94 protein-coding genes, 7 tRNA genes, 1 other RNA gene and 1 pseudogene (2 of these 103 running past the window's edge) are annotated in these 115,343 nt (G+C 70.4%); 37 read left to right on the plus strand and 66 right to left on the minus strand.

Annotation, left to right across the window (positions count from 1 at the left end; all coding sequences use genetic code 11):
• The 9 genes from AC3ENQ_RS00270 to AC3ENQ_RS00310 all read right to left on the minus strand — a co-directional run.
• Positions 1-133, minus strand: the beginning of a protein-coding gene (locus tag AC3ENQ_RS00270) for a hypothetical protein (protein WP_431800604.1). 467 nt of this gene lie to the left of the window's left edge; only the first 133 of its 600 coding nucleotides appear in the window; it begins with the start codon at positions 131-133; its stop codon lies beyond the left edge, outside the window.
• A gap of 60 nt (positions 134-193) precedes the next feature.
• Positions 194-751 carry an HIT family protein gene (locus AC3ENQ_RS00275; protein WP_431800606.1) on the minus strand — a complete coding sequence of 186 codons (558 nt, stop codon included), beginning with the start codon at positions 749-751 and terminating at the stop codon, positions 194-196.
• Positions 748-2,766, minus strand: coding sequence for a threonine--tRNA ligase (thrS, locus tag AC3ENQ_RS00280; protein ID WP_431800608.1), 2,019 nt, complete (start codon positions 2,764-2,766; stop codon positions 748-750). Before thrS ends, AC3ENQ_RS00275 begins: the two co-directional genes overlap by 4 nt.
• Positions 2,767-2,991: 225 nt before the next feature.
• Positions 2,992-3,417, minus strand: coding sequence for a hypothetical protein (locus tag AC3ENQ_RS00285; protein WP_431800610.1), 426 nt, complete (start codon positions 3,415-3,417; stop codon positions 2,992-2,994).
• Positions 3,418-3,593: 176 nt separating this feature from the next.
• Entirely contained in the window at positions 3,594-4,112 is a 519-nt protein-coding gene (locus AC3ENQ_RS00290) for a glycine cleavage system transcriptional repressor (RefSeq protein WP_431800612.1), read from the minus strand.
• A 35-nt stretch (positions 4,113-4,147) separates the two neighbouring features.
• Positions 4,148-4,381, minus strand: coding sequence for a hypothetical protein (locus tag AC3ENQ_RS00295; RefSeq protein WP_431800614.1), 234 nt, complete (start codon positions 4,379-4,381; stop codon positions 4,148-4,150).
• Positions 4,382-4,698: 317 nt separating this feature from the next.
• Positions 4,699-4,770, minus strand: a tRNA-Val gene (locus AC3ENQ_RS00300).
• 28 nt (positions 4,771-4,798) lie between these two features.
• Positions 4,799-4,869 (minus strand) — tRNA-Cys (locus tag AC3ENQ_RS00305).
• Between the two features lie 100 nt (positions 4,870-4,969).
• A tRNA-Gly gene (locus AC3ENQ_RS00310) sits at positions 4,970-5,042 on the minus strand.
• A gap of 172 nt (positions 5,043-5,214) precedes the next feature.
• On the opposite strand from AC3ENQ_RS00310, the gene AC3ENQ_RS00315 reads away from it, so the two are divergent.
• A tRNA-Val gene (locus AC3ENQ_RS00315) sits at positions 5,215-5,290 on the plus strand.
• A gap of 148 nt (positions 5,291-5,438) precedes the next feature.
• Here AC3ENQ_RS00315 and AC3ENQ_RS00320 read toward each other — a convergent pair.
• The 4 genes from AC3ENQ_RS00320 to AC3ENQ_RS00335 form a co-directional block, all read right to left on the minus strand.
• Positions 5,439-6,041: a type II toxin-antitoxin system PemK/MazF family toxin gene (locus tag AC3ENQ_RS00320; protein WP_431800616.1), complete on the minus strand. Its 603-nt coding sequence runs from the start codon at positions 6,039-6,041 to the stop codon at positions 5,439-5,441.
• Between the two features lie 99 nt (positions 6,042-6,140).
• Positions 6,141-7,367 carry an ammonium transporter gene (locus AC3ENQ_RS00325; RefSeq protein ID WP_431801697.1) on the minus strand — a complete coding sequence of 409 codons (1,227 nt, stop codon included), beginning with the start codon at positions 7,365-7,367 and terminating at the stop codon, positions 6,141-6,143.
• A 194-nt stretch (positions 7,368-7,561) separates the two neighbouring features.
• Positions 7,562-8,524, minus strand: a complete 963-nt coding sequence (gene zapE / locus AC3ENQ_RS00330) for a cell division protein ZapE (protein ID WP_431801698.1) — start codon at positions 8,522-8,524, stop codon at positions 7,562-7,564.
• A gap of 58 nt (positions 8,525-8,582) precedes the next feature.
• The gene (locus AC3ENQ_RS00335) at positions 8,583-9,830 is read right to left on the minus strand and encodes an alpha/beta hydrolase family protein (RefSeq protein WP_431800617.1); all 1,248 of its coding nucleotides are present in this window, start codon (positions 9,828-9,830) and stop codon (positions 8,583-8,585) included.
• A 61-nt stretch (positions 9,831-9,891) separates the two neighbouring features.
• On the opposite strand from AC3ENQ_RS00335, the gene AC3ENQ_RS00340 reads away from it, so the two are divergent.
• The 7 genes from AC3ENQ_RS00340 (at position 9,892) to AC3ENQ_RS00370 (ending at position 17,407) form a co-directional block, all read left to right on the plus strand.
• The gene (locus AC3ENQ_RS00340) at positions 9,892-10,482 is read left to right on the plus strand and encodes a DUF3000 domain-containing protein (protein WP_431801700.1); all 591 of its coding nucleotides are present in this window, start codon (positions 9,892-9,894) and stop codon (positions 10,480-10,482) included.
• The gene (locus AC3ENQ_RS00345) at positions 10,475-11,671 is read left to right on the plus strand and encodes a ribonuclease D (protein ID WP_431800619.1); all 1,197 of its coding nucleotides are present in this window, start codon (positions 10,475-10,477) and stop codon (positions 11,669-11,671) included. Before AC3ENQ_RS00340 ends, AC3ENQ_RS00345 begins: the two co-directional genes overlap by 8 nt.
• A gap of 74 nt (positions 11,672-11,745) precedes the next feature.
• A complete protein-coding gene (locus AC3ENQ_RS00350; RefSeq protein ID WP_431800621.1) occupies positions 11,746-12,948 on the plus strand; it encodes a thiolase family protein in 1,203 nt (400 codons plus the stop codon).
• A gap of 5 nt (positions 12,949-12,953) precedes the next feature.
• Positions 12,954-15,098 (plus strand): 3-hydroxyacyl-CoA dehydrogenase NAD-binding domain-containing protein, encoded by a 2,145-nt coding sequence (locus AC3ENQ_RS00355; RefSeq protein WP_431800623.1) that lies wholly within the window; start codon positions 12,954-12,956, stop codon positions 15,096-15,098.
• 230 nt (positions 15,099-15,328) lie between these two features.
• Positions 15,329-16,039, plus strand: coding sequence for an SPFH domain-containing protein (locus tag AC3ENQ_RS00360; RefSeq protein ID WP_431800624.1), 711 nt, complete (start codon positions 15,329-15,331; stop codon positions 16,037-16,039).
• A 40-nt stretch (positions 16,040-16,079) separates the two neighbouring features.
• Positions 16,080-16,760 (plus strand): TetR/AcrR family transcriptional regulator, encoded by a 681-nt coding sequence (locus tag AC3ENQ_RS00365; RefSeq protein WP_431800626.1) that lies wholly within the window; start codon positions 16,080-16,082, stop codon positions 16,758-16,760.
• A 131-nt stretch (positions 16,761-16,891) separates the two neighbouring features.
• Positions 16,892-17,407 carry a hypothetical protein gene (locus AC3ENQ_RS00370; protein ID WP_488185844.1) on the plus strand — a complete coding sequence of 172 codons (516 nt, stop codon included), beginning with the start codon at positions 16,892-16,894 and terminating at the stop codon, positions 17,405-17,407.
• On the opposite strand, the gene pepN is transcribed toward AC3ENQ_RS00370, so the two are convergent.
• Together pepN and dxs are read right to left on the minus strand one after the other, a co-directional pair.
• Entirely contained in the window at positions 17,349-19,862 is a 2,514-nt protein-coding gene (gene pepN, locus AC3ENQ_RS00375; protein WP_431800630.1) for an aminopeptidase N, read from the minus strand. The two genes, AC3ENQ_RS00370 and pepN, sit on opposite strands and share 59 nt — an antisense overlap.
• A 148-nt stretch (positions 19,863-20,010) precedes the next feature.
• On the minus strand, positions 20,011-22,005 hold the full coding sequence (gene dxs / locus AC3ENQ_RS00380) for a 1-deoxy-D-xylulose-5-phosphate synthase (RefSeq protein ID WP_431800632.1): 1,995 nt from the start codon (positions 22,003-22,005) through the stop codon (positions 20,011-20,013).
• A 99-nt stretch (positions 22,006-22,104) separates the two neighbouring features.
• Here dxs and AC3ENQ_RS00385 point away from each other — a divergent pair, with 99 nt between their 5' ends.
• Positions 22,105-22,452, plus strand: coding sequence for a UBP-type zinc finger domain-containing protein (locus AC3ENQ_RS00385; protein ID WP_431800634.1), 348 nt, complete (start codon positions 22,105-22,107; stop codon positions 22,450-22,452).
• 107 nt (positions 22,453-22,559) lie between these two features.
• On the opposite strand, the gene AC3ENQ_RS00390 is transcribed toward AC3ENQ_RS00385, so the two are convergent.
• From AC3ENQ_RS00390 to dut, 4 genes are all read right to left on the minus strand, one after another.
• Entirely contained in the window at positions 22,560-25,397 is a 2,838-nt protein-coding gene (locus tag AC3ENQ_RS00390) for an aconitate hydratase (RefSeq protein WP_431800636.1), read from the minus strand.
• Positions 25,398-25,600: 203 nt separating this feature from the next.
• Positions 25,601-26,392: a DUF3159 domain-containing protein gene (locus tag AC3ENQ_RS00395; protein WP_431800638.1), complete on the minus strand. Its 792-nt coding sequence runs from the start codon at positions 26,390-26,392 to the stop codon at positions 25,601-25,603.
• A complete protein-coding gene (locus AC3ENQ_RS00400; RefSeq protein WP_431800639.1) occupies positions 26,389-26,976 on the minus strand; it encodes a DUF3710 domain-containing protein in 588 nt (195 codons plus the stop codon). Before AC3ENQ_RS00400 ends, AC3ENQ_RS00395 begins: the two co-directional genes overlap by 4 nt.
• Complete coding sequence (dut, locus tag AC3ENQ_RS00405) at positions 26,973-27,422, minus strand: dUTP diphosphatase (RefSeq protein WP_431800641.1); 450 nt, start codon at positions 27,420-27,422, stop codon at positions 26,973-26,975. Before dut ends, AC3ENQ_RS00400 begins: the two co-directional genes overlap by 4 nt.
• Before the next feature lie 24 nt (positions 27,423-27,446).
• On the opposite strand from dut, the gene AC3ENQ_RS00410 reads away from it, so the two are divergent.
• Positions 27,447-27,941: a DUF3093 family protein gene (locus tag AC3ENQ_RS00410; RefSeq protein ID WP_431800643.1), complete on the plus strand. Its 495-nt coding sequence runs from the start codon at positions 27,447-27,449 to the stop codon at positions 27,939-27,941.
• Positions 27,942-28,002: 61 nt separating this feature from the next.
• On the opposite strand, the gene AC3ENQ_RS00415 is transcribed toward AC3ENQ_RS00410, so the two are convergent.
• Positions 28,003-28,296: a DUF4193 domain-containing protein gene (locus AC3ENQ_RS00415; RefSeq protein ID WP_431800645.1), complete on the minus strand. Its 294-nt coding sequence runs from the start codon at positions 28,294-28,296 to the stop codon at positions 28,003-28,005.
• Positions 28,297-28,535: 239 nt separating this feature from the next.
• Here AC3ENQ_RS00415 and sepH point away from each other — a divergent pair, with 239 nt between their 5' ends.
• On the plus strand, positions 28,536-29,552 hold the full coding sequence (gene sepH / locus AC3ENQ_RS00420) for a septation protein SepH (RefSeq protein WP_431801702.1): 1,017 nt from the start codon (positions 28,536-28,538) through the stop codon (positions 29,550-29,552).
• Between the two features lie 69 nt (positions 29,553-29,621).
• Here sepH and AC3ENQ_RS00425 read toward each other — a convergent pair whose 3' ends face one another.
• Positions 29,622-30,770 (minus strand): alkaline phosphatase family protein, encoded by a 1,149-nt coding sequence (locus AC3ENQ_RS00425; RefSeq protein WP_431800647.1) that lies wholly within the window; start codon positions 30,768-30,770, stop codon positions 29,622-29,624.
• A 78-nt stretch (positions 30,771-30,848) separates the two neighbouring features.
• Here AC3ENQ_RS00425 and AC3ENQ_RS00430 point away from each other — a divergent pair, with 78 nt between their 5' ends.
• Entirely contained in the window at positions 30,849-33,305 is a 2,457-nt protein-coding gene (locus AC3ENQ_RS00430; RefSeq protein ID WP_431800648.1) for a DNA gyrase/topoisomerase IV subunit A, read from the plus strand.
• 48 nt (positions 33,306-33,353) lie between these two features.
• Here the strand turns inward: AC3ENQ_RS00430 and AC3ENQ_RS00435 are convergent, their stop codons facing one another.
• Positions 33,354-34,016, minus strand: a complete 663-nt coding sequence (locus AC3ENQ_RS00435; protein WP_431800650.1) for a response regulator — start codon at positions 34,014-34,016, stop codon at positions 33,354-33,356.
• Between the two features lie 228 nt (positions 34,017-34,244).
• On the opposite strand from AC3ENQ_RS00435, the gene AC3ENQ_RS00440 reads away from it, so the two are divergent.
• Positions 34,245-35,408 carry a sensor histidine kinase gene (locus tag AC3ENQ_RS00440; protein WP_431801704.1) on the plus strand — a complete coding sequence of 388 codons (1,164 nt, stop codon included), beginning with the start codon at positions 34,245-34,247 and terminating at the stop codon, positions 35,406-35,408.
• A gap of 397 nt (positions 35,409-35,805) precedes the next feature.
• On the opposite strand, the gene AC3ENQ_RS00445 is transcribed toward AC3ENQ_RS00440, so the two are convergent.
• Positions 35,806-37,896, minus strand: a complete 2,091-nt coding sequence (locus AC3ENQ_RS00445) for a DNA gyrase/topoisomerase IV subunit B (protein ID WP_431800652.1) — start codon at positions 37,894-37,896, stop codon at positions 35,806-35,808.
• 203 nt (positions 37,897-38,099) lie between these two features.
• Between AC3ENQ_RS00445 and AC3ENQ_RS00450 the strand changes: the two genes are divergently transcribed.
• The gene (locus AC3ENQ_RS00450; protein ID WP_431800654.1) at positions 38,100-38,318 is read left to right on the plus strand and encodes a DUF7455 domain-containing protein; all 219 of its coding nucleotides are present in this window, start codon (positions 38,100-38,102) and stop codon (positions 38,316-38,318) included.
• A gap of 157 nt (positions 38,319-38,475) precedes the next feature.
• Positions 38,476-40,077, plus strand: coding sequence for a murein biosynthesis integral membrane protein MurJ (murJ, locus tag AC3ENQ_RS00455; protein WP_431800656.1), 1,602 nt, complete (start codon positions 38,476-38,478; stop codon positions 40,075-40,077).
• Positions 40,078-40,125: 48 nt separating this feature from the next.
• Here murJ and AC3ENQ_RS00460 read toward each other — a convergent pair whose 3' ends face one another.
• From AC3ENQ_RS00460 to AC3ENQ_RS00480, 5 genes are all read right to left on the minus strand, one after another.
• Positions 40,126-41,133, minus strand: coding sequence for a sugar-transfer associated ATP-grasp domain-containing protein (locus AC3ENQ_RS00460; RefSeq protein WP_431800658.1), 1,008 nt, complete (start codon positions 41,131-41,133; stop codon positions 40,126-40,128).
• 34 nt (positions 41,134-41,167) lie between these two features.
• Complete coding sequence (locus AC3ENQ_RS00465) at positions 41,168-42,190, minus strand: sugar-transfer associated ATP-grasp domain-containing protein (RefSeq protein WP_431800660.1); 1,023 nt, start codon at positions 42,188-42,190, stop codon at positions 41,168-41,170.
• A 1-nt stretch (position 42,191) separates the two neighbouring features.
• A complete protein-coding gene (locus AC3ENQ_RS00470; RefSeq protein ID WP_431800661.1) occupies positions 42,192-42,890 on the minus strand; it encodes a coenzyme F420-0:L-glutamate ligase in 699 nt (232 codons plus the stop codon).
• Positions 42,887-44,263, minus strand: coding sequence for an RNA polymerase sigma factor (locus AC3ENQ_RS00475; RefSeq protein WP_431800663.1), 1,377 nt, complete (start codon positions 44,261-44,263; stop codon positions 42,887-42,889). The genes AC3ENQ_RS00470 and AC3ENQ_RS00475 overlap by 4 nt, the downstream gene beginning before the upstream one ends.
• A gap of 247 nt (positions 44,264-44,510) precedes the next feature.
• On the minus strand, positions 44,511-45,434 hold the full coding sequence (locus AC3ENQ_RS00480; protein ID WP_431800665.1) for a proteasome assembly chaperone family protein: 924 nt from the start codon (positions 45,432-45,434) through the stop codon (positions 44,511-44,513).
• Positions 45,435-45,534: 100 nt separating this feature from the next.
• On the opposite strand from AC3ENQ_RS00480, the gene AC3ENQ_RS00485 reads away from it, so the two are divergent.
• The 3 genes from AC3ENQ_RS00485 (at position 45,535) to sucB (ending at position 50,289) form a co-directional block, all read left to right on the plus strand.
• Complete coding sequence (locus tag AC3ENQ_RS00485) at positions 45,535-47,061, plus strand: leucyl aminopeptidase (RefSeq protein WP_431800667.1); 1,527 nt, start codon at positions 45,535-45,537, stop codon at positions 47,059-47,061.
• A complete protein-coding gene (gene lpdA, locus AC3ENQ_RS00490) occupies positions 47,058-48,428 on the plus strand; it encodes a dihydrolipoyl dehydrogenase (protein ID WP_431800669.1) in 1,371 nt (456 codons plus the stop codon). Before AC3ENQ_RS00485 ends, lpdA begins: the two co-directional genes overlap by 4 nt.
• Positions 48,429-48,504: 76 nt before the next feature.
• Positions 48,505-50,289 carry a 2-oxoglutarate dehydrogenase, E2 component, dihydrolipoamide succinyltransferase gene (sucB, locus tag AC3ENQ_RS00495; protein ID WP_431800671.1) on the plus strand — a complete coding sequence of 595 codons (1,785 nt, stop codon included), beginning with the start codon at positions 48,505-48,507 and terminating at the stop codon, positions 50,287-50,289.
• Between the two features lie 38 nt (positions 50,290-50,327).
• On the opposite strand, the gene AC3ENQ_RS00500 is transcribed toward sucB, so the two are convergent.
• Complete coding sequence (locus tag AC3ENQ_RS00500) at positions 50,328-51,773, minus strand: hypothetical protein (RefSeq protein ID WP_431800673.1); 1,446 nt, start codon at positions 51,771-51,773, stop codon at positions 50,328-50,330.
• Between the two features lie 128 nt (positions 51,774-51,901).
• On the opposite strand from AC3ENQ_RS00500, the gene AC3ENQ_RS00505 reads away from it, so the two are divergent.
• Entirely contained in the window at positions 51,902-52,612 is a 711-nt protein-coding gene (locus tag AC3ENQ_RS00505; RefSeq protein ID WP_431800675.1) for a DUF4191 domain-containing protein, read from the plus strand.
• Positions 52,613-52,630: 18 nt separating this feature from the next.
• Here the strand turns inward: AC3ENQ_RS00505 and AC3ENQ_RS00510 are convergent, their stop codons facing one another.
• On the minus strand, positions 52,631-53,032 hold the full coding sequence (locus tag AC3ENQ_RS00510; protein ID WP_431800677.1) for an RDD family protein: 402 nt from the start codon (positions 53,030-53,032) through the stop codon (positions 52,631-52,633).
• Positions 53,033-53,163: 131 nt separating this feature from the next.
• On the opposite strand from AC3ENQ_RS00510, the gene glnA (AC3ENQ_RS00515) reads away from it, so the two are divergent.
• Positions 53,164-54,588: a type I glutamate--ammonia ligase gene (gene glnA / locus AC3ENQ_RS00515; RefSeq protein ID WP_431800679.1), complete on the plus strand. Its 1,425-nt coding sequence runs from the start codon at positions 53,164-53,166 to the stop codon at positions 54,586-54,588.
• 111 nt (positions 54,589-54,699) lie between these two features.
• Here glnA (AC3ENQ_RS00515) and AC3ENQ_RS00520 read toward each other — a convergent pair whose 3' ends face one another.
• From AC3ENQ_RS00520 to AC3ENQ_RS00530, 3 genes are all read right to left on the minus strand, one after another.
• Complete coding sequence (locus AC3ENQ_RS00520; protein ID WP_431800681.1) at positions 54,700-57,699, minus strand: bifunctional [glutamine synthetase] adenylyltransferase/[glutamine synthetase]-adenylyl-L-tyrosine phosphorylase; 3,000 nt, start codon at positions 57,697-57,699, stop codon at positions 54,700-54,702.
• A gap of 5 nt (positions 57,700-57,704) precedes the next feature.
• Entirely contained in the window at positions 57,705-59,042 is a 1,338-nt protein-coding gene (gene glnA / locus AC3ENQ_RS00525) for a type I glutamate--ammonia ligase (protein ID WP_431800683.1), read from the minus strand.
• A 73-nt stretch (positions 59,043-59,115) separates the two neighbouring features.
• Positions 59,116-59,367: an SPOR domain-containing protein gene (locus tag AC3ENQ_RS00530; protein ID WP_431800685.1), complete on the minus strand. Its 252-nt coding sequence runs from the start codon at positions 59,365-59,367 to the stop codon at positions 59,116-59,118.
• 67 nt (positions 59,368-59,434) lie between these two features.
• On the opposite strand from AC3ENQ_RS00530, the gene ppgK reads away from it, so the two are divergent.
• Entirely contained in the window at positions 59,435-60,205 is a 771-nt protein-coding gene (gene ppgK, locus AC3ENQ_RS00535; RefSeq protein ID WP_431800687.1) for a polyphosphate--glucose phosphotransferase, read from the plus strand.
• A 55-nt stretch (positions 60,206-60,260) separates the two neighbouring features.
• Here ppgK and rnpB read toward each other — a convergent pair.
• The 3 genes from rnpB to AC3ENQ_RS00550 form a co-directional block, all read right to left on the minus strand.
• Positions 60,261-60,634, minus strand: an RNA gene (gene rnpB / locus AC3ENQ_RS00540) — RNase P RNA component class A.
• Between the two features lie 36 nt (positions 60,635-60,670).
• On the minus strand, positions 60,671-62,401 hold the full coding sequence (locus AC3ENQ_RS00545) for a bifunctional 3'-5' exonuclease/DNA polymerase (RefSeq protein WP_431800688.1): 1,731 nt from the start codon (positions 62,399-62,401) through the stop codon (positions 60,671-60,673).
• A gap of 13 nt (positions 62,402-62,414) precedes the next feature.
• On the minus strand, positions 62,415-63,146 hold the full coding sequence (locus AC3ENQ_RS00550; RefSeq protein WP_431800690.1) for a zinc ribbon domain-containing protein: 732 nt from the start codon (positions 63,144-63,146) through the stop codon (positions 62,415-62,417).
• A 121-nt stretch (positions 63,147-63,267) separates the two neighbouring features.
• On the opposite strand from AC3ENQ_RS00550, the gene AC3ENQ_RS00555 reads away from it, so the two are divergent.
• The 7 genes from AC3ENQ_RS00555 (at position 63,268) to AC3ENQ_RS00585 (ending at position 71,087) form a co-directional block, all read left to right on the plus strand.
• Positions 63,268-63,340: transfer RNA gene (locus AC3ENQ_RS00555), tRNA-Val, on the plus strand.
• A 142-nt stretch (positions 63,341-63,482) separates the two neighbouring features.
• A complete protein-coding gene (gene aceE, locus AC3ENQ_RS00560) occupies positions 63,483-66,212 on the plus strand; it encodes a pyruvate dehydrogenase (acetyl-transferring), homodimeric type (RefSeq protein ID WP_431800692.1) in 2,730 nt (909 codons plus the stop codon).
• 8 nt (positions 66,213-66,220) lie between these two features.
• Positions 66,221-67,435 (plus strand): PucR family transcriptional regulator, encoded by a 1,215-nt coding sequence (locus AC3ENQ_RS00565; protein ID WP_431800694.1) that lies wholly within the window; start codon positions 66,221-66,223, stop codon positions 67,433-67,435.
• Between the two features lie 82 nt (positions 67,436-67,517).
• Positions 67,518-68,441, plus strand: coding sequence for an ACP S-malonyltransferase (locus tag AC3ENQ_RS00570; RefSeq protein ID WP_431800696.1), 924 nt, complete (start codon positions 67,518-67,520; stop codon positions 68,439-68,441).
• Entirely contained in the window at positions 68,438-69,439 is a 1,002-nt protein-coding gene (locus tag AC3ENQ_RS00575) for a beta-ketoacyl-ACP synthase III (RefSeq protein ID WP_431800698.1), read from the plus strand. Before AC3ENQ_RS00570 ends, AC3ENQ_RS00575 begins: the two co-directional genes overlap by 4 nt.
• Before the next feature lie 90 nt (positions 69,440-69,529).
• Positions 69,530-69,778, plus strand: a complete 249-nt coding sequence (locus tag AC3ENQ_RS00580) for an acyl carrier protein (protein WP_005049448.1) — start codon at positions 69,530-69,532, stop codon at positions 69,776-69,778.
• A 70-nt stretch (positions 69,779-69,848) separates the two neighbouring features.
• On the plus strand, positions 69,849-71,087 hold the full coding sequence (locus AC3ENQ_RS00585) for a beta-ketoacyl-[acyl-carrier-protein] synthase family protein (RefSeq protein ID WP_431800701.1): 1,239 nt from the start codon (positions 69,849-69,851) through the stop codon (positions 71,085-71,087).
• Positions 71,088-71,264: 177 nt separating this feature from the next.
• Here AC3ENQ_RS00585 and AC3ENQ_RS00590 read toward each other — a convergent pair whose 3' ends face one another.
• From AC3ENQ_RS00590 to AC3ENQ_RS00610, 5 genes are all read right to left on the minus strand, one after another.
• Entirely contained in the window at positions 71,265-71,777 is a 513-nt protein-coding gene (locus tag AC3ENQ_RS00590; RefSeq protein ID WP_431800703.1) for a DUF3145 domain-containing protein, read from the minus strand.
• 467 nt (positions 71,778-72,244) lie between these two features.
• Positions 72,245-73,654 (minus strand): type II toxin-antitoxin system HipA family toxin, encoded by a 1,410-nt coding sequence (locus AC3ENQ_RS00595; protein ID WP_431800705.1) that lies wholly within the window; start codon positions 73,652-73,654, stop codon positions 72,245-72,247.
• The gene (locus tag AC3ENQ_RS00600) at positions 73,651-73,866 is read right to left on the minus strand and encodes a helix-turn-helix domain-containing protein (RefSeq protein WP_431800707.1); all 216 of its coding nucleotides are present in this window, start codon (positions 73,864-73,866) and stop codon (positions 73,651-73,653) included. Before AC3ENQ_RS00600 ends, AC3ENQ_RS00595 begins: the two co-directional genes overlap by 4 nt.
• Positions 73,867-74,092: 226 nt before the next feature.
• Positions 74,093-74,166, minus strand: a tRNA-Ile gene (locus tag AC3ENQ_RS00605).
• Between the two features lie 26 nt (positions 74,167-74,192).
• Positions 74,193-75,302, minus strand: coding sequence for a DMT family transporter (locus AC3ENQ_RS00610; protein WP_431800709.1), 1,110 nt, complete (start codon positions 75,300-75,302; stop codon positions 74,193-74,195).
• Positions 75,303-75,343: 41 nt separating this feature from the next.
• Here AC3ENQ_RS00610 and def point away from each other — a divergent pair, with 41 nt between their 5' ends.
• Positions 75,344-75,910, plus strand: a complete 567-nt coding sequence (def, locus tag AC3ENQ_RS00615) for a peptide deformylase (RefSeq protein WP_431800710.1) — start codon at positions 75,344-75,346, stop codon at positions 75,908-75,910.
• Between the two features lie 474 nt (positions 75,911-76,384).
• Here def and AC3ENQ_RS00620 read toward each other — a convergent pair whose 3' ends face one another.
• Positions 76,385-79,726, minus strand: a complete 3,342-nt coding sequence (locus AC3ENQ_RS00620) for a hypothetical protein (RefSeq protein WP_431800712.1) — start codon at positions 79,724-79,726, stop codon at positions 76,385-76,387.
• A 353-nt stretch (positions 79,727-80,079) separates the two neighbouring features.
• Here AC3ENQ_RS00620 and AC3ENQ_RS00625 point away from each other — a divergent pair, with 353 nt between their 5' ends.
• Complete coding sequence (locus AC3ENQ_RS00625; protein WP_431801706.1) at positions 80,080-80,946, plus strand: helix-turn-helix domain-containing protein; 867 nt, start codon at positions 80,080-80,082, stop codon at positions 80,944-80,946.
• On the opposite strand, the gene AC3ENQ_RS00630 is transcribed toward AC3ENQ_RS00625, so the two are convergent.
• The 5 genes from AC3ENQ_RS00630 to dusB form a co-directional block, all read right to left on the minus strand.
• Positions 80,908-80,980 (minus strand) — tRNA-Asn (locus AC3ENQ_RS00630). The two genes, AC3ENQ_RS00625 and AC3ENQ_RS00630, sit on opposite strands and share 39 nt — an antisense overlap.
• 85 nt (positions 80,981-81,065) lie before the next feature.
• The gene (locus tag AC3ENQ_RS00635) at positions 81,066-81,830 is read right to left on the minus strand and encodes an ATP-binding cassette domain-containing protein (protein WP_431800714.1); all 765 of its coding nucleotides are present in this window, start codon (positions 81,828-81,830) and stop codon (positions 81,066-81,068) included.
• Between the two features lie 62 nt (positions 81,831-81,892).
• Positions 81,893-83,761 carry a DNA primase gene (gene dnaG, locus AC3ENQ_RS00640; RefSeq protein WP_431800716.1) on the minus strand — a complete coding sequence of 623 codons (1,869 nt, stop codon included), beginning with the start codon at positions 83,759-83,761 and terminating at the stop codon, positions 81,893-81,895.
• Entirely contained in the window at positions 83,761-85,149 is a 1,389-nt protein-coding gene (locus tag AC3ENQ_RS00645; RefSeq protein ID WP_431800718.1) for a deoxyguanosinetriphosphate triphosphohydrolase, read from the minus strand. The genes dnaG and AC3ENQ_RS00645 overlap by 1 nt, the downstream gene beginning before the upstream one ends.
• Positions 85,139-86,359: a tRNA dihydrouridine synthase DusB gene (gene dusB / locus AC3ENQ_RS00650; RefSeq protein ID WP_431800720.1), complete on the minus strand. Its 1,221-nt coding sequence runs from the start codon at positions 86,357-86,359 to the stop codon at positions 85,139-85,141. The genes AC3ENQ_RS00645 and dusB overlap by 11 nt, the downstream gene beginning before the upstream one ends.
• 62 nt (positions 86,360-86,421) lie before the next feature.
• On the opposite strand from dusB, the gene AC3ENQ_RS00655 reads away from it, so the two are divergent.
• A complete protein-coding gene (locus tag AC3ENQ_RS00655; protein ID WP_431800721.1) occupies positions 86,422-86,925 on the plus strand; it encodes a glutathione peroxidase in 504 nt (167 codons plus the stop codon).
• Positions 86,926-86,998: 73 nt separating this feature from the next.
• Here AC3ENQ_RS00655 and AC3ENQ_RS00660 read toward each other — a convergent pair whose 3' ends face one another.
• The 4 genes from AC3ENQ_RS00660 to recO form a co-directional block, all read right to left on the minus strand.
• Positions 86,999-88,168 (minus strand): hypothetical protein, encoded by a 1,170-nt coding sequence (locus AC3ENQ_RS00660; RefSeq protein ID WP_431800723.1) that lies wholly within the window; start codon positions 88,166-88,168, stop codon positions 86,999-87,001.
• Between the two features lie 115 nt (positions 88,169-88,283).
• A complete protein-coding gene (locus AC3ENQ_RS00665) occupies positions 88,284-88,970 on the minus strand; it encodes a DsbA family oxidoreductase (RefSeq protein WP_431800725.1) in 687 nt (228 codons plus the stop codon).
• Between the two features lie 40 nt (positions 88,971-89,010).
• Positions 89,011-89,814, minus strand: coding sequence for an isoprenyl transferase (locus AC3ENQ_RS00670; protein WP_431800727.1), 804 nt, complete (start codon positions 89,812-89,814; stop codon positions 89,011-89,013).
• Entirely contained in the window at positions 89,811-90,551 is a 741-nt protein-coding gene (recO, locus tag AC3ENQ_RS00675) for a DNA repair protein RecO (protein ID WP_431800729.1), read from the minus strand. Before recO ends, AC3ENQ_RS00670 begins: the two co-directional genes overlap by 4 nt.
• 77 nt (positions 90,552-90,628) lie before the next feature.
• Between recO and AC3ENQ_RS00680 the strand changes: the two genes are divergently transcribed.
• The gene (locus AC3ENQ_RS00680) at positions 90,629-91,324 is read left to right on the plus strand and encodes a trimeric intracellular cation channel family protein (protein ID WP_431800731.1); all 696 of its coding nucleotides are present in this window, start codon (positions 90,629-90,631) and stop codon (positions 91,322-91,324) included.
• Positions 91,325-91,523: 199 nt separating this feature from the next.
• Here AC3ENQ_RS00680 and leuA read toward each other — a convergent pair whose 3' ends face one another.
• The 10 genes from leuA to hrcA all read right to left on the minus strand — a co-directional run bounded on the left by leuA (position 91,524) and on the right by hrcA (position 101,335).
• Positions 91,524-93,284 (minus strand): 2-isopropylmalate synthase, encoded by a 1,761-nt coding sequence (leuA, locus tag AC3ENQ_RS00685; protein ID WP_431800733.1) that lies wholly within the window; start codon positions 93,282-93,284, stop codon positions 91,524-91,526.
• A 174-nt stretch (positions 93,285-93,458) separates the two neighbouring features.
• A complete protein-coding gene (locus AC3ENQ_RS00690; protein ID WP_431800735.1) occupies positions 93,459-94,076 on the minus strand; it encodes a hypothetical protein in 618 nt (205 codons plus the stop codon).
• A gap of 77 nt (positions 94,077-94,153) precedes the next feature.
• Positions 94,154-95,047, minus strand: coding sequence for a GTPase Era (gene era / locus AC3ENQ_RS00695; RefSeq protein WP_431800737.1), 894 nt, complete (start codon positions 95,045-95,047; stop codon positions 94,154-94,156).
• Positions 95,044-96,384 (minus strand): hemolysin family protein, encoded by a 1,341-nt coding sequence (locus AC3ENQ_RS00700; RefSeq protein WP_431800739.1) that lies wholly within the window; start codon positions 96,382-96,384, stop codon positions 95,044-95,046. Before AC3ENQ_RS00700 ends, era begins: the two co-directional genes overlap by 4 nt.
• Positions 96,381-96,848 (minus strand): rRNA maturation RNase YbeY, encoded by a 468-nt coding sequence (gene ybeY, locus AC3ENQ_RS00705; protein ID WP_431800741.1) that lies wholly within the window; start codon positions 96,846-96,848, stop codon positions 96,381-96,383. The genes AC3ENQ_RS00700 and ybeY overlap by 4 nt, the downstream gene beginning before the upstream one ends.
• Positions 96,845-97,888 (minus strand): PhoH family protein, encoded by a 1,044-nt coding sequence (locus tag AC3ENQ_RS00710; protein ID WP_431801708.1) that lies wholly within the window; start codon positions 97,886-97,888, stop codon positions 96,845-96,847. Before AC3ENQ_RS00710 ends, ybeY begins: the two co-directional genes overlap by 4 nt.
• Before the next feature lie 64 nt (positions 97,889-97,952).
• Positions 97,953-98,300 carry a histidine triad nucleotide-binding protein gene (locus tag AC3ENQ_RS00715; protein ID WP_431800743.1) on the minus strand — a complete coding sequence of 116 codons (348 nt, stop codon included), beginning with the start codon at positions 98,298-98,300 and terminating at the stop codon, positions 97,953-97,955.
• A 71-nt stretch (positions 98,301-98,371) separates the two neighbouring features.
• Positions 98,372-99,118, minus strand: coding sequence for a 16S rRNA (uracil(1498)-N(3))-methyltransferase (locus tag AC3ENQ_RS00720; protein WP_431800745.1), 747 nt, complete (start codon positions 99,116-99,118; stop codon positions 98,372-98,374).
• 14 nt (positions 99,119-99,132) lie between these two features.
• Positions 99,133-100,245, minus strand: coding sequence for a molecular chaperone DnaJ (dnaJ, locus tag AC3ENQ_RS00725; protein WP_431801710.1), 1,113 nt, complete (start codon positions 100,243-100,245; stop codon positions 99,133-99,135).
• 52 nt (positions 100,246-100,297) lie between these two features.
• A complete protein-coding gene (hrcA, locus tag AC3ENQ_RS00730) occupies positions 100,298-101,335 on the minus strand; it encodes a heat-inducible transcriptional repressor HrcA (protein WP_431800747.1) in 1,038 nt (345 codons plus the stop codon).
• 91 nt (positions 101,336-101,426) lie between these two features.
• On the opposite strand from hrcA, the pseudogene AC3ENQ_RS00735 reads away from it, so the two are divergent.
• Positions 101,427-101,903, plus strand: a pseudogene (locus tag AC3ENQ_RS00735) (carboxylesterase family protein); the annotation flags it as partial.
• Positions 101,904-101,991: 88 nt separating this feature from the next.
• Positions 101,992-102,864: a carboxylesterase family protein gene (locus tag AC3ENQ_RS00740; protein ID WP_431800749.1), complete on the plus strand. Its 873-nt coding sequence runs from the start codon at positions 101,992-101,994 to the stop codon at positions 102,862-102,864.
• A gap of 39 nt (positions 102,865-102,903) precedes the next feature.
• On the opposite strand, the gene hemW is transcribed toward AC3ENQ_RS00740, so the two are convergent.
• Genes hemW through lepA form a run of 3 tightly spaced genes read right to left on the minus strand, consistent with a single transcriptional unit; the run spans position 102,904 to position 106,707 of the window.
• Positions 102,904-104,121 carry a radical SAM family heme chaperone HemW gene (gene hemW, locus AC3ENQ_RS00745; protein ID WP_431800751.1) on the minus strand — a complete coding sequence of 406 codons (1,218 nt, stop codon included), beginning with the start codon at positions 104,119-104,121 and terminating at the stop codon, positions 102,904-102,906.
• Positions 104,122-104,152: 31 nt separating this feature from the next.
• On the minus strand, positions 104,153-104,803 hold the full coding sequence (locus AC3ENQ_RS00750) for a DUF1990 domain-containing protein (RefSeq protein WP_431800753.1): 651 nt from the start codon (positions 104,801-104,803) through the stop codon (positions 104,153-104,155).
• Between the two features lie 59 nt (positions 104,804-104,862).
• Positions 104,863-106,707, minus strand: coding sequence for a translation elongation factor 4 (lepA, locus tag AC3ENQ_RS00755; protein ID WP_431800755.1), 1,845 nt, complete (start codon positions 106,705-106,707; stop codon positions 104,863-104,865).
• Between the two features lie 239 nt (positions 106,708-106,946).
• On the opposite strand from lepA, the gene AC3ENQ_RS00760 reads away from it, so the two are divergent.
• A complete protein-coding gene (locus AC3ENQ_RS00760; protein ID WP_431800757.1) occupies positions 106,947-111,710 on the plus strand; it encodes an ExeM/NucH family extracellular endonuclease in 4,764 nt (1,587 codons plus the stop codon).
• Positions 111,711-111,823: 113 nt separating this feature from the next.
• Positions 111,824-112,549, plus strand: a complete 726-nt coding sequence (locus tag AC3ENQ_RS00765) for an alpha/beta fold hydrolase (RefSeq protein ID WP_431800759.1) — start codon at positions 111,824-111,826, stop codon at positions 112,547-112,549.
• A 25-nt stretch (positions 112,550-112,574) separates the two neighbouring features.
• On the opposite strand, the gene AC3ENQ_RS00770 is transcribed toward AC3ENQ_RS00765, so the two are convergent.
• Positions 112,575-113,828, minus strand: a complete 1,254-nt coding sequence (locus tag AC3ENQ_RS00770) for an MFS transporter (RefSeq protein ID WP_431800761.1) — start codon at positions 113,826-113,828, stop codon at positions 112,575-112,577.
• A 256-nt stretch (positions 113,829-114,084) separates the two neighbouring features.
• Between AC3ENQ_RS00770 and rpsT the strand changes: the two genes are divergently transcribed.
• Positions 114,085-114,345: a 30S ribosomal protein S20 gene (gene rpsT / locus AC3ENQ_RS00775; RefSeq protein WP_431800763.1), complete on the plus strand. Its 261-nt coding sequence runs from the start codon at positions 114,085-114,087 to the stop codon at positions 114,343-114,345.
• A 69-nt stretch (positions 114,346-114,414) separates the two neighbouring features.
• Here the strand turns inward: rpsT and holA are convergent, their stop codons facing one another.
• Positions 114,415-115,343: the 3' portion of a DNA polymerase III subunit delta gene (gene holA / locus AC3ENQ_RS00780; protein WP_431800765.1), read on the minus strand. 127 nt of this gene lie beyond the right edge of the window; the window shows 929 of its 1,056 coding nt (coding positions 128-1,056); its start codon lies off the right edge, out of view — the gene reads right to left on this strand; it ends in the stop codon at positions 114,415-114,417.

The following is a 115,343-nucleotide window of genomic DNA, read 5'->3' on the forward strand; positions in this document are numbered from 1 at the left end:
GCGTCTTCTCCGGCTCCGAGACCGTGGGCGTCGGCGAGGCGGACGGCTCGCGGGTGGAGATGAGCGAGCAGCCGGCGACGCCGAGGGTCAGGGCGAGCACTGCGGACGCCGCGAGGGCGCGGTGAATGGCCATGGGGGGATTCCTCTCGTTCCCCCGACCGTATCGGTGATCCCGGTCGCTGTGTGGGCGCGGTCAGATCCGCCAGGCGGATGCCACGGCCTCGCGCACCTCGCCCAGTAGCTGGGGCAGGGCCTTCGTGCGCGCGATGATCGGGAAAAAGTTGGCGTCGCTCCCCCACCGCGGCACGACGTGCTGGTGGAGGTGTTCGTCGACCCCGGCGCCGGCGACGGCGCCCTGGTTCATGCCGATGTTGAACCCCTGGCAGTTCGACACCTCACGCAGGACGCGCATCGCGGTCTGCGTGATCGCGGCGATCTCCGCGACCTCCTCGACCGTTGCCTGATCGTAGGTCGCGATGTGGCGGTACGGGCAGACGAGCAGATGACCGGAGTTGTACGGGAAGAGGTTCAGCAGCGCATACGACGTCGTGCCGCGGTAGACGATGAGGCCGTCGGCATCCGACTTCTGCGGTGCCGCGCAGAAGGGGCATCCCTCGCCGCGGTTCACGTCGGCACCTGCGTTGATGTAGACCATGCGGTGCGGGGTCCACAGCCGCTGGAAGCCGTCCGGGACGCCGGCGAACGCGCTGGCCTCTTCGAGCCGCGCGTCGACGTCGTCCGGGGAGCTCACGCGAGATCCTCCGCGGTGTTCACGAGGGCCTTGCCCGCGATGGCCGCGACGATCTTGCCGATCGCCTCGTCGACCGGGATGCCGCCCAGCTGCGTGCCGTCGCGGAACCGGAACGACACCGTGCCTGCGGAGCGATCCTGCTCCCCCGCGATCAGCTGCAGGGGCACCTTCTGCGTCGTGTGGGTGCGGATCTTCTTCGGCATCCGGTCGTCGGAGTGGTCGACCTCGGCGCGGACGCCGTGGGCGCGCAGGCGTTCGACGATCGCGTCGAGGTACGGGGCGAACTCCTCCGCCACGGGGACGCCCACGACCTGCACCGGCGCGAGCCACACCGGGAACGCCCCGGCGTAATGCTCGAGGAGGATCGCGAAGAACCGCTCGACCGACCCGAACAGCGCGCGGTGGATCATGACCGGGCGGTGCTTCTCGCCGTCGGGGCCGGTGTACTCGAGCTCGAAGCGCTCGGGCTGGTTGAAGTCGAGCTGGATCGTCGACATCTGCCAGGTGCGTCCGATGGCGTCGCGTGCCTGGACCGAGATCTTGGGGCCGTAGAAGGCGGCTCCGCCCGGGTCGGGCACGAGCTCGAGCCCCGAGCCCTCCGCGACCTCGCGGAGCGTCTCCGTCGCATCGGTCCACAGCTCGTCGGGGCCGAGGAACTTGGGGTTCCCCTCCTCCTTCGTCGACAGCTCGAGGTAGAAGTCGTTCAGCCCGTAGTCACGGAGGGTCTGCAGCACGAAGTCGAGCGAGTGGGTGAGCTCGCGCTTGACCTGGTCGGGCGTGACGTAGATATGGGTGTCGTCCTGGGTCATCCCGCGGACACGGGTGAGGCCCGAGAGGGTGCCGCTCTTCTCGTACCGGTAGACCGAGCCGAATTCGCTCAGTCGCAGCGGCAGCTCGCGGTACGACCGACCGCGCGAGCGGAAGATCAGGTTGTGGAACGGGCAGTTCATGGGCTTCAGGTAATACTCCTGGCCCTCCCGCGACACGTGCCCATCGGCATCCACGATCTCATCCAGCACCATCGGGGGGTACATGCCCTCGGCGTACCACTGCAGGTGACCGGAGGTCATGAACAGGTCACCCTTGGTGATGTGCGGGGTGTTCACGACCTGGTAGCCGCTCGCGAGCAGGCGCTCGCGCATGTAGCGCTCGATCTCGTAGCGGATGATGCCGCCCTTGGGGTGGAAGACGCTGAGGCCCGGTCCGATCTCGTCGGGGAACGAGAACAGGTCGAGCTCCTTGCCGAGCTTGCGGTGGTCGCGCTTGGCGGCTTCTTCGAGGCGGTGCTGGTAGGCGCGCAGCTCGTCCTTCGTGGGCCACGCGGTGCCGTAGATGCGCTGTAGCTGGGGGTTCTTCTCACTGCCGCGCCAGTACGCTCCGGCGACGCGGGTGAGGTCCCAGCCGTTTCCGACGAGCCGGGTCGAGGGCACGTGCGGGCCGCGGCACAGGTCGCGCCAGGCGGTGTCGCCGTCGCGGGTGACGTTGTCGTAGATCGTCAGCTCGCCCGCGCCGACCTCGACCGATGCTCCTTCGGCGGCGTCCGCACCCGATCCGGGGCCGCCGGCGAGATCGATGAGCTCGAGCTTGAACGGCTCATCGGCCATCTCGGCGCGCGCCTCGTCCTCGGTCACGACGCGGCGAACGAAGCGCTGGCCCTCGCGGACGATGCGCTCCATCTCCTTCTTGATCGCCTTGAGGTCTTCGGGGGTGAAGGGCTCGTCGACACCGAAGTCGTAGTAGAAGCCGTCGGTGATCGGCGGGCCGATCCCGAGGTTCGCCTGCGGCTTGACGCGCTGAACCGCCTGCGCCAGCACGTGCGCCGTCGAATGGCGGAGGATCGAGAGGCCGTCGGCACTCTCGACGGTCACCGGCTCAACGGCATCGCCGGTCGTCACGACGGTGGCGAGGTCTTTCAGCTCGCCGTTGACGCGGAGGGCGATCACGGAGCGGTCGGGGAACAGGGCGAAACCGTCGGCGGGAAGGTCAACGTCCGCCGGGGTGATGACGTCGGTCAAGGGAATCTCTCCAGAGAGGTGGCTCGGAATCAAGGCTACTCAGCTTCGAGCGCGTCCCGCGCCCCGCCCGCTCAGGCGTGCAGCGTTCGCGTCGGACGGCACACGCCGACCATCGCGGGGTGGCTCAGCCGGTCCGGTTCCATACAGCCATGCTACTGCCCGCTCGCGCGGCACGAAGAAGGGGGCGCCGCCCACGCGGCGCCCCCTTCTTCTCTTCGCTGTCGCTCAGGCGGTGCAGAGCTCGTCGAGCTTCTTGCCCGAATCCTGCACGGCCGTGGCGGCATCCGTCATCTTCTCGGTGCGGTCGGCGAGGGCGGCCGTGTCGCCGTCGTCGATGCCCTCGAACGTCTCGCCGAACTCGCCGATCTTGTCGGAGAGGTCCTCGACCGCCGCCTTGACCTCGTCGTTGCTGAGCTTGTCGGCCGTCTCGTCCAGACGGTCCTCGAGCGCGCCGATCGACTCCGCGACCTTCGAGAAGCTGCCCGACGCGGCGTCGGACTGCACGCTGCTGAGCTGCGTCTGCACGTCGCTGAGCTCCGACTGCGCCGTGCTGCACGCCTCGGCGACCGACTGGCCGCCCGAGCAGCCGGTGAGAGCGGCGACGGTGAAACCGGCGGCGAGGAGGAGTCCGGCGGTGGTCTTGATGCGCATGGTGTTCCGTTCGTCGTGCGCCGAGGCGCGGTCGATGTCCCTATGGTTCGGCTTTGAGGCTAGCGGCATCACCGGCCGGTCGCACCTTCGCATGCGGGGGGCATGGACCATGCGATGTGGCGCTGGCATCACCTCCGGAAGCCGGTGGATCCGTCGGTCGGGACAGACCCAGCGGTTCAGAGCGCGACGTCGAGGTCGACCTGGATCTCCCCCGCGAGCTCCTCGAGCGCGCGCGTGATCTCGCCGGCATCCGCGTGGGCGGGAACGCGCACCTCGACGCTCGCTTCGAACAGGGTGCCGCCCGCCATCGGCGCGTCGAGCGTGCGGCTGCGGAACGTGTCGATCGAGAGGGCATGTGCGGCGATGGCCGCCGTCACATCGCGGACGATGCCCGGACGGTCGTTTCCCAGGACGGTGAACGCGAGAGTCCGGGATGCCTCGGGCTGCGGAGCGGTCGGTGCGCTCCCCGAGTGGATCGTGACGGTGAGGATGCCGTCGAGGCTCTCGAGCGCGGCGGTGAGCTCCGCGACGCGCGCGTCGGCGATATCCACCGCGACGATGCCGGCGAACGCTCCGGCGAGCTCTGCGAGCTCGCTCTGCCCCCAGTTGCCGCCCGCTTCGGAGACCGTTCGGGCGAGCGCGTTGACGAGACCGGCACGGTCGTCGCCGACGACCGTGAGGACGAGGTGGGCCATGCCGTGAGCCTAACCCTCCCTGCCCCTCCCCCGCCTCAGTGGGTGGGCAGGAACATGATCTGGGTGAGGCCGATCATCGCCCACACGAGAAAGACGCAGAACACCACGAGGTAGATGCCCGTCACCGCCAGGGCGACGATGGCCGGCCAGCGGGGTTGCGCGCGCCGCACCAACGCGATGATGCCGAAGGCCACAGACAGAACGAGACCCGCTATGCCCAGGATGCCGAAGGATCCGACGCCGAAGCCCATAAGGGACAGGAAGACCACCAGCGGCGCGAGGAATGCGAGACCGAACGCCCACCACCCCCAGGCTGCGGCGCGCGCGCCGGTCGGCCGGGAGGGAGCCGGCGAAAACCCGGCGTATGGCGAGGCGGGTGGGAACGCCGAGGGGTGCGGGTACGCGGGACGCTGCGGTACGGCGTGGGGGTACGCGGCAGCGTGAGGCGCAGGATATGGGTACGCGGGCGGTTGAGAGGCAGGCGGTTGAGAGGCAGGGGGTTGAGACACCCTCGATACCTATCACAGCGGCGACCGCCGTGCGGTGAAACAACGAAAGCCCCCGGGACTCCGGGGGCTTTGATATGTGCGCGATACTGGGATCGAACCAGTGACCTCTTCCGTGTCAGGGAAGCGCGCTACCGCTGCGCCAATCGCGCCTGTACAGGCGTATTCAGTTGTGACGTGAGGTGGCGACGGGATTCGAACCCGTGTAAACGGCTTTGCAGGCCGGTGCCTAGCCGCTCGGCCACGCCACCGTGTGTTCAACCACCGTGTGGTGTTTAACCACCGTGTGATTAAACCGTGTGGTTTGACCCCACGTGCCGTGATCATTCCGAAGAACGACCGCTGCACTCGAGCGGATGACGAGACTCGAACTCGCGACCCTCACCTTGGCAAGGTGATGCGCTACCAACTGCGCTACATCCGCGTGCTCCCTGGTTGTCGTCTCCGACTCCCTCAGGCGCTTGATCGACTTTAGCCGACGATCGGCCCAGCGCAAAACCGATGCGCGCCCGCGCGTGTCACGTGCGCGATTCGGCGGGTGGGGTCGGCATCCGGTAGCATCGAGTCTCGGCGCGCAGAATCTTCTCCGCGCTCACGGGCGATTGGCGCAGTTGGTAGCGCGCTTCCTTCACACGGAAGAGGTCATCAGTTCGAGTCTGGTATCGCCCACCACGAAACCCTCGCTTCGCCGGGGGTTTTCTCGTACCCCCGGGGCGACACGATCTGCAAGGGGTCGCCGACGACACGCCGCCGTGATGGCATCCGTCACGGCGTGTCCGTCCTGATCCCTTGCAGTTCGGCACCGGCGCGTCGCGCGGAGTCAGGAACCGACTGCCCAGCCGTAACGCTGCTGCAATGCGGCGGCGACGCGGGTGAAGCGATCCAGATCGAGCGCGGATGCCTCGCGGCGCATGCCGTCGCGATGCACGGTGTACACCTGCTCGATGTCGACCCATGAGGGACGACCCTGCGAGTCCCACGGGCCGGAGCCGATGGCCAGGAAGTCGCGGTCGCCCTCGTGCGCCTTGCTCGTCAGACGTACCGCGTAGACGCGGTCGGCGTTCTGGCGCGCGATGACGAGCACGGGCCGGTCCTTGCCGCGGCCGTCGTTCTCGGCGTACGGCACCCACGTCCAGACGACCTCCCCCGCGTCCGGGTCGCCGTCGCGGTCGGGCGCGTACGTGATCGTGAGGCCGCGCGCATCCGGCGGGTCGATCTCTTTCGTGGCGGTGACTCCGCTCCGTCCGCGGTGCGCCTCGGCATCCACGCCGTCCGCGCCCCAGGAAGGGGCTCCGGAGGACAGGCGGGACGACCTGCCTGTGGCCGTGCGAGACGGTGGCTCCGATGTCTGCGCGGGCCGCGTGAACGCCTTCAGCAGGCTCTGGAGCAGACCGACACCGAACCCGTCGCGACGTGCGTGCATGCGCGTCAGCCTAACAACGCCGCCCGAGGTGCGACCCAGGCGGCGCGACGAGGGGCGCCGAGCCGAAGCCCGGCGCCCCTCGGGGAACGCGATGTGCGGTCAGTCGACCAGCGCGTAGCCCTCCTCGCCGTGCACGACGGTGTCGATGCCGGCGATCTCGTCCTCGTTCTTGACGCGGAACCCGATCGTCTTCTCGATGAGGAGGCCGAGGAGGTAGGCCACGACGAAGGAGTAGATCAGCACGCCGAAGGCGGCGATCGCCTGTACGAGCAGCTGCGCCCCGTTGCCTCCGGTGAACAGACCGGTGCCGTTGGCGAAGAAGCCGAGGTAGAGCGTGCCGATGAGACCACCGACGAGGTGGACGCCCACGACGTCGAGCGAGTCGTCGTAGCCGAGCTTCCACTTGAGCTCGATCGCCAGGGCGCAGACCGCACCGGTGATGACGCCGAGCAGCAGCGCCCAGCCCGGCGCGAGGGCGGCGCACGACGGGGTGATCGCGACGAGACCCGCGACGGCGCCGGAGGCGGCGCCGACGGCGGTGGGCTTGCCGTCCTTGATCTTCTCGACGACGATCCAGCCGATGATCGCCGCGGCCGTCGCGCCCAGCGTGTTGATCACGATGAGGCCCACGGACGAGCCCTCCGTGCCGAGCAGCGAGAACGTGCCCTCGGCGCCCGCGTTGAAGCCGAACCATCCGAACCACAGGATCGCGGCACCGAGCATCACGAGAGGAACGTTGTGGGGCTTGTGGATGCCCTTCTGGAAGCCGACGCGCTTGCCGAGCACGAGCGCGAGCGCGAGCGCGGCTGCACCGGCGTTGATGTGCACCGCGGTACCACCGGCATAGTCGATCACGCTGACGTCGAGGCCCATGTTCGCGCCGAGGTTGTACACCCAGCCGCCGCCCCAGACCCACGCGGCGACCGGGAAGTAGACGACCGTCGCCCAGATGCCGGCGAAGATCATCCACGAGCCGAACTTCGCGCGGTCGGCGATCGCTCCGGAGATGAGCGCGACGGTGATAATGGCGAAGGTCGCACCGTACGCGGAGACGACCAGCCCGTCACTGCCGGTGTTCGCCAGGCCGAAGTCGCTGAAGGGGTTTCCGGCGAGGAACTGGTTCTCGCCGTCTGCGATGGCGGTCATGTTGGAGCCGTACAGGATCCAGAGCACGCCGACCAGGCCCATCGCGCCGAAGCTCATCATCATCATGCTGACGACGCTCTTGGCCTTGACGAGGCCGCCGTAGAAGAACGCCACACCCGGCGTCATAAAAAGCACGAGGGCTGTCGCGGCGACAGACCACGCGAGGTTTCCGCTGTCCATGAAGGTCCTCACTCGGGGTTGTGTAACTCAAAGCCCCTCCCCTGCAGCGTTTCGGGTCGCAGCGGTCCGGGCGAGACCCAGTGTGGCGACGTGCGGTTTCCTCCGCCGTGCGCAGCGTGTTTCGCGTCGGTTACATGCCCCCGCGCGATGTGAACATCACGTTTCGCGCTCCTGCGTGTCGCGGGCGGATCCGCTCAGGAATGCGTGAGCGCGTTCAGTCGCGAGATGGCGCGCAGGTACTTCTTGCGGTATCCGCCGGCGAGCATCTCAGGCGCGAAGACCTCGTTGAGGCCGAGCCCGGTCGCGCGCACGGGGATCTGCGCGTCGTAGGCGCGGTCGACGAAGGCGACGAAGCGCAGCGCCGCCGATTGGTCCTGCAGCTCCGCGACATCCCGCAGCCCGATCGTGTCGAGCCCCTCGATGAGTCGGATGTAGCGCGACGGGTGCACGGAGGCGAGGTGGCGGATGAGTCCGTCGAACGCGTCGTCGGATGCCGTGCCGGAGGCGTCGGCATCCGTCAGCGCCTGCGTGTACGCCGCGTCATCCAGGACGACGGCGTGCCCGTCGATCGCGCGCTGGCGGTAGTCGGTCCCGTCGATGCGGATGGTCTCGAAGCTCGCGGACATCGCGTGGATCTCGCGAAGGAAGTCCTGTGCCGCGAAGCGACCCTCGCCGAGCGCGTTCGGCGGCGTGTTCGAGGTCGCAGCGAGGCGTGTACCGGTGGGGACGAGCTCGCCCAGAAGGCGCGTCATCACCATCGTGTCGCCGGGGTCGTCGAGCTCGAACTCGTCGATGCACAGGAGGTCGGCGCCGCGGAACAGCTCGACGGTCTTCTGATAGCCGAGCGCGCCGACGAGGGCGGTGTACTCGATGAACGAGCCGAAGTACTTCCGGCGCGCGGGCATCGCATGGTAGATCGAGGCCAGCAGGTGGGTCTTGCCGACGCCGAACCCGCCGTCGAGGTAGACGCCCGGCTTCATCTCGGGCGCGCGCTTGGCCCGGCGGAAGAGTCCCCCGCGCTCGGCCGGAGCCCCCCCACGGCTGAACGCCGTGAGAAGGTCTTTCGCCTCCTGCTGAGACGGGTAGGCCGGGTCGGCGCGGTAGGTCTCGAAGCTCGCGCCGTCGAACTGGGGTGGCGGCACGAGCGCCGCGACCATCTCGTCGCCGGATACCTGAGGGTTGCGCTCGGTCAGATGGACGATCGTCACTGGATGCTCACAGGGCGCTCTTTTCGGCGGGGAGGAGGTCGTGTCGGCGGAGCCAGTCGTCGATCGCGTCGGTCCAGCGCTGCTGGTCGTAGTTCCACAGCTTGGTGTGGCGTGCGGTCGTGAACGTCTGGAGTTCGACGAGGTCGGGTCGGGCCTCGGCCAGGGCATGGGACGCGGTCGACGGGACGAAGCCGTCGTCATCGCTGTGCAGGATGAGGATCGGATGCCGCAGCTCGCCCGACCGCGCGACGAGATCGAGCCGATCGAACGGGATGCCCTCATCGGCGCGCGTCGCGGGCGTCGCCCAGTCGGCGGACAGGGTGCCGATCGCGAGGTCGGTGACGGGGGCGGGCAGGCGGAGCGCCCGGCCCTGGTACTCGAGGACCGTGCGCCAGTCGACGACGGGGGAATCGAGCACGAGCCCCGCGATCATCTCGCGGTGCGCGGAGCGGAGCGCGAGCTGCAACGCGATGGCGCCCCCCATCGACCACCCCATGAGGACGATGCGACGTGCGCCCCGGTGCCGCGCCCAGGAGATGGCGGCGTCGACGTCACGCCACTCCGTCGCGCCGAGGGCGTAACTGCCGGTGCGGGTGTGCGGCGCGTCGCCGTCGTTGCGGTACGAGACGACGAGCGACGTCAGACCCAGCGCGTGGAAGACGGGCACCGCGCGGAGGCACTCGGAGCGGGTGGTGCCGCGGCCGTGGATCTGGATGACCCACGTGTCGGCCGTGCCCTCGGGGCCGCTGCCGGCGGGGAACAGCCACGCGGGGCAAGGGCCGATCGGCGCGGCCACGTGCACCTCTGTGTACGGCAGGTGCAGTTCGTCGGGGGTGCGGTAGTACCACCCGCTGAAGGCGGCGTCGGGGGTGAGCTGCGTCTCGCCGTCGACCTCCGTCAGGAGCTTGCGGGTGACGCTCGCGGCATCGCTCGAGAGCACCGACCCGATCTTCAGATAGTCGGCGGCGCCGGTCGTGAACAGCCCGTATCGACCAGGCAGCTGCGTGTCGGGGGTGCGCGAGAGGGTCACCGTCTGTGCGGCGACGTCGACCCCCAGGATGCGCGTGTCGACGGCGCGCGCGGCGGGCATGACGACCCGACGGGCGACGCGCACCGTGACGACGGCGAGAGCTGCGGAGACGACGGTGAGTGCGGAGGCCAGGGCCAGCGCGGTGCCCCGCAGAGCGGCCGCGGACGCGGAAGGCGCCGAGCCGGATCGTGAGGCGCCGAAGGCGGCGCGCCTGGATGCCTTCATCGTCTGTGCATTCTAGTCTGACGGCGTGGATGAACCCCGTCCCCTGGCCGGCTCTGCGGCGATGACCGGCGTCGTGGATTCCGTGCGCGCGCTCACCTTCCGCCCCGACTTCTCGGTGCGCGAGATCCCCGCACCCGCCTCCCTCGCGCCCGAGGCGTACGCGATCGCCGGTGATGTGCGCCCCGAGAGCGACGGCGCCGATTCCGAGTACGGCACCGGGCGCCTCATCGTGCTCCACGACCCCTCCGAGCCGGACGCGTGGGGTGGTCCGTGGCGCATCGTCTGCTTCGCGCAGGCTCCCCTCGAGCCGGAGATCGGCACCGATCCGCTCCTCGCCGACGTAGCCTGGTCGTGGCTCGTCGACGCGCTGGAGGCCCGAGGGGCGGCGTTCCATTCGGCATCCGGCACAGCGACGAAGACCCTCTCGAAGGGATTCGGGGGTCTCGCCGGCGAAGGCGACGGCGCACAGATCGAACTGCGCGCATCGTGGTCGCCTGCGGGAGGCAGTGGTGGAGACGGGGACATCGCCGCACAGGTCGACATCGCCGCACAGGTGGACGCGTGGGCAGAATTGGTGTGCATGCTGGCGGGTCTTCCGCCGGAATCGGAAGGGATCGCGGTGTTCAGAGGTCGCAGGTCGACGCGTGGCTGAGTACGACGTCATCGCCGATGCGGGCGGGCTGGATGCCGCGGCGCGCACGCTCGCGGCGGGAACGGGTCCCGTGGCCGTCGACGTCGAGCGCGCCTCGGGGTTCCGCTACTCGCAGCGCGCGTACCTGGTCCAGGTGTTCCGCCGCGGGGCGGGCGTGTTCCTCTTCGACCCGCCGGCGATCGGCGACATGACGGCGCTTCAGCGCGCGATCGGCGAGGAGGAGTGGATCCTCCATGCCGCGAGCCAGGACCTGCCTTCGCTGCACGAACTGGGCCTCACCCCGCCGTCGATCTTCGACACCGAGCTCGCGGCGCGCCTCTTGGGCCACGAGCGCGTGGGACTCGGAGCCGTCGTCGAGGACACCCTCGGCATCACGCTGGCCAAGGCGCATTCGGCGGCCGACTGGTCGACCCGCCCGCTCCCCCAGCCGTGGCTCGAATACGCCGCGCTCGACGTGCTGCACCTGGTCGATGTCTACGACGCCCTGGTCGCCGAGCTCGCCGAGCAGGACAAGACCGACCTCGCTGCGCAGGAGTTCGAGGCTGTTCGCACCCGCCCCGAGAAGCCGCCGCGCGAAGAGCCGTGGCGCCGGCTCAGCGGTCTCCACACCGTGCGCGGGAGGCGTGCGCTCGCGATCGCCCGCGCGCTGTGGCAGGCCCGCGAGGACTACGCCCGCGAGCAGGACACGGCCCCGGGTCGCCTCGTGCCCGACCGCTCCCTCGTCGCCGCGGTGCTCGCGAACCCCGCGAGCAAGCAGGAACTGTCGCGGGTGAAGGACTTCACCGGGCGCGCGAGCCGCACCCAGCTCGACCGCTGGTGGGCCGCGATCGAGACAGGCCGGACCGACCCCGCGCTTCCTGTCGAGCGGGTCCCCGGCGACGGCATGCCGCCCGTCCGGGCGTGGGCCGACCGCAACCCGCCCGCCGACCTTCGCCTCAAAGCGGCACGCCCGCTCATCGAGCAGCTCGCGCGCGATCTGAACATGCCCACGGAGAACCTCCTCACGCCCGACACGCTGCGCCGGGTGGCGTGGGAGGCACCCGACGAGATCGACAGTGACTCGGTGGGCGCCGCCCTCGCCGCGCGCGGCGCGCGCCCCTGGCAGGTCGCCCTCACCGCTCCCGTGATCGCGCAGGCGTTTGTCGAATCCGTGCAGGCTTCCGAGGACGCTCCCGCCGACGCCTCGTAGAATCGGACCAAGCGGCTTCGCGAGACTGAGTGTCACGTTAGGCTGTACTCAATCTCATTTACCTTGGAGGCAGTGTGGCCGAGATTTCGGACGTCTACTTCGTCGATGGCATGCGGACCCCGTTCGGTCGCGCCGGCGAAAAGGGCATGTATTGGAACACCCGCGCCGATGACCTCGCGGTCAAGGCGACCATCGGACTCATGGAGCGGAACGCGGACGTGCCCGCCGACCGGATCGACGACGTCGCGATCGCCGCGACCAGCCAGACCGGCGAGCAGGGCCTCACCCTGGGGCGTTCGGTCGCGATCCTCGCGGGTCTCCCGCAGACGGTTCCCGGCTTCGCGATCGACCGCATGTGCGCGGGCGCGATGACGAGCGTCGCCATGATGGGCGGCGCGATCGGATCGGGCATGTACGATCTCGCCCTCGCCGGCGGCGTCGAGCACATGGGTCACTACCCGATAGGTGGCAACGCCGACCCGAACCCGCGCTTCGTCTCGGAGCGCATGGTCGACCCGGGTGCGCTGAACATGGGCGTCACGGCCGAGCGCATCTTCGACCGCTTCCCGCAGCTGACCAAGGAGCGCTCCGACCGCTTCGGCATGCTGAGCCAGCACAAGGCGCAGGCCGCGTACGAGGCCGGCAAGTTCCAGCCCGACCTCGTGTCGGTCGCCGTGAAGGATGCCGAGGGCAGCTGGGGCCTGGCCACCGAGGACGAGGGCCGCCGCCCGCAGACCACGATGGAAGACCTCGCCGCGCTGAAGACCCCCTTCCGCCCGCACGGCCGCGTCACCGCCGGCACCTCCTCGCCCCTCACCGACGGCGCGACGATGTCGCTGCTCGCCGGAAAGCACGCCGTGAAGGAGCTCGGTCTCACGCCGAAGATGCGGATGGTCTCGTTCGCGTTCGCCGGCGTCCAGCCCGAGATCATGGGCATCGGCCCGATCCCCTCGACCGAGAAGGCGCTGAAGAAGGCCGGCCTGAAGATCGAGGACATCGGCCTGTTCGAGCTGAACGAGGCGTTCGCCGTGCAGGTGCTCTCGCTCCTCGACCACTTCGGCATCGCCGACGACGACCCCCGCGTCAACCAGTGGGGCGGCGCGATCGCGCTCGGACACCCGCTCGCGGCATCCGGTGTGCGTCTGATGATCCAGCTCGCGGCGCAGTTCGCCGAGCGTCCCGACGTCCGCTACGGCCTCACCGCCATGTGCGTGGGCCTCGGCCAGGGCGGGTCGGTCATCTGGGAGAACCCGCACTACAACGGAAAGAAGCGCTGATCGCGATGACGAACTACGACGAGATCGACTTCTCCCCCATCCTCGCGCTCACCGACGACGAGGTGATCACACACTCGCGCGTGCGCGACGTGACGCTGCGCTCGGGCAAGGTGCTCGCGCTCATCACGCTCGACAACGGTCGCGACCACACCCGCCCGAACACGCTCGGCCCGGCCACGATGACCGAGCTCGGCGAGACCCTCGACACCCTCACCGCGCGCGCCGCGGCGGGTGAGATCGACGCGGTCGGCATCACCGGCAAGCAGTACATCCTCGCCGCCGGCGCCGACCTCTCCGACATCACGAAGGTCGGGTCGAAGGACAACGCCAAACTCGTGGCCCAGCTCGGCCACAAGGTCTACAGCAAGCTCGCCACCATCGGCGTGCCGACCTTCACCTTCACGAACGGCCTCGCCCTCGGCGGCGGCCTCGAGATCGGCCTCAACTCGCACTACCGCACGGTGGATGCCTCGGCGGCCGCGATCGCCCTTCCCGAGGTCTTCCTCGGCATCATCCCCGGCTGGGGTGGCGCCTACCTGCTGCCGAACCTCATCGGCATCGAGAACGCCCTCGAGGTCGTGATCTCGAACCCGCTGAAGCAGAACCGCATGCTGAAGCCGCAGCAGGCGTACGACCTCGGCATCATGGACGCGATCTTCCCCGCGGCGACGTTCCTCGAGGACTCGCTCGCGTGGGCGGACGGCGTGCTGACCGGGGCGATCAAGGTCGAGCGCAAGAACGCGCCCGGCAAGATCGAGCGCACCGTCAAGTGGCCCGTCGCCATCAAGATGGCGCGCAACATGCTCGAGTCGAAGATCGGCACGGTTCCCCGCTCGCCGTACGTGGCCCTCGACCTGCTCGACAAGGCCAAGAGCGGCACGAAGGAAGAGGGCTTCGCCCGCGAGGACGACGCCCTCGCCGACCTCGTGACCGGTGACCAGTTCGCGGCGTCGATGTACGCTTTCGACCTCGTGCAGAAGCGCGCGAAGCGCCCTGTCGGCGCGCCCGACAAGGCCCTCGCGAAGAAGGTCACGAAGGTCGGAATCATCGGTGCGGGCCTCATGGCGAGCCAGTTCGCCCTCCTGTTCGTGCGTCGCCTCAAGGTGCCCGTGCTCATCACGGACCTCGACCAGGCCCGTGTCGACAAGGGTGTGGCCTACATCCACGACGAGATCTCGAAGCTCGAGCAGAAGGGTCGCCTCGACGGCGACACCGCCAACCAGCTGCGCGCGCTCGTCACCGGCACCACCGACAAGAGCCTCTACGCGGACTGCGACTTCGTCATCGAGGCCGTCTTCGAAGAGGTCGGCGTCAAGCAGCAGGTGTTCGGCGAGATCGAGCCGATCATCGCGGAGGACGCGATCCTCGCGACCAACACCTCGTCGCTGTCGGTCGAGGAGATCGGGTCGAAGCTCGCCCACCCCGAGCGGCTCGTCGGCTTCCACTTCTTCAACCCGGTGGCGGTCATGCCGCTCATCGAGATCGTGAAGACGCCGGAGACCTCGGACGCGGCCCTGTCGACGGCGTTCGTCGTCGCGAAGGGCCTCGGCAAGAACGCGGTGCTCACCGCCGACGCGCCGGGCTTCGTCGTGAACCGCCTGCTCGCCAAGGTCATGGGCGAGGCCGCCCGCGCCGTCTACGAGGGCACGCCCGTGGCCGACGTCGAGAAGGCGTTCGCGCCCCTCGGCCTCCCGATGGGACCGTTCCAGCTCATCGACCTCGTCGGCTGGAAGGTCGCCGCGCACGTGCAGGACACGATGGTGCGCGCCTTCCCCGACCGCTTCTACGCGAACGAGAACTTCCACGCGCTCGCGGAGCTGCCGGAGGTCGTTGAGAAGGACAAGGGCGGCCGCGTCACGGGCTTCACCAAGGAGGCCCAGAAGGTCATCAAGGGTCACATCGGCTCGACCCCGACGCCCGCCGACACGATCCTCCGCCGCGTGCAGGACGGTCTCGCGCAGGAGATCAAGATCATGCTCGACGAGGGCGTCGTGCCCGAGGTCGAGGACATCGATCTGTGCCTCATCCTCGGAGCCGGCTGGCCCTTCATCGACGGCGGCGCCTCGCCGTACCTCGATCGCGAGGGTGCGTCGGAGCGGGTCTTCGGCGGCACCTTCCACGACCCGCGCATCGTGGGGATCGGCTCCTGAGCCGTCCTTGAGGCCGATCCGCTGTCGCGGATTCGGAGAAGCGCCACAGAATCGGATGCCGCAGCGCGCGGCATCCGATTCTGCGTTTCAGCTCCGAACCTGCGGGTGGAGGGGAGGGTGCGGGTCTGCGCGCGTCCGGTTGCGGAACACTCGGTGACGCGACGGCGAAGACTCCGTTCCGCTGACTGCCGCAGGCGGCCGGATGCCGGATGGCGCGGCATCCTGGTGTCGTGATCGAGACCCTGACTTCGCTCGTCGGCACGGGTGGGATGAACGCGCTCATCAAGACCGGCGGGGCGGTGCTCACGGTGCTCCTGGTGGTGCCGGCGCTCTTCAAGCTCCTGATGGTCACGATCGACGAGGGCGAAGCCGCGATCCGCACCCGCAACGGCAGGCCGATCGTGCGACGGCGTGCAGGCCGGGGACATGAGGCCGGAGAGGTCGTCGTGCTCGGCCCGGGCACGCACGCCGTGTTCCCGGTGCTCGCGTGGTACCGGCGCGTCGACACGCGCGTGCGTTCGACAGATCTCCCCGCTCGGCAGCTGACGAGCGGCAGCGGACGGCAGCATCTCGTGCACGCCTCGTTCGACTGGCGTCCGTTCGTCACGGGCACCGATCTTCGGGTCTTCGAGCTCGAGGTCGCGTACGTCGCCGAACGGACCGGGAACATCGTCGGGGCGGCCCTGCGCGACCTCGTGAGCGATGAGGCGGCGCCCCGGCTCCCCGAGAACGCGGCGCTGTCGGCATCGGTACTCGCAACGTGCAGCGACCGGGTGCGCGCCGCCTGCGGAATTGAGCTGCTGTCCGTCGTCATCACCGGCGACGCGACGACCGACGGCTACCTGCTCGCCGAGGCGATCGCGGGGCGACACCCCGCCGGGTCCGCAGTGGCAGGGGCGGATGACTGGGCTGGCGCCGTCGCCGTGCTGCGGAGCGTCTGAGCCTCTCGAGCCGGACCGCGCGATGCGCTAGAATCTGAACATGTTCAGTTCTGATGATCGAGCCGCGACGACGAAGAGCGAGCGCACTCGCGGTCTCCTCCGTGACCTCGCGCTCCGCTCGTTCCGCGAACGCGGGTACGACGCGACGACGATCCGCCTGATCGCGCAGGAGGCGGGCGTCTCGGTGGGGACGACCAACTACCACTTCGCCTCGAAGGCCGACCTCGTGCAGGAACTCTACCTCGAGGTGCAGGAGCGGCACCGCGCCGCCGCCGCGCCGCTGCTCGGAGGGTCGGCCGACCTCGTCGAGCGCCTCCGCATCGTCTACACGACGGGCCTCGACGAGCTGGAGCCGTACCACGACCACGCGGCCGAGTTCGTGTCGGCGGCCCTTGCTCCGCGCTCGTCGCTGAACCCGCTGTCGCACGACTCCACCGCCGCGCGCGACGTCACCGAGGGCCTGTTCGCCGACGCGGTTGCGGGTGCGAAGCGCTCCCTCCCGGTAGATGTCGCCGCAGCGCTCCCCTCGGTGCTGTTCGTCGCGTACCTCCTGCTCGCGCTCTACTGGGTGTACGACGACTCCCCCGCGCAGGAGCGCACGCGGCGGCTCCTCGACCGTGGCCTGGCGCTCCTGAAGCTCACGCTTCCGCTCGCGCGCCTCCCCCTCGCCCGGAAACCGCTCGCCGAGCTGCTGGCACTCGTGGGCGAGGTCCGCCCGTGAGCGGGGCGGGAGTGCCCGGCTCACCGCGGACGGCGGCCGAGCCGATGGCGTTCACCGCCCGGGAGTTCTGGTGGGGCGCGTTCTCGGCGGTACGGTGGTTCTCCCTCGCCTCATTGCTGTTGTGTCTCGTCATGACCTTCTTCGGCGAGAGTCCCTATGCGATCGCCTTCTTGCTGTACGCACTCCCGGTCTCCGTGCTTATCGCGCTCGTCGAGATGCTGGTCTGGGCCGGTCCGGCGTGGGCTCTCGCCCGGTCTCTTCGCCGGGTCCCCTCCGAACCTGTGCACCTCGCCGCCTTCGCGGTCCTCGGCATGGCGGTGGGCGTCTCGACGATTCTGGTCCTGAACTACAGCATCACAGGCGGCTTCGACCTGAGCCTTTCGCTCGTCCTCTCCGTCTTCGCCGTGGCCGCCGCGATCGTTGTCCCGCTCGGACGGTTCCGAGCCCGCCGCCGTGCGCTCAGAGCAGACAAACTCAGAGCAGACCAGCTCCGGGCAGACCAGCTCGAAGCCGACATGATCAGGGCATACCGGCTCCGGGTGGACCAGCTCGAAGCCGACGGGGTCGAACAGGTCGGGCCTGGTGCCGTCAGGGCTGAGTCGCCCGAACCCGGATCTCCCGCGCCAGGTGATCCCGCTGCTCGATGACGAGGCGGCGCAGCGCGCCCGGCGCGTCGGCGTGACTGTCCAGCCACGCGTCGGCCAGGTCGAGTGAGGCGGATGCCGGGAACAGCCCGACGACGAGGCGCCGAGCGATCTCGATGCTCCGCGCCGACCAGGCCGGTGCGATCCGTGCGAAATACTCCTCGTCGAACGGAGCGAGGAGGTCGCGGTGATCTCCCGCGCGGACGCCGGCGATCGTCGCGCTCAACTGATCGTTCGTGAGGCTCTCGTCGTCCCATGGCGCCTGCCAGGCGTCGGCGCGCACCTCGGCGTCGGGGCGGGCAGCGAGCACCGTGAGGCGCGCGGCGCGGCCCTGCGAGGACGGGTCGCGAACGAGCTCGGCATCCGCGTCTGCGACGCTCGCGTGTCCGGTCGCCGAGAGCGCGACGAGCCACGCCCACCGCAGCTCGGGATCGAGCGCGAGTCCCTCGGGTGCGGCGGCGTCACCGGAGAGGATCGCGCGGATGTCCTCCGCGCGGCCGTCCGCGCGCGATGCCGCGGCGCCCAGTGCGCGCGCCCATGCCAGCTGCGCGTCTGATCCCGGCTCCGCCGCCCACAGCGTCGCCCAGACGCTGTCGAGCCAGTCGGCGGCGAGCCGGGGCCGATCCGCGTCCGTCGCGTACCGCCCGATCGCCTGGTCGGCGCGCGCGAGCGCATCCGCCAGGAGTGCGACGTTCGTCTCTGCGGGAGCGTGGCGCAGCGCCATCCCGAGGTAGCGGGCGACGGGCAGGTCGCCGTCACGCGTCGCGTTCCACAGGGCAGCCCAGATCACGGCGCGCGTCACGGCGTCGTCGATCGTCGAGAGGCCGCGCTCCACGGCATCCGTCGACGCCGGATCGAGCAGCACCTTCGCATAGGTGCGATCATCGTCGTTCGGGACGATGAGGTCGGATGCCGGAAGGACCAGCACCTCGATCGGGGTGCGCTCGCCCGTGATGTCGAGGTCCACGCCGCCCCGGCGCACGAGCCGATCTCCCTCGAAGCCGTACAGCCCGACGGTGAGGCGGTGCGGACGAGGGTCGGTCTGCACGAGCGTCAGAGCGCCGTCGGTGCCACGTGAGACCGAGAGCTGCGACATCCCGGTCGTCTCGAGCCAGGCGCCGCTCCAGGCGGAGAGGTCGCGGCCGGAGGCGCCGGAGAGGGCCGTCAGGAGGTCGGGCAGCGTCGTGTTGCCGTAGGCGTGGTCGGCGAAGTAGCGCCGGGCGCCGTGGAAGAAGGCATCCTCCCCCACGAACGCGACGAGCTGCTTCAGCACCGACGCGCCCTTCGCATAGGTGATGCCGTCGAAGTTCAGCTTCGCCGCCTCGAGGTCGGGGATGTCCGCGACGATCGGGTGCGTCGTCGGCAGCTGATCCTGCACATACGCCCAGCCCTTGCGGCGACTGGCGAACGTCACCCAGGCCTCGGGAAAGCCGCCGGCGACGACCGCCGCGTGGGCGCCCATGAAGTCGGCGAACGACTCCTTGAGCCACAGGTCATCCCACCAGCGCATCGTCGCGAGGTCGCCGAACCACATGTGGGCCATCTCATGCAGAATCGTGTTCGCGCGCCCCTCGTGCTGCGCTGCCGTCGACGCGCCGCGGAAGATGTAGGCCTCCGTGAACGTCACGAGGCCCGGGTTCTCCATGGCCCCGAGGTTGTACTCCGGCACGAAGATCTGATCGTAGGTGCCCCAGGGGTAGGCGAGGCCGAACGCGTCGGCGAAGAACGTGAGCCCGCGCCGGGTGATCTCGAGGATCTCGTCGGCGTCACCGGTGCCCATGAGGTGCGGCGCGAGCGAGGCGCGGCAGAGGACCCCGAGCGGAACATCGCCGTCCGGGCCCTCCCACACCCCGTCGACACGCGCGTACGGACCCGCGGCGACCGCCGTGATGTAGCTCGACAGCGGCAGTGTGCGCGCGAAGGTCACGCGCACGCCGCCGTCGACCGCGTCACGTCCGGTCTCGGCCCCGTTGGAGAGCACCTGCCAGTCGGCGGGCGCGGTCACCGTGAAACGCCAGCGGGCTTTGAGGTCGGGCTGCTCGAAGCAGGGGTAGACGCGGCGGCAGTCGGCCGGCTCGTACTGGGTGTACAGGTACACCGCGTCGTCGACCGGGTCGCGGAAGCGATGGAGCCCCTCACCCGACGTGCTGTAGCGCGCCGTGCCGCGTATCACGACGGTGTTGTGGGGCTGGAGGCCGGTGAGGCGCACCCGCGCGCCGTCCCAGTCGACCGGCTGCGCGACCCCGTTGATCGTGACCTCGTCGACCGATGCGCCCAGGAAGTCCACCCACGTCTCGTCGACGGCGGCGGTGAAGACGAGGGTCGATGCCGTCGCGAAAGTCTCGGCATCCGTGCGCGGTGCGCTCCGCAGATCGAGGTCGACGTCGACGGTCTCGAGGCGGATGCCGGCGGCGCGGGCGGCGGTCTCATCACGGGTCAGGTTGGCGGTGGAGCTCATCCCTCCATGCTGTCACGCCGCCGTCGGCGTTCGTCTCGCAGGAGATCTCGACTCCGCGGCGCGAAGGAGGCCCGCATGCGGGCGTGCGGACGCGAATCTCCTGCGAGACGAACGCGCGACCGCGCGCACCGGCCGTGCCGACGCGCGCTCAGCGCTCCTGCGGCTCGCCGTCGTGCTCGGGAAGGCGCTCTGCGAGACGCTCCGGCTCCGGCGCCGAGACCGTCCAGATCGCGCCCGTGTCCGCCGACGGGCGAGCGACGGGGATGCGCGTTCCCAGCACCTGCGAGACGACGTCGTGCGCGATCTTGGTCGCCGTGAGCCCGGCATCCTCGAGGATCTGCTCGCGTGAGGCATGGTCGATGAACGCGCCCGGAAGGCCGAGCTCGTCCACCGCCGTGTCGACGCCCGCCTCGCGGAGCACCTGGCGCACCCGCGTGCCGACACCGCCGACGCGGATGCCGTCCTCGATCGTGATGACGAGGCGGTGGGTTGCCGCGAGCTCGATGACGCTCGGCTGCACCGGGATCACCCAGCGCGGGTCGATGACGGTCGCGCCGATCCCCTGTGCGCGAAGGCGCTCGGCGACCTCGACGGCGAGGTGGGCCATCGAGCCGATGCCGACGAGGAGGACGTCCTCGCTCCCCTGCCGCCACAGCACGTCGGTGCCGTCGGCGCGGCGCTCGATCGCGGGCAGGTCAGGGGCGACGGCGCCCTTCGGGAACCGGATGACGGTGGGGCCGTCGGAGACCTCGATCGCCTCGTCGAACTCCTCCCTCAGGCGCGCCTGGTCGCGAGGGGCGGCGATGCGGATGCCGGGAACCAGCTGCAGCATCGCGAGGTCCCACACCCCGTGGTGGCTGGGGCCGTCGGGGCCGGTCACGCCCGAGCGGTCGAGGACGAACGTGACCCCCGCCTTGTGCAGCGCGACGTCCATCAGCACCTGGTCGAAAGCGCGGTTCATGAACGTCGCGTAGATGGCGACGACCGGGTGCAGGCCGCCGAAGGCGAGCCCCGCCGCGGAGGCGACCGCGTGCTGCTCGGCGATGCCGACGTCGAGGACCCGGTCGGGGAAGCGCTGGGCGAACGGCTGCAGACCCGTGGGGCGGAGCATCGCGGCGGTGATCGCCACGATGTCCTCGCGTCGCTCGCCGGCGGCGACGAGCGCCGCGGAGAAGGCATCCGTCCATGCGACGGCATCCGACGATCCGATCGGCTCCCCCGTTGCGGGATCGATCTTTCCGACCGCGTGGAACTGGTCGGCCTCGTCGCGACGGGCGGGCTCGTAGCCGCGCCCCTTCTCCGTGATGACGTGGACGATGACGGGCGCACGGTACTCCTTGGCGAGGCGCAAGGTCTCTTCGAGCACAGGCAGGTCGTGACCGTCGATCGGGCCGAGGTACTTGATGTCGAGGTTCGAGTAGAGCGCCTCGTTGTTGACGAAGCGCGACAGGAACCCGTGCGTGCCGCCGCGCAGCCCCCGGTACATCGCACGCCCGGGAGGGCCGAACAGCCGGGCGAACGACGCCGAGCCGCGGCGCAGGTTCTCGTATCCGTCGGTCGTCCGGACGCGGTTGAGGTAGCGGGCCATGCCGCCGATCGTGGGCGCGTAGGAGCGGCCGTTGTCGTTGACGACGATGACGAGGTTGCGGTCGTTGTCGTCGGAGATGTTGTTGAGCGCCTCCCACGTCATGCCGCCGGTGAGCGCGCCGTCGCCGACGACCGCGACGACATGGCGGTCGGTGCGGCCCGTGCGGGTGAGGGCGCGGGAGATGCCGTCGGCCCAGCTGAGCGAGCTGGAGGCGTGCGATGACTCGACGACGTCGTGCGGGCTCTCGGAGCGCTGCGGGTAGCCGGCGAGGCCGCCGCGCGAGCGCAGCTTGTCGAAGTCCTGGCGGCCGGTGAGGAGCTTGTGCACGTACGACTGATGGCCGGTGTCGAAGATGATGGGATCGGCGGGCGAGTCGAAGACGCGGTGCAGCGCGATCGTCAGCTCCACGACGCCGAGGTTGGGGCCGAGGTGGCCGCCCGAGCGGGCGACGTTCTCGACGAGGAAGTCGCGCACCTCCCGGGCGAGCTGCTCCAGCTGCGCCGGGGTGAGCGCATCGAGGTCGCGCGGTCCGGTGATCGATGCGAGCAGACTCATCCCCTGAGTCTACGCCGCCCGGGCCTGCGCACGCCCCAGGCGGGGGTCTGGCGGGCCGCGGCCGCGCGCGGGAGGATCGGGGGGAACGAGGAGGACGAGATGACTGCGGAGATCGACCCCGAGGTGCCGCCGAGCGGCGACGGATGCCTGGACTGCGACGCGACAGGCGGTTGGTGGCTGCACCTGCGCCGCTGCGCCGCCTGCGGGCACGTCGGATGCTGCGACCAGTCGCTCTCGCGGCACGCCCGCGCGCACGCGGCCGAGACGGGCCACTCGATCATCCGGAGCTTCGAGCCCGGCGAAGACTGGTTCTACGACTTCCGGACCGACGACTACACGACCGGCCCGGCGCTCGCGCCGCCCGAGAGTCACCCCGCCGATCAGACGGTTCCCGGCCCCGCCTCGCGCGTTCCCGCCGACTGGATGCTCCGCCTCTCCCGGCGCTGAGCGCGCGCGGCCCGTGCGGCGTGGGCCGCGCGGCGGCCGGATGAGGCCAGGGTGGGACGACGCGAGCCCGCCCCCAGACGGGGACGGGCTCGCGAGGCGGCGCCGGCTCAGACGAGCGAGCGCAGCACGTACTGCAGGATGCCGCCGTTGCGGTAGTAGTCGGCCTCACCGGGCGTGTCGATGCGGACCTTGGCGTCGAAGACGACGGTCTCCTTGCCCTCGGGCGAGAACTCGCTCGGGGATGCCGTGACCTTGACGGTCTTGGGGGTGACGCCCTCGTTGAGCTGCTCGAGACCCTCGATCGAGACGATCTCCGTGCCGTCGAGGCCGAGGCTCTTCCACGACTCGCCGTCGGGGAACTGCAGCGGCACGACGCCCATGCCGATGAGGTTCGAGCGGTGGATGCGCTCGAAGCTCTCGGTGATGACGGCCTTGACGCCCAGGAGCGAGGTGCCCTTCGCCGCCCAGTCGCGCGACGAGCCCGAGCCGTACTCCTTGCCGCCGAAGACGACGAGCGGGGTGCCCTGGGCCGCGTAGTTCTCGCACGCGTCGTAGATGTACGACTGCGGACCGCCGGCCTGCGTGAAGTCGCGGGTGTAGCCGCCCTCCACGATCTGGCCGTCGTTGACGGCGGCGACGAGCTCGTTCTTCAGGCGGATGTTCGCGAACGTGCCGCGGATCATGACCTCGTGGTTGCCGCGGCGCGAGCCGTAGGAGTTGAAGTCCTTCTGCGCGACGCCGTGCTCGGTGAGGTACTGCGCTGCCGGGGTGCCCGCCTTGATGTTGCCGGCCGGCGAGATGTGGTCGGTGGTGACCGAGTCGCCGAGCGTCGCCATGACGCGGGCGCCGGAGATGTCGCTGACCGGGGTCAGTTCCATCGACATGCCCTCGAAGTACGGGGCCTTCCGGACGTAGGTGGAATCGGCATCCCACTCGAAGACGGGGCCTTCGGGCGTCGGCAGGCTCTTCCAGCGCTCGTCGCCGTCGAAGACGGTGGCGTACTGGGTGATGAACTGGTCGCGCGAGATCGACGCGTCGATCACCTGCTGCACCTCTTCGGGGGCCGGCCAGATGTCCTTCAGGAAGACGTCCTCGCCGTTCTGGTCGGTGCCGAGCGGGTCGGTCTCGAAGTCGAAATTCATCGACCCGGCGAGGGCGTACGCGACCACCAGCGGCGGCGACGCGAGGTAGTTCATCTTCACGTCGGGGCTGATGCGGCCCTCGAAGTTGCGGTTGCCGGAGAGGACGGCCGTGACGGCGAGGTCGTTCTCATTGATGGCGGCCGAGACCTCTTCGATCAGCGGACCGGAGTTTCCGATGCAGATGGTGCAGCCGTAGCCGACAGTGTAGAAGTCGAGGCCCTCGAGCGCCTTGTCGAGGCCGGACTTCTCGTAGTAGTCGGTGACGACCTTCGAGCCCGGGCCGAGGGTCGTCTTGACCCACGGCTTGCGCTTGAGGCCCTTGTCGACGGCCTTCTTGGCGAGCAGGCCGGCCGCGATCATGACCGACGGGTTCGACGTGTTCGTGCACGACGTGATCGCGGCGAGGGTGACCGCGCCGTTGTCGAGGAGGTACGCGGTGCCGTCGGGGGTCGTCACCTTGACCGGCTTGGATGCCGTGGCCGGCGCGCCGCTCGAGATCGGGACCGCGATGGTCTCGGGCTCTTCGTCGCCGGGCGCCCCGCCCGGGTCGGATGCCGGGAACGAGCCCATCGACTCGAGGTCGGCGACCTCGGTCGTCGAGGACGGCGTCGCGTAGTTGACGATGTCCTTCTCGAACTGGCTCTTCGCCTCGGAGAGGAGGATGCGGTCCTGCGGGCGCTTGGGGCCGGCGATCGAGGGCACGACGGTGCCGAGATCGAGCTCCATGTACTCGCTGAAGACGGGCTCGTTGTCGGAGTCGTGCCAGAGCTTCTGCTCCTTGGCGTAGGCCTCGACGAGGGCGACGGTCTGCTCGTCGCGGCCCGTGAGGCGCAGGTAGTCGAGCGTGACGTCGTCGATCGGGAACATCGCGGCCGTGGAGCCGAACTCGGGGCTCATGTTGCCGATGGTGGCGCGGTTCGCGAGCGGCACCGAGGCGACACCCTTGCCGTAGAACTCGACGAACTTGCCGACCACGCCGTGCTTGCGGAGCATGTCGGTGATCGTGAGGACGACGTCGGTCGCGGTGACGCCGGCGGGGATCTCGCCGGTGAGCTTGAATCCGACGACGCGCGGGATAAGCATCGACACGGGCTGGCCGAGCATCGCGGCCTCGGCCTCGATGCCGCCGACGCCCCAGCCGAGCACGCCCAGGCCGTTGACCATCGTGGTGTGCGAGTCGGTTCCGACGCAGGTGTCGGGGTAGGCGCGGAGCACGCCGTCACGGCCGGTCCGGTCGTAGATGACCTTGGCCAGGTGCTCGATGTTGACCTGGTGGACGATGCCGGTGCCCGGCGGGACGACCTTGAAGTCGTCGAAGGCGGTCTGGCCCCAGCGGAGGAATTGGTAGCGCTCACCGTTGCGCTCGTACTCGATCTCGACGTTGCGCTCCAGGGCGTTCTCCGAACCGAAGAGGTCGGCGATGACGGAGTGGTCGATGACCATCTCGGCGGGCGAGAGGGGGTTGATCTTGTTCGGGTCGCCGCCGAGGGCGGTCACGGCCTCGCGCATCGTGGCGAGGTCGACGATGCAGGGGACGCCGGTGAAGTCCTGCATGACCACGCGGGCGGGCGTGAACTGGATCTCGGTGTCGGGCTCGGCGTCGGCATCCCAGTTGCCGAGTGCCTCGATCTGCGCCTTCGTGACATTCGCGCCGTCCTCCGTGCGCAGCAGGTTCTCGAGCAGCACCTTCAGGCTGAACGGGAGCTTCTCGTACCCGGCGACGGTGTCGATGCGGTAGATCTCGTAGTCGGTGCCACCGACCGTCAGGGTGCTCTTCGCACCGAAGCTGTCAACAGTGGACACGTTGCTCTCCTTCATTGGGGTGGCTGCGGGCGCCGTCGTCGGGAACGCGGTGAAGTGCGCAGCGTGTGCGCGTCGGCGCCGGCCCGTCATTCCATCTTCCCCGCCCATTGCGCCCGCGGCTAGTGAGGCCTGCCTTACTCGGCCGCCTCACCGGGAGAGCGCGACCCGGGGGAAGAATTTATCTTGATGTCAAGATAAATCTATCACGAGGCGGGGCTGTCGCCGGCCTCGACGCGGGGCGGGTATACCGCGCGGACGGCGAGCCAGGTGACCGCAATGAGAGGCGCGAACAGCGGTAGACCCATGACGAGCTTGAGGGTCCCGAGGGTGGTGACGTCTCCGGCGAAGTAGAACGGCAGCTGCACCGCGAGGCGCGCGAAGAAGAGACCTGCCCACGCGATGGCGAGCCAGAAGAAGACGCGGCGCTTCTTGGCATCCTTTCGCCACGCCGTGCCCTCGTTCATGAGGAACCCGACCGCGAGCCCGATGAGCGACCACCCGATCAGCGCCGAGACCAGGAACGCCGTGCCGTACGCGGCGTTCGTGATGAGGCCCGGGACGAAGTTGTCCTGCCCGCGCCCGGTCCACAGGGCCAGGGCCGCGGCGACACCTGCGGCGATCAAGCCGCCGAGGGCGGCCGAGATCGTCGAGCGCTGCACGAGGCGGATGATCGTGAAGACGGCCGCGAGCCCGACCGACACCGCGAGGGAGAGCGGCAGGTTCTGCGTGAAGGTGAAGAGCAGCACGAACGCGAGACCGGGCAGCACCGACTCGAACACGCCGCGCCACCCGCCCATCGCCGACCACACGACATGCCCGGTGTGCGCCTCCTTCGCGGGGTCCATGCCCGCGCGGCGCGCCGCGGAGCCGAGGGCTTGACCGAACAGGTCGGATGCCGTGGGCTGGCGCTCCCCGTCAGCTGTCGGCTTCGGCGTCTGAGGTGGCTCCAGCGCCTCCGGCGTCTCGTCCACGGGGCGGCCGTCCGTGTCGCTCATGCCGTGCCGGGGGCGGCGGGCATCTTCAGCGGGATGAGGTCGCGCGGGGGCATTGGCGTGCCGCCTCGGACGACGACGATCGAGCGGAAGAGGTCCTCGATCTGTGCCGCGGCATCCACATCGCTCGTCGCCGCTCCCCCGATGACGCCGCGCAGGAACCAGCGCGGGCCGTCGACGCCGACGAAACGCGCGAGGCGCTTGCCGGGCGTCGCGTCGGGGCCGGCCGCGACGGGCACCTCGGCGAGGAGTTCCGGGCCGAGCGGGCCCTCACGCTCCTCGACGCGCCCGCCCTGCTGACGGATCTGCTGACGGATCTGCTCGCGTGTCTCGTCCCACAGACCGGTCGATCGCGGCGCGGCGAACGGCTGCACCTGCAGCGTCGAATCGGCGTAGTCGAGGCCGACGGCCACGATGCGCTTGGACTGCTCCTCGACCTCGAGGCGGAGGTTCAGGCCCTCGCGGGGCAGCACCTTGATGCCGCCGAGATCGATGTAGGGGCGGACGGGGTTCGCCTCGGACTCGTCGAACGGTCCGCTCGATGCGCGGTCGTCGGGGGCGGACTTTCCTGCGGATGCGTCGCTCATCGCGCCTCTCCTGTCTGGTAGCCGGTGGAGCCGAATCCGCCCTCTCCTCGGGGGGAGTCGGGCAGTTCGGCGACGGGAACGAAGGTGACCCGGGGAACGGGCATGACGATCAGCTGCGCGATGCGGTCGCCGACGGCGATGTCGTACGGCTCCGCACCATCCGTATTCAGCAGTGAGACCTTGATCTCGCCGCGGTAGCCGGCGTCGACCGTGCCGGGAGAGTTGACGATCGTGATGCCGTGCTTCGCGGCGAGGCCGCTGCGCGGCACGACGAACGCCACGAAGCCGTCGGGCAGGGCGATGCGCACGCCGGTGCCGACGAGGGCGCGCTGGCCCGGCGCAAGGCGGAGCGCCTCGGTCGAGACCAGATCGGCTCCGGCATCGCCGGGGTGGGCGTACACGGGAACCTGCGACGCGATAATGGGAACGTCCACGGATTCGATCACCAGACGAGGCTAGTGCACGCCCCCATGAACACCGACGTGAATACCGACGCTCCCGCGCGCTCAGCGGCACCCGCGGCGCCCACCTACCGCGAGCGACTGAGTCCGTCGTTGTGGACGCTTCTCAGCGCCGCCGTCGCCGCGCCGATGGTCTCGCTCGTGTTCGTGCCGTTGGATGCCACGGTCGCGCTCGTCGCGGGAGTCGTCGCCGCCGCGGTCATCCTCACCGCGCTGATCCTGCTCTGCCCCGTCATCGAGGTGCGCGGCGGTGAACTGCGGGTCGGACGCGCGCACATCCCGGTGTCCTACCTGGGAGATCCCGCAGGATTCGTCGGCGAACAGGCGCGTGCCATCCGCGGGCCGGGACTGCCGGCGACCGCGTGGCACGCGCTCCGTGGCGGCATCGACGGGGTGGTCGTCGTGCCGGTCGACGATCCGCGCGACCCGGTGACGGCGTGGGTGTTCTCCACGCGGACGCCCGATCGCGTGGTCGCGGCGATCCGACGGGCGCAACGCGGCTGAGCCGCCGCCGAGCGTCGAGACGTCCGGCCGACGGCGCTCGGCGCCGGTGACGACGTCGGCCTCAGGCGGCGCACTCGACGCAGATCGCGCCGATGGAGGACTCGTGGTCGATCTGGGTGCGGTGCTTGACGAGGAAGCACTCGACGCAGGTGAACTCGTCCTCCTGCGGAGGCAGCACGACGACGTCGAGCTCGAGGTCGGAGAGGTCGGCGCCGGGCAGTTCGAAACCGGACGGGTTGTCGGCGTCTTCGACGTCGACCGAACCGGACATCTTGTCGGGGACGCGCTCCTTCAGGGCCTCGATCGACTCGCTGTCGTCTTCGGTCTTGCGGGGGGCGTCGTAGTCGGTCGCCATGCTCTCACTTCCAGGATCTGACGGGTTCGTCCCCCGCTTCTTGGGCGAGGGGCGGCCATAGTTTGCACGAGCGCGGAGCTTTTCGCAAATGCGCGTCGTGAGCATCCCGCCATCCGACGGGTGCGACGACGAGAACTCGCGGCGCGCCCGCGTTATTCCCGGTGCTGAGCCCGGGCCGTGACACCATGACGAAGGCACTGTATTCGGTGCCGACGCAGGGATCTGGAGGCATGTCTCGCATGGAGCAGCTCAAAGTCATCGGAATCGAAGAGGGCGTGCTGGTCGTCGCCACCGAGACGGGTGAGCGTTTCGCGCTGCCGGTCGATGAGACGCTGCGCAGTCAGCTGCGGCGCATCGAGCGCGATGCCGAGCCCCGCACGGTGCGGCCGAGCCCGAAAGACATCCAGGCCCACATCCGCTCGGGGCTCTCGGCCGCCGAAGTCGCGGAACTGCTGGGCGCGCGCATCGAGGATGTGCAGCGATTCGAAGGACCGGTCCTCGCCGAGCGCGAGCACATCGTCGGGCAGGCCCTCGCGGTGCCCGTGCTGATCGCGGGAGAACTCGACCCGGGCGCGCAGCCGACCTTCGGCACCGCGGTGCGCACGAAGCTCGCCGATGCGGGCGCCGTGGGCGAGCGGTGGACGAGCTGGCGCGAGGAGAACGGCTGGATCGTCAAGCTCGAGTTCACCGCGAATGACGTCGACCACGACGCGCGGTGGAGCTTCGACCCGCGTCGCTCGACGCTCTCGCCGCTGAACTCCGACGCCACGCAACTCTCGCGGCAGGGCGCGCTCCCGGAGGGTCTCATCCCCCGTCTGCGCGCGCTCGACGCCAACCCGATGAAGGACTCGACGCGCTTCGACTCGGGCGCCTTCGGACCGCGCCGTCTCGACGTCGACCCCGAGCCCGTCGCTCCCGAGGAGCGCTCACCCGCGACCGCCGCGGTTCAGGAGGCGGCGATCAAGCGCGCCCCGGATGCCGCGGTCACCTCCGCCGAGACCGCCGACCTCCTCGAGGCGCTGCGCCGCCGTCGCGGGCAGCGAGAGCCGATGCCTCTGGAGGAGCCCGAGGAGCGCGCGCACAACCCGGTCGCCCTGTTCGACGCGCTCGAGCCGGGCTACGACGAGGCCCCGCCCGCGGAGCCCGAGGAGCCCTCGGCCGATGTGGGCTCCAGTGACGGTGCGCGGCGCAAGGGTCGCACCTCGATGCCCTCCTGGGACGAGATCGTCTTCGGCGCGCGCACCGAGGACGGCTGAGCGGGATCTCGATACACGCCGCTGCGCCGGCGTACTCGATCACCGATGGGTGCGTATGCGGCAGACGCGTCAGGCGCGCGCGAAGGCGCCCAAGCGGATGAGCGGGACGATCCGCTCCTGATCGGTCAGCGAGCCGTGTTGCCCGATCATACGCTGAGCGCGTTTGTCGGCGAGCCGGTCGTCATAGTAGGCGACCGTGCCGCGCGCGGCGATCAGCACGTCCCCGATCCGCGGCAGCACCTCGGCATCCACCACGGGCCCGTACAGGCCTGCCGCCACCGCCTCCGCGCGCGTGAGCACCCACGATCGTGACGCCTCCGAGGCGCGCCAGCGTTCCGCGACCCGCTCGGCGGCGCCCTCCACCGCATCGTCGCCCACGTAGAGCTGCAGCAGGCGCGGCTCGCCTGCGACGAGTGCGACCTCGTCGAGAAGCGCGTCCCCGTCCCGCAGCAGCACCTGCCGGTCGGCAGGCACGTCGACCATGCCGTGATCCGCGGTGACGACGATGCCGGTCTCGGGTGCGGCACGTTCGGAGAGGCGGCGGATGCCGGCATCCACGGACTCGAGGCCGTGCACCCACGCATCGCTCTCCCACCCGCGGGCGTGCCCGATCGTGTCGAGCTCGGGAACGTAGACGTAGACGAGCGCGCCGGGGTGGGTCGCGGCCGCATCGGCGGCGGCGGCGAACCGCTCCTCGGCCGTCTCGGCGGGAAGGAAGGTCGCGCCCCGCTGGATCGCTTGCGTGAACCCCGTCGCCGCGTACTTCGGCTTCGATACGACGAACACGGGGCGCCCCGCGGCCGCTTCGCGTTCGAACAGGGGCTCGGCGCGTTGCCAGGTCAGCGGGTCGAGTCCGTCGGTCTCCCAGCCTTTGAGCTGGTTCGGGGCGCTGAGAGTGCCGGGCACGCGGGCGCGGTACCCGACGATGCCGTGGATGCCGGCATCCTCCCCCGTCAGCAGGCTCGTGAGCGCCGTGGCCGTCGTCGCCGGGAAGACGGTGCGCGCGGCATCCTTCTTCGTCATCTGCGACGTGAGGAATCGCGCGTGGCCCCCGCGGGCGGTGAGGTTGCTGCGGCCGAGGCCGTCGACGACGACGACGATCGCCGATCGCGCCGTCGGGAACCAGTCCGGTGCGCCGGAGAGCGACCCGAGCACCTGCGGCACGACACCGGTGAGGCTCCGGGCCAACGGGGGGTCCGCGGGTAGGCTGAGTGACATCGGGGCCAGTCTCGCACACGGCGATGCGGCCCATCCGGTCCCACCACTCCGACTCTTACCCGAGGTCCACTCAGTTCCATGGCAGGTTCGCGCTCCGAGTCCATTCCCGAAGGTCACGGCCGCATCGAAGACGTCGACGTCTCCGCGGAGATGCAGGACTCGTTCCTCGAGTACGCCTACTCGGTCATCTACTCGCGCGCCCTCCCCGATGCCCGCGACGGTCTGAAGCCCGTCCAGCGCCGCATCCTCTTCCAGATGGCCGACATGGGCCTGCGCCCCGACCGCGGTCACGTCAAGAGCGCCCGCGTCGTCGGCGAGGTCATGGGAAAGCTCCACCCGCACGGGGATTCCGCGATCTACGACGCCCTCGTGAGGCTGTCCCAGGCGTTCGCCCTGCGCGTGCCGCTCGTCGACGGGCACGGTAACTTCGGTTCGCTCGACGACGGGCCCGCCGCCGCGCGGTACACCGAGGCGCGTCTGGCGCCGGCCGCGCTCGCCCTGACCGAGAACCTCGACGAGGACGTCGTCGACTTCATCCCGAACTACGACGGGCAGTTCCAGCAGCCCGAGGTCCTCCCCGCAGCCTTCCCGAACCTGCTCGTCAACGGCGCGACCGGCATCGCGGTCGGCATGGCGACCAACATGGCGCCGCACAACCTCATCGAGGTCGTCGCCGCCGCGATCCACCTGCTCGACAATCCCGAGGCGACGACGGCCGAGCTCATGGAGTTCGTGCCGGGACCCGATCTCCCCGGCGGCGGCATCATCGTGGGGCTCGACGGCATCACAGAGGCGTACGAGAGCGGCCGTGGCACCTTCCGCACGCGCGCGAAGGTGTCGGTGGAGTCGCTCGGCCCGCGTCGCACCGGCCTCGTCGTCACGGAGTTGCCGTACATGGTCGGCGCCGAGCGGGTGATTGAGAAGATCAAGGATGCCGTCAACGCGAAAAAGCTCACGGGCATCGCCGACGTCACCGACCTCACCGACCGGAACCACGGCCTGCGCCTCGTCATCGGCATCAAGACCGGTTTCGACCCGAACGCGGTCCTCGAGCAGCTCTACCGGCTGACGCCGCTCGAGGACTCCTTCGGCATCAACAACGTCGCCCTCGTCGACGGCCAGCCGCAGACCCTCGGGCTCAAGCCTCTCCTGCGCGTCTACCTCGACCATCGCATCCAGGTCGTCACGCGGCGCAGCCGCTTCCGTCTGGCGCGCAAGCAGGAGCGCCTCCACCTCGTCGAGGGGCTCCTGATCGCGATCCTCGACATCGACGAGGTCATCCAGGTCATCCGCGCCTCCGACGACGGCGAGCAGGCACGCACGCGCCTCATGAGCGTGTTCGACCTGTCGCAGCAGCAGGCCGAGTACATCCTCGAACTGCGTCTGCGTCGCCTGACGAAGTTCTCCCGCATCGAGCTCGAAGCCGAGCGCGACCAGTTGAAGGCCGAGATCGCAGCGCTCGAGGAGCTCCTCGGCAGCGAGGCGCTCCTGCGCGCCCAGGTCGCCCGTGAGCTCGACGCCGCCGCCGAGACCTTCGGGACACCCCGGCGCACGCTCCTTCTCAACGGCGGACCCGTAGCCGCGCGGTCGCGGTCGGCGGCGCCCGCCGACCTGCAGATCGCGGACGAGCCGTGCCGCGTCTTCCTCTCGGCGACCGGTCGCATGGTGCGGGCCGCTCTCAGCCCTGAGGGCGGCGTTGTCGCCCCGACGCGGCGCGCGAAGCACGACGCGATCCGCAGCGCCGTCGACACGACGACCCGCGGGGATATCGGCGCGGTGACGAGCGCGGGCCGCCTCGTACGTTTCTCCCCCGTCGACCTGCCGTCCGTGCCTGCAGGCGCCGTCCAACTCGCGGCGGGCACCAGGGCCGATCAGTACCTCGGGCTCGGATCCGGCGAGCACGTCGTCGCGATCGTCCCGCTCAGCGACCACGTCATCGCCCTGGGCACCCGTCACGGCACGGTCAAGCGCGTGTCGACGGCGGAGCTCGCGGCCGGAAAGCACGACATCGAGATCATCGCGTTGAAGGACGGCGACAGCGTCGTCGGTGCCGGGCTCAGCCGCGACGGCGGGGAGCTCGTCTTCGTCGCGTCCGACGCGCAGCTCCTGCGCTTCGACGCCGACGCCGTGCGCCCGCAGGGCCGGGCGGCGGGCGGCATGGCCGGCATCCGCCTCTCGCCCGGAGCGGAGGTCATCGCCTTCGCGACGGTCTCCGCCACCGCGTCGACCTCCTCCGACACCGTCGTCGTCACGATCGCGGGCTCCACGCAGGCGATCGCCGGCACCGATGCCGGAAGCGCCAAGGTGTCGGCCTTCACGGAGTTCCCGGCCAAGGGCCGCGCGACCGGCGGCGTGCGCGCGCAGCGCTTCCTGAAGGGCGAGGACGCGCTCACGATCGCCTGGGTCGGCGCCGACCCTCGCGCGGTCGGCGCGGACGGCTCGGTGCGCCAGCTTCCGGCATCCGGCGCGAAGCGGGATGCCTCGGGCCAGATGCTCGACGCCGTGGTCGGCGCCGTCGGCGCGCCCATCGCGTGATCGGGGCCGCGGCCCGGTCAGGAGCGTGGACGCGTGCCTCCGCGCGTCTCAGCCGATCGTGACGAGGCCGAGTTCGGCAGCCCGGATCAGTACCTGGATGCGGTCGCGCACGCCCCACTTCGCCGTGATCCGCCCGAGGTGCGACTTCACCGTCGCCTCCGACACGAACATCGCGGCGCCGATCTCGGCGTTCGATTTGCCCTGAGCGAGCAGTTCGACCACTTCCAGTTCCCGCTCGGTCAGCTCTTCGTCGCGTCCGAGGGACCGCGATGGAGGCGCCTTCGAGGTCTCCACCGACGAGATGAGTTCCTTCGCGACGCGCGGCGAGAGCACGTACCCGCCCTCGTGGGCGAGTCGGGCAGCATCCAGGATGCCGTCGGGGGACGTGTCCTTGACGAGGTAACCGGACGCCCCCGCGCTCAGCATCGGCACGATGACGCGCTCGGCGGAGAACGTGGTCAGCGCGACGACCTTGATGCCGGGGAACTCGTGCGTGAGCCGGCGCGTCGCCTCGATGCCGTCCATCGTGGGCATCTGCACGTCCATGAGGACGACGTCGGGTGACACCGCGCGGACGAGGGTCACCGCGTCGGCGCCGTTATCCGCCTCGCCCACGAGCGCGAAGTCGGGCGAGGATTCGATGAACACGCGCAGCGCGGCGCGCACCAGCGACTCGTCGTCCACGATGATCACTCGAATCGGCTCGGTCACATCGCCATCCTACGGACGCTCAGCGGTGGTCTCCGCCGCACGCCGCTGCTCGGATTCGACGAAAGTCGCAAGTGGTCTCGACCTTCGTCTCTCGTGCGCGAAGACGTCTGTTTGAAGAATCGATTCGAGCACTTGAAGGAGGTGACGACATGAGTGTATGGGACATTATCGGCCGCATGATGGGCCTCTGGAAGTGAGGACGCACGAGATAATCGCGTTGTGACATTGATGCGTGCGACCCTCACCCGCTACGCGCGTGCGCCGTTCTGGAGCTACGAGCCGCTGCGCCCTGTGGTGCGCCGCGTCCTCATCGTCATCGTCGCGCTGCTCCTCATTCTCGACTCGCTGTTGCGCGCGACCAGTGGCACACAGACAAGCCTGTCGCGAGCGATCATCACCACGAGCATCACAGTCGCCGTCGCACTCTTCGTGTGGCGTCCGCCGATCGCGACAAGCGTCCTTATCGTCGCGATGATCCTCGCTGCGGCATCGGGCGTAGCTCGGGACAGTCTGCTTGCGTGCGCCGTGGCCTTCGGTCTCGTCGCGCTTACCTGCAGTGCACGCCTCTGCGCGGTCTATGGCATCGTGTGGCTCGCGTGGCTCGGGGTGGAAGTGTGGCGGCCAGAATCGGGACTTGACCTTCTCCCCTCGGTCGTCATTTCCGTCGTCGCCCTGATCAGCCTCGTCATCGGCGCCGCGATCAGGCAACAGAACGATAGGTCGAAAATGCTGGCACGTCAGCTCGAGGAGAGCGAACGCGAAGTCGCGGAACAGCTGAGACACGAGCGTGACCTCATCGCGGACGAGCTGCACGATATCGTCGCCCACGAGATCACGATCGTCGCCCTCCACGCCGCCGTGCTCGAACGCACCGAGGACGCCCAGACCCGCACGCAGTCGCAGACGGCGATCCGCGAAGCCGCGGTACAAGCACTGACCGACATTCGCCGAGTGCTGGGCATGGTGCGCGGCGAAGAGAACCTCTCCCCCGAACGCATCCCCTCGCCCGACAGCATCGACGGCACGATCGCGGCCGTCCGCAGGGAACTCGCGCGGGCCGGCGTCACGGTGACCGCCGATGTGCCCGAAGAGATCCGCCTTCCGGGCGCGTCGCTCGTCGCCCTGACGCGCGTCATCCGAGAGAGCGCGACGAACGTGCTCAAGCACGCGACCGGTGCCGAGAACGTCCGCATCACCCTGACCGTCGAGCGCGGGTGGGCCCATCTGGAGTTCGCCGACGACTCGCCTCCGGCCCGCACCGCCGGTCTGCCGTCGTCCGGGTATGGCATCGTCCGTCTGCAGGAGCGCTTCCGACTGTTCGGCGGCTCGTTCTCAGCGGGGCGTCGCGCGGAGGGATGGGTCGTCACCGCGTCGCTGCCGCTGTCCTCCTGACCGCCGCGATGTAGACGAAAGTCGCAAGCGGACTAGCCGTTCGTCGGGCGCAGGCGGGCGCGCGTCTGCTTAGTCTTGAAGAGCCGAAGAACCGGTCCCCAGTCGGTTCTTCACTGAGCGCCCGACGCACGGTCGTGATTTCGGGGACGATGGTCCGCGATCTGCACCGTCGTCATCACGATGTTGCGAGGGCGCCGCGGCGATGGCCCGAAACCGATCCCCCCAGCTCGGTTTCGGGCCCCGCGCGTTTCCGGGCTCATATCAGCGCTCGCGAATCACCGCCGCTTTCGCGAATCACCCGTGATTGCGCGCGAAAGCAGCGGTGACTCGCGCAACGAGCGGTGATTCGCGAGCACGTGGGGCGCGCGTGGGCGCGTGAGGCGCGGGATGCCGGGGCTCAGGCGTCGATCGACTCGCGGTCGAGGCGGTCGCTCGACGTCACGATGAAATCGCGCCGCGGCGCCACGTCGCTGCCCATGAGCAGCTCGAACACGGTCGACGCGGCCTCGGCATCCTGCACGCGCACGCGGCGGAGCGTGCGCCCGACCCGGTCCATCGTCGTCGTCGCGAGCTGATCGGCATCCATCTCGCCGAGGCCCTTGTACCGCTGCACCGGCTCCTGCCAGCGCCGACCCGACTTCTGCAGCCGTGCGAGGAGGGTGTGCAGCTCCTTCTCGGAGTATGTGTATACGGTCTCGTTCGGCTTCGAGCCGGGATTGACGATGATGACGCGGTGCAGCGGCGGGACGGCGGCGTAAACGCGCCCTTCCTCGATGAGCGGCCGCATATAGCGGAAGAAGAGGGTGAGCAGAAGCGTCCGGATGTGCGCGCCGTCGACGTCGGCGTCGCTCATCAGGATGATCTTGCCGTAGCGCGCCGCGTCGAGATCGAACGACCGACCCGATCCGGCGCCGATGGTCTGGATGATCGCCGCGCACTCCGCGTTCGAGAGCATGTCGCTGATCGACGCCTTCTGCACGTTCAGGATCTTGCCGCGGATCGGCAGCAGCGCCTGATACTCGCTGTTGCGCGCGTGCTTCGCCGTGCCGAGGGCCGAGTCGCCCTCGACGATGAAAAGCTCCGACTGCACGACGTCGTTCGTGCGGCAGTCGGCGAGCTTCGAGGGCAGCGACGAGGACTCGAGCGCGTTCTTGCGGCGCTGGGTCTCTTTGTGGGTGCGCGCCGAGATGCGCGCCTTCATCTCCGAGACGACCTTCTCGAGCAGCTGAGCGGTCTGCGCCTTGTCCTCGCGCTTGGTCGACGCGAAGCGTGCGGTCAGCTCCTTCGCCACGACGTTCGCGACGATCGCGCGGACCGCGGGGGTGCCGAGCACCTCCTTGGTCTGGCCCTCGAACTGCGGCTCGGGGAGGCGCACCGTGAGCACAGCGGTGAGCCCGGCGAGGATGTCGTCCTTTTCGACCTTGTCGCTGCCGACCTTGAGGCGGCGCGCGTTCTGCTCGACCTGGCTGCGGAGGATCTTCATGAGACCCTGCTCGAAGCCGGCCTGGTGCGTGCCGCCCTTGGGCGTCGAGATGATGTTCACGAACGAGCGGGTGATCGTGTCGTATCCAGTCCCCCACCGCACCGCGATGTCGACCTCGCACGTGCGCTCGACCTCGGTGGGGACCATCGCGCCCCCGGGCTGGAGGACGGGGACGGTTTCGGTGAACGTGCCGGATCCGGTGAGGCGCCAGGTGTCGGTGATCGCGGCATCCGGCGCGAGGAACTCGGCGAACTCGGAGATGCCGCCGTCGAACCGGTACACGGTCGTGCGCGCCTCGTCCGCCGCCTCGGCGTCGGCCGACGGGCGCTCGTCGGTGATGTCGATCTCGAGGCCGGGGACGAGGAACGCAGTCTGACGCGCGCGCTGCTCGAGCTCGTCGAGGTGGAACGCGGCCTCCTTCGTGAAGATCTGCCGATCGGCCCAGTAGCGGATGCGCGTTCCGGTGACGCCCTTCGCCGCCTTGCCGACGACGCGGAGCTCGGATGCCTTCTCGAACGGCGTGAACGGGGCGTCGGGGCCGGGGCCGGCGAACACGCCCGGCTCGCCCCGGTGGAACGACATGGCGTAGGTCTTGCCCGCCCGATCGACCTCGACATCGAGCCGCTCGCTGAGCGCGTTGACGACGGACGCGCCGACGCCGTGGAGCCCGCCGGAGGCCGCGTACGATCCCCCGCCGAACTTGCCGCCCGCGTGCAGCTTCGTGAAGACGACCTCGACGCCCGTGAGGCCCGTTCGTGGCTCGACGTCGACGGGGATGCCGCGGGCGCGGTCGCGCACCTCGACACTGCCGTCGGCGTGCAGGAAAATGTCGATCTGCGAGCCGTACCCGGCAAGAGCCTCGTCGACCGAGTTGTCGATGATCTCCCACACGCAGTGCATGAGGCCGCGCGAGTCGGTCGAGCCGATGTACATGCCGGGGCGCTTGCGGACGGCCTCGAGCCCCTCGAGAACCTGGAGGTGATGGGCGGAGTACTCGGCGGTCACAATCTCCAAGCGTAAGCCGGGGGGCGGACACGACGGCGCCGACACACGGCGTCACAGGGTGGCGCAACGCGGCCGACGCATTCTCGACACGCAGCCCCGTACGCGTACAGCGAAATGTGACCGGATCGCGGCATACCTGCAACATTCACGTGGTTGTATGTCAGAGAACCGCACGCGATCGCATGTACCGAGGAGGAACCGAAATGAGCATGTCGACCACCGCAGAACCGGGCGTCCTCGAGTACCGACTGACGGCCACCGACCGTTGCGACTCCTGCGGCGCGCAGGCCTACATCGCCGCGGAGGTCAACGGCAGCGAGTTGCTCTTCTGCGCCCACCACGGCCGCAAGTACGAAGAGAAGCTCCGCGCCGTCGCCACCTCGTGGCACGACGAGACGGCGCGCCTCTCCCAGGCAGTCTGATCCCAGGCCGTCTGATCCCAGGCCGTCCGACACTTTCCGACGAGACTCCCATCCGCCGCGGACACTCCGCGCCGGGTGGGAGTCTTAGTCTGGAGAGCATGACGCGCAACAGCCCTCCCCCGGTCCACTCGCTCTCGGGCGACCGGCCGCAGGCTCTGTGAGCGGCGCACGCGCCAGCGCGACGATCGCCACCGGGACCATGGTGTCCCGTGTCACCGGCCTCGTCCGCACGGTCGTCCTCGTCGTCGCGCTGGGCTCCCTGGAGACGCCCGCCGGCAACGCGTTCGCGATCGCCAACCAGCTTCCGAACAACATCTTCGCCCTCGTCTCGTCGGGGCTGTTCGCGGGCGTCCTCGTCCCCCAGATCGTCAAGGCGGCCGCGCACCGTGACGGTGGGAGCGCCTTCGTCTCCAAGCTCATCACGCTCGGCACGGTCGCGGTCGGCGCCGTGACGCTGCTGGCGGTGTCGCTCGCGCCCCTCATCGTCCTCATCTACAGCGGACGGATGTCGTCCGACGCGATCGCTCTCACCCTCGCGTTCGCCTACTGGTGCCTGCCGCAGCTCTTCTTCCTCGGGCTGTACGCGCTGCTCGGCGAGATCCTCAACGCCCGCCGCGTCTTCGGCCCGTACGCGTGGTCGCCGGTCGTCAACAACATCGTCTCGATCGTGGGGTTCCTCGCCTTCATCGCCGTATTCGGCCCGACCCGCAGTGCCATCGGGTGGACGCCCGGGATGATCGCGCTGATGGCGGGGACAGCGACCGCGGGTATCGCCGTGCAGACCATCGTGCTGCTGCTGTTCTGGAAGCGCGCGGCCCTCACCGTCCGCCCCGACTTCCAGTGGCGCGGCATCGGCCTGCGTCAGATGGGACGGCTTGCCGGGTGGACCTTCCTCATGGTCGTCGCCGGTCAGATCGCGGGCGCCGTGCAGGTGAATCTCGTCGGCGCCGCGTCGGAGGCGGGCGCCGCCAGCGCCGCCCTGCAGTACGCGTGGGTGGTGTTCATCCTCCCCTACTCGGTGATCGTGCTCTCCATCGTCACGCCGTACTACACGCAGCTCAGCGAGCACGCCGCCGCGGGCGACGGCGCCGCCGTCCACACCGACCTGCGCACCTCGGGCCGGATCATCGCGATGTTCATCGTCGCGGCGCTCGCGGCGATGCTCGTGGCGATCCTGCCGATCTCGCGCGTCTTCACCGACAATGCCTCGCAGTCCGGCCAGTTCGCGGCGATCCTCGCTGCCTACCTGCTCGCCCTCATCCCGCTGGCGATCCAGGCGCCCCTGACGCGCGCGTTCTTCGCCTATCACGACACGTTCCACCCGTTCGTGTTCACGCTCGTCCAGTGCGTCCTCGTCGTGATCACGGCGCTCATCGCGGCAGCCACCCTTCCCCTGGTCTGGCTCGCCTTCGGTATCGCTCTCGGCCAGTCGATCTCGAACATCGTGCAGGTCGTGCTCGCGGCTCTGCTGCTCCGCCGCAAGATCGGCGCGACCGGGGTGCCGGCGGCGCTGCAGGCGTATGCGTCGTTCGGCATGCGCGCGCTTCCTGCCGCTGCCGCGGGCGCCGGCGTGGCCGCCGCGCTCGGTGGCTTCGGGAACGGGACGGGCTGGGCGCTGTCGGGCATCGCGCCGGCGATCATCGCGACCGCGCTCATCGGCGGCACCGTCGTCGTGGTCTACGCGCTGACGCTCATCGTGACCCGGACACCCGAGATGCGTCCGATCGTGCAGAAGCTCCGCGCCCGGCTGGGGCGCTGATCCGGCGAGCGAGCCGCGACGCAGCGGCCGCGTACGACACGCGCGAGGTCAGAACGACACGGCGTCCTGATACGTCTTGAGCAGGCCCGTCCGGACTCCCGACGCCGAGGGCTTCGGCTGGAAGACGCTCGAGTTGTGGTTCCCCTCGATGACGACCGGGCCCGACTCGGTGATCGCGAGATCCCAGCCGACGTAGGGCGCTTCGGGCGTGCGCCGCGCGAGGCTCTCCGCCAGGGCGACGACCTCGTCGTACTTCGGCACCTCGAAGCCCACGATCGGAACCCCGGTGACGGGGTGGACGTCGTAGACGTTGCTGTTCTTGTCGACGCCCGGGTAGAGGGCGCGCCCCTCGGCATCCAGCATCGTGTACATGCCGCCGGAGGCGAAGTTGTCGATCGATCCGCCGTTGCCGATCCGCAGGACCGCCGCGAGCAGGCGCACCTCACCGTCGGGGCGGAGGAACGTGATGAGGCGGACGGTGTTGACGCTGCCGGGGTAGACCTCCGACATCCGCGGGTGCTGCGTGATGAACTCGTCGACCACGCTCTGGCCGGCTGCCATCACCTCGGCGCGGAACGCTGCGGCATCCGTGTCGGGGGCGACCTCGCGCACGGTGATGCCGCCGCCGCCCTGGCCGTCGACCTGCTTCGTGATGACCTTGGGATGCCGGGCGAGGAACGCGCCGAGCGTCGCGTCGTCCACGTCGCGCAGGTCGATCGTCTCGCGGCCGAGGAGGTCCGCGTACTCCACCGCGAACCGGCGCTTGTCCTCGAGCTTCGCCCGCCCTTCGGGTGTGTTGTGCAGGCGCGTGATGCGGAACGACTTCGGGTGGGTCATCCACGTCGCCCGCTCGGCGCGGTTCAGCAGGCGGATGTCCCACACGGCGTAGTCGCGGAAACCCATGTCGTACTTCACCGAGCACCACAGCATGTCCGCGACGATCACCGGTGTCGGCGCCTTCGAGACGCGCCCCACCTGCTGGGCGAACTCGAACAGGTTCCGCACGCGGATGTTCCGCGCACGGTCGATCAGGTAACCGAGTCGGACGTTGGCCATGCGGGGTTCTCCTCGTGGATCGGACAGCGCCGGGTCAGAATCTCATCGCGGCCCGGTACCGCGGCAGGAGACCCTGGCGGATGCCCGACACCGAGGGCTTCGACTGGAAGACGCCCGAGTTGTGGTTGCCCTCGATGACGACGGGGCCGTCGGGGGTGATCGCGATGTCCCAACCGATGTAGGGCATCTCGGGGACGCGCCGGGCGAGCGTGTCGACGAGAGCTTTGACCTCGTCGAACAGCGGCACCTGGTACCCGGTGATCTCGACGCCGGTCGAAGGATGCACGGCGAACGCGTGCCCCTCCTCGTCGCTCGCGGGGTGCAGGGCTCGGCCATCGTCACCGAGCATCGTGTACATGCCGCCGTTGCTGAAGTTGTCGATGATCCCGCCGTTGCCGATCTTCAGCACCGCCGCGAGGATGTGCACCTCGTCATCGGGGTCGCGATAGGCGACGACCCGCAGCGAGTTGACGCTCCCGGGGTAGAGCCTGGCCATGTCCTCGTGCTGGACGATGAGCTGCTCCGCGAGCACCTGGCCCGCATCGGTGAGCGTCCGCCGGGCATCCGCGGCGGTGCCGAGGTCGGCGCTGTCGCGGATCTGGATGCCGTTGCCACCGACTCCCGAGGGGTCCTTCGTGATGACGCGGTCATGACGCGAGAGGAACGCGGCGAGGTCGTCGTCGGATGCCGAGCGGATGTCGATCCACTCGCGCCCCAGCTCGCCCTGGAACCGCCCGGCGAACTCGATCTTGTCGTCGAAGGCGGCACGCACGGCGTCGTCGTTGAGGCGGCGGGAGAGGTGGAACGACTTCGGGTCGGTCATGTACGTCGACCGTTCCCGCCCGGAGAGGATGCGGAAGTCCCACTCCGAGTAGTTCTCGAACGTCGCCTCGTACCGCACGGCGCACCAGGCCATGTCGAGCGTGACCCACCACAGCGGGGCCTTCGAGAGCCGCGCCGACTGGCGCGCGAACTGCACCACCCGCTCGCGATCGAACGAGGTCACACGCCGGACGAAGAAGCGCGCCTTGCGATAGGCGCGGTCGAGCGCGCCCACGCTACGCCTTCCGGACGATGCCGAGCGGCGTGGACTGGTGGCCCTGGCCCAGCGGGTTGTCACGCAGGATGCCGACGAGCTGCTGCTCGCCCTGGGCGTCGAGCGTCGAGCCGAGGATGTTGCCGCCGATGTCGTTGATGTCGACGACGGCGACCTCCGCGCCCGTTCCGAGGAGCGCCTTCAGGTGCGCCGAGACCCCGTCGGGGTCTTCGGGGCCGAGGACGACGGCCTTGTTGTACGGCGGGATGGTGCCGGAGGTCGGCCCGTCGATCGCGCGCGCCTTGTCGCCGGCGATGCGGTAGAAGTCTCCGCGTCGCCCGAAGACCTTCGTCACCGCGCTGACGCCGGCGGCGAAGAGGATGCGCGGCGTGCCGCACTCGCGGAGGGCCATCTCCATCGTCTCCGGCATGCCGAGGCCGATCCCGTAGGGGGTGCGCGTGACGTACTTCGAGAGGAAACGCGCGAGCGGGCGCGGCGTGATCTCGTCGAGCGTGTACGAGCGGCCCTGCGTGATGGCGACGATCTTCTCCGTGACGAATAGCGTGTCGCCGGGCTCGGTCAGCCCCGTCGCGTACTCGGTGATGAACGCGTCGAGGTCGTCGCCGGGCAACACGACGCGCGTGCGGATCGGGATGCGCTTGAACGTGCCCGCGTCGGTCGTGACCGACAGCACTTTGCCGTCGTTGGGGGTCTCGCTCATTCGAGGTAGTCCCGCAGCGACTGCGACCGCGACGGGTGGCGGAGCTTGGCCATGGTCTTCGACTCGATCTGGCGGATGCGCTCACGCGTCACCCCGAACGTGTCACCGATCTGGTCGAGCGTCTTGGGCTGCCCGTCGCCGAGGCCGAAGCGCATGCGGATGACGCCCGCCTCGCGCTCGCTGAGCGAGTCGAGGAGCGACTCCAGCTGACGCTGCAGCATCGTGAAGCCGACGGCGTCGGCCGGGACGACGGCCTCGGTGTCCTCGATGAGGTCGCCGAACTCGCTGTCGCCGTCCTCGCCGAGGGGCGTGTGCAGCGAGATCGGCTCGCGGCCGTACTTCTGCACCTCGATGACCTTCTCGGGGGTCATGTCGAGCTCGCGGCTGAGCTCCTCGGGCGTGGGCTCGCGGCCCAGATCCTGCAGCATCTGACGCTGCACGCGGGCGAGCTTGTTGATGACCTCGACCATGTGCACCGGGATGCGGATGGTACGCGCCTGGTCGGCCATGGCGCGGGTGATCGCCTGGCGGATCCACCACGTGGCGTACGTCGAGAACTTGAAGCCCTTGGTGTAGTCGAACTTCTCCACGGCGCGGATGAGGCCGAGATTCCCCTCCTGGATGAGGTCGAGGAACTGCATGCCGCGGCCCGTGTAGCGCTTGGCGAGCGACACCACGAGGCGGAGGTTCGCACCGAGCAGGTGGCTCTTCGCGCGCTGACCGTCGCGGGCGACCCACTGCAGATCGAGGCCGAGCTGGCTCGACTTCTCGGCGGCGGACATGTGCGAGAGCTTCTCCTCGGCGAACAGGCCCGCCTCGATGCGCATCGCGAGCTCGACCTCTTCGGCCGCGTTCAGGAGCGGCACCTTGCCGATCTGCTTCAGATAGTCCTTGACCGGGTCGGCGGTCGCGCCGGTGATCTGCGTCGAGTAGACGGGCACGTCGTCCTCGTCGCTCGACGAGATGACGATCGCCCCGGTCGGGAGCGGCTCGGTGAACGCGGGCTTCGTGGTGCCCTCGTCGTCGTCCTCGTCGTCCGCGTCGTCGCCCGACTTCTTGGCGTCCTTCGGCGCGGCGTCGTCGCTGTCGTCGCCGGCATCCGTGTCGTCGCCGTCGTCGGGCGTCTCGAGCTCTTCGTCGTCGATCTCGACGTCCTCGTCGTCCTTCTTCTTCTTCGCGGTGGGCTTCGCCGCTGCGGGCTTCTTGGCTGTCGGCTTCTTCGCGGCGGGCTTCTCCGCCGCGGCTGCAGCCTTCTTCGCGGGAGCCTTGGCGGCGGTCTTGCGCGCTGCCGCAGGGGCCTCGACGGTCTCCTGCGCGGTCGTTTCGGTGTCGTCCGTCTTGCGCGTACGGGTGGTCTTCGTGCCGGAAGTCACGTCTCGCCTTTCACCGACGGGGGCGCCGGGGGGTTTCGGACACTAGTAAGACCCTTGTCAAGTCCGGCGTAGCGATCCGCGAGGGATGCCACACCGTGAAGACAACGGGTCGGGTGTCCTATTGTCGCATACCTCAGCCTGCGAACCTGCCCTCAACCTGCGAAGCTGCGGCGGGCCGATGCGTGCGTCGGACCTCAACGACAACGTCGGCGGCGGCCCTGGCATTCCGCGGTACGTGCGAACGCGCTCAGCGCCGCCCGCGCTTGTCGTCGCCGTCGCGGCGGTCGGCGAGGAACCGCTCGAGTTCGGCGGCGAGCTCGTCGGCGCTCGGCAGGTCACCCGTGTGGATGATCGGCTGGGCCTGGGTCGACCCCGCCATGTACGCGTCGTAACGTTCTTCGAGGGTGTGGAGCATCGTCGTGAGCTCGGCGTTTCCCTCGACCTGGTCGTCGACCTTCGCGAGATAGTCGCGGTTCTCCTCGCGGATCTCGTCGCCGTCGAACACGAGCCCCGTCGCCACCGAGACGCTGTCGAGCCCCGCCAGGGCGGATGCCGGGTAGTCGGTGTCGGCGAGGTAGTGGGGCACGAGGAGCACGAACCCGGCGGTGGTGTGGCCGCTCTCGGAGAGGCGCAGCTCGAGGAGGTGCCCCATCGTCGCGGGCACCTGCGTGTGCGGCTTCCACACCGAGTGCGCCTCCGTCAGCTCCGCGCGGTTGCCGCTCACCGTCGTGCCGATCGGGCGCGTGTGCGGGACCGGCATGGGGATCGCGTGCACCCACGTGACCGATGAGACCTGCAGCCCCTCGGCGAGACCGACGACGGTATCGGCGAAGGCATCCCACGCGAAGTCCGGTTCGTAGCCGGCGAGCAGCACGAAGGGCTGTCCCAGGGTGTCATGGGCGAGCGAGAGCTCGAGCCGCGGCGGCCGGTAGTCGACCAGGTGATCGCCGTCGAACGTGACGGCGGGACGCCGGGCACGGTAGTCGAGCAGCACGTCGGCCGAGAACACGACGACCGGCGACGGATCGAGGTCGTCGCGGAAGAGGTCGATCATCCGGGAGACCGCACCCCCGGCATCCGTGAAACCGGTCAAGGCGATGACGAGCGGAAGCCCCGCGGGCACGGGAGGTGCCGACGCGACGCGCTCGTACAGGGGACCGCTCAAGGGCATGCATCAACTCTACGAGCCGCAGCGGAAGGTGGGGCTCGGTCGCGCTGACAGCGAACAGCCGACCGCGGCGCGGGCCGCGGACCGCTCCTAGGATGGGGGCATGGCGTTCCCCGAGCTGTCCACGTCCACCGCCCTCCTCTCCGCCGCCGACGCCGATGTGCTGGTGCTCGCGCTCCCGCCGCTCGATGACGCGGCGGATGCCTTGGCCGACTGGCCGGGACTGCGCTCCGTGCTGGAGGGTGTCGGCTTCTCCGGCTCTCCGGGCGGGACCGTCCGCGTGCACGTACCGGAGGCCACGCCCCTCCCCCTCTTCGTCGTCGGCACCGGCTCCGCGCCCGACGCGGCGACGCTCCGGGAGGCGGTCGGCGCGGCCGTGCGGACGACCACCGGGTTCGCCCGTCTCGCCGTCGCCGCTCCGGCGGTCGCCGATGACAGCAACACGGCGGATGCCGCCCTGTGGAGCGCCGCGGCAGAAGGTGCCCTGCTCGGCGGATACCGCTTCGACGATTACAAAAAGAACGCCGGTGCCGCTCGCGCCGACGTCGTCACCCTGCACTGGCCCGCCGAGCCTGCGCCCGCGGCAGTCGCACGCGCTGTCGCCGTCGCCTCCGCCGTCGCCCTCGTGAAGGACCTCGTCCACACCCCCGCGCAGTGGCTCGGCCCGCAGGACGTCGCCGACGCCGCCCTCGCCTCGCTCGAGGGCCTTCCCGTCGACGTCGAGGTCTTCGATGAGCACGCGCTCGAGGAGCAGGGCTTCGGCGGCATCCTCGGCATCGGCCAGGGATCCGAGCGGCCGCCGCGCCTCGTGCATCTCGACTACGCGCCGGAGGGTGCGACCGCGCACGTCGCGCTCGTCGGCAAGGGGATCACGTTCGACACCGGCGGACTCTCGCTGAAGCCCCCCGCAGGCATGGTGGGCATGAAGTTCGACATGGCGGGTGCCGCGAGCGTCCTCGCGGTGGTGCGCGCCGCCGCGGTGCTGGGCGTTCCCGTGCGCGTCTCGGGTTGGCTGTGCCTCGCCGAGAACATGCCGTCGGGCCGCGCCCTGCGCCCGGGAGACGTGGTCCGCATCGCCGACGGCACGAGCGTGGAGGTGCTGAACACGGATGCCGAAGGCCGCGTCGTCCTCGCCGACGGTATCGTCGCGGCGAGCCGCACCTCCCCCGACCTCATCGTCGACATCGCGACCCTCACCGGCGCGATCATCGTCGCCCTCGGTCACCGGCACACCGGCGTGATGGGCGACGACGATGCCGTGGCGGACTATCTCGAGGCCGCGGCAGGCGCGGGCGAGCCCGCGTGGCACCTGCCGCTCCCGGCGCACATGGAAGACGAGCTCGACTCCCCCATCGCCGACCTGCAGAACGCGAAGATCGGCGACACCTCCGGCGGCTCGCTGTTCGCGGGGCTGTTCCTGCAGCGGTTCGTGGGCCGGACCGGCGAGGATGCCGACGCGCCCCGCATCCCGTGGGTGCACCTCGACATCGCCGGCAGCGGCACCGCGAAGTCGGCGTTCGGTGCGACGGAGAAGGGCCCGACGGCGGCGACCGTGCGCACGCTCATCGACCTCGTCGAGAGTCGCGCAGCGGAGCCGGGCGCACGCGACGGCGCGGAGGGCACCCGATGACCGACCACGCCGTCGACGTCGTCGTCCTCGGCGGGGGCAGCGGGGGCTATGCCGCAGCCATCCGCGCGGTCGAGCTCGGCAAGAGCGTCGTCATCGTCGAGAAGGACAAGGTCGGTGGGACGTGCCTGCACCGTGGGTGCATCCCCACCAAGGCACTTCTTCACGCGGCCGAGGTCGCCGACCACGTCCGCAGCGCCGGCTCGGTGGGCGTCACGGCCTCCTACGAGGGCATCGACATCGCCGGGGTCACGGCCTACCGCGAGGGCATCGTCGCGAAGAAGTACAAGGGACTCGAGGGGCTCCTCGCAGCGCGCGGCATCACGACCGTCACGGGCGCCGGTCGCCTGTTGCCCGACGGCGGCGTCGCCGTCGGCGCCGACGTCTACCGCGGCACGGACGTCATCCTCGCGACCGGGTCGTACAGCAGGTCGCTCCCCGGACTCGAACTCGGCGGCCGTGTCCTCACGAGCGAGGAGGCGCTGGCCCTCGACGTCGTCCCCGAGCACGTCGTCATCCTGGGCGGCGGGGTGATCGGCGTCGAGTTCGCAAGCGTCTGGCGCTCGTTCGGCGCCGAGGTCACGATCGTCGAGGCTCTCGACCACCTCGTCCCGAACGAGGACATCGCGCTCAGCAAGGGCCTGGAACGGGCGTTCCGCAAGCGCGGCATCACGGCGAAGCTCGGCACCCGGTTCGCCGGGGTGACGCAGACGGATGCCGGAGTCCAGGTGTCGCTCGAAAGCGGCGAGACCCTCGACGCGGACTACCTGCTCGTCGCCGTCGGCCGTGGCCCGGCGACCGAGGGGCTCGGCTTCGCCGAGGCGGGCGTGACGCTCGACCGCGGGTTCGTGAGGGTCGACGAGCGCCTGCAGACGAGCGTGCCGCACGTCTGGGCGGTCGGCGACATCGTTCCGGGGCTGCAGCTCGCGCACCGCAGCTTCCAGCAGGGCATCTTCGTCGCCGAGCAGATCGCAGGGCTCTCCCCCGTTTCGGTGCCGGGGGCATCCATCCCCCGCATCACCTACTCGAGCCCCGAAGTCGCCTCGGTCGGCCTCACCGAGGCGCAGGCGCGCGACGCGCACGGCGATCGCGTGCGGACGGCCGAGTACAACCTCGCCGGCAACGCGAAGAGCGAGATCATCGGCACGGGCGGGCTCGTGAAGGTCGTCCGCGTCGAGGACGGACCGGTCATCGGCGTGCATCTGATCGGCGACCGCGTCGGCGAGCTCATCACCGAGGGCCAGCTCGTCGTGGCGTGGGAGGCACACCCCGAGGACGTGGCCCCGTACGTTCATGCGCACCCCACCCAGAGCGAAGCGCTCGGTGAGGCATTCCTCGCCCTCGCCGGCAAGCCTCTGCACGCGCTCTGATGCGCGCCACGGCACCCCCCGCAGTGCGGGGTCACTAAGCTAGAACGACATCGGACTTTCTGAAGGAGACACAGTCATGAGCACATCCGTGGTCCTCCCCGCGCTCGGCGAGAGCGTCACCGAGGGAACGGTCACCCGTTGGCTCAAGAACGTCGGAGACACGATCGAGGCCGATGAGGGCCTGCTCGAGATCTCGACCGACAAGGTCGACACCGAGATCCCCTCGCCCGTCAGCGGCGTGATCGAGGAGATCCTCGTGCAGGAAGACGAGACCGTCGAGGTCGGCGCCGTCCTGGCGAAGATCGGCGACGGTTCGAGCGCACCCGCGGAGGGCGCCGCGCCCGCCGCCGAACAGCCGGCCGCGGAGGCGGCACCGGTCGCGGAGCCCGAGGCGGCACCTGCGCCGGCCGCAGAGGCCGCGCCCGCCGCCGAGCCCGCGCCCGCGCCGGCCGCTGAGGCCGCGCCCGCCGGCGCCGACGCGCAGGACATCGTCCTGCCCGAGCTCGGCGAGAGCGTCACCGAAGGCACCGTCACGCGCTGGCTCAAGCAGGTCGGCGACGACGTCGCCGTCGACGAGCCGCTCCTCGAGATCTCGACCGACAAGGTCGACACCGAGATCCCGTCACCGGTCGCCGGCGTCCTGCAGGAGATCGTCGTCTCCGAGGACGAGACGGTCGCCGTGGGTTCGGTGCTCGCCCGCATCGGTTCCGGTGCGTCCGCCGCCGCTCCGGAGGCTCCCGCAAAGCCCGCCACGGAGGCTCCTGCGCCCGAGGCTCCGGCGCCCGACGCCCCGGCTCCCGCCCCCGCCGCCGGGGCCCCCGCACCGGCAGCCCCGGCGCCCGCTCCGGAGGCGCCCGCCCCCGCGGCGGAGGCCCCCGCAGCGCCGGCCCCCGCGGCGTCCACCCCAGCCGCCCCGGCCGACGACGACGTCACGACCTATGTCACGCCGCTCGTGCGTCGGCTCGCCCAGCAGCAGGGCGTCGACCTCGCGAGCGTCACCGGCACCGGTGTCGGCGGACGCATCCGCAAGGAGGATGTCCTGAAGGCCGCCGAGGCCGCGAAGGCCGCGCCCGCCGCTGCCGAGGCACCCGCCGCATCGCAGGCCGCCCCCGCCGCCCCCACCGCCCCGGCACTCGAGGTCTCGCCGCTGCGCGGAACGACCCAGCCGATGTCCCGCCTGCGCAAGGTCCTCGCCGAGCGCGCGGTCGCCTCGATGCAGCAGACCGCTCAGCTCACCACGGTGGTCAAGGTCGACGTGACGAAGGTCGCCGCGTACCGTACGGCCGTCCAGAGCGACTTCGTGGCGAAGACGGGCGGCAAGCTCTCGTTCCTGCCGTTCTTCGTGCTGGCCGCGGCCGAGGCGCTGCAGGCGTACCCGGTGATCAACGCGACGGTCAACGGCACCGACATCGTCTACCCCGCGACCGAGAACATCTCGATCGCGGTCGACACCGAGCGTGGCCTGCTGACTCCCGTGCTCCGTGACGCGGGCGACAAGACGCTGGCCGGCATCTCGAGCGAGATCGCCGACCTCGCGGCGCGCACGCGCGACAACAAGCTGAAGCCCGATGAGCTGGCCGGCGGTACCTTCACCGTCACCAACACCGGCTCGCGCGGTGCGCTGTTCGACACGCCCGTCGTCTTCCTGCCGCAGTCGGCGATCCTCGGCACGGGCGCGGTCGTGAAGGAGCCCGGCGTCGTGAAGATCGACGGTGTGGACGCCATCGCCGTCCGCTCCTACGTCTACCTGGCACTCTCCTACGACCACCGCATCGTCGACGGCGCGGACGCCGCCCGCTTCCTCGGCGCGGTGAAGTCGCGTCTCGAGGCGGCCGACTTCGAGGGCCAGCTCGGGATCTGACCCGCGGCGGCGCCGGGACGCACCGGTATCGGAGACACTCACGGCTGGTCCGCGACGTCGTACACGTCGCGGACCAGCCATGTGTCGTGAGCGCCGCTGACGATCACGAGAATCTGCGCGGGGATGCCGGGCTCCCCCACGGCCTCGATACGGAAGACCGCGACGCCCCCGTACTCGTCGAGAAGCGAGGCGGTGCGCTCGATGCCCGGAGACGACGCCACGCCGGCGGGAACGAGGGCGCCGTCCGTCTCGAGGACACCCGGGCACGGCTGCCCCTCTCCGCAGGCGGTCAGGGCAGTGAGCGCCGCGCCGGCTGCCGCCGTCAGCGTGTCGCCCCCGGTGGCGTCAGGCGTCGGCTCTCCGGCATCCGCCTGCGTCGCAACGTCCGCAGTGTTCTCGCCGTCCGTGTCGGGCGCGTCCTCCGCTTGTGCGGCCTCGGCCGTCTCGACTCCGCCGGTCGTCGGCGTGATGCTCGGCGTCGGCGCGGAGCCCGCCTCCGCGGAGGGCTCGGGCCACATCAGACCGGCCACCAGGATCGTCGCACCGAGCGCGGCCGCGACGAGGATCGGTGCGCGGCGCCGCCGGGCGGGCGACTCATCGCCCGAGCGACGTGGAGCCGCGGTGCTCCGCGGGGACTCGACGCGGGAGCGCGCGGCTCGGCGCTCGCGCAGCGCCTCCGCGAGGAGCGCCGGCCCGCGGAGGGTGCCGCGCAGCGCATCCGCGACGCGTGCGGCCCACCCGGCCTCGGTGAAGCGGGCGATCCAGGTCTCGCCGCTTCGCACGGCCGCGTCGCGGCGACGGCCCGAACGGGCCTCGCCGCACTCCCCGCGCAGACTGTCCGAGCGCCGCGGCCGCAGATCCTGACGGGCGGCGGCATCGTCGCTGTGGCCCTCCGAGCGGAGCGCGAGCGGCTCGGCGGCGTCGAAGAGCGCGTCTTCCGCGGCGGCCGCATCCGCGCGCGGCCACCGCGGCGCCGCGAGCACCGCGGCCGCGTCATCGAGCGCCGCGGCAAGCTGCCGCGGCGCGCCGGCCGCCAGAACCTCCAGCAGGTCGAGGGCTTCGTCCGCCCAGTTCGCCGCACCGGTGAGGGCGAGGACCGGACGCCCCGAGGCATCCACCCACCATGCACCAGCGTCCTCGGCGGGCACGAGCCCGAGCGCCCGCGCCTCCGCCGCAGCACGCAGGAGGCTGACGGCGATCGTGACGGCCTCACCGGCCGACGCGGTGTGCGCGCGTTCGACGAGACGGTGCGGGCAGTGCGGCACGACCGCCGCGTGGCCACCCTCGGTGCGGAAGATGTCGGACGGCACGAGGAGGTGGCCGTCCGGCGCCGCGCGCCAGAGGACGTCGGGAACGAGGTCGAGCGCGACGTGGACCGTCGGCGGGTCACCGGGGTCGAGGGCGGGCAGGAGCGCGCCTGGCCACGGCGCTTCGTCCGCGCGCAGGCGTCGCAGCGGCGGGGCGGGGGAATCGAGGAGCGACATGAGCCGATTCTGAGCGGAGCGTGCGCCGTGCGGAGGCCGAACGGAGCGATCTGTGGACGAATCGCTCGATCGGCCTGTTGGGGAGGAGGCGGTGATGAGGTCGAGGCGCCGACGGTAGGCTATGTGGCATGGCATCCCGCAGTTCCGCTCCCGAGAAGCGCCCCGGATTCTTCGCGCAGCTGCGCTCCCTGTTCACCTTCACGAAGGCCGAGTTCCCGTGGCTCCCCTGGGCCCTCATCGGCATCGTGGTGCTGGGTATCGGCATCGGCGTGCTGATCGGCTTCCTCATCCAGCCGGTCGCGGTGTGGAGCGTCATCCTGTGGAGCCTTACCGGGCTGATGTTCGGCATCCTCGGGGCGATGATCCTCCTCACGCGCCTGTCGACGCGCGCGATGTACAAGAAGCTCGACGGCATGCCGGGCGCCTCGGGTCACGTCCTCTCGACGTCGCTCGGCCGCAACTGGGTCGCCTCCGACATGCCGGTCGGCATCAACCCGAAGACGCAGGATGCCGTGTACCGCGTCATCGGCCGCGGGGGCGTGGTCATCGTCGCCGAAGGCTCGCGCGGTCGCCTCACGCGGCTCGTCAACGACGAGAAGATGAAGGTGCAGCGCGTCGCTTCGGGCGTGCCGATCCAGGTCGTTTACGTCGGCCACGGCGAGGGCGACGTGCCCATCTCCAAGCTCGCCTCCACCATCAAGTCGCAGCCCAAGAAGGTCGACCGCGCCACCATGGCGGCCGTCGTCAAGCGCGTCGACTCGGTGTCGCAGTCAGTCACCTCGCTGCCGATCCCGAAGGGCATCGACCCGACGAAGGCGCGCGCCCCTCGTCCTCGCTGACTCGGGAGATCCGAGAGGTCAGGCGCGCAGCAGCACGGTGCCGGCGGCCTTGTCGTGGAGGCCGCGCTGGTCGGCATCCCAGATCACGGCGGGGATGACGAGGCACAGGAGCGCGGTCCGGATGATGGGGCGCCAGAGGCCCACCCATCCGCCCGTCACGAGCTGGAGGCGCATGCCGAGCAGGCGATGTCCGGGACTCCCGCCGAGCGTCGGCAGGAAGACGATCTGCACGATGGCGAAGATCGCGAGGGTGGCGAGCGAGTCGTAGGAGAAGAAGGCGACCGAGAGGACCACGGCGCACGCCCAGTCGATCGCGAGGGCGGCGAGGCGCCGGCCGGGACGGGCGATCGAGCCGGAGCCGGCCGGCGGAAACCCGAGACGTTCGCCGGGATAGGTGTTCTCGCTTACGGCATCCGTCACCCGCTGATTCTACCGAGCACCGCGTAACACGCCCGAAACACGCGAGATACTGGGGGGCAACCCCTCGCCGATAGCGTCGGGCACGAGCCTGCCACCGACAGGCGCGTTCCACACCCGATCTTGGAGACTCCATGTTCAAAGATTCATCCGAGGTGCTGAAGTTCATCCAGGAAGAGGACGTCAAGTTCCTCGACATCCGTTTCACGGACCTTCCTGGTGTGCAGCAGCACTTCAACATCCCCGCCTCGACCGTCGACGAGGAGTTCTTCACGGTCGGGCAGCTCTTCGACGGCTCGTCGATCCGCGGCTTCGCGAACATCCACGAGTCCGACATGCAGCTCATTCCGGATGTCTCCACCGCGTACATCGACCCGTTCCGCGAGGCGAAGACGCTCATCATGCTCTTCGACATCTACAACCCGCGCAACGGCGAGATCTACTCGAAGGACCCGCGCCAGGTCGCCAAGAAGGCGGAGAAGTACCTCGCCTCCACCGGCATCGCCGACACCGCGTTCTTCGCCCCCGAGGCCGAGTTCTACATCTTCGACGACGTCCGCTACGAAGTGAAGCAGAACTCCTCGTTCTACTCCGTCGACTCCGAGGAAGGCGCCTGGAACACCGGTCGCGCCGAAGAGGGCGGAAACCTCGCCAACAAGACCCCGTACAAGGGCGGCTACTTCCCGGTCTCCCCCGTCGACAAGACGGCGGACCTTCGCGACGACATCTCGCTGCACCTCATCGAGTCGGGCCTCGTCCTCGAGCGCGCACACCACGAGGTCGGCACCGGCGGTCAGCAGGAGATCAACTACCGCTTCGACACGATGGTGCACGCGGCCGACGACATCCTGAAGTTCAAGTACATCGTCAAGAACGTCGCCGAGCAGTGGGGCAAGGTCGCGACCTTCATGCCGAAGCCGCTCTTCGGCGACAACGGCTCGGGCATGCACACGCACCAGTCGCTCTGGCTCGAGGGCAAGCCGCTCTTCTACGACGAGAAGGGCTACGGAGGGCTCTCCGACACGGCGCGCTGGTACATCGGCGGCCTGCTCGCGCACGCCCCCGCGGTCCTCGCCTTCACCAACCCGACGCTGAACTCCTACAAGCGCCTGGTCAAGGGCTACGAGGCTCCGGTCAACCTCGTCTACTCGGCGGGCAACCGCTCGGCGGCCATCCGCATCCCGATCACCGGATCGAACCCGAAGGCCAAGCGCATCGAGTTCCGCGCCCCCGACGCCTCCGGCAACCCGTACCTCGCCTTCGCCGCGCAGATGATGGCGGGCCTCGACGGCATCAAGAACCGCATCGAGCCGCACGAGCCCGTCGACAAGGACCTCTACGAGCTGCCGCCCGAGGAGGCCAAGAACATCCCGCAGGTGCCGAACTCGCTGCTCGACTCGCTCGAGGCGCTCCGCGCCGACCACGAGTTCCTGCTCGCGGGCGGCGTGTTCACGCCCGAGCTGATCGAGACGTGGATCGAGTACAAGATCGAGAACGAGATCAAGCCGCTGGCCGCGCGCCCGCACCCGTTCGAGTTCGAACTGTACTTCGGAGTCTGACGCACCCTGACGCGAGGGCCCCGGCATCCCTGTGCGGATGCCGGGGCCTTCGGCGTTGCGGTGATCTCAATACACCGCCGCTGCGCGCCAGCGCGCGATCGGGCGGGGCGCTCAGCCGTAGAAGAGGCGCTCGTAGTCGCGGCGGGCGCGGCGGGCGGTGCGGAGCCACTCCTCCTCGACGAGCGTGGCCGAGCGGGCCGGGTACTCGAGCAGCCGTCCGATGCCGTCGAGTTTCGCGCGGTCGGTCGGGAGCACGTCGCTCGTCTGCCCGGAGAGGAGCGTGTTCGCCGAGCGCAGGCGGCTCGCGAGCCGCCACGACGCCGCAAGGCGCTCTGCCGCGGCATCCGGCACGAACCCCGCCTCGCGTGCCGCCTCCAGCGCTCCCAGGGTCGAGGTCGTCCGCAGCGCCGGGATCTCGTGCGCGTGCTCGTGCTGAAGGAGTTGCACGAGCCACTCGACGTCGCTGAGCCCACCCGGGCCGAGCTTCAAGTGCCGCGCCCGGTCGACCCCCTGCGGAAGCCGCTCGTTTTCGACGCGTGCCTTGATCCGTTTGATCTCCCGCAGATCCTGCACGGCGACGCGTTCGGGGTAGCGCACCTCATCGGCGAGGGCCATGAAGCGACGGATGAGCTTGACGCTCCCCGCGATGCCCCGCGCGCGCAGGAGCGCCTGCGCCTCCCACGACAGCGACCAGCGGCGGTAGTACTCGGCGTACGATTCGATCGACCGGACGAGCGGGCCGTTGCGGCCCTCGGGTCGGAGGTCCGCATCGAGCTCGAACGGAACGCGCTGATCCTCCGAGTAGGTGCGCAGGCCCGCCACGATCTTCTGGGCGAGCTCGTTCGCTCGCTGGGGATCGAGGCCGTTGGCGTCGTAGACGTAGAGGACATCGGCATCCGAGCCGAATCCGAGCTCTCGCCCGCCGAACCGTCCCATCGCGATCACCGAGAAGTCGAGCGCTTGATCCTCCGGCGGGACGACTTCGCGGCGCACGGCGCGAAGCGTCGCCTGGATCGTCACTTCGCTGATCGTCGTGAGGCCTTCGGCGAGCTCCTCGATCGTGATGGTTTCGAGCACCGACGCGAATGCGAGACGCAGGAGTTCGCGTCGGCGCAGCGCACGGACGGCGCTCATCGCCTCACCGATCGTGTCGTGGCGTGTCTGAATGGCCCGCGCCTCCTCCTGGAGCGCGACCCCGCTGCGCGGCCGCAACTGGTCTTCGGCGTCGAGCCACGCGACCGATTCGGGGATCCACTCCATGAGCTCGCCGACGAAGCGCGATCCGGACAGGACGCGCGTCAGCCGCTCGGCCGCGCCGGCCGAATCGCGGAGCACGCGTTGGAACCACGGCGTCTCCCCCAGGCGTTCGCTGACGCGGCGGAACGCGAGAAGCCCGTAGTCGGGATCGACGCCGTCGGCGAACCACCGGATCATGACGGGCATGAGGTGCCGCTGGATCGCGGCCTTGCGGCTGATCCCGCCCGTCAGCGCCCCGATGTGGCGGAGGGCCCCGGCCGGATCGCGGAAGCGGATGGCGGCGAGGCGGTCGCGCGCCTGCTCGGTCGACAGCTTCTGCTCCTCCGCGGGGAGCGCCGCGACCGCAGAGAGGAGCGGACGGTAGAAGAGGCGCACATGGATCTCGCGCACCTCGCGCTTGATGCCCTCCCACACCGCCCAGACACCCGCGCCGTCGGGAGCCAGCCGGCTCGCCCGCGCGAGGTTCCGCAGGCCGTCCGGGGTCTGCGGCATGAGGTGCGTGCGCCGCAGATCGCGTAGCTGCACGCGGTGCTCGAGCACCCGCAGCATGCGGTAGTCGCGTGCGAACGCCGCGGCATCCGCCCGCCCGATGTACCCCTCGGTGACGAGGGCGGACAGGGCGTCGAGCGTGCCGCGCTGCCGAATGCGCTCGTCGGCGAGCCCGTGCACCAGCTGCAGGAGCTGGACGGTGAACTCGATGTCGCGGATGCCGCCGGGCCCGAGCTTCAATTGATACGGCACCTCGTCGGCGGGGATGAACTCCGTCACCCGCTCGCGCATGCGCTGGACGCTGTCGACGAAGTTCTCGCGCGCGGAGCTCGTCCAGACCTTGGGCTGCACCGCCGCGACGTATGCCTCGCCGAGCATGCGATCTCCCGCGAGCGGGCGGGCCTTGAGGAGCGCCTGGAACTCCCAGCTCTTCGCCCACCGGTCGTAGTACGACAGGTGCGAATCGAGGCTGCGCACGAGCGCCCCCTGCTTCCCCTCGGGGCGGAGGTTCGCGTCCACCTCCCACAGTGGCGGCTCGACCTCCATGCCGGAGATCCCGCGCATCGTCTGTACGGCCAGCCGCGTCGCAATGTCGATGACCCGGCTCTCGCCGATCTCCGCGGTGAACTCGTCCGATCCTCCGCCGACGAAGATGACGTCGACGTCGCTCACGTAATTGAGTTCGCGCGCCCCGGTCTTGCCCATGCCGATGATCGCGAGCTGTGTCGCGGCGACCTGAGAGCGGGGGAAGAGTCCGGCGCCCGCCGCGCCGCCGGAGACACGCGTGCGCGCGACGCTCAAGGATGCCTCCAGCGCCGCGCCGGCGGCATCCGCGAGCGCGGCGGCGACCGAGGGCAGTGCCTCCACCGGGTCGGGCGCGCTGAGGTCGTATGCCGCGATACGGGCGAGGAGGCGCCGGTAACGCACGCGGAGCGCGACCCACGCGCTCTCGTCGCCGGTCGCGGCGAACCCGTCGTCGTCGGCCGCGACGGCATCCTGCAGCTCGGCGACGAGCTCGTCGGCCGTCGGCAGGTCGCCGCCGGGTTCTGGCAGATGGGCGAGCTCGCCCGGATGCCGCAGGTAGAAGTCCGCGAACCCGTTCGAGGCCCCGAGCAGCAGCCACAGGGTCGGTCCCACCCGACGAAGCGCGGCGGACAGCGCCGCGGAGTCACGACGCGCGATGCGCGCCAGCCCGCCGAGCGCCGCATCGGGATCAGCCGCCCCGTCGGCGCCCACCAGGATTTCGGGGCGCGTCAGATCGAGCTCGCCGGCCAGTTCGGTCAGCAGCGCGTCGGCCGCATCGATGTCACCGAACCCGTCCCGCGCCAGCGTGGTCCGGACCGAAGTGCGCTGGCCGGCCGACATGGCGCTTAGAGCATCTCCAGGTTGCTCTTCAGCTCGAACGGCGTCACCTGCGCGCGGTACTCGTGCCACTCGCGGCGCTTGTTGAGGAGCACGTAGTTGAAGACCTGCTCGCCCAGTGTGTCGGCGACGAGCTCGGAATCCTCCATGTACTCGAGCGCGTGGTCGAGGCTCGCGGGGAGCTGCGCATAGCCGAGGGCGCGCCGCTCGGCATCCGTCAACGACCACACATTGTCCTCGGCCTCGGGCGGGAGCTCGTACTCCTCCTCGATGCCCTTGAGTCCGGCCGCGAGCATCAGCGCGTACGCGAGGTACGGGTTCGCCGCGGAGTCGAGTGCCCGGTACTCGACGCGCGTCGACTGCCCCTTGTTGGGCTTGTACATCGGCACGCGGACCAGTGCGGAGCGGTTGTTGTGGCCCCAGCAGATGAAGCTGGGCGCCTCGTCGCCGCCCCACAGACGCTTGTAGGAGTTGACGAACTGGTTCGTCACGGCGGAGATCTCGTTCGCGTGGGTGAGGAGCCCGGCGATGAACTGACGACCGACCTTGGAGAGCTGGTACTGCGCGCCCTCCTCGTAGAACGCATTCTGGTCACCCTCGAACAGGGACATGTGGGTGTGCATGCCGCTGCCGGGCTTGCCGGAGAGTGGCTTCGGCATGAACGTCGCGTAGACGCCCTGCTCGATCGCGACCTCCTTGACGACCGTGCGGAACGTCATGATGTTGTCGGCCGTCGCGAGCGCGTCCGCGTAGCGCAGGTCGATCTCGTTCTGCCCCGGGCCGCCCTCGTGGTGGCTGTACTCCACCGAAATGCCGAGGTCCTCGAGCATCCGGACGCTCCGGCGGCGGAAGTCGTGCGCCGTCCCGCCGGGCACGTTGTCGAAGTAGCCGGCCGAGTCCACCGGCTCGGGGCCGTCGGGGCCGTAAGTCGACGACTTCAGCAGGTAGAACTCGATCTCGGGATGCGTGTAGAAGGTGAACCCGGCATCCGCCGCCTTCGCGAGCGTGCGCTTGAGGACGTTCCGCGGATCTGCGACCGCCGGCTGGCCGTCCGGCGTCGTGATGTCGCAGAACATGCGGGCAGTGGGGTCGATCTCCCCGCGCCAGGGCAGCGTCTGGAAGGTCGTGGGGTCGGGGTGCGCGAGCAGGTCCGACTCGTACGAGCGCGTCAGGCCCTCGATCGCCGAGCCGTCGAAGCCGAGGCCCTCCGCGAAGGCGCCTTCGACCTCCGCCGGCGCGATCGCGACCGACTTGAGCGTGCCTATCACGTCGGTGAACCAGAGGCGCACGAACTTGACGCCGCGCTCCTCGATCGTGCGCAGTACGAAGTCCCGCTGCTTGTCCATCGCGTCCTCTCACCTGCGCTGCGCAGATCCCGTGAAACGCCGCGACTTCGCCAGAAGCACGGCCCTGATCAGACTATCGGCCCGGGGCCGAGTCTCCTTCATTCCCGGTGGCCGCGCCGCCCTGGCCGGCGTCATCGACCCACGCGTCCTCGGCGGCGTCCTCGTCCGCCCACGCGCGAGAGCGCTCGGCGAGGAGCTTCGGCGCGTTCGCGGCCTCCTCGGCGGTGTCGAACGGACCCGCCCGATCGATCGCGGGCGACTCGAAACCGCGCTCGACGGTTCCCGTCGTGAGGTTGTACCAGTACTTGTCTTCACCGCTGGACATCGTGTTCCCTCCGTTGGATGTGTCCGATCCTAACGACCGGGAGTGGGTGTCTGGCTATGCTGTGGCCATGACGGAGAACGTGACGCGTGCGGTCGGTGTGGACATCGGCGGCACAGGCATCAAGGGTGCGGTGGTCGACCTCGAAGCGGGGGCGCTCGTGAGCGAGCGCGTGAAGGTGGCGACGCCCTCCGGTGCGGAGCCGGACGACGTGCTGACCGCCGTCCGCCAGGTGCTCGCGACTCTCGAGGTGAACGACACCGACATGCCGCTCGGGGTCGCGTTCCCTGCGATCGTCAAGCACGGCAAGACGCTGTCGGCCGCGAACGTCGCCGACACGTGGATCGGCTTCGACGCCGAGAAGTTCTTCGAGGAGGGTCTCGGCCGCCCCATCCACTTCGCCAACGACGCCGACGTCGCCGGGCTCGCCGAGGCGCGCTACGGCGCGGCGAAGGGTGTCGAGGGCCTCACGATCCTCACGACGCTCGGCACGGGGATCGGCACCGCGATCCTCTACGACGGCCACCTCATCCCCAACTCCGAGCTCGGTCACCTGCAGCGCGCGAACCACAAGAAGGATGCCGAGGAGTGGGCCGCGTACTCGACCTTCGAGCGCGAGGAGCTCTCCTGGAAGGAGTGGGCGAAGCGCCTGCAGTGGTACTACTCGTACCTCGAGTTCCTCCTCAGCCCCGACCTGTTCGTCGTCGGCGGGGGCGTGTCGAAGCACTCGGACAAGTTCCTGCCGCTGCTCGACCTCAACACTCCGATCGTCCCGGCCACGCACCGCAACAACGCCGGGATCATCGGCGCCGCGTCGCTGTCGATCGTCGACGCCTACTGACTCCGGTCGCGCGGCTCGCCGCACAGGAGGGCTGAGACGGTGCGGGTCGAGAAGGCGAATGGGCCGGCCTGTACGCCGGGTTCTGTCCGGGGGCCTCGGACGGTGAGTCCGAAGCCCCGTGGACGGTCATCTCTCTCGGCGACACGTTGCCGTGCCGCTCCAGCGGTCTACCCGGGGACTCGGCGGGCCGCGTCGGCATCCCCTGTCTGACCTTGCTCCGGGCGAGGTTTACCGTGCGGGTCGTGTCACCACGACCCCGGTGGTCTCTTACACCACCCTTTCACCCTTACCGACTCGCGTCGGCGGTCTGCTCTCTGTGGCACTGTCTCGCGGATCACTCCGGGTGGGTGTTACCCACCGCCCTGCCCTGTGGAGCCCGGACGTTCCTCGGTGCGGGCGAACCCGCAACGCGACCGTCCAGCCGACCCATTCGCGCGCTCGAGTCTACGCGGGAGCGCGGGCCGCTCACTTCGCGGCGTCGTCGGTGATGCGCAGATCCAGCGGAAAGTCGATCGGGAAGCGGCCGAACAGCAGCGTCGCGGCGTTCGCGGCGGAGCGCGCGACCGCCTCGGCGACCTCGTTCGCCTGGTCGGTCGGCGTGTGCACGATGATCTCGTCGTGCAGGAAGAAGCACAGGTGCGGACGGCGTGAGAAGGCGGCGCCGGATGCCGCGGCAGCACTGCTCGGGGAGGTTTCGGGCATCGCGAGGAGCGCTCCCCGCAGATCGGCGAGCCACGCGAGTGCCCACTCCGCTGCGGTCCCCTGCACGACGAAGTTGCGCGTGAACCGCCCGCGGTCGCGCGCGGACCGCCGCGCCGAGCTCTGGTCGGCGGCCGTCGCCTCGGGGGCTCCCGCGCGGCTCTGCGTCTCGCGCCAGTCGGCGGAGGACGCCGGGCTCGTGCGGCCGAGCCAGGTGCGGACGGTGCCGCCCGCCTCCCCCGCCCGGGCGGCGTCGTCGACGAGGCCCATCGCGCGCGGATACGTGCGGCGCAGTGCGGGCACGAGGCGTCCGCTGTCGCCGGTCGTCGCGCCGTACATGGCTCCGAGCATCGCGATCTTCGCGTCGGCGCGGGTGGGCACCGCACCGCCCGCGACGATGCCCTCGTAGAGGTCGCGTCCCCGCGCCGCGTCGGCGAGGGCGGTGTCGCCGGACATCGCCGCGAGCACGCGCGGTTCGAGCTGGGCGACGTCGGCGACGACGAGTGTCCAGCCCGGGTCGGCCCGCACGGCGGCGCGCAGCTGGCGGGGCAGTTGGAGCGCGCCCCCGCCTGATGACGCCCAGCGGCCGGTGACGACGCCGCCCGGCACGTAGACGGGGCGGAACCGGCCGCCCCCCGCCCACTCGTCGAGCCACGCCCAGCCGTTCGCGCTCGCCAGGCGCGTGAGCTTCTTGTACTGCAGGAGCGGGGCGATGACCGGGTGGTCGTACTCTGCCAGCTCCCACCGGCTGGTGGATGCCGCGGTCACCCCGACCCGGTGGAGGCTCCGCAGGAGCTTCGGCTGCGAATCGAGGCTCGCGGCCGGGTCGCCGAGCGCGGTGCGGATCGCGGCTGCGAGCTCCTGGACGCGGGGCGCGTGCGTGCCCGGCGCGGGCCGCGCTCCGAGAGTTCGCTCGAGGATCTCCTCGTGCACGGCCCGGCTCCACGGAAGCCCCGCCGCGTGCATCTCCTCCGCAAGGAGCGCGCCCGCCGACTCTGCGGCGAGCAGAAGGCGCAGCCGACCGGGCTCCGACGTCTCCGCGACAGCGCGCTCCTCGCGCCGGAATTCGGCGAGCACGGCGTCGATGTCGTCGGGGACGCCGACCCGACCGGATGCCTCCCCCAGGTCGAACAGCGCGGGCGCGGCCGCGGTGGTCGGCGCGGAAGGCGGGGCATCCCACTCCTCGGCAGCGCGGAGATCGTGCGCGTCGGTGACGAGGTCGCTCGCGCGGAGGATCGCGTGGCTGAGCCTCAGGTCATGACACCGCGCGACGATCACGCCGGCGGCGAGGAGCGCCTGGTACCAGCGCGTCGTGTCGCTCCACACCCAGCGTGCGGGCACGTCGTCGGCGGATGCCTCGATCTCGGCGACGAGCGTCGCCCAGGCGTGGGCGGGCACGCGCCGTCGTGCGAGCTCGCCGAGATCGGCGGCCACCTCGACGATGACGATCTCCTCGCCGTCGCGTCCCACCGCCCGCCAGCGCGGACGCGCGGTCACGGCCGCCGTCGGATCACAGCCCGGACTCGGCGGTGCGGACGAGGATCGCGCCGCACTCGGGGCAGGTCACCACGTCGTCGTCGGCCGCTTGGCGGAGCGACGACAGGTCGGTGCCGGAAAGAACCATGTGGCACGCCCCGCAGGTGCGAGCGCGGAGGAGCCCGGCACCGACGCCGCGCGCGGCGATGCGGTCGTACACCGCGAGCAGGTCGCCGGGGACCCGCTCGGCGATCGCGGCGCGGTCGCGGGTCGCCGACTCCCACGTCGCAGTCGCACCGGCGACGGCGGCCTTCCCCTCGGCGCTGACCCGCGCACCCTCGTCGTTGGTGGCCGCGATGACGGCTTCCTGCGCGGCGACCGCGGCATCGGCGGCCTCGAGCCGCTCCATGATCTCGAGCTCGGCGTCTTCGAGCGCACTCTTGCGCGCGGCGAGCGAGGCGAGTTCGTGCTCGAGCCCCTGGGCCTCCTTGACGTTCGAGGTCGCGGCCAGGCGCTCGGTGTCGCGCGCCGCACGGGCGTCGACGAGGGCGACGTCTGACTCGAGGCGGGCGAGCTCGGCGCGGGCGTCGTCGCGGTCGCCGAGAAGAGTCGTGAGCTCCGCGGACTGCGCCTGCCGCTGTGCGACGAGCTCGGTCACCCGGGCGCCCTGCGGGGGGTTCCGCCGCGCGGTGTCGGCGGCGCGGATCGTGCCGTCGAGGCGGGCGAGGTCGATCAGAAGGAGCTGGTCGGCGGGGCGAGCTTTCACGAGACCAACCTACCGCGCGCCGCCCGCAGCGGTCCGGCCACAGCCGCACCATCTTCCGCGGCGCCGCCGACAGCGGTACGGGACGTCGCCGCTCCGCCGGGATCGTAGACTCGAGGGATCAGGGCCTTTAGCTCAGCTGGTAGAGCGCCACGTTTACACCGTGGATGTCGTCGGTTCGATCCCGGCAGGGCCCACCGCTTTCTCCCGCTCCTCGGCGAGCCCGTCGGGTCCGGATGTGACTAGGCTGATCCAGGATGCGTTGTCGCCGCCTCACAAAGCCGCGCGCATTCTCAGCCCCGAACCTGGCATGATCTGCCAGACGACGAAAGGTCTCCCGTGACGGTCAACGATCAGGATCCGTATTCGCAGGGTCCCCAGGACAGCGACCCAGAAGAGACGGCGGAGTGGGCGGAATCGCTCGACCAGCTGGTTCAGGCGAAGGGCGCAGGGCGTGGCCGCGAGATCATGCTGAGCCTGCTGAACAAGTCGCACGAGCTGCAGCTCAACGTGCCGCAGGTGCCGGTCACCGACTACATCAACACGATCGCCCCCGAGAACGAGCCCGACTTCCCCGGTGACGAGGAGCTCGAGCGACGCTATCGCCGCTGGATCCGCTGGAACGCCGCCGTCACGGTGCACCGCGCCCAGCGCCCCGGCATCGGCGTGGGTGGCCACATCTCGACGTACGCCTCGTCGGCATCCCTTTACGAAGTCGGCTTCAACCACTTCTTCCGCGGTCCCGACCACCCCGGCGGAGGCGACCAGATCTTCATCCAGGGGCACGCCTCCCCCGGCATCTACGCGCGCTCGTTCCTCGAGGGGCGTCTCTCCGCCGACCAGCTCGACGGCTTCCGCCAGGAGAAGTCGAAGGCGCCGCTCGGCCTTCCGTCCTACCCGCACCCCCGGCTCATGCCGGAGTACTGGCAGTTCCCGACGGTGTCGATGGGTCTCGGACCGATCAACGCCATCTACCAGGCGATGACCAACAAGTACCTCACCAACCGGGGCATCAAGGACGTCTCGGGTTCGCACGTGTGGGCGTTCCTCGGCGACGGCGAGATGGACGAGGTCGAAAGCCGCGGTCAGCTCCAGGTGGCCGCCAACGAGGGTCTCGACAATCTCACCTTCGTCGTCAACGCGAACCTGCAGCGTCTCGACGGCCCGGTGCGCGGCAACGGCAAGATCATCCAGGAGCTCGAGGCGTTCTTCCGCGGCGCGGGCTGGAACGTCATCAAGGTCGTCTGGGGCCGCGGCTGGGACCAGCTCCTCCAGCAGGACCACGACGGCGCGCTCGTGCGCCTGATGAACACCACTCCCGACGGCGACTTCCAGACGTACCGCGCCGAGGACGGCAAGTTCATCCGCGACCACTTCTTCGGGCGCGACGAGCGTACCGCCGCGATGGTGAAGGACCTCTCCGACGACTACATCTGGGGCGGCCTGCGCCGCGGCGGTCTCGACTACCAGAAGCTCTACGCGGCCTACAAGGCGGCGACCGAGCACAAGGGGCAGCCGACCGTCATCCTCGCCAAGACGATCAAGGGCTACGGGCTCGGGCATCACTTCGAGGGGCGGAACGCCACGCACCAGATGAAGAAGATGACGCTCGATGACCTGAAGCACTTCCGCGACTCGATGCGCATTCCGATCAGCGACGCGCAGCTCGAGGAGAACCCGTACCTGCCGCCGTACTTCCACCCGGGCGCCGAGGACGAGACGATCCAGTACATGGTCGAGCGACGCCGTGCGCTCGGCGGCTTCCTGCCGGAGCGCCGCACGCACCACGTGCCGATCACCCTCCCCGATGACAGCGCCTACTCGCTGCCGAAGAAGGGGTCGGGCACCCAGGAGATCGCGACGACGATGGCCTTCGTGCGCCTCCTGAAGGACCTGCTCCGCTCGAAGGACTTCGGCAACCGCATCGTCCCGATCATCCCCGACGAGGCGCGCACGTTCGGTGTGGATGCCTTCTTCCCCACCGCCAAGATCTACAACCCGCACGGCCAGAACTACACGTCGGTCGACCGCGACCTGCTGCTCGCCTACAAGGAGAGCCCGCAGGGCCAGATCATGCACGTCGGCATCAACGAGGCGGGCGCCGTCGCCGCGTTCACCGGCACGGGTACGGCGTACGCGACGCACGGCGAGCCGCTCATCCCGGTGTACCTCTTCTACTCGATGTTCGGCTTCCAGCGCACGGGCGACGCCCAGTGGGCGGCCGCCGACCAGATGGCGCGCGGGTTCTTCATGGCCGCCACCGCCGGGCGTACGACGCTCACCGGGGAGGGCCTGCAGCACGCCGACGGGCACTCGCATCTGCTGGCATCCACCAACACCGCGACGATCTCCTACGACCCCGCCTACGGGTACGAGATCGCCCACATCGTGCGGTCTGGTCTCGAGCGGATGTACGGCGGGAACCATCCCGACCCGAACGTCACGTACTACGTGACGTTGTACAACGAGCCGATCATCCAACCCGCCGAGCCCGAGGGTGTCGACGTCGAGGGCATCGTGCGCGGCCTCCACCGCATCTCCGAGGGCGAAGGCGAAGGCCCTCGCGTTCAGCTGTTCGGGTCGGGTGTCGCGGTGCCGTGGGTGCTCGAGGCGCAGCAGCTGCTGAAGGATGACTGGGGCGTCGTCGCCGATGTCTGGTCGGTCACGAGCTGGACGGAGCTGCGCCGCGACGGGCTCACCGCCGACGAGCACAACTTCCTGCACCCGGCCGACGAGCCGCGCACGGCCTACCTCACCGACAAGCTCGCCGGCACCGAGGGCCCCGTCGTCGCGGTCAGCGACTACATGCACGCGGTGCAGGACCAGATCCGGCAGTGGGTGCCGCGCCGGTATGCGACGCTCGGCGCCGATGGTTTCGGCTTCTCCGATACGCGGGCCGCGGCACGCCGCTTCTTCAAGATCGACGGTCCGTCCGTCGTCGTGCGCGCCCTGCAGGCGCTCGCGGAGGACGGCGTCGTCGATCGTCACCTCTCGGCGCAGGCGATCGAGAAGTACCGCCTGCACGACGTGACCGCCGGCACCACCGGGAACGCCGGCGGCGAGAGCTGATCGACTCGATGCCCGCCCGCCCCACCCCGCAGGAGAAGGCGGAGACCCTCGCCTGGCTGCGACGGATCTCCGGAGACCTCGCGACGACGACGATCAAGCGGCTCGAAGAGACGCTGCCGTGGTACGCCGACATGCCGCCGGCACGGCGATCGGCGGTGGGACTTGTGGCGCAGGCGGGCATCGCCTCGTTCATCCAGTGGTACGAGGACCCCACCTCGACACCCTGGATCGCGGCCGACATCTTCGCGGCGGCGCCGCGTGAGCTGCTCCGGAGCGTCAGCCTGACGCAGACGCTGCAGCTCATCCGCGTGACGGTCGCCGTCACCGAGGAGCGCGTCGCGGGCCGCGCGGAGGACCTGCGCGAGAGCATCCTGCTGTTCTCGCGCGAGGTCGCCTTCGCCTCCGCCGACGTGTACGCGCGGGCCGCCGAGGCGCGTGGACTCTGGGACGCGCGCCTCGAGGCCCTCGTCGTCGACTCGATCCTCACGGGCGAGGCCGACGAGGAGCTGCCGAGCCGCATCGCCGCCCTCGGGTGGCACGGCCACGGCGAGGTCGCGGTGCTCGTGGGCACCACTCCCCCCCAGCTCGACGTCGATCAGCTGCGCCGCCTCGCGCGCAAACTCGGCGTCGACGTCCTCATCGGCGTGCAGGGGTCGCGGCTCGTGCTCGTCATCGGTCGTGCTGACGCACCCGTGGGCGACGAGGCCCCGGCGGAGCTGGCGTTCATCGACATCGCCAAGCGACTGGAGCCGGGCTTCGGGGCGGGGCACCTCGTGCTCGGGCCGACCGTGCCGGCGCTGATCGACGCGAGCCAGAGCGCTCGGGCCGCCCTGGCCGGATTCGCGGTCGCGGGAGCCTGGCGCAATGCGCCTCGTCCGGTCGAGGCCGACGATCTCCTCCCCGAGCGTGCGCTCGCGGGCGATTCCGCCGCGAAGGCGACGCTCGTCGAGCGCATCTACCGCCCCCTGCTGGCGCACTCCTCCGATCTGGTCACGACGCTGTGGGCCTACCTCGACAACGGACGCTCCCTCGAGGCGACGGCGCGAGAGCTGTTCGTGCACCCGAACACCGTGCGCTATCGCCTGAAGCGCGTCTCCGACGTGATCGGTTGGGACGCGACGGGACCGCGCGAGGCGCTCATCCTGCAGACCGCGCTCATCATCGGCTCCATCGGCACGGAGGTCACCCGGCGGCGGTCGGCGGGCGCGCGCCGAGCGGGTTGATTGTGGGACACACACAGAGCATTCCGGCTTTGTTGTGACACCACCCCCAGCGCGCGGCGCGAGATCTTGGCAGGATAGAGCAGTGATCATCACCGTCTTCCCCGGACAGGGCTCGCAGACCCCCGGGTTCCTCACCCCGTGGCTCGCCGTCGACGGCGTCCGCGAGCGGCTCGAGCGCTACTCCGCCGACAGCGGCGTCGACCTCATCGCCGCCGGCACGGAGTGGGATGCCGACCGCATCCGCGACACGCAGGTCGCCCAACCCCTCATCGTCGCCGCGAGTCTCGTCTCGTACGCGGCGCTGCTCGAGACGGCGGACGGGACGACGCCGGGAGGCGTCGCGGGCCACTCCGTCGGCGAGGTCGCGGCGCTGGTCGCCGCCGGCGTCCTGACCGACGACGAGGGGATGCGCCTCGTCGGCATCCGCGGTCGAGCGATGGCCGAGGCCGCCGCCGCGGCCGAGACGGGCATGAGCGCGATCATCGGCGGAGACCGGGATGCCGTGCTCGCCCGCCTCGACGAGCTCGGTCTCACCCCTGCGAACCACAACGGCGCCGGTCAGATCGTCGCCGCGGGCGCTCTCGACTCTCTCGCGGCGCTCGCGGAGAGCCCCGTCGCCGGCACACGGGTCATTCCGCTGCAGGTCGCGGGAGCATTCCACACTTCGTACATGGCTCCCGCCGTCGATACGTTGCGCGCGGCGGCCACGGAGGTCGAGGCATCCGAGCCCGCTCTCACGCTCTGGACCAACAGCGACGGATCGACCGTCGCGGACGGACGCGCCGCGCTCGACCTCCTGGTCGCGCAGGTCGCCTCGCCGGTCCGATGGGATCTCGACATGGAGTCCTTCGCGGCGCATGAGGTGACGGGCATCATCGAACTCGCGCCCGCGGGCACCCTCGTCGGACTCGCCAAGCGCGCGCTGCGCGGCGTGCCGACCGTCGCGGTCAAGACGCCCGACGACCTGGCGGCCGCGGCCGCTCTGCTGACAGGAGAAGACGCGTGACCGCCACCCTGACCCAGTCCACCGGAGCGGCGCACACCCGCATCTACTCGTACGGCGCCGCGCGCGGTGAGAACGCCGTGCCCAACGACGACCTCGTGGGTCCCATCGACTCGAGCGACGAGTGGATCCGCCAGCGCACCGGCATCGTCACCCGCACCCGCGCGAACGCCGAGACCTCCGCGCTCGACCTCGCGGCCGAGGCCGGCGCCGAGGCGATCGCCCGCTCGGGGGTCGCCGCCGACCAGATCGACGCCGTCATCGTCGCGACGATCTCGAACCCGCGGCAGACCCCGTCGATGTCGGCGGTCGTCGCCGACCGCGTGGGGGCGAACCCCGCCGCCGCGTACGACCTCAACGCCGCCTGCGCCGGCTTCGCCTACGGCGTCGCGCAGGCCGATGCCCTCATCCGCTCCGGCGCGGCACACTACGCCCTCGTCATCGGCGCCGAGAAGCTCAGCGACGTCGTCGACCCGACCGACCGGTCGATCTCCTTCCTCCTCGGCGACGGTGCCGGCGCGGTGGTCGTCGGCCCGAGCGACACCCCGGGCATCGGACCCACCGTGTGGGGCTCGGACGGCTCCAAAGCCGACGCCGTCGGCATGGACCACACCCTCATCGAGTTCCGCGACGGCACCGCGCCGTGGCCGACCCTCCGTCAGGAGGGGCCGACCGTGTTCCGCTGGGCCGTGTGGGAGATGGTCAAGGTCGCCCGTAAGGCCCTCGAGGCAGCGGGCGTCGAGGCATCCGATCTGGCGGCCTTCGTGCCGCACCAGGCGAACATGCGCATCATTGACGAGTTCGCCAAGCAGCTGGGCCTGCCCGAGACCGTCGTCATCGGACGCGACATCGAGACGACGGGGAACACCTCCGCCGCCTCGATCCCCCTCGCCACCCACCGTCTGCTCGAGGAGCACCCCGAGCTCAGCGGCGGCCTGGCCCTCCAGATCGGCTTCGGCGCAGGACTCGTGTTCGGCGCGCAGGTCGTCGTGCTCCCGTGAGGGTGCGCACCCCGCACCTAGACTGAACCCCGACCCGGGCAGGGCTCCTGCCCGAACCACCCGATACACCGCCAACACAAGGAGAATCCCATGGCATTCAGCAACGACGAGGTCCTCGCCGGGCTCGCCGAGCTCATCACCGACGAGACGGGCATCTCGGCCGACGAGGTCGCGCTCGAGAAGTCGTTCACCGACGACCTCGACATCGACTCGATCTCGATGATGACGATCGTCGTGAACGCCGAGGAGAAGTTCGGCGTCACGATTCCCGACGAAGAGGTCAAGAACCTCAAGACCGTCGGCGACGCCGTCACCTTCATCACCACCAACCAGGCCTGAGCACCGCTCTCCTGACACCCGCCCCCCGGTGGGGGCTGCCACGCCCCCACCGGAGCAGCACGAGGACATCATGAGCACTCCCCGCATCGTCGTCACCGGCATCGGCGCTTCGAGCCCCATCGGCGGCACGGCCCCTGACAGCTGGTCGGCACTCCTGGCCGGCGCGTCGGGCGCCCGCACCCTCGAGTACGACTGGGTCGAGGAGTACAGCCTGCCGGTGACGTTCGCCGCGCAGGCGGCCGTCCGGCCCGACACCGTCCTCGAGCGCCCCGTCGCCAAGCGCCTCGACCCGTCGTCGCAGTTCGCGATGGTCGCCGCGCTCGAGGCCTGGGAGGACGCCGGAAGCCCCGAGGTCGATCCCGAGCGGCTGGGTGTCGACTTCGCGACCGGCATCGGCGGACTCTGGACGCTGCTGGATGCCTGGGACACCCTGCGCGAGAAGGGTCCGCGCCGAGTGCTCCCCATGACCGTCCCGATGCTCATGCCGAACGCGGCCGCGGGGAACCTCTCGCTCCACTTCAATGCGCGCGCCTATGCCCGCACCGTGGCGAGCGCGTGCGCCTCGAGCACCGAGTCGATCGTCAACGCGATCGAGCACCTCCGCGACGGACTGGCCGACGTCGTCATCGCCGGTGGCACCGAATCGGTCATCCACCCCGTGACGATCGCGTCGTTCTCCTCCATGCAGGCGCTCTCCAAGCGCAACGACGACCCGGCGACCGCGTCGCGGCCTGGCAGCATCGATCGCGACGGCTTCGTCATGGGCGAGGGCGCCGGCGTCCTCATCCTGGAGACCGAGGAGCACGCGCGCGCCCGCGGTGCGAAGATCTACGCCTCCGTCGTCGGCGGCGGCGTGACGGCAGACTCGTACCACATCACCGCCAACGATCCCGAGGGGACGGGCGCGGCTCGAGCCGTCCGCCAGGCCCTCGAGATGGCGGGGGCCTCCCCCGACGACGTCACGCACGTCAACGCCCATCTGACGTCCACGCCCGTCGGCGACCCCAACGAGTACACCGCGCTGAAGGGCGTGTTCGGCGACCGGGTCGAGGAGATTCCGGTGTCGGGCACCAAGGCATCCACCGGTCACCTCCTGGGCGGCACGGGTGCGCTCGAGGCGATCTTCACCGTTCTGGCCCTGCGTGACCGCCTCGCGCCGCCGACCATCAACCTCACCGAGCAGGACCCGGCGGTCCCCTTCCGTCTTTCGGGCGAGCCGATGCCGTTGGGCTCGGGCGACCAGCTCGCGATCAGCAACTCGTTCGGATTCGGCGGGCACAACGCGGTCGTCGCGTTCGCCTCGGTCTGATCGAGCGACCTAGCGCCCGCACGTCCGCACGCGTGACAGACGCCCCCGGATCCTGGCGGATCGCGGGGGCGTCTGTCGTGTCAGGAGCGATGCGCTCTCTCGGTGTCCGGGAAGCCGTCCGAAGCCGGTACCGGCGCCTCACCTCCTGAGTCTGTGCGGGGGTCGCGGCCGACGGGGTCAGCCGACCTTGTGGAGCCAGACGACGGGCGCGTCGTCGCTCGCGTGACGGAACGGCTCGAGCTCCTCATCCCAGGCGGCCCCGAGCGCGACCTGCAGCTCGCGCTGCAGCTCCGTCATGTCACCGGCGGCGATCTCCATCGCGTAGCGGATGCGGTCTTCGCCGATGACGACGTTGCCGGCGGTGTCGGTCTGCGCGAAGTGGATGCCGAGCCCGGGGGTGTGCAGCCAGCGCCCGCCGTCGGAGCGCGGGGTCGGGTCTTCGCTCACCTCGAACCGCAGGTGCTCCCAGCCGCGGATCGCCGTCGCGAGGGCAGCCCCGGTACCGACCGGGCCCTCCCAGTAGAACTCCGCGCGGCGACTTCCGGCGAGCACCGGCTGGTCGGCCCAATCGAAGTTCACCGCGCGCCCGAGGGCGCGCCCGACCGCCCACTCGAGGTGGGGGCACAACGCTCGCGGCGCGGAGTGGATGAAGATCACTCCGCGCGCCAGTGTGGTCGACGTCGTCGCCATCGTTCTCTCCGTTTCTTCAGGTACGTCTTCCCCTACGACCTGAACGGACCGACCCGTGGCGACTATGCAGTTGCGTGTGCGGTTATGGGGCCATTATGACCGACCGAGGCCCGGAATGACAACTGTGTGATTCCGGATCTCGTCACGGTAGGGCGGGTAGGACTTGAACCCACGATCGTCGGTCTGCGGCTCAGCCTTCGATCTGCCCTGACCCCGCCCGCCCGCGCGCACGACGGCGACGCCGGCTTCGACTTGTGTGGCAACGAGCATGTCTTCCTCGAGGTGGGCGCCCACGCCCTCGTCTGCACCGGTGTCTCGATCGCACCCCTGCCGGCACCGCGGAGCACCCGGCGATCGCCGGGGCGCTGGATCGTGCGTCGGTTCTCGGCGCCGACGATGAGGTCGAGGCGGCCGCGTTCGGCTTCTACGGTCAGGGCGTCCAGTCCGTGCGCGTCGCACGCCGCGCGTTACCGGAGCGCGTCGCTCGGCGGTGTGTTCCGCCGCTTCGCGAACGACCCTGAGTTGGAGGCGGCGCTCGTCTTCCCTCGCGGCTGAGAGATCCTCTGACGAGTCTCGGTCGGCGCGCTGAGGGTGGAGCGCTCCGCACGGTCCAGCTCACGCCGCAGGCGCGCGGCACGGTCAGCGGCCTCGTCGACGATCCGGGCGGCAAACTCGGCGTCCCCGTCGGTCAGGTCGGCATCCGCGGCCGCATCGGAGTAGGCGTCTGCGAGGCCGTCGACGATGCGGGACGCCTCGCCGCGTACCCACTCGTCGTCGAACCCGCCCCTCGCGCCCTCATCGAAGAGGTGGCGCGGTTCGATCTCGTGCTGAAGGTAGTGCTTCCCCATCGACATCGCCAGCTTCGCCTTGCGGTTGTTGATGTCCGGGTACGGCAGGGCGGTCGTGATGTCGTAGAGGGGCGCGAGCCTGGGACCTGCGTCTGCGTCATGCAGCAGTGAATAGTTCTTCGCGTGAGCGTCGGTGCCGAGCGCCGCCCAGTTGAACAGGACCGCCTCGAAGAACCTGTTCGCGCTCCCCCGGTCACGTCCGCGCGCGGACCGAATGATCTGCGTCACCCGCTGGAACCCCGGTCCGCCCTGGTTCTGGTACTTCACAGACGGGTGGATGCCCGTGGCCTGCGCCATGTCCTCCTGGTGGATGCGACGCACCGTGCCGTCGGCATCGACCGTCCGGTCGTACCGCTCGACGACGATCACGGTCTCTTCCTCGAACCGTTCGATCGCGGATCCCGCAACCTCGAGCCCCAGCCGCCCTGCGGCGGACAGGGACAGGTGCTCGTTGAGGTCGCCGCGGTCAAGACCGCGGATGCCCGGTTTGAAGATGTGTGTGGATGCGGCACGCCCCGTCGGTACAGCCCACCCGTCACCGGACCGCGCGAGCGCGAACTTCGACTGCGCACCAGCGAGCGAGAAGTAGCCGTCGCCGTGCCCAGCGATCAGCCACGCTTCCGGGTCATCGCGTAGCAGCCGAATGTGCGCGGCGATCTCGGCCGTCGAGATCGGGTCGAGCGCACCGGCCGCATCGAGGGTCGGAGCGTCCTGCACGCTCAGCTGCACCGCGCCCGCGGTGTCCATCCCGACATGTTCGAGGAGCGCCATGGGATTGCGGAGACTGACCTGGAATCGCTGCCCCCACCGCTCCAGGACAGCCTCGCTGTCCGGCAGGAGGTTCCAGAGGAAGTTCGCCGGCGCGTGCCCCTCATGGTGCTGGCGGCTCTTCGGCATCGACAGCGACAGCTCCATGCGTCGAGCGCCGCGACGCCAGTCGTCGTCGAAGGTGAAGTCGACCCGGCCGCCGTCGCTCGCGAAACGGCCGACGCGGCGACCGTCGATGTAGGCGGTCAGCGCGGTGCTCACGGGGCCGCCGTCAGGTCGATGTCGAGGCGGAGTTCGTCGGCCAGGCGGACAAGATGTCCGATGGTCGCGGTGGCCGCACGGCCGCCCTCGAACCCGACAACCCACTGGCGGCTCGTGCCGATGCGCTCAGCGAGCTGCGCCTGCGTGAGCCCCAGCTCGACGCGGCGGTCCCGCATGATGTTGCCGAAGTCGACTTCGGTGACAGCAATCATGCTCACCTCCCGTGTCCGTCAAGCCTGACACGATCAGGCATGTCCGTCAAGACTGACATGGGCTTTGCGTGTCAGGTTTCTCTGACGCTCACATACCCGGCGGGGATCCGCCCGGCGCTGTCCTCCACCCAGGACGTGGACCTGGACCGGCCGCTTCCCAGGTGTGCTCTCAGCTCATTCATCGCAATCTCCCGCGTACTTCCACGGGAGAACGGGAGATCAGTCGTAGGGCGGGTGGGACTTGAACCCACGATCGTCGGGTTATGAGCCCGCTGCCTTGACCAGCTTGGCCACCGCCCCGCGCCGGAAGCCCGGCGAGAGAGAGTTTACCGGGGTCGGTCGCCGTCGCCCGCCTCGCTGGCCTTCGAGCCCGGTTCGCGGTCGCGGACCGGTGGGTCGGGCCACACCCGCGCGACGGCGTCGGTGAGACGCTCCGAGTTCGACCGCGGTGTGTCTCCGTCGGTGCCGGAGCTCCCGCGGGTGATGGGCAGCTCCTGGCTGTTGCTGACCACCTCCGGGTGGTAGCGCGCGAGCTGGAACACACCGACGACCGCGAGCGCCCCGGCGAGGGCGAAGCCGACGTAGGCGAGCCACGGGGCGTGCTCGGCCTCGCGCAGCACGATGAGGCCGATGAGCACCGCGACGATCGGGTCGATGACGGTGAGCCCCGCGATCACGAGGTCGGGCGGGCCGGAGGCGTAGGCGGTCTGCACGAAGTACGCCCCGATCGCGGTGCCCGCGATGAGGGCGACGACGCAGATCACCGTGAGCCACTCGACGTCGCCCGAGTTGATGCGACTGATGACGACCTTCGCGAGGGTGGCCACGAAGCCGTACATGACGCCGGCGGCGCAGATGTAGAAGAGCGCGCCGATGCGGCCGCGCCGCCAGACCCACAGCCCCGTCAGGGTCAGGGCGACGACGGCGAGGATGACCAGGATGATGAGGATCTGCTGGTCGCTCACGGGCGTCTCGGTCGCGTAGATGGCCGCGATCGTCACGAAGAAGAGGATGCCGGCGATGCACAGCACGATCGCGAGCAACGAGCGCCTCGTCGGCTTGTGACCGCTGATCCGCGCGTTCAGGAGCGTCGTCAGCACGAGGGAGACGGCGCCCAGCGGCTGGACCAGGATGAGCGGTGCGAAGGAGAGGGCGGCGAGCTGGCAGACGATCGCAAGGCCCAGCATGACGGTGCCCGCGACCCACGAGGGCCGACGCAGGAGGTTCCAGATCTGGGCCCCGGTGAGCCCCGAGCCGCCGTCGGTCTTGGTGAGCCGCTCGACCTTCTGCACGCCCCGGTGCTGGTACTGCGCACCGAAGGACATGAACACCGCGCCGAGGAGGGCGAGCGGGATGCCGATGAGGATCGCGGGGTCCTTGAAAACGCCGACCAGCTGGTCGGTGACGTCATCGAGTGACAGGCCCACGGCATCCACCCTCCGACACTAACGCCACGGGTCCTCGATAGGCTCGAGGCGTGGCCGTTCTTCCGATTCGCATCATGGGCGATCCCGTCCTGCACGCTCCCGCCTCCCCCGTCGCCGAGATCACCGACGAGATCCGCGAACTCGTCGCCGACATGTTCGAGACGATGGATGCCGCACCCGGTGTCGGTCTCGCCGCCCCCCAGGTCGGCGTCGGCCTGCGCATCTACACGTACACGTACGCCGACGATGACGGCGCTCCGTGGCGCGGTGTCGTCATCAACCCCGAGCTGTGGATGGTGCCGCTCGAGCCGGGCGCACCCGACCCCGACGAGGAATCGGAAGGGTGCCTGTCGTTCCCCGGTGAGCGGTTCCCGCTGCGGCGCTCCGATCGGGTGATCGTGACCGGGACCGACCTCGACGGCTCACCTGTCCGCATCGAGGTGGACGGCTGGCGCGCGCGCATCATGCAGCACGAGTTCGACCACCTCGACGGCATCCTCTACATCGATCGTCTCGATGACCGCGACTGGAAGACCGTGCAGAAGATCGCCCGCAAGCGCGGGTGGGGGCGTCCGGGCGCATCGTGGACCCCGGGAATCGACGACCTCGACGCCTGAGCGCTCGCCCGCTCGGACCGACGCCTCCGGCGCCTCACGCGGGCGGCGGGGTGGACGGTGCGGGCGCGTCCGTCGGCTCTGCCACGTCGTAAAAGAGGGTGCGCGCCGGCGGCGCGACGAGCGGGCGCCGCTGGCGCTGCACCCACAGGACGGGTCTTCCGGCCGTGTCGCGTGCCAAGGTGTAGCGCCGTTCGAGCTCGACCCCGCTCTGCGGTACGGCGGAGGGCATGAGCCGGTGCACGGCGCCGTCGGCGGCGCGAAGCGTCTCGGCGCGCCACCGGCGTTGTCGCGTTCTCCCCCTGGGTCTCGCCGAGCTGCCACTGCCGGGCGAGGAACCACAGGGGGTCGTGGACGACAGCGGCCACGGCGTCGTCGATGTGCGGCTCCGTGACCGCGGAGATGCTGCGGCGGGCAGTGGGCGAGGTCGTCATGGCGTGACCAGCCGGGAGATGTAGGCGCGGCCGGAGAGGATGTCTACGGGGAGGGATGCTGGCAGGCGCCCCGGGGAAGAAGGTCGCCGAGCTCCGCGAGATCTTCGCCCGTCGCCGTGCGGGCCACCAGCAGCTCGCGCGTCTCGGCGAGGATCTCATGCAGGAGGTCGTCCTCGAGCCTGACGCCCTCCGACGGCGGCACGGCCACGAGAATCGCCTGCGGAGCGCGCGCAGCCGGTGCGTTGAATCCGAACGCGGCGTTCGTGGTGCGCTGGGGCACGGGAACCATTTCGGTATAGGCGTCGACGACGCCGACGGCGACGCTCGTACCGTCGAACGCGGTCGGCGGCCCGAACGCCGCACGGAATCGGGGTGTGGGCGTCTGCTCGATCGGTTCCGTTGCGCGCGCCACCTGCACGGCTGAGATCTCGTCGACCAGCCACGGGTCCGGGCCGCTCGCCCACATCGTCAGCGGCGCGGCACCGCCTCGGAGCGCATCCAGCTGCACGGCCTCGATACGGGCGAGGGGCGGACGGACGGCGGCGGCGATCGAGAGCCAGGCCTCGTCGAGTCCGGGGCGCGGCTGCGGAGCGATGCCGGTGGCCTCGTTCAAGCGCGCGAGGCTCCACTCGATGAGGATCGGGAGGTTTCCCTGTGGAGCGGCGAGCGTCGAGAGCGCACGCGCCAGGGAGGGCACACCGTCGGGGATCCCGGTCGCACGCCGGTCGACGGCATCCTCCTTCTGCGGGGTCGCCATCTTCGCGGGACTTCGGAGAGACCCCGGGCTCGGCGCCGCGGCGAGGCGCTCCGCGAGCACCGAGCGCACGGTGCGGGTCAGATCACGGAGCGAGGTGGCGCCTGGCGGGACCGGTTGTCCGCACATCGCCGCCCGGAAGGTCGCGGCATCGGCGGGGTCGGAGTCCGGGGTCACACCCCACTGCGCCGCGACGCGGATCGCGGCTCGCTGCGCGCCCGCGCCGCCGACGCCGAGCGCCGCGGCCGACCCCGCTGCCGTGCGTGCTGCTGCCAGGGCCGCGAAGACTGCCCGGTACCGGGCGACGAGCGTCGCGTACGCCGCGTCCGTCGCGGGAGCCGGCGAGCCCGGCACCGCCAGATCCCGCTCGCTCGCCGGTGAACCCAGCGCATCGCAGAAGGCGCGCGCGCCGCCGAGCTGTGGGGGCGGGACCACACCGATCACTTCGGGTCGTCCCGCGGCGATGCGAACGAGCCGATGCAGGTCCGCCGGGTCTGAGGCATCCGCTGTCATGAGCGATGCCGGCACCATCGCCACGGGCTCTCCGACGGAGCTCCAGGGCGTCCACAGACGTGCGTCCTCCGGCGGCGCCTGTACCTCCACGGCGGATGCCGGCGACAGCCCGGCCGCGGCGATCACGGCGGTCCGCACCTGCCTCTCGGACTTATCGGCGAGACGCGACGGCGGCAGGGGAAGATCCACGCTCGACACCGTTGCGCTGGCGCCGGACGGATCGCGCACCGCCCACACCCGGATCTCCTCTTCGCGGACGGCGAGCGGCGGACCGCCGACGGCGACGAGTTCGTCGAGCTGTCGTGTCGACCAGGTCAGCGCGTGCACGGGTTCGAGCCCCAGCTCGTCCAGACCTACCGTGCGCGTCGATCCGTCCTCGAGCGTCGCGACGAACGCCCAGTCGTCGCCGAAGCGGGCGACGAGAGCGGCGGCGACCTCGGGCGACGCGAGCGCTCCGCCCTGCGCACCGGGCGCGGCCGCCGCGGCGGGGAGCACGGAGAGCACGGTGGTCTCCGTTGCGAAACCGCTGGGATCCGTGCGGGGAAAGGCGAGCTCCGGCATGATCGCCTCCCCCGCCGCGGCATCCATGGCGCCCGCGGCCCGCCCTAGGGAACGGTCGACCGCGTGCACGAGCCCGTCGGCCGCGAGGAGGTCCGCGAGCGCATCGAGCGCGTCACGAAGCTGGAGCAGGCGCTCGGACTCTCCCGCGCGCAGGGGAAAGAGCGGGTCGGGCGCGGTGCCATCGTCGGGGACGAGTGCGGCGAGGGCCGCCAGCCCGTCGCAGACCCGAAAGGGCGTGGGCCGGTCGGCGTGTACGGGGAAGGCGGCGCGCAGGCCGCGCACGCGCGCATACGCATCGGGGCCCTCCCCGATCAGGCGCTCCACTTCGGCGCCGACGATTTCGGTGAGATCGCCGCCGAGACGCAGGTCGTCGGCGAAGGCATTCGCGAGCCGTACGTGCGCGCTCGTGAGCCGCATGTCCCAGGGCTCGGTGCCGCGCTCGTTGAGCTCGCCGCTCTCGGCCGCCGTGCGGTACTTGTCGCGCAGGATCGTCGCGACGGTCGTCTTCGCCGGCGACGGCGTGTGCAGCAGGCCCGAGGGCGTCGGGCCGGGCGTGCCGACGAACGTCCCGTGCGCCCACCCGTACGCGCCGAGCCGTCGCCGGGCGGTCACGGCCGGGTTGCCGACGGAGCTCAAGGTCGCCCAGGCGAAGGAGGACACCCAGGGGTCGATGCGCGTCGTGACCGCGTCGAGCGTGGCGCCGAGCGCCCTTTCCAGCCGCGCGCGCAGGCCCTCGTCCATGTCGAACGGCACCGCGGGCGTGTCCGTCGAGGCGACGAAGGGAGGGACCCCGTCGGCGGAACGCATACCGCCCGGATCGATGAGGGTCGCGAGCCGCCAGCTCGCTTGTGTCTGCGCGTCGGCGCTGCCGGGATCTCCCTGCGGCGGTGTGATGATCCGGCGGACGGCGAGGTCTCCCAGCTCTCCGCCTCCCTGACGGATGCGCCAGGCGTTGGACGTGAGTGCGGACTGCACCAGGAGCCGGATGAGAAGCGAGTCGGGCAGGACGCGGAGCCAGCCCTCGACCGCGTCGTCCGGCGCAGGTCGGTCATCGATCGGCACGGGATCTCCCCGGTAGACCGCCTGCGGCACGAGCGTCACCGGCTCGTAGGAGCGGAAGTACGCCGCCGCGAGGGTCGTGAGCCGCCCCCTCGTGTATCCCTCGCGCTGAAGGAGCACGTCCATGAGGAGCGGAAGCGGGAAGGTGTACCACTGGTTTTCCGCGTAGACCCACAGCCCCCTCCACGGTGGCTGCACGAGAGGAAGCAGGGCGGGCATCGCCGCGCCCGAGGGCAGCCAGACGCCCGCGGGCCCTGCGATGCGCGGGAGTTTCAGCTGCAGGACGCGGACGAGAAGTGTCTCGCGCAACGCCGCGTCGTCGAGCAGGGAGCGAAAGCGTGACAGCCACGCGTCGAACGACGCGCCGTCGAGCGTGACATCCCCGAGCTTCGCGACCTTGGCCTCGGTCCCGTTGAGGATCGTCGGGAGCGGTCGCCGGGTGTCGCCGGGCGCCACGGCATCGGTGAACAGTGCGACGAGCCTCGTCAGAAAGTCCACGATCCCCCCCATACGGATGCACTGTCGGTGCGCCCGGCGATCATCCGCGCGCTGTGCCGCGCGGTCCCCGTGCACCACGTTCCCGTGGCGCGCCCATGAGCGTAGCGAGCCGGGAGTCGATGCGGGTGGGGCGCGTCCCGCTGAGTGAGACGGCGTCGCGGTGTGCCGTGTCGGCCGCGCGCCCGCATGCGTCGAGAAGGAGCATGCGGGAGGGGCACGAAATGGTGGCGCAGGACGGGGAGTCGGCGCGACAATGGGGTCCTCCCGAAATGAGAGCCGATCGAGCGGCCTCCGGCGGGCAGATGGGACGGCAGCACCGGAGCGATCGGAGCGCGCACATGGGAGACACATCGATGCTCGGGCGCATCCTCGCGGTGCCCGACGGATGCCTGGACTCCGCCGCACCTGTACGACTGTCCGATCTGGTACGTGCGACGGGTCTGCCCAGCGCCACCGCCTGGCGGATCGCGGCGGGCCTCGTCGAGGCGGACCTGCTCGCGCGCACCGACGACGGCTATGTCGTCGGCCCGGGCCTGATCGAGCGCGGCGATCGCGCCGCTCACCAGAGGGCACTTCGGGCGATCGCGCTGCCCGAGCTCGTCGAGCTTCACCACCGTACCGGGGGCGCCGTCTGGGCGGTGGATGTCAGTCGCGAAAGCGGGTGGACGATCATCGGTCAGATCTACGACCGCGCGGCGCTGCAGAATCAGTACTCCGAGCAGTGGGCGCACGATCCCGCGAAACCGGCCATCCTGGCCACCGCCCTCGGGTACATCGGGCTCGCCGATCGGCCGGACCTTGTGGACCGGCTCCTCTCCCGCGGGGTCCCGCGCCTGACGCCCTATACCGAGACCGCTCCGCTCCGGGTGATCGCGACGCTCGATCGCGCTGTCGGTGAGAGACAGCTGATCGAGCACGGACGCGTGTGGCCCGGGTGGTCCTGCCTCGCGGTGCCGATCGCCGACCGAGCGACGGGGCGCACCGTCGCCGTCGTCGGCGTCATCGACCGCACCCCCCGCTTCGTCGACGACCGGGTCTCGCGCGCGGCGCGGGCCACAGCGGCGCACCTGCAGAGTCAATGGCCGGCGACGGCGACCACTCGCGCGCGTACGCACGAGAGGTCGGTGTCAGCGGAGCGAGACGACGCAAAACGCCCCAGGGGTGGAGCCCTGGGGCGTTCGCTCCCCGGCTTGGACTCGAACCAAGAACCTGCCGGTTAACAGCCGGCTGCTCTGCCAATTGAGCTACCGAGGATCAGTCACCCGCGAGCGGGCAACCCGTCCATACTAGCAAAGCCGCAAGGGTGCTCGTGCACATCGGCACCCCCTCGATGAACCCCTCAGGAGGCGAGGCGCGTTCCCCCGTCGGGCGTCCACAGCACGTCGGACGTGCCGTGCCCGAAGCCGACGGGATGGCCGGCCCGGAGCACGAGGACGTCGGCGTCGAGCTCGCCGATGGCGGGCGCGTCGTTGGTGACGAGAAGAAGGGCCATCCCCTGCTCGTCGCGGCGTCGCAGGAGCGCGTCGCGGGCTGCTTGGCGCACCTCGAGATCGAGGTTGGAGTACGGCTCGTCGCCGATGAACAGGCGCGGGTGCAGCACCAGGGCACGGGCGAGCGCGACGCGCTGACGCATTCCGGAGCTCAGCTCGTACGGGTACTTCGACGCCGCGCCCAGCGGCAGCTGCAGCTCATCGAGGAGCCCCGCGATCTGGAGGGAGAGGGCGCGCTGGTTGACGCGACGGTCGCGCGAGGTGACCGGTTCGGCGATGACTTCCCCCACCGTGAGACGAGCGGGCAGGTCGCGTCCGCCGTTCTGCGCGAGATAGCCGGTGAGGTACTCCCGGGTGCGGCGGGCGCGCCCGCGCTTTCGGACGGGGATGCCGTGCACGGCCGCATCGCCGCCCACGACGGAGAGCGTCGCGTCGTCGGCGCCGGCGAGGAAGGCGGCGAGGCTCGACTTCCCCGAACCCGTCGCGCCCATGAGCGCGAGAGCGCGGCCGGCGCCGAGGCTGACGGTGATCCCCTCGACGACGCGGGTGCCCGACCGGGCGACGGAGAGGTCATCGGTACGGACGACGACGTCGGTCGGAGTGGATCGGGCCATGCCGATCATCCTGCCCGGTTCGCGCGGCGGACGCCAGCGACAGGGACAGAACCGGCGCAGGGTCAGAACGCTTCGGTCAAGGTTCGGCGCAACGCGTCGAGGTCCCGCAGCCGCAGGCGCACGGCACGACCCTCTTCGGAGTCGGCGGGCAGTCGCTGGATGGCGCCGATGAGCTCGTGCTTGTCGCGGTCGACCGCGCGCACCCGCAGCCGCCGCGCGAGTGAGCGGGTCGAAACCTGCGCCTCGGCCTCGGTCAGCGCGGGGAACGAGGCGGTGAGCAGTTCGACAGCGAGCGACCGGTAGGGCTCTCGCACCGACTCGGCGGCCTGCGCCGCCCATCCGACGCGGACGCGATCGGGCTGTGCCTGGAGCGTCTGTCGCACGGCGTCGAGCGCGGGCACCTGCATCGGCAGCGCGAGCGCCGCATCGATCTCGGCGGCGTCGACGAGGTGCCCGTACTGCAGCACGCCCATGAGGGCGTCGCGTTCGAGAGCGGCGTCGGCCGTGCGCGGCAGCGACGCGAGCGTCACGCGCGTCGCCGGCGGGGGCGCACTCTCCTGCTCGGAGCCCTGGTCGCCTCGTCGCGCGCCGGGTGCGGCGGGCGCCTGGGGACTGCGCGCCGCCCGGGCGGCCCGCTCGACGGCCCGGTGGACCTCGCCGAGGTCCTCCCCCAGCCGGCGTGCGAGGACGTGCTCGTAGCGGCTGCGGATGCCGGAGTCCTTGATCTCGGCGACGATGGGTGCCGATGCCGCGAGAGCGGCGACGCGGCCCTCCACCGATGCCAGGTCGTGCCCGGCGATGCGCTGGTCGATGACGAACTCGAACAGCGGCGACTTGGTCTCGATCATCGAGCGGACGGCGGCGTCGCCGCGGTTCAGCCGGAGATCGCACGGGTCGAGACCCTCCGGTCCCGCGGCGACGTAGCTCTGCAGCGCTGACGTGCGCGCCTCGGCGAACGCGCGGACCGCGGCCTTCTGTCCCGCGGCATCCGGGTCGAACGTGAAGACGACTTCCCCCGTCGCCTCCGTTCCGACGATGCGGCCGACGACACGCATGTGTTCGGCGCCGAAGGCGGTGCCGCACGTCGCGACGGCGGTCGTGACACCGGCCAGGTGGCAGGCCATGACGTCGGTGTAGCCCTCGACGACGACGACGCGATGCGAGCGCGAGATGTCCTTCTTGGCGAGGTCGAGCCCGTAGAGGACCTGCGCCTTCTTGTAGATGGGCGTCTCGGGCGTGTTCAGGTACTTCGGGCCCTGGTCGTCGTCGTACAGGCGTCGCGCGCCGAAGCCGATCGTCTGCCCCGTCACGTCGCGGATGGGCCAGACGAGCCGACCGCGGAATCGGTCGTAGACGCCGCGCTGCCCCTGCGAGAGGAGCCCCGCCGCCACGAGCTCCTCGTCGGTGAACCCCTGCGACCTCAACGCGTCGCGCAGTCCGTTCCAGCCCTTAGGCGCGTACCCCACGCCGAAATGCGCCGCCGCGCCAGCGTCGAAGCCGCGCTCCCCGAGGAAGCGGCGGCCGGCGTCGGCTTCGGCCGTGGCCAGCTGCGCCCGGTACCACTCGGCGGCCGCGGTGTTTGCCTGGTAGAGGCGCGTGCGCCCGCTCGTCTCGGGAGCGGCGCCGCCGTCCTCGTAGTGCAGCGTGAAGCCGATCCGCGCCGCGAGCCGCTCGACGGCCTCGGTGAAGGAGAGGTGGTCCATCGCGCGGAGGAACGAGTACACATCGCCCGACTCTCCGCATCCGAAGCAGTGGTAGTACCCCACCTGCGGCCGAACGTGGAAGCTGGGGCTGCGCTCATCGTGGAAGGGACACAGCCCCTTCAGCGAACCGACGCCGGCGGATTTCAGCGCGACGCGTTCGCCGACGATGTCGGCGATGTTGGTGCGAGCCTTGACCTCTTCGACGTCGGCCTGGGCGATGCGCGCCATCAGGTCGCCTCGATCGGCCAGATGCCGGGGATCGGCTCGGGGAGCGCGAATCCGGGATGCGCGACGGCGCGCCCGTCGCTCGACCACAGACCCAGTTCGCGCAGGTCGACGGGCCCCACCAGACGCGCGTGCCACTCGATCGCGAAGCGGTCGGTGAGGGTCGCGACCTGGTCGACGACGACGCGCTTGCGTGCGGCATCCGTCTCGGCCGCACCGAAGTCTTCCGCGTGGACGCGGTCGAGGAGCTCGGGGCGCTCCCACAGAGCGGTCGCGAGGCGCTTCAGCACGCGACGCTGCTCCTTGTAGAGCCCCTTGCGGCCGTCGATCGAGACGACGAACGCGCCGATGATGCCTTTCAGCACCGCCATCTCGGCTTCGATGACGCGGGGCACGACCACGCGGCCGCGGTAGCGCGTCAGCGACGGGGCGGTGTAGTGCTCGCGCGTCGCGGTCGTCGCGGCGCGGGCGAAGCGCCCGATGAGGTCGGAGGTGAGGTTCTTGAGCCGCGCAACCGATGCCCGGTCGCCGGTGAACCAGGTGAGCCACTCCGGCATGCGGGTGAGACGGTACAGCGCGTCGGCGAGCTCGTCGCGGTCGAAGCCGTAGCCCACCCATGTCTGGATCGCAGTGAGGAGAGCCTCGCGCTCGCGGGGATCGGCGAGGCGCGCGGGATCGAGGTAGCCGTTCAGCACGGCGTCCTCGAAATCGTGCACGGAGTAGGCGATGTCGTCGGAGAGGTCCATGACCTCGGCTTCGATGCAGCGCAGGCGCCCGGGCGCGCCCTCGCGCATCCACCGGAACACCGGCTCGTCGTCGCGGTAGACGCCGAACTTGTCGCGTCCGCCGGGGTCGGGCACGGCGTGTTCGACGGTCCACGGATACTTGCACGTCGCGTCGAGGCTCGCCCGGGTGAGGTTGAGTCCGACGCTGCGGCCCTCGTCGTCGACGACCTTCGACTCCAGTCGGGAGAGGATGCGGAGCGTCTGCGCGTTTCCCTCGAAGCCGCCGATGTCGGATGCCCATTCGTTGAGCGCCCGCTCGCCGTTGTGTCCGAACGGCGGATGACCGATGTCGTGGCTCAAGCACGCCGTGTCGACGACGTCGGGTGAGAGCTCGAGGGCGATCGCGAGCTCTCGACCGACCTGGGCGACTTCTAGGGAGTGCGTGAGCCGGTTGCGCGCGAAGTCGGCGGGGCTCGCGGGGCTCAGCACCTGCGTCTTCGAGGCGAGGCGGCGCAGGGCTGCCGAGTGCAGCACGCGCGCGCGGTCGCGGGCGAAGCTGTCGCGGCGCGAGCGGTGGGTCTCGGGCAGGAATCGCTCGGCGTCGTGGTCGTCGTATCCGGCAGGCCGGCCGGGCGCGATGCCGACCGCGCCGCCGTCACCCGCCACTGGTGTCCAGTTCGGCGTCGGCGAGGGTCCGCGAGGCGTCGCCCGACATCTCGCGGGTCGAGAGCCACCCATCGGGCAGGGCCGGTCGCTTCGGCGTGCCGGCGCGGCCGCGCTGCCCCTCGGCCGCGGCTCCCGGGTAGGGCGCGGCGAGGTCGAGCGTCGCGATGAGGTCGTCGATCTCCGCGAGGGTCGAGACGGTGGCGAGAGCCGCGCGAGTGTCGCCACCGACGGGATAGCCCTTGAAGTACCACGCGACGTGTTTGCGGATGTCGCGGCATCCGCGCCCCTCGTCCTCGAAGAACTCGACGAGCAGCTCGGCGTGACGGCGGAAGGCGCCGGCGACGAAGCCCAGGGTGGCGTCGGGACGGATGCCGGGCGCTCCGAACGCGGTCGCGAGGTCGCCGAACAGCCACGGGCGCCCGAGGCAGCCGCGACCGACCACGACGCCGTCGCATCCGGTCTCGGCCATCATTCGTACGGCGTCGTCGGCCGACCAGATGTCGCCGTTGCCGAGCACCGGAACGCTCGTCACGGCCTGCTTCAGCTCGGCGATCGCGCTCCAATCGGCCTGGCCGGAGTAGAACTCCGCGGCCGTGCGGGCGTGCAGGGCGACCGCGGCGACCCCGGCATCCTCGGCGATGCGGCCCGCGTCGAGGAACGTCAGATGCTCGGAGTCGATGCCCTTGCGCATCTTCACGGTGAGAGGCACGTCGCCCGCCGCGCGCGCGGCGCGCGTGACGATGTCGCGGAAGAGCTCGGTCTTCCAAGGAAGCGCCGCTCCCCCGCCCTTGCGCGTCACCTTCGGCACGGGACAGCCGAAGTTCAGGTCGATGTGATCGGCGCGGTCCTCGTCGACGAGAAGGCGCACGGCGGCCTCGGTGGTCGCGGGGTCCACACCGTAGAGCTGGATCGAGCGCGGCGTCTCGGACTCGTGATGCGTGATGAGGCGCATCGTGGTCGCGTTCCGTTCGACGAGGGCACGGGTCGTGATCATCTCGCTCACGTAGAGCCCGGCGCCGTACTCACGGCACAGACGCCGGAACGCCGTGTTGGTGATCCCGGCCATCGGCGCGAGCACGACGGGGGCGTCCAAGGTGATCGGCCCGATCCGCAGCGGCGCCCCGGTGCTCAGCGACGCCGTGCTTAGCGACGCCGCGGGGGGCGCGCCGGGTACGCCGGGCGCGGAGGTGGGAGCGGTGAGCGTGGACATCCCTCCCATTCTCCCAGACTCCGTCGTGCCGGGGACGCCCGCACGGGCCTATCGTGGACAACATGACCGAGGCGACCACTGTGGACATCCGCAACATCAGCTATGTGGGCGCGGACGGCGCCGAGCACACGCTCGCCGAGTTCGGTGACAAAGCGGTGCTCGTCGTCAACGTCGCGTCGAAGTGCGGACTCACACCGCAGTACGAGCAGCTCGAGCAGTTGCAGAGGAGCTACGGCGATCGGGGTCTGCAGGTCGTCGGGTTCCCGTGCAACCAGTTCATGGGCCAGGAACCCGGATCGATGGACGAGATCCTCGACTACTGCGCCGTCACGTGGGGCGTGTCGTTCCCGATCGCCGACAAGATCAAGGTGAACGGCTCCCACGCCGCGCCCCTCTACAAGGCGCTCAAGAAGGCGAAGAACGCCGAAGGGGCGAAGGGCCCGGTCATGTGGAACTTCGAGAAGTTCCTCGTCGCCCCCGACGGCACCGTGCACCGCTTCCGGCCGCAGACGAAGCCCGACGCGCCCGAGATCATCGCCGCGATCGAGGCGAGCCTCCCGGCCTGAGCCCCGGCTCCCCGCCGGAACGGCGAAGGACAGTGTCCGCCGGCGCAGGCGGGGAATCGTTGTGCGGCTGGGGTCAGCGCGTGGGTTCCGACGACGCGGGAGCGTCGCCCGGCCCCGGCTGCTGCGGCGCCGCGGACGGCTGCCACGGAGCCTGAGCGCCCTGCGACTGCGTCGGCTGCGCGCCCTGGACCGGCGCGCCCTGGACCGGCGCGCCCTGGACCGGCGCGCCCTGGACCGGCGCGCCCTGGACCGGCGCGCCCTGGGCCGGTGCGCCCTGGACCGGTGCGCCCTGGACCGGTGCAGCCTGGGCCGGTGCGCCCTGGACCGGTGCAGCTTGAGGCTGAGCCCAGACCGCCTCGGGCTGAGCCGCGCCGTTCACCGGGGCGTTGTGCTCGCCCGTGACGGGCGCCGCCGAACCCTCCGTGCGCACCTTCGCCGCGGCGATGAAATACTGCACCGCACTGACGATCGTGAGGATCGCACCCGCCGCGAGCGGGTACCAGAACACCCGATACGTGTACTCACCGCTGGCATCCGGCTCTGCGCTGATCACCTGGAAGAACGGAATCGCCGCGCCGACGACGAAGAGGCCGGCCCAGACGACGACCATCCAGCGCATGCGCTGCAGGGAGGCCTGGTGGACGTTGCCCTTCTTGTCGGTCTTCGGCGGCAGGTACCCGCTCTGCTTGCGGGTGACGAGCGCGAAGACGAGGGCGAGCACGAGGAAGACGATCGCGATGATGAGCACCGTGAGCCACAGGCCGTACGCGGGGTCGCCGGCGGTCTTCAGGTACGCGTTGTAGTCGTCGACGGTCGACGTGTAAGCGTTGATCGCCGCCGTGAGATCGTTCTCCGCGGTGGCGAGGGCGGCGTCGTCCTGCGCGGTGAACGCATCGGCGATTCCGGCGGCCGCGGTCGCCATGTCGCCCGAGGCCGATGCGAATCTCTCCGCGAAACCCGCCACGTCGCCGCTCTGCTCGGACGCGATCTTGGTGAAGGCATCCTGCGCGTTCGTCGCCTCCGTCTCGAACGTCTGCGCGGCGGCGATGACCTCCTCGTTCGAGGTCGACTGGTCGCTGTAGACCGAGGTGAAGTCGTCGAGCGCGGTGCCGAGGTCGGCGTCGATGGCCACCATGTCGTCGTTCACGTCGGCGGATGCCGCGAGCGGAGCGCCGAGGGCGAGAAGGAGCGCGGCGAACAGGGCGATCATCGTGCGCCGGGCGTGCGTGAGGGGTGCCGTCATCGGTCACTCTTTCCGGGGGATCATCGGGATGCGCCGCGCGAACGCGCAACGCTCCGACTGTACGGCACCGGGCACGGCGACGGCCAGACTGCACCGCGGGGCGACGGCGGGGCGCTCAGCCTTGCGCGGTCTTCTCCGCCCAGACCTGACGGGCGATCTGCGCGAACGCCTCCGGGGGCTGCGCTCCGCTGACGCCGTACGTGCCGTCGATGACGAAGAACGGGACGCCCTGGATGCCGTAGGCCTGCGCCTGCGCCTGGTCGGCGCGGACGTCCGGGAGGTACCGGTTCGACTCGAGCGCGGTGCGTGCGGCATCCGCGTCGAGTCCCGCTTCGGCGGCGAGGTCGACGAGGTCGTCGATGCGACCGACATGGCGTCCCTCGGTGAAGTAGGCGGCCATCAGGCGCTCGGTCATCGCCCGCTGCGCGCCCTCGGATCCCGCGGCCTCCTGCGCTTTGGCGAAGTGCAGGAGCTCGTGCGCCTTGACGGTGTTCGTGTGCTTGAGGAGGTCGAAGCGGTACTCCAGCCCCGCGTTCGCGGCGACGCCGGTGACGTTCTCGAGCATCTCGCTGACGCGCTCGCGCGGCATGCCCTTGTGCCCGGCGAGGAAGTCGAGCTCGTCGCCGTCGAAGTCGACGGGCGTGTCGGGCGACAGCTCGAACGAGTGGAAGGTCACCTCCACCTGGGGGGCGTCCTCGTCGCTCGCGGCGACCTCCAGCCCCTTCTCGAGGTTCCGCTTGCCGATGTAGCACCACGGGCAGGCGATGTCGCTCCACACGTCGATCTTGATCTTGTCTGTCACCTCAGTGACAACCGCCGGGCGGTGCGGGGGTATTCCCGATTCACGCCGTGGGGGCGTCGACCGCGCCTCCGAAGCGGCGGTCGCGATCGAGGTAGATCTGGATCGCGTTCCAGAGGTCGACGCGAGAGAAGTCGGGCCAGAGCGTGTCGAGGAAGACCATCTCGGCATACGCCGACTCCCACAGCAGGAAGTTGGAGGTGCGCTGCTCGCCGCTCGAACGGAGGAACAGATCCACGTCGGGCATGTCGGGGACGTACAGGTGCTTGCGCATCGTCTTCTCGGTGATCGCCGACGGCTTGAGCCTTCCCGCCGCGATCTGCTCGCCCATCGCGCGCATCGCGTCGATGATCTCGTGCCGCCCGCCGTAGTTGATGCACATCGTGAGGGTGAGCACGTCGTTGGTGCGGGTGAGCTGCTCGGCGAACTGCAGTTCTTTGATCACCGAACCCCACAGGCGTGGCTTCCGACCCGCCCACCGGATGCGCACGCCCCACTCGTTGAGCTGATCGCGGCGACGGTGCAGCACGTCACGGTTGTAGCCCATGAGAAAGCGGACCTCGTCGGGAGAACGCGCCCAGTTCTCCGTCGAGAAGGCGTAGACGCTCAGGTGCTTCACTCCGGCCTGGATCGCCCCCGCGACGACGTCGAGGAGGACCTCTTCTCCGGCCCGGTGACCCTCGATGCGCGTGAGGCCCCGACGGTTGGCCCAGCGGCCGTTCCCGTCCATTACGATCGCGACGTGCCCGGGCACGCGGTTCTTGGGGAATGCGGGCGAGGACAGACCGGTCCAGTCGATCGGGCGGTAGGGGACGGCGTCGCGGTGGGTGTAGGGCTTTGGGCTCACGCGCGGCGCTCCGAACGGTTGTGGACGTGCGAGAGCGAACGGATGCCGCGCTCGAGGTGATACTGCGTGTACGCGGCGACGAGGCCGGAGGCCGCGGCGGATGCCGCATCGTGCGCGGTGTCGACGGCATCCCACTCCCCCGCGATCAGCGCCCGCAGCAGCGACCCGGTCTCGGGATGCACCCGCGCCGATCCGGCCGGTGCGCACGCGGAGCACACGGCGCCGCCGAGCTGCGCGACGAACCACTCGTGCGGGCCGGGGGCTCCGCAGCGCGCGCAGTCGGTGAGGGCGGGGGCCCAGCCCGAGAGCGCCATGGCGCGCAGGAGGTACGAGTCGAGGACGGAGCGCGGCGCGTGGCCGCCTTGCGAGAGCGTCCGGAGTCCGCCGACCAGCAGCAGGTACTGCTGCGGCGTCGCTTCAGCCTCGTTCAGGCGGTCGGCCGTCTCGACCATCGCGTGCGCCGACGTGTAGCGGTCGTAGTCGGCGGCGATGGGAGCGCCGTACGCGCCGAGCGACTCCGCCTGCTGCACGATGTCGAGGGTGCGCCCCTGGTAGAGCTGGACGTCGGCGACCATGAACGGCTCGAGCCGCGCCCCGAAGCGCGACGAGGTGCGGCGCACGCCCTTCGCGACGGCGCGGACCTTGCCGTGGCGACGGCTCAGCATCGTCACGATGCGGTCCGCCTCCCCGAGCTTGTGGGTACGCAGGACCACGACTTCGTCGCGGTATGTCGGCACCGCTCCATTATCCCCGCCCGCCCCGACACGGGACGTAGGGGCGCGGCGTTCGATCGGATACCACGACAATGGAACACGTGCCGAACGAAGTCTTCGTGATCCCCCTTTGGGCAGATCTTCTCGCCGTCGGTCTGGGCGGTGTGCAAGGTGCGCTGTTCGCGTCGGGCTTCATCGGACGCCAACGCCTCGACCTCATGGGGGTCGCGGTGATCGGCATCGTCATGGGGATGGGCGGAGGTCTCATCCGAGATTTCCTGCTGAATGTGAACCCGACCACGCTCCAGAGCAACTGGTACCTGATCACCGCCGTCGGCGCTGCGATCATCGGAATGCTGCTGGCCGGCTTCTTCCAACGCCTGAACAAGCTGATCGTCGGTCTGGACGCCGTCGTGGTGGGACTGTTCGGCGCATTCGGCACCTCCAAAGCGCTCGTCCTCGGGCTTCCCGTCGTGCCCGCCGTGTTCATCGGCGTGTGCGCCGCCGTCGGCGGCGGCATCCTGCGCGACGTCATCATGGGGCTGCCCGTGGCCATCATGCACGTGGGGTCGCTGTACGGTGTCGCCGCGTTCGTCGGCTGCTCGGTGCTGCCGTTCGCGGTCTGGCTCGGCGCACCGCTTCCGGTCGCGGCGGTGGTCACCGTCATCGTGACGACGGTCATCCGGCTGCTCGCCGTGATCTTCGACATCTCGCTCCCCGAGCAGCGCGCGCTCCACCGTCGGAAGGTCGCGATCGAGACGACCGCGATCCCGATCATCAAGCCGACCGAGGACTGACCCGCGTCGCACCGACGCGCCGCTGCGCGCGTCGCGCACCTGCCCCCAGCGCCTCTGGGCCGCCCTCCGCCCGCGAGACCGCCGGTTCTCGACGAGACCCGGCGAAGAGATCGGGGGTTTCGTCGAGAGAACGCGGTCTCGCGGGCTGGTGCCGCAGGCCGGTCTCGCGGGCTGGTGGGGCGGGGTGCCGCAGCGCGCGTCAGGCGGCGGCGAGGGCGCCGGCGCTCTCGCGGGTGCGGATTGCGCGGTTGACGCCCGACACGATCGCCTTGAGGGATGCCGTGGAGATGTCGCCGTCGATCCCGACGCCCCACAGCCGCTCGCCGTCGACCTGAAGCTCGACATAGGCCGCTGCCTGCGCGTCGCCTCCGGCCGAAAGCGTGTGCTCGACGTAGTCATACAGGGTGATGTCGAAGCCCTGCGCGCGGACGACCTCGATGAACGCCGAGACGGGACCGTTGCCGACGCCGCGGGTCGCGACCTCGCGGTCGCCGTCGCGCAGCGTGACCTCGAGCGAGACCTCGCCTGACATGTCGCTCTGCGTGCGGGTCGAGAGCAGCTCGTACCGGCCCCACTTCTCGTCGGCGACCTCGGCGGGCAGGTACTCGTCGGTGAAGGCGGCCCAGATCTGCTCGCTCGAGACCTCACCGCCTTCGGCATCCGTCTTCGCCTGCACGACGCCGGAGAACTCGATCTGGAGCTTTCGCGGCAGGTCCAGCGCGTGGTCGGTCTTCAGCAGGTACGCGACGCCGCCCTTGCCCGACTGGGAGTTGACGCGGATGACCGCCTCGTACGAGCGCCCGAGATCCTTCGGGTCGATCGGCAGGTACGGCACGGCCCACTCGATGTCGTCGACGGTGACACCGGATGCCTGGGCTGCGGCATCCATCGCCTCGAAGCCCTTCTTGATCGCGTCCTGGTGCGAGCCGCTGAACGCCGTGAACACCAGGTCACCCGCCCAGGGGCTGCGCTCGTGCACGGGCAGCTGGTTGCAGTACTCGGCCGTCCGCTTGACGTGGTCGATGTCGCTGAAGTCGATCTGCGGGTCGATCCCCTGCGTCAGCAGGTTGATCCCGAGGGCGACGAGGTCGACGTTGCCGGTGCGCTCACCGTTGCCGAACAGGCATCCTTCGATGCGGTCGGCGCCGGCCATGTAGCCGAGCTCGGCGGCGGCGATCGCGGTGCCGCGGTCGTTGTGCGGGTGCAGCGAGAGGATGACGTTCTCGCGGTGGTTCAGGTGCCGGCTCATCCACTCGATGGAGTCGGCGTAGACGTTGGGGGTCGCCATCTCGACGGTCGCGGGCAGGTTGATGATGACCTTCCGCGCGGGCGTCGGCTCGAAGATCTCGAGCACCTGGTTGCAGACGTCGGCCGCGAACTCCAGCTCGGTGCCCGTGTACGACTCGGGCGAGTACTCGTAGTACACGGTCGTCTCGGGGATCGACTTCTCGTACCGGCGGCACAGGCGCGCGCCCTCGAGAGCGATGTCGACGATGCCCTGCTGATCGGTGCGGAAGACGACCTCGCGCTGCAGGACGCTCGTCGAGTTGTACAGGTGCACGATCGCCTGCTTGGCGCCCGCGATCGCCTCGTAGGTACGGGCGATGAGGTGCTCGCGCGCCTGCGTCAGCACCTGGATCGTCACGTCAGCGGGGATCGCGCCGTCTTCGATGAGCTGGCGCACGAAGTCGAAATCGGTCTGCGAGGCCGACGGGAAGCCGACCTCGATCTCCTTGTACCCCATGCCGACCAGCAGGTCGAACATGATGCGCTTGCGCTCGGGGCTCATCGGGTCGATGAGCGCCTGGTTGCCGTCGCGGAGGTCGACGGCGCACCAGCGCGGCGCGGTCGTGATGCGGGCGTCGGGCCACGTGCGATCGGGTAGGTGGACGCGGATCTGCTCGTGGTACGGGCGGTACTTGTGGACCGGCGCGGTGGAGGGCTTCTGGTTGTTGTCCATGATGGGGTCGCTTCTCTCGTCTGCTGAGTGCGGGCCAGGGTGCGAGGGGTGCGAACCAACGCGAAGCGCCGCGACGAGGAAGGCCCTAGATCGAGGCCTCGTCGCGGCAGCTAAGAAGAAGCTGGCCGAAGCGCATGGGGACAGAGTACACCCGGATGCCGAGGGTGCAGAACCTCAGGACGCCGCGTGCGCATCCATCCGGTGCTGCGCGGCGGCGGTGCCCAGCTCGACGCGCGCACCGGGGTGGGTCCAGTAGAAGTGCAGGACGGTGTAGACGAGGTTCGGCGACGCGTCGAGTACTGAGGTGGCGATATCCCAGTGCCGGTGCGCCGTCTCGATGCGCAGGATCGGCACGTGCGCGCGGGCCTTCCGGACGGCGTTGCCCGCGTTCGTGTGTGTCGCGCGCACGGCGGTCACCTCGTTCCACGGCACGTCGACGTCCGCCTTCTGCATCCGCAGGAAGATCCCGGTCGGGCCGAGCGCCACGCACTCCCGGTTGCCCCAGGACCCGCGGGAGCGGATCGCGGTGAGCGCATTGACGAACGTCGCGAGGAAGAAGAGGCCGAGGAGTCCGAAGACGACAGCGATGACATACGGCACCGGTCCCTGCGTCGCGGCGGTCGTGCCGGCCTGGGCGAGGACCATCCACACGAGCGCGCCGAAGAACACGGCGATGACGCCCAGCGCGACAACGAGGACGATGGGCGGACGGCGCAGGAGGGCGACGTGCACCGTCCCGTCGGGGGCGCGCCGGAACGTGCGATTGAACAGTTCCGCCGGGAGTAGGAGCATCGGCTTTCGCGAGGCGCGTGGGCCCGCCCAGCCGGACGGGATCACGGGAATGCGGGGGTCGGGAAGGGCCATGTCGCTCAGAAGCCCAGCCGTCCGAGCTGCTTCGGGTCACGCTGCCATTCCTTGGCGACGCGCACGTGCAGCTTGAGGAACACCTTCGTGCCGACGAGCGGCTCGATCTGGGCGCGGGCGCGGGCGCCGACGTCACGCAGGCGCGACCCCTTGTTCCCGATGATGATCGCCTTCTGACTGTCGCGCTCGACGACGACGTTCGCGTGGATGTCGGTCATCGAGCCCGTGTCGCGCTCGGAGATGTCCTCGATCGTCACGGCGATCGAGTGCGGCAGCTCGTCGCGGACGCCCTCGAGAGCCGACTCGCGGATGATCTCGGCGATCCGGTCCTCGAGGGACTCATCGGTGACGACGCCCTCCTCGTAGAGCGCGGGGCCCTCGGGCATGAGGGAGAGCAGCTCGTCGGCGAGGACGTCGAGCTGTTCGCCCGCCACGGCGGAGATCGGGATGACGGCATCCCAGTCCTCCCGAAGGCTGTCGGCCTCCATGAGGCGTTCGGTGATCTGGTCGCGTGAGGCGAGGTCGGTCTTCGTGACGACGGCGACCTTCTTCGCGCGCGGGTATCCGTCGAGGGATGCCGCGATGCGCCGGTCGCCGGGGCCCACCTTCTCGGTGGCGGGCACGAGGAAGCAGATCGCATCGACGTCGCCGAGCACCTGCTCGACGAGGTCGTTGAGGCGCTCACCGAGAAGTGTCCGTGGCTTGTGGATGCCGGGAGTGTCGACGATGACGAGCTGGCCGCCCGGACGGTTCACGATGCCGCGGATCGCGCGACGGGTCGTCTGCGGCTTGTCGGAGGTGATCGCGACCTTCTCGCCGACGAGTGCGTTGGTGAGCGTCGACTTCCCGACATTCGGGCGCCCGACGAAGGTCACGAATCCGGATCGGAACTCCGTCATCGGTCCTCCCCTTTCTGCTTCTGCGTCGGGATGCTCCCGGTGCGCGGATGGCGTCCGCCGAACGCCGAGTCGGCGGCCTCGAGCGCGGGTGTCGCCTCGACGAAAACGGTCGCAAGGCCGCGTCCTCGTCCGCGCGAGGTGCCCCCGGTCATGAGGATGCCCCCGTACTCGGCGGTCGCGCCGGGAAGGGGGATGCGGCCGAGCTGCTTGCCGAGGAGACCGCCGATCGAGTCGACGTCCTCGTCTTCGAGGTCGATGCCGAACAGGTCGCCCACCTCGTCGAGGCCCAGGCGCGCGCTGACGCGGTAGCGCCCGTCGCCGAGGTCGACGACCTCGTTCGAGCGCGGGTCGTACTCGTCGGAGATTTCACCGACGAGCTCTTCGATGAGGTCCTCGAGCGTCACGAGTCCCGACACTCCGCCGTACTCGTCGACGACGAGGCACACGTGCACGGCATCCCGCTTCATCTGCTGCAGGAGTGTCTCGGCCTTCATCGACTCGGGCACGAAGACTGCGGGGCGGGCGATCTGCGCGACGGGCGCGTCGCGCCAGGCCGACTCGTCGCGGAACGCGAACTGCACGAGGTCTTTGAGGTAGACGACGCCGGTGATGTCGTCGGCCTCGCCGTCGGCGATCGGCACGCGCGAGACGCCCTTGTCGAGGAAGAGCCGCATCGCCTCCTGCGTCGTGTCGGCGCCGTCCATCGTCACCATGTCAGTGCGCGGAACCATGACCGAGCGGACGAAGGTGTCGGTGAAGTCGAACACGGAATGGATGAGCTCGCGGTCGTCCTCTTCGATGAGGTCTTGCGAAGCGGCCTCGTCGACCATCGACAGCAGCTGCTCCTCGCTCGCGAACGAGGCGCCACGGTGGACACCCGGCGTGACGCGGTTGCCGAGGAGCACGAGCAGGTGCGCGAGCGGTCCGAGGAGGATTCGCGCGCCGCGGATCACCGGTGCGCACGCGCGGAGAAGCCCGCGCGCGTGCTCGCGGCCGACGGCCCGGGGGCTCGCGCCGACGAGCACGAAGGAGACGACGGTCATGAGGATCGCCGCGGCGAGCATCGCGAGCCAGATGTTGTCGAAGATGAGGAGAAAGGCGACCGTGACCAGCACGGCGGCGGTGGTCTCGGCGAGGATGCGGATGAAGACGACAGCGTTGCCGTGCGCGGCGGGGTCGTCGGCGATCTTGGCGAGCGCCTGACCGTTGGGGTTCGTCGCCGACATGTCGTACAGGTCGCCGCGCGAGGTGACCCCGAGCGCCGCGTCGAGCGCGGCCATGAGTCCGCCGAGGGCGACGAGGAGCGCCGCCGCGATGAGGAGGAGGGCCTCGGTCATGCGCGTCGGCGGCGTTCGGAGGCCGCGAACGAGGCGATGAGCTCCCGCTGCAGGCCGAACATCTCGCGCTCCTCCTCGGGCTCGGCGTGGTCGAAGCCGAGGAGGTGCAGCGTGCCGTGGGTCGTCAGGAGGATGAGCTCGTCGAGGGTCGAGTGCTTCGCCGCCTGCGCCTGCGTCTCGGCGACCTGCGGGCAGAGGACGATGTCGCCGAGCAGGCCCGGGGGCGTCGGCTGCTCCTGGGTGCCGGGGCGCAGCTCGTCCATCGGGAAGCTCAGCACGTCGGTGGGACCCGGCTCGTCCATCCACTGCACGTGGAGGGCTTCCATGGCGCCTTCGTCGACGAGGAGGATCGCGACGTCGGCATCCGGGCTCACGTGCAGCTCTGCGAGGTTGTGCTCGGTGAGGCGCAGGAGCACCGTCTCATCGACGTCGACACCCGACTCGTTCGTGATCTCGATCGTCATGACATGCCTCGCTTCGGAAGGTGGTCCCGGGGGCCGCCGGGGCGGGACTGTCCGCGGCGCTCGGCGCGGTTACCCTGCCGCTGCGCGTTCATAGCGGATGCCTCGTCACGCTCGCGCCGCGAGGCGAGCCGCTGCTCGTCGTACTCCGTGTAGGCGTCGACGATGCGGCCGACGAGCGTGTGCCGCACGACATCGTCGCTCGTGAGGTAGCTGAAGTGGATGTCGTCGATGTCCTTGAGGACGCGCGTCACGAGGCGGAGCCCGGATGCCCCCTGCGGCAGGTCGATCTGCGTGATGTCGCCGGTGACGACCATGCGCGTGCCGAAGCCGAGACGGGTGAGGAACATCTTCATCTGCTCGGGCGTGGTGTTCTGCGCCTCGTCGAGCACGACGAACGAGTCGTTGAGCGTCCGCCCGCGCATGTAGGCGAGCGGGGCGACTTCGATGGTGCCGGATGCCATGAGCTTCGGCACGATCTCGGGGTCCATCATCTCGTTGAGCGCGTCGTAGAGCGGACGCAGGTAGGGGTCGATCTTGTCGGTGAGGGTGCCGGGGAGGAACCCGAGCCGCTCACCGGCCTCGATCGCCGGGCGGCTCAGGATGATGCGGCTGACCTCCTTGCGCTGGAGCGCTTGGACGGCCTTCGCCATCGCGAGGTAGGTCTTGCCGGTGCCGGCGGGACCGATGCCGAACGTGATCGTGTTCTCCTCGATCGCATCGACGTACGCCTTCTGACCGAGGGTCTTCGGGCGGATGACGCGGCCGCGCGACGAGAGGATCGCCTCGCCCAGCACTTCCGACGGGCGCTGGCCGGTGTCACCCCGGAGGATGCGCTCGCTCGAGGCGACGTCGGAGGGGTCGAGTCCGTGACCGGTCCGCGAGAGGGCGATGAGCTCTTCGACGAGCGCTCGCGCGCGCGCGACGGCATCCGCATGCCCGCTCAAAGTGATCTCGTTGCCGCGCACGTGCACTTGCACGTCGGGGTGCTCTCGCTCGACGACGCGCAGGAGCCGGTCCTGCGGCCCGAGCAGCTGGACCATCGCGACGCCGTCGGCGTAGATGCGCTCGACGACCTCGGCGGTGTCGGGCCCGGTCTCGGGAGCGTCAGCCACCCAGGCTCCCTTCGGTAAGGCCGCCGGCGAGGACATGGGCGTGGACATGGAACACCGTCTGCCCGGCGCCCTCGCCCGTGTTGAACACGAGGCGGAAATCGCCGTCGCCGTACTCGGCGGCGACGGTGTTCGCGAGCCCGACCATCTCCGTGAGGAGCGCCGGGTCTCCCGCGGCGAGCTCGACGACGTTCCGGTACTGCGGGTCTTTCGGGATGACGAGCAAATGCACCGGCGCCTTGGGCGCGATGTCGCGGATCGCGAAGACGTTCTCGGTCTCGGCGATGATCTCAGAGGGGATCTCCCCCTCGAGGATCCGGGTGAAGATCGACGGCTCGCTCATGCCTCCCAGTCTATGGGCCGGTGCCCGGCCGGTGGCGGGGCACCCTCGCTCAGCGGGCTCCGGAGCGGCGGCTACCAGCGGCCGAGGCGGGCGTTCAGGAGTGCGAGCGCGGCGGGCCCTGCCGTCGAGGTGCGCAGGACGGTGTCGCCGAGGCGTACGAGCGTAGCGCCGGCATCCTGCAGCGCGTCGAGCTCCTCCGGGGTGATGCCACCCTCGGGGCCGACGACGAGCACGATGTCGCGCTCGACGTCGTCGAGGACCAGCGTGGACAGCGGGGTGGATGCCGTCGGCTCCAGCACCAGCAGGCGCGCGTCCGCGCGCCGCGCAAGCTGCGCTGACGTGACCGGCTCCGAGACGGCGGGAACCCACGCACGGTGGGCCTGCTTCGCCGCTTCGCGCACGATCTGCTGCCAGCGGGCGACGCCCTTGAGCGCCTTCTCGGCCGACCAGCGCGAGACGCTCCGCGATGCCTGCCACGGCACGACCTCGTCGACGCCGAGCTCCGTCGCCGCCTGGATCGCGAGCTCGTCGCGGTCGCCCTTCGCGAGCGCCTGCACGAGCACGAGCCGGGGGGACGCCGCGGACACGTCCCGGCGTGCGTCGACCCGGACCATGACGCGCTTCGGCGCGACCTCTGTCACCGCGCCGCTCAGCCAGACCCCACGGCCGTCGCCGACCGTGACCTCTTCGCCGACGCGCACGCGGCGGACGACGGCGGCGTGGTGCGCCTCGCCGCCCGACAGCTCGACGGTCGAACCGGCCACGGCGCCGGCGACATGCGCCGCCTGCGCATCGTCGACGAGGAAGTGCAGCGCCATGATGTCTTCCGGGGTCAGCCGCGGAAGCGGTCGCGGAGCTTCGAGAACAAGCCCTGGTGGAACTGGGCCAGCTGCGGCGCGGGCGCCTTCGTCTTCTTCGCGAAGTCCTCGATGAGGGCGCGCGACTTGGCATCCAGCTTCGTGGGCGTCACGACCTGCACGCCGACCCGCAGGTCGCCGCGGTTGCCGCCGCGCAGCGGGGTGATGCCGCGACCCTTGATCGTGAGCACGTCGCCCGACTGCACACCCGCGCGTACCTCGAGGTCGACTTCGCCGTCGAGCGACGAGATGGTCGTCGCGGCGCCGAGGATCGCGTCGGGCATCGAGACCTCGAGCGTTGCGAGCAGGTCATCGCCGTCGCGGCTGAAGACGTCGTCGTGGGCGACGGTGATCTCGAGGTACAGGTCGCCGTTCGGACCGCCGGCGGGGCCGACCTCGCCCGAGCCGGGCAGCTGCAGGCGCAGCCCCGTCTCGACGCCGCCGGGGATGTCGACCGACACGGTGCGGCGTGCCCGCACGCGGCCCTGCCCCTGGCACGTCGCGCAGGGGTACGGGATCGTCGTGCCGTAACCCTGGCACGTCGTGCACAGCTGCGAGGTGACGACGTTGCCGAGGAGACTCCGGACCGTGCGCTGGACCTGGCCCGAGCCGTGGCAGATGTCGCACGTCACCGGCTGGGTGCCCGGCTGGCAGCACGAGCCCTCGCACGTCTCGCAGAGCACCGCGGTGTCGACCTCGATGTCGCGGTGCGTGCCGAAGACGACGTCCTTCAGGTCCAACGTGACGCGCACCAAGGCATCCTGGCCCCGCTCGCGTCGCGAGCGCGGACGGCCCTGGCGTGAGCCGCCCCCTCCGAAGAACGTCTCGAAGATGTCGCCGAACCCGCCGAAGCCCGCTGCGCCTGCGCCGCCGAACGGCGACCCGTCGCCGCCGATATCATAGCGCTGACGCTGCTCGGGGTCGCTGAGGACGTCGTAGGCGTGGGTGACGAGCTTGAAGCGCTCGGATGCGTCCGCGCCGGGATTCACGTCGGGGTGGAGTTCGCGTGCGAGACGCCGGTACGCCTTCTTGATCTCTTCGGGGCTCGCATCGCGCGAGACGCCGAGTACTTCGTAGTGGTCGGCCACGATCGCCTTTCCTGCCCCGGAGGGCACGATGGGTGTCTGTCGGGCGCGCCTGTCAGCGGGACGTGTCGTCCTCGTCGAGCAGGCGGCTCAGATAATGCGCGACGGCGCGGACCGCCGCGAGGTTGGTGGGATAGTCCATGCGGGTGGGGCCGAGCAGACCCACGCGCGAGCGGGTCCCGGCGCCGTCGTAGTCACTCGTCACGACGGATGCCTCAACGAGCCCGAACGGCGCGTTCTCGCGCCCGATCGACGCGGCGAGCCCCTGCTCGTCGGCGACCATCTCCCCCATGAGGCGAAGCAGGGTCACCTGCTCCTCGATGGCCTCCAGCAGCGGGTAGATGCTGCCGCGGAAGTCGCCCTCACGCTTGGCGAGGGTCGCGCTTCCGGCCATCACGAGCTTGTCCTGGCGGAAGTCGTCGAGCTCCTCCGCGACGATGCGGGCAACGGTGCGCACCGCCTCGTCGACGCGCGTGTGCGCGGGCGCCGAGGCCGTCAGGTCGGCGATCGCCTGCGCCGCGTCGGCGACGGGCTTGCCGGTGACGAGAGCGGCGATGGATGCCTTGACCTGCGCGACCTCCTCGGCATCCAGCTCGCCCTGTAAGAACGCGACGCGCTGTGAGACGCGCCCCGTGTCGGTGACGACGATCACGACGACGCGCGTGCCGCCCAGGTGCACGAACTCGACGTGCGACACGCTCGCGCGCGCGACCGACGGGTACTGCACGATCGCGACCTGGCCCGTCAGCTGCGTGAGCGCGCGGACGGTGCGGGTGAGCAGGTCGTCGAGGTCGACCGCCTCGGTGAGGAACGTCGAGATCGCGGCGCGCTGCCCGCCCGAGAGGGGACGGAGCTCGGCGAGGTGATCGACGAAGACGCGGTAGCCCTTGTCGGTCGGGACGCGCCCGGACGAGGTGTGCGGGGCGGCGATCAGCTCTTCGTCCTCGAGGAGGGCCATGTCGTTGCGGATCGTGGCGGCGGACACCCCGAACTGATGGCGATCGACGATCGCCTTGCTGCCGACCGGTTCGTTCGTGTCGACGTAGTCCTGCACGATCGCGCGGAGGACGCGCAGGCCGCGTTCCGAGACCATCGCTTCCTCCTCTGCACACGTGACAGGCGCCGATCTGGCACTCCAGGTGTTCGAGTGCCAATCCTAGCGCGAGCACCCTAGGATGAGCCGCATGCGCGCCGATGCCTCCCCTCGCCCTGTCGTCACGACCACCCGAGGCGACGTCGTCGGCACCACCTCCGACGGCATCGACCGCTACCTCGGCATCCCTTACGCCCTCCCGCCGTTCGGTGAGCGCCGCTTCGCCCCGCCGGTGGCTCCCCCGGCGTGGACCGAGGCGCGGGATGCCTCGGCCCACGCCGCAACCGCGCCGCAGGATCCGTACTTCGGCGCGATCGGCGAGCTGCTCGGCTCCGTCGAGATCGCGGGCGATGACATCCTGACCGTCGGCGTCTGGACCCCGTCGGGAGCGGCGCCGGGCTCGCTGCCCGTCTTCGTCTGGTACCACGGCGGGGCGCTCGAACGCGGCAGTGCGGCGCTGCCGGCGTACGACGGGACGACCTTCGCCCGCGACGGGCTTGTCTACGTCTCGGTGAACCATCGCGTCGGGGCGGAGGGTTTCTCCGTGCTCGAGGGCGCTCCACGCAACCTGGGTCTGTCCGACGCCGCTGCGGGCCTCGAATGGGTTCGGCGCGAGATCGCCGCGTTCGGGGGGCGACCCGGAGCGCATCACGATCGTGGGCGAGTCGGCGGGCGGATCGCTCGTCGCGGCGCTCCTCGCGCGCCCCGACACGGCCGACATCCCGGTCGGCGCGATCATCGAATCGGGGCCGCTGGAGGCACAGCCCGCCGAGCGTGCGGGCCGTGTGACCCGTGCGATGGCGAAGGCACTGGGCGTGCCGCCGACCCGAGACGCGTTCGCCGCGCTGTCGCCGCGTGACCTGCTCGACGCGCGCCGCCGCCTCGCGGAGGGATCCTCGCCGCTGTCGGGGACACCGGGCTACGCGCTCGCCCTCGACCCGGACAGCCTTCCCGTCTCGCCCGATCAGGCCCTGCGCACGCTCGGGATCCCTCTCGTGATCGGCACGAACACAGACGAGTACCGACTGTGGTTCACGCCCGCGCAGCTGGTTGCCATCAGCCCGTTCCGGCTCGCGCTCGCGCGCCTGGCGGCACGTGTGCCGCGCGCGGCGGTGCGCGCGTACCGCGACGCTCTGCCGGGTGCGAGTGCGGGCGAGATCCTGGGCCAGATCGTGACGGACCGCGTGCTGCGGGGGCCGGCGGTCGCGGTCGCATCCGCCCGCAGCGCGCCCACCTACGTGTACGAGTTCGCGTGGCGGAGCCCCGTGCGGGAGCTGCGGGCCGCGCACGCGATCGAGATCGGATTCGTGTTCGATCGGGTCGAGGCCTCCGACTGGCAGCAGATCGTCGGTCCCGGCGCTCCGCGTGAGCTCGCGGCCCGCATGCACGCCGACTGGGTGAGGTTCGTCGCCTCGGGAGGGCCGGGCTGGCCGCGCTTCTCGCCCGACCGTGTGACCCGGATCTACGATGTGCCCGTGCAGGACGAGCCGCTGCGCCGCGCGGCCGCGCTCGACGCGCTCGCGAGCTGACGCCCGACGCTTCTCAGGCCGGCTGACGCCCGACGCTTCTCAGGCCGTGAGGGCGCGGACGACGGCATCGGCCAGCAGCCGACCGCGCCGCGTGAGGATGACGCGCCCGCGGAGCGCCGCGGGCCCCTCGATCAGGCCGTCCGCGATGAGGGATGCCACGGCGTGGCGGCCCTCGCCCTGCAGCTCCGAGACCGGCAGCCCCTCCGCGATGCGCGAACGCAGCAGCACGCTCTCGAGCCGGCGCGCGCTCTCATCAGGGCGCTCACGCGCCGCGGCGGGCGAGTCCCCCGAGGCGAGGCGCTGCGCGTACGCCGCGGGATGCTTGACGTTCCACCAGCGCAGGCCCGCGACGTGGCTGTGCGCTCCGGGTCCGTAGCCCCACCAGTCCGTGCCGCGCCAATACGCGAGGTTGTGCCGCGATCGCTGTGCGGGCGAGGTCGCCCAGTTCGACACCTCGTACCAGTCGAAGCCCGCGGCGGCGAGGGCCTCGTCCACCAGCTCGTACATGTCGGCCTGCAGGTCGTCGTCGGGCCCCGGCACCTCGCCGCGGCGGATCTGGCGGGCGAGCTGCGTGCCCTCCTCGACGATGAGCGCATACGCCGAGATGTGGTCGGGGCCGAGGGCGACGGCGGTCTGCACCGACGCCTCCCAATCGGCGAGCGACTCCCCCGGTGCCCCGTAGATGAGGTCGACGCTCACGGCGAGGCCGGCCGCGCGCGCCGCGGCGACCGCGACGGCGACGTTCGCGGGGTCGTGTGTGCGATCGAGCGTGTGCAGCACGTGCGGCACGGCCGACTGCATCCCGATCGAGAGGCGCGTGACCCCGGCATCCGCCAGCCGCTCCGCGAGCTCACGCGTCACGGTGTCGGGGTTCGCCTCGACCGTGACCTCGGCATCCGGCGTGAGTCCGAACGTGTCGCGGACGCCGGCGAGCATGCGCGCGAGATCATCGCCGGGAAGGAGCGTGGGCGTCCCGCCGCCGAAGAAGACGGTGGATGCCGGGCGCAGCGGCCCCCTCGCGCCGAGCACGTTCTCGGACAGGGCGATCTCGCGCAGCACCTCGTCGGCGTATGCGTCCTGTCGGGCGCCGCGGAGCTCGGAGGCCGTATACGTGTTGAAGTCGCAGTAGCCGCATCGCACGCGGCAGAACGGCACGTGCAGGTAGACGCCGAAGTCGGTCGACGCGTCGACGGCGATGTCGTCGGGGAGCGCGCCGTCGACGGGCGCCGGGTCGCCGAGCGGGAGGGCGGATCCCATCAGGATGTCGCCGACATCGTGACCGGCCCGCTCACGAGCCGGTGGCGAACAGCGGCGAGATCGCCCGCAGGTATCCCTGGAACAGCTCGCGGCGACGACGCTTCACCAGCGGCGGGACGAGGCGGTAGAGGAAGGCGGTCGGCCGGTCGAAGGCGCGCACGACGAAGCGGACCTCGTCGCTCTCGTCCCACTCGATCGTGAAGGACTCCTCGCCGCTGACGACCGAGCCGCCGACGGTGCCCAGGGCGAACCCCACGCGCCGGGCCTCCTCCGTCGCGGAGATGACGCGCAGCTCGCCGTCGGCGTTCATGCCCTTGACGCGGCCGCGCACGCGGATGGTGGTGCCGGCGGCGACGTACGGGGTGCCGTCGGCGTCGAAGCGCTGATCGGCCTCGAGGCGCGACGGAGCAACCGGCGCGCCCTCGGCGTCGAAGCCCACACCGGAGTACATGGGTCCGGCGGCCGGACGCACGTCGGTGATCTGCAGACCCGCGCCGCGGAGCGCGCCCCACGACAGCAGCGCGTCGGCGGACGACTCGAAGCGCGCCTGACCGCTGCCGATCCGCCACGAGGCCTCCGCGGGGATGCTCCGTTCGGGCGGGTAGCTCATGAGGTCGTGGGCGTGCGTGGCACCCACGGCGGCGTAGTCGACCGTGTCTTCCTGGAAGTTCCCGCGGCGCATGTGCACCTCCCGTCGCGTTCTCTCGGGCCGCCTGTCACCGGGCGGCCCATGTCTGAAGGCTACTTCTTGGTCTCGACGTCTCCCGACAGGGCGGCGATGAACGCCTCCTGCGGAACCTCGACGCGGCCCACCATCTTCATGCGCTTCTTGCCCTCCTTCTGCTTCTCGAGGAGCTTGCGCTTGCGGGTGATGTCACCGCCGTAGCACTTGGCGAGCACGTCCTTGCGGATCGCCCGGATGTTCTCGCGCGCAATGATCCGCGCTCCGATCGCGGCTTGGATCGGCACTTCGAACTGCTGGCGCGGAATGAGCTTGCGCAGGCGCTCGGTCATGAGCGTGCCGTAGGCGTAGGCCTTCTCGCGGTGGACGATCGACGAGAAGGCATCCACCTTCTCGCCCTGCAGCAGGATGTCGACCTTGACGAGGTCGGCCTCCTGCGAACCGGCGGGTTCGTAGTCCAGCGAGGCGTAGCCCTGCGTCTTCGACTTCAGCTGGTCGAAGAAGTCGAAGACGATCTCGCCGAGCGGCATGTTGTACCGCAGCTCCACGCGGTCCTCGGAGAGGTAGTCCATGCCGAGGAGCGTGCCGCGGCGCGACTGGCAGAGCTCCATCACGGTGCCGACGTAGTCCTTCGGCAGCAGGATGCCGACCTTCACGACCGGCTCGGAGACGGAGGCGACGCGGCCGTCGGGGTACTCGCTGGGATTCGTGACGACGACGGTGTCGCCCGTGTCGGTCGTGACCTCGTACGTCACCGACGGCGCGGTCGTGATGAGGTCGAGGCCGAACTCGCGCGCGAGGCGCTCGGTGATGATCTCGAGGTGGAGGAGCCCGAGGAAGCCGGCGCGGAACCCGAAGCCGAGGGCGACGGAGGTCTCGGGCTCGTACTGCAGCGAGGCATCCGACAGCTTCAGCTTGTCGAGCGCTTCGCGAAGGTCCGCGTAGTCGCTGCCGTCGATCGGGTAGATGCCCGAGAACACCATGGGCTTCGGGTCGGTGTACCCGGGGAGCGCTTCGGCGGCCGGCTTGCGCTGATTCGTGATCGTGTCGCCGACCTTCGACTGGCGGACGTCCTTCACACCCGTGATGAGGTAGCCCACCTCACCGACGCCGAGCCCCTTCGTCGGGACGGGCTCCGGGCTCGACACCCCGATCTCCAGGAGGTCGTGGGTCGCGCGCGTCGACATCATCTGGATGCGCTCGCGCGGCTCGAGCTTGCCGTCGACCATGCGGACGTAGGTGACGACACCGCGGTACGCGTCGTACACGGAGTCGAAGATCATGGCGCGGGCGGGCGCCGACGCATCGCCGGTCGGCGCGGGGATCTGCTCTACGATCCGGTCGAGCAGCTCTTCGACGCCGACGCCGGTCTTGCCCGAGACGCGCAGCACGTCGTCGGGCGACCCGCCGATGAGGTTGGCGAGCTCGGCGGCGTACTTCTCCGGGTCGGCGGCCGGCAGATCGATCTTGTTCAGGACCGGAATGATCTGGAGGTCGTTCTCCAGCGCCAGGTACAGGTTCGCGAGGGTCTGCGCTTCGATCCCTTGCGCGGCGTCCACCAGCAGGATCGCACCTTCGCACGCCGCGAGCGAGCGCGACACCTCGTAGGTGAAGTCGACGTGTCCGGGCGTGTCGATCATGTTGAGCGCGTATGTGCCCGCGCCTGCGGACCACGGCATCCGGACCGCCTGCGACTTGATCGTGATGCCGCGCTCGCGCTCGATGTCCATGCGGTCGAGGTACTGCGCCCTCATGTCGCGATCCGAGACCACGCCGGTGATCTGCAGCATGCGGTCGGCCAGGGTCGATTTGCCGTGGTCGATGTGGGCGATGATGCAGAAGTTGCGGATCAGCTCAGGAGGGGTCGCAGACGGCTCGAGAGGCTTCAGGGCGCGCGGTGACATGTCGCAGGCAAGTCTACCGGCGCACGGGTGGTGCGAACGGCGGATGCCGCGGGCTCGCGCGACGCGGCGCGAACCATAACCGGCATCCGGCGGGACACGCCAGAGATCGCTCCGATGAGAAAGAGTTAACCGATCTGACACTTGCCAGGGCGCCGGGCGACGAAGAATGCTCAATCTGGCGACCGTCCTCTGCGCGATTCCCCCAGCCGCGCGCGGTCGTCACCGGAGAGACGATCGTGATGCCCGAGCACCCCGTTCCACCTGCCCTGCCCGAATCCACCCCCCGCCGCCGTTCGCGCAGCGCCCTCGCCGTGACGGCGGCGTTCGCGACCGCGTTCGCCGGCGCCGTCGTCGCCCCGACGGCCGCTGTCGCCGCCGTCGGTCCCGACGCGCCCGTCGTGATCTCCGAGGTCTACGGAGGAGGCGGCAACGCCGGCGGCGCGTTCAACCGTGACTTCGTCGAGCTCGCGAACGTCTCCGACGCGCCTGTCGATCTCTCGGCGTACAGCGTGCAGTATGCCTCGGCAACCGGAAGCGCGTGGCAGGTCACTCCGCTCACGGGCATCACCGTCCCTGCCGGCGGACAGGTGCTCGTCGGGCAGGCCACCGGTGCCGACACGACCCAGCCCGGCTTCACCGCCGACGTCGAGGGCTCGATTCCGATGTCGGGCTCCCAGGGCAAGGTCGCGCTCGTCTCCGACGCGACTGCGCTGAGCGGGGCGTCCGGCATCGCCGCCCTCCCCCAGGTCGTCGACCTCGTCGGCTGGGGCGGCGCGACGCACTTCGCCGGGGCCGCGGCGGCGCCCTCCACCGCCAACGGCACGAGCGTTGCCCGCTCCGCGTCCTTCGCGAACACCGGGGACAACCGTGCGGACTTCACCGTCGGCGCTCCGACGCCGACCGGCCTCACCGCGCCGCCCGTCGACCCGACCGACCCGCCGGTCGACCCCACCGATCCGCCCGTCGACCCCGCGATCGTCGCGATCTCCGACATCCAGGGCACCGGGGATGCGTCGCCGCTCGTCGGCCAGACCGTCACCACCGAGGGCGTCGTGACGGCGCACTACCCGACGGGCGGTTTCCAGGGCTACGTCATCCAGACGCCGGGAACCGGCGGTGCGCTCGACCTCGCCACGCACACGGCGTCGCAGGCGATCTTCGTCTACGCCCCGAACGCGACGGGCGAGGTCGCGCTCGGCGACACCGTCCGTGTCACCGGCGCCGTGTCGGAGTACTACGGCCTCACCCAGATCACCGCAGCGCCCGGCGCCGCGACACGGATCGACGCGCAGGCCGCGCCGACGCCGGCATCGGTCGGGTGGCCCGCGGATGCCGCGCAGCGCGAGAGCCTCGAGTCGATGCTCGTCGCCCCGCAGGGAGACTTCACCGTCTCGAACACGTACGCGACCAACCAGTACGGCGAGGTCGGTCTCGCTTCGGGGACGACCCCGCTGCGTCAGCCCACCGACGCCGGACGCCCGGGCTCGCCGGAGGGCGCGGCCGTCACAGCCGACAATGCGGCGCGCGGCGTCACTCTCGACGACGGTACGAGCATCAACTACCTCAGCGCCGCGAACAGCGCTCTGACGCCCGCGTACGTCTCGCTCACCGAGCCGGTCGTGGTCGGCGCCTCGGTCACCTTCACCGACCCGGTGATCGTGGACTGGCGCAACAACGCGTGGAAGCTCAACGCCACCACCCCGCTCTCCGGTGACGGGACGGGCACCGACGGCGTCGCCTTCGCGAACCCGCGCACCGCGGCTCCCGCCGAGGTCGGCGGCGACGTGCGGCTGGCGTCGTTCAACGTCCTGAACTACTTCACCACGCTCGGCACCGACTCGGCCTCCTGCGTCGCCTACAAGGATCGCTTCGGCGACGGCGTCACGGTGCGCGAGGGCTGCGACCAGCGCGGCGCCTGGGACAGCGCAGACCTCACGCGTCAGCAGGACAAGATCGTAGCGGCTATCAACGCCCTCGACGCCGACGTCGTCGGCCTCATGGAGATCGAGAACTCCGCCGCCCTCGGCGAGACTCCCGACGAGGCGACCGCCACGCTCGTCGACGCGCTCAACGCCGCCGCCGCCGGCTCCACCGTCTGGGCGTACGTCCCCTCCTCGAGCGAGCTGCCCGCGGCATCCGAGCAGGACGTCATCACGAACGCGATCATCTACCGCACCGCGGCCGTCGAGCGTGTGGGCGACTCCCGTGCCCTCGGCGACCAGAGCGGCACGGGCGAGGCGTTCGTCAACGCACGCGAGCCGATCGGCCAGGTGTTCACCGCGAAGGAGGGCGGCGACCCGTTCCTCTTCGTCGTGAACCACTTCAAGTCGAAGGGCTCGGCAGGCCCCTGGCCGGGCGACGCCGACGCGGGCGACGGCCAGGGCTCGTCCAACGAGTCGCGCGTGCGTCAGGCGACCGCTCTTCGCGACTGGGTCGCGCAGATCCAGGGCGACGTCGACACCGTCGCGCTCGCGGGCGACTTCAACTCCTACACGCAGGAGGACCCGCTCCAGGTGCTCTACGACGCCGGCTACGTCGACGCGGCGCAGGCCTTCGAGGTCGACACGTCGTCGTACAGCTTCTCGGGCCTGTCGGGCTCGCTCGACCACATCCTGCTCAGCGGCGCCGCGAAGGACCGCGCGACGGGCGCCGACATCTGGAACATCAACTCCGGTGAGTCGGTCGCCCTCGAGTACAGCCGCTTCCGCAGCCACGGCACGGAGTTCTACGCCCCGGATGCCTACCGCTCGAGCGACCACGACCCCGTGCTCGTCGGCCTGTCGGCCGAGGCGGCACCGGTCGAGCTGACGTTGCTCGGGATCAACGACTTCCACGGGCGCATCGACGGCAACACCGTCGCGTTCGCGGGCACGGTCGAGCAGCAGCGCGCCGCGGCTTCCGGACCGACGCTGTTCCTCTCTGCGGGTGACAACATCGGCGCCTCGCTGTTCGCGTCGTCGGTCGCGAAGGACCAGCCGACGATCGACGTCCTGAACGCCCTCGGGCTGCAGGCGACCGCCGTCGGCAACCACGAGTTCGACCGCGGCTTCGACGACCTCGCCGGTCGTGTGACCGATGCCTCCGACTACCCGCAGCTCGGCGCGAACGTGTACCTGAAGGGCACGACGACGCCGGCGCTCCCCGAGTATGCGCTGGTGGATGCCGGATCCCTCACGGTCGGCGTCGTCGGCGCCGTCACCGAGGAGACCCCGACGCTCGTCTCCCCCGCCGGTGTGGAGTCCCTCGACTTCGGCGACCCGGTCGACGCGGTCAACCGCGTCGCCGGCCAGCTCACCGACGGGGACCCCTCCAACGGCGAGGCCGACGTCATCGTCGCGCTCTACCACGAGGGCGCCGGCGCGGGCACGCCCGACGGCGCCACCCTCGAGGAGGAGCTCGCCGCCGGCGGTGCGTTCGCGAAGCTCGTGAACGAGACCGCTCCGGAGGTCGCCGCCATCTTCACCGGGCACACCCACAAGGAGTACGCCTGGTCTGCGCCCGTCCCGGGCACGGACCGCACACGACCGGTCGTCCAGACCGGCTCGTACGGTGCGAACCTCGGCAAGATCACGCTGTCGATCGACGGCGCGACCGGTGAGGTCACCGCGCACACCGAGGAGATCGTCAAGCGCACCACGACGCCGACCGCGGAGCTCATCGCGACATACCCGAAGGTCGCCGCGGTCGATGCGATCGTCAAGCAGGCCCTCGCCGCCGCGGCGGAGGTCGGCAACACGGCGATCGGAGAGGTCGCCGCCGACATCACGACGGCCTTCTCCGGAGGATCGTTCGTCGACGGCGTCTGGACCGGCGGCACGCGCGACGACCGTGCGAGCGAGTCGGCCCTCGCCGGCGAGGTCGGCAACATGCTGCGCGACAGCCTGTCGACCCTGCCGAACGGTGCCGACATCGGTGTGACGAACCCCGGCGGTCTCCGCGCGGAGCTCTGGGACACGCAGGCCGAGTTCGGCGCGGCCGCGGTTCCGGGCCTCCCCGACGGGACGGTCTCGTTCTCGCAGGCGAACGCGGTGCTGCCGTTCAACAACACGCTGGCGCTCGTGAGCCTCACCGGCGCGCAGTTCACCACGATGCTCGAGCAGCAGTGGCAGCGTGCCGCCGACGGCACCGTGCCGCAGCGTCCGTACCTGCAGCTCGGCCTCTCCGACAACGTCACCTACACCTTCGACGCGACGCTCCCCGAGGGGCAGCGCATCACGTCGGTGACGATCGACGGCGAGCCGCTCGACCCGCAGGCCACCTACCGGATCGGCACGTTCTCGTTCCTCGCGACCGGCGGCGACAACTTCCGGATCTTCACGGAGGGCACGGACTACGTCGACACGGGTCTGCTCGACTATGAGGCGTGGATGGACTACATCGCCGACGGTTCGCCGCTCACCCCCGACTTCGCCAAGAAGGGCTTGGAGGTGACGGGCGTGCCCGAGACGGTCACCGCCGGTGAGAGCGTCACGTTCCAGGTGGGACGCCTGGACATGACGAGCCGCGGCGCCCCGCAGAACACCTCGCTGCAGGTGTCTCTCGGCGACACGGCGCTGGGCGAGGTTCCGGTCACCGCCGGTGCCGCGACGGTCACGGTCACCCTTCCGGCGGGCCTGCCCGCGGGCGCCGCCACGCTGACGCTCACGGCGCCGGCGTCGGGGACGGTCGTGCAGGTTCCGCTGGAGGTCGAGGCCGCGGTCCCCGCCGTCACGACCACCACCCGCCTGATCGCGCTGCCCCCCGTGCACATCAACCGCCTCCTGCCGGCGACGCTCCTGGCGACCGTCCAGCAGAGCGACGGTGCCCGCGCTCAGGGCGTGGTCGAGTTCCGCGAGGGCGACAGGCTCGTCGCCACGGTGCCGGTGCGTCGCGGGATCGCGGCGTACACGCTGGGGCGACTGGATCGCGGCACGCACGCTTACACGGCGACGTTCGTGCCGGCAGACTCCGACCTCGTGTCGGCCTCGAGCAGCGACCCGGTCCGGGTGCGGGTCCTGTTCTGAGCGACGTGCGGTGCGGTCGTCGGGCGTCTCCTCGGCGATCGCACCGCACGTGTTCGTGCGCACACACCCGCCGCGGTCGCACGGCACGGCGGTGGGATGCCTAGGCTGACACCGTGACGACGACGGTGGTGATGGTGCACGGCATCCGCACATCCGCGTCTATGTGGCGCTCGCAGGTCGCACACCTGCACGAGCGCGGCGTGCGCACGGTCGCGCTCGACCTGCCGGGGCACGGGACGCGGATGGACGAGACGTTCACCCTCGACGGAGCCTTCGCGACCATCGACGCCGCCGTGCGTGCCGCCGCCGAGGAGGGTCGCGTCCTCCTCGTCGGGCACTCGATGGGCGGGCTCCTTTCGATCGACTACGTGGGAGCGGAGGACCGCCCGCCGGTGGATGCCTTCATCGCGGCATCCTGCACGGCCATCCCCCGCGGGATCGGGCTCGCGACCTACCGGGCGCTCGCGCGCGGGTTCAACCGCCTCCCGGGGCGGGGCTCCCTGATCTCCGAGTGGGTGCTCGACCGGACGCTCCCCACCGAGACGCGGGACGACTTCGGGGCCGGCGGATACGCCTACGACATGCAGGATGTCGCGCTGCGGAGCCTGTCGGTGCTCGACCTGCTCGCAGCGCTTCGCCGTATCGACGTGCCGACGTGGTTCATCAACGGCCAGTACGACCAGCTGCGTGTGAACGAGAAGCTGTTCGTGTCGCTCGTGCCGCACTCCGAGCTCGTCGTCGTTCCGCGCACGACCCATCTCGTGACGGCCATGCGCCCCCAGGTCTTCAATGCGCTCCTCGACCTCGCACTCGCGACGATGGATGCCGACGCGGGCTGACCTGCGCCGACGCGTCCCGTCCGGCTCAGTGCGCCGTGCCGGGCGGCGCGGGGTCGCGGACGGCGAGGGTCATCGCTCCCCCGATGAGAGACAGCACCCCGCCGACGGTGAACAGCAGCGAGAACCCGCCGACCGCCGCGACGAGTGCGGCGCCGATGAGCGGGCCGAGCAGCTGCCCGAGGGCGGCGGCGGTGTTCACCAGACCGAGGTCGCGGGCACTGTCCTCCGGAAAGGGCAGGAGGTCGGTCGCAAGCGCGAGACCGACCGACATGTACGCGCCGTAGCCGGCGCCGAGGAGCCCCGCCGCGACGAGGGCGACCTCGAACGTCGGCACCGCCGCGAGCAGCAGCGACGCCGCACCCTGCACGGCGGCCGCCGTCACCGTCACCGCGACGCGGTGGCCGCGCCGATCGGACAGACGCCCCGCGAGCGTCGCCGCCACGACGACCAGCACCGTGTAGACGACGATCAGGAGCAGCAGATCGTCCTCCGCACCCGCCGCCGGGCGGTGCAGTCCGTAGAGGAGGAAGAACAGGAGGAGTGACGTCCCGAGCGCGTTGCCGACGTTCACCACGAGGCGTCCCCACAGAAGCCACGCGAAGTCGCGGTCGCGGAACGCGGCGAGTCGGTCGCGTGTGCGGTGCACGGCGCGCGCCGACGCAGACGCGGCCGGGGCGGGCGGATCGGGCAGCCACACGGCCGCGGCGACGCCGCACGCGAGGAGGATGCCCGCGAGAAGGAGATAGCCGGCCGTGACACCGAGCCCGAGCAACACCACGACGCCCACACCGACCACGATGCCGAGCGCCTGCGTCGAGGCGACGGCGCCCGACGCGGCGCCGCGCTGATCGGTGAGCTGGTCGGCGATCAGCGCGGTGAACGCGGCCGATGCCACGGCGACGCCCACCGACACGCCCACCCACGCGGCTCCCACCGGCCACGGGCCTGCGGCGACCGCGAGGCCGGCGAGGGAGAGCGCGCCGAGCACGACGCCGCCGAGCGCCCACGGTCGGCGGCGCCCGAACGGTCCGCGGGTGCGGTCGCTCATGGCCCCGGCCAGCGGCGCCGCGATGACGCCGGCGAGTCCTCCCGTCGCGAGGACGAGACCGGACGAGACGATGCCCGAGATCCACCCGGCGGCGTCCTCCGGGCTGTCGAGCTGGAGGGGGATCAGCAGCTGGAGGGGCGTCAGCTGCGCCATCCACAGTGCGAGCCAGGCCAGCGAGAAGAGGGTGAACCACCGGGCGCCGGCCCGGAGGGGGGTGGTGGATGCGGACACGCGGGCTCCTCGGTAGCCTCGGTCGCCGCCCGCCCCTCCGCGGGCGGGACGCCGTGCTGATCCGATCATGGACCACCCCGGTGCGGGGAATCGGTATTGAGGGAGCGGTACGCGGGCGATTGGGGGCGACGTGGACCGACCTGGTAGAGTCGGTGATTGGCTTGCGTATGGGTCCCACCTCGTACGCGCCGGAGGCGCCCCTCTACCGCCAGTCCGGCACATCCATCGAAAACTCCGAACGAAAGAGCCGTCGAACGTGGCGAACATCAAGTCGCAGATCAAGCGCAACAAGACCAACGAGAAGGCGCACGAGCGCAACAAGGCCGTCAAGAGCGAGCTGAAGACCGAGGTGCGTCGCACCCGCGAGGCCGTCGCCGCCGGCGACAGGGCCGCCGCCGAGAAGGCGCTCGCCAAGGCGACCAAGAAGCTCGACAAGGCCGTGAGCAAGGGCGTCATCCACGAGAACCAGGCCGCGAACCGCAAGTCGGCCATCGCGAAGCAGGTCGCCGCTCTCTGAGCCGCACGCAGTGAAGAGCCCGTCCCCGGTGGGGGCGGGCTCTTTTCGCGTCGCGCGGGATGCCGGACGTCAGGCGCCGTAGGGGGCGCGCGTCGCGATGACGGTGACGAGACGTTCGACGGCGAACACGGGGTCGCGCGAAGCGCCCTTCACCTCGGCATCCGCCCGCGCCGCCGCCTGGATCGCGGTGCCCAGTGAGGCCTCGTTCCAGCCCGAGAGGTCGCGGCGGGCACGGTCGACCTGCCAGTCCTTCATGCCGAGGCGAGCGGCCAGCGCACCGGCGGGCTCGCGCGACCCGGCCACGCGCGCCATCGTGCGGAGCTTCGAGGCGATGGCCGCGACCAGCGGCACCGGGTCGGCGCCGCTCGCGAGGGCGTGCCGGAGGGCGACGAGGGCGTCGCCGTAGCGCCCGGCGATCGCCGTGTCGGCGACGGTGAACGCCGAGGTCTCGACGCGGCCCCCGTAATACCGCTCGACGACCTGCTCGGTGATGTCGCCGGGCACATCGGCGATCAGCTGCTGGCACGCGGCGGCAAGCTCCGTGAGGTCGTCGGTGAACGCGCCGACGAGGGCGCGGAGGGCGACCGGGGCGATGCGCTTGTGCGCCGCCTGGAACTCCCCCGCCGCGAAGTCGAAGCGGTCGGAGTCGCGCTTGACGGCCGGGCAGGCGATCTCGACGCCGCCGCCGGTTCCCGCGCGGATCGCGTCGAGGAGCTTCTTCCCGCGGACGCTCGCGCCGGTGTGCCGGAGGACCACGGTCGCCCCGTCCTGCGGTGCGTCGAGGTAGGCGAGAGCCTCGGTGAGGAAGGCGTCGGAGCACTTCTCGACGCCCGAGACACGGACAAGCCGCGGCTCGCCGAACAGCGAGGGAGAGGTGAGGGCGAGGAGCGTGCCCGAGGTGTAGTCGTCGGCGCGGAGGTCGGAGACTTCGAGGCTCGCATCCTCGGCGCGAAGGAACTCGCGGATGCCCGCGGTCGCGCGTTCGGCGCAGACCTCCT

The organism is Microbacterium sp. bgisy203, assembly GCF_057706945.1.

What these genes read in the sequence shown, in the direction of transcription:
- hemW (WP_431800751.1), bottom strand. Translation starts at nt 104,121, where the DNA reads ATGGGATCCGCCCTCCCGCTCGGCGACCCGGCGCCCGTCGACGGCGCG.
- AC3ENQ_RS00385 (WP_431800634.1), top strand. Translation starts at nt 22,105, where the DNA reads ATGACTGCGGAGATCGACCCCGAGGTGCCGCCGAGCGGCGACGGATGC.
- AC3ENQ_RS00500 (WP_431800673.1), bottom strand. Translation starts at nt 51,773, where the DNA reads ATGTCGCTCCTCGATTCCCCCGCCCCGCCGCTGCGACGCCTGCGCGCG.
- ybeY (WP_431800741.1), bottom strand. Translation starts at nt 96,848, where the DNA reads ATGACGATCGAGATCACGAACGAGTCGGGTGTCGACGTCGATGAGACG.
- AC3ENQ_RS00505 (WP_431800675.1), top strand. Translation starts at nt 51,902, where the DNA reads ATGGCATCCCGCAGTTCCGCTCCCGAGAAGCGCCCCGGATTCTTCGCG.
- AC3ENQ_RS00425 (WP_431800647.1), bottom strand. Translation starts at nt 30,770, where the DNA reads ATGTCACTCAGCCTACCCGCGGACCCCCCGTTGGCCCGGAGCCTCACC.
- AC3ENQ_RS00720 (WP_431800745.1), bottom strand. Translation starts at nt 99,118, where the DNA reads ATGGCGCTGCACTTCCTCGTCGACGATGCGCAGGCGGCGCATGTCGCC.
- lpdA (WP_431800669.1), top strand. Translation starts at nt 47,058, where the DNA reads ATGACCGACCACGCCGTCGACGTCGTCGTCCTCGGCGGGGGCAGCGGG.
- sucB (WP_431800671.1), top strand. Translation starts at nt 48,505, where the DNA reads ATGAGCACATCCGTGGTCCTCCCCGCGCTCGGCGAGAGCGTCACCGAG.
- AC3ENQ_RS00370 (WP_488185844.1), top strand. Translation starts at nt 16,892, where the DNA reads ATGACCTTCTTCGGCGAGAGTCCCTATGCGATCGCCTTCTTGCTGTAC.
- AC3ENQ_RS00340 (WP_431801700.1), top strand. Translation starts at nt 9,892, where the DNA reads ATGACCGGCGTCGTGGATTCCGTGCGCGCGCTCACCTTCCGCCCCGAC.
- AC3ENQ_RS00690 (WP_431800735.1), bottom strand. Translation starts at nt 94,076, where the DNA reads ATGCTCCTACTCCCGGCGGAACTGTTCAATCGCACGTTCCGGCGCGCC.
- AC3ENQ_RS00590 (WP_431800703.1), bottom strand. Translation starts at nt 71,777, where the DNA reads ATGGCGACGACGTCGACCACACTGGCGCGCGGAGTGATCTTCATCCAC.
- AC3ENQ_RS00460 (WP_431800658.1), bottom strand. Translation starts at nt 41,133, where the DNA reads ATGGCCAACGTCCGACTCGGTTACCTGATCGACCGTGCGCGGAACATC.
- AC3ENQ_RS00715 (WP_431800743.1), bottom strand. Translation starts at nt 98,300, where the DNA reads ATGAGCGAGCCGTCGATCTTCACCCGGATCCTCGAGGGGGAGATCCCC.
- AC3ENQ_RS00750 (WP_431800753.1), bottom strand. Translation starts at nt 104,803, where the DNA reads ATGCGCCGCGGGAACTTCCAGGAAGACACGGTCGACTACGCCGCCGTG.
- AC3ENQ_RS00415 (WP_431800645.1), bottom strand. Translation starts at nt 28,296, where the DNA reads ATGGCGACCGACTACGACGCCCCCCGCAAGACCGAAGACGACAGCGAG.
- AC3ENQ_RS00585 (WP_431800701.1), top strand. Translation starts at nt 69,849, where the DNA reads ATGAGCACTCCCCGCATCGTCGTCACCGGCATCGGCGCTTCGAGCCCC.
- AC3ENQ_RS00660 (WP_431800723.1), bottom strand. Translation starts at nt 88,168, where the DNA reads ATGACGGCACCCCTCACGCACGCCCGGCGCACGATGATCGCCCTGTTC.
- AC3ENQ_RS00320 (WP_431800616.1), bottom strand. Translation starts at nt 6,041, where the DNA reads ATGCACGCACGTCGCGACGGGTTCGGTGTCGGTCTGCTCCAGAGCCTG.
- leuA (WP_431800733.1), bottom strand. Translation starts at nt 93,284, where the DNA reads ATGGACAACAACCAGAAGCCCTCCACCGCGCCGGTCCACAAGTACCGC.
- AC3ENQ_RS00395 (WP_431800638.1), bottom strand. Translation starts at nt 26,392, where the DNA reads ATGAGCGACACGGACGGCCGCCCCGTGGACGAGACGCCGGAGGCGCTG.
- AC3ENQ_RS00355 (WP_431800623.1), top strand. Translation starts at nt 12,954, where the DNA reads ATGACGAACTACGACGAGATCGACTTCTCCCCCATCCTCGCGCTCACC.
- AC3ENQ_RS00635 (WP_431800714.1), bottom strand. Translation starts at nt 81,830, where the DNA reads ATGGCCCGATCCACTCCGACCGACGTCGTCGTCCGTACCGATGACCTC.
- glnA (WP_431800679.1), top strand. Translation starts at nt 53,164, where the DNA reads ATGTTCAAAGATTCATCCGAGGTGCTGAAGTTCATCCAGGAAGAGGAC.
- AC3ENQ_RS00430 (WP_431800648.1), top strand. Translation starts at nt 30,849, where the DNA reads ATGGCAGGTTCGCGCTCCGAGTCCATTCCCGAAGGTCACGGCCGCATC.
- AC3ENQ_RS00700 (WP_431800739.1), bottom strand. Translation starts at nt 96,384, where the DNA reads ATGACCGAGGCCCTCCTCCTCATCGCGGCGGCGCTCCTCGTCGCCCTC.
- AC3ENQ_RS00655 (WP_431800721.1), top strand. Translation starts at nt 86,422, where the DNA reads ATGACCGAGGCGACCACTGTGGACATCCGCAACATCAGCTATGTGGGC.
- AC3ENQ_RS00760 (WP_431800757.1), top strand. Translation starts at nt 106,947, where the DNA reads ATGCCCGAGCACCCCGTTCCACCTGCCCTGCCCGAATCCACCCCCCGC.
- sepH (WP_431801702.1), top strand. Translation starts at nt 28,536, where the DNA reads ATGGAGCAGCTCAAAGTCATCGGAATCGAAGAGGGCGTGCTGGTCGTC.
- AC3ENQ_RS00335 (WP_431800617.1), bottom strand. Translation starts at nt 9,830, where the DNA reads ATGAAGGCATCCAGGCGCGCCGCCTTCGGCGCCTCACGATCCGGCTCG.
- AC3ENQ_RS00580 (WP_005049448.1), top strand. Translation starts at nt 69,530, where the DNA reads ATGGCATTCAGCAACGACGAGGTCCTCGCCGGGCTCGCCGAGCTCATC.
- pepN (WP_431800630.1), bottom strand. Translation starts at nt 19,862, where the DNA reads ATGAGCTCCACCGCCAACCTGACCCGTGATGAGACCGCCGCCCGCGCC.
- AC3ENQ_RS00285 (WP_431800610.1), bottom strand. Translation starts at nt 3,417, where the DNA reads ATGCGCATCAAGACCACCGCCGGACTCCTCCTCGCCGCCGGTTTCACC.
- dusB (WP_431800720.1), bottom strand. Translation starts at nt 86,359, where the DNA reads ATGTCCACGCTCACCGCTCCCACCTCCGCGCCCGGCGTACCCGGCGCG.
- era (WP_431800737.1), bottom strand. Translation starts at nt 95,047, where the DNA reads ATGACGGAGTTCCGATCCGGATTCGTGACCTTCGTCGGGCGCCCGAAT.
- AC3ENQ_RS00565 (WP_431800694.1), top strand. Translation starts at nt 66,221, where the DNA reads ATGCCCGCCCGCCCCACCCCGCAGGAGAAGGCGGAGACCCTCGCCTGG.
- AC3ENQ_RS00480 (WP_431800665.1), bottom strand. Translation starts at nt 45,434, where the DNA reads ATGCCCTTGAGCGGTCCCCTGTACGAGCGCGTCGCGTCGGCACCTCCC.
- glnA (WP_431800683.1), bottom strand. Translation starts at nt 59,042, where the DNA reads ATGGACAAGCAGCGGGACTTCGTACTGCGCACGATCGAGGAGCGCGGC.
- AC3ENQ_RS00485 (WP_431800667.1), top strand. Translation starts at nt 45,535, where the DNA reads ATGGCGTTCCCCGAGCTGTCCACGTCCACCGCCCTCCTCTCCGCCGCC.
- AC3ENQ_RS00440 (WP_431801704.1), top strand. Translation starts at nt 34,245, where the DNA reads ATGCGTGCGACCCTCACCCGCTACGCGCGTGCGCCGTTCTGGAGCTAC.
- ppgK (WP_431800687.1), top strand. Translation starts at nt 59,435, where the DNA reads ATGACGGAGAACGTGACGCGTGCGGTCGGTGTGGACATCGGCGGCACA.
- AC3ENQ_RS00470 (WP_431800661.1), bottom strand. Translation starts at nt 42,890, where the DNA reads ATGAGCGAGACCCCCAACGACGGCAAAGTGCTGTCGGTCACGACCGAC.
- AC3ENQ_RS00290 (WP_431800612.1), bottom strand. Translation starts at nt 4,112, where the DNA reads ATGGCCCACCTCGTCCTCACGGTCGTCGGCGACGACCGTGCCGGTCTC.
- dnaG (WP_431800716.1), bottom strand. Translation starts at nt 83,761, where the DNA reads ATGGCGCGCATCGCCCAGGCCGACGTCGAAGAGGTCAAGGCTCGCACC.
- zapE (WP_431801698.1), bottom strand. Translation starts at nt 8,524, where the DNA reads ATGGTCGCGGCGCTCGTGCCGCCACCCCAGTTCGACGGCGCGAGCTTC.
- AC3ENQ_RS00625 (WP_431801706.1), top strand. Translation starts at nt 80,080, where the DNA reads ATGCTCGGGCGCATCCTCGCGGTGCCCGACGGATGCCTGGACTCCGCC.
- AC3ENQ_RS00410 (WP_431800643.1), top strand. Translation starts at nt 27,447, where the DNA reads ATGAACACCGACGTGAATACCGACGCTCCCGCGCGCTCAGCGGCACCC.
- AC3ENQ_RS00365 (WP_431800626.1), top strand. Translation starts at nt 16,080, where the DNA reads ATGTTCAGTTCTGATGATCGAGCCGCGACGACGAAGAGCGAGCGCACT.
- AC3ENQ_RS00530 (WP_431800685.1), bottom strand. Translation starts at nt 59,367, where the DNA reads ATGTCCAGCGGTGAAGACAAGTACTGGTACAACCTCACGACGGGAACC.
- AC3ENQ_RS00450 (WP_431800654.1), top strand. Translation starts at nt 38,100, where the DNA reads ATGAGCATGTCGACCACCGCAGAACCGGGCGTCCTCGAGTACCGACTG.
- hrcA (WP_431800747.1), bottom strand. Translation starts at nt 101,335, where the DNA reads ATGGTCTCGGAACGCGGCCTGCGCGTCCTCCGCGCGATCGTGCAGGAC.
- AC3ENQ_RS00600 (WP_431800707.1), bottom strand. Translation starts at nt 73,866, where the DNA reads ATGATTGCTGTCACCGAAGTCGACTTCGGCAACATCATGCGGGACCGC.
- lepA (WP_431800755.1), bottom strand. Translation starts at nt 106,707, where the DNA reads ATGTCACCGCGCGCCCTGAAGCCTCTCGAGCCGTCTGCGACCCCTCCT.
- AC3ENQ_RS00400 (WP_431800639.1), bottom strand. Translation starts at nt 26,976, where the DNA reads ATGAGCGACGCATCCGCAGGAAAGTCCGCCCCCGACGACCGCGCATCG.
- AC3ENQ_RS00325 (WP_431801697.1), bottom strand. Translation starts at nt 7,367, where the DNA reads ATGGACAGCGGAAACCTCGCGTGGTCTGTCGCCGCGACAGCCCTCGTG.
- AC3ENQ_RS00710 (WP_431801708.1), bottom strand. Translation starts at nt 97,888, where the DNA reads ATGGTCCAGCTGCTCGGGCCGCAGGACCGGCTCCTGCGCGTCGTCGAG.
- dxs (WP_431800632.1), bottom strand. Translation starts at nt 22,005, where the DNA reads ATGAGTCTGCTCGCATCGATCACCGGACCGCGCGACCTCGATGCGCTC.
- AC3ENQ_RS00520 (WP_431800681.1), bottom strand. Translation starts at nt 57,699, where the DNA reads ATGTCGGCCGGCCAGCGCACTTCGGTCCGGACCACGCTGGCGCGGGAC.